Below are 89,930 nucleotides of genomic sequence, written 5' to 3' on the forward strand. Positions count from 1 at the left end.
TAGTAGACATGATGGTTCGCCTCTTTGATTGCCTAACTCTAAGACTAGCTTAGAGGTGAGGCGGACCATCTAATTAAACCGGGCTAATGTGGCCATTACCCGGTTTTTCTGTGCGAACCATTTGCTTTACATTAAGGCGTAAACAAAGACCAGGCTCAGTACCAAACCGGCAACGCCGAAAAAGCCGTATTCCACCTGAGAACGCACTACTTCTTCCTGTTTGGCTGGCAAAAATGCCATGATTAGACTGCTCGTACCCAATGTAAATGCTACTAAAAATAGTCCAAATACCAGTGCAGTGACCCATTCACCCATAACTTAAAGCCCTTAATTATTTTTCACCTTGGCTAATTATGCCCTAAAATCCAGTTGATGGCAGTGAGCCAGATCAAAAAAATAACTATTGGTTCAAAAAATATGAAAATTGCAGTAATAGGTGCTGGTTGGTTAGGCTACAGGTTGTGTAAGACATTCCTTGAAAAAGACCAGCCGGTTGTGACGACCAAGCAAAGCGAAGAAGATGTCGCCCGACTCAATGCTGAAGGGATATCCTGTGTCCAATTTCAACTGGGTGAGCGCCCTTTGCCGCAAACACTGCTGGATTGTGAGCTGTATGTTATCAATATTGGCGCTGGACGACGCGGATTTAAACGGGAGGAGTTTCAAAGCAAGATGGTGGACTTGTGTCGCCAATGCCTGGAAAGTACGGACAAAAAACTACTGTTTGTCAGCACCACATCGGTATACGGCGAAGCAAACCAGGTGTTTACCGAGCAAACCGAACCTGCACCCATCAGTGATTCCGCCCACGCTCATGTTCACATCGAGAATTGCCTGCGGGAGTTATTTCCGCAACAGGTGACGATACTGCGCCTTGCCGGATTAATTGGCGAAGACCGGCATCCGGTCTATTACCTGGAAGGTAAAAAAGACATTACTGCAGCCCATAAAATGGTTAACCTGGTACACAGGGATGATGCCATTGAAGCCATTGAAAAAATTATCAGTCTGCAAAAGTGGGGGAAAGTGTTCCATTTAAGTGCGACGGATAATCCTTCTCGCCGCGCCTATTATACCTATGCAGCTAAGGCGCTGGAGTTAATTCCGCCATTGTTTCTGGATGACAGCGAGCAACCGGCTGTAGGCAAGAAAGTGGACGCAGAAGCGACGATAGCAGAACTGCAACTGACACTGAAATTTCCAAGTCCATTTGATATGTTGCCGAAAATTGCAGAGGAAGAAGTGCCATAAAAAGGCCGGTAAAAACCGGCCCGGGAAATGTTGTGGTATTAGCCTACCAGTCCGGCACCAAAGTACTTTAAGGCCACGGTATTGATAAATATCATCAGCAGGATGAAGGGAATAAAGGTACCGATGGAGAAGTCCACATACTTTTGGAACAAACTGTTCTTAAACTCGGGCTCGCCTTCCTCCAGGGTTTTATTCAGGTTTGAGGCTTTCCAGCGATACACCACAAAAATACAGATCAGGAATCCGTTGAGTGGCAGGATGGTGTCGTAAAAAACGTCGTAAATCACATCAAAGAAAGATTTTTCAGCGCCCGCATAGGTGACGAAGTGGGTGGTGAAATCCAACATGCCAAAGGATGTCGCAGAAATCACGGCAAACGCCACCATGGCTGCTGCCAGCAGTGATAACGACGTTTTACGGGATAAGTTGCGCTCATCCATAATGGCTGCATTAGGCACTTCCAGAATAGACACCAGTGAGGTAATCGCTGCAAAAAATACCAGCAGGAAGAATATCGACGCTACCACGCTGGCGCCCAGGTAACCGATGGTGTTTTGCAACTCAAGGAATATTTGCGGTAAGAAGCCAAAAATCATACTCAGTGATGAGTCGCTTAGCTCTGCGGTGTTAGTATTCGGATTGAAAGAAAATACGGCAGGCAAAATCATCAGACCTGCGATAAACGCCACCCCGGTATCCATCAGGGCCACCATTTTCGCAGAGCCGGGAATACCGTCGCGTTTGCCCAGGTAAGAGCCGTAAGTGATCAGAATACCCATACCCAGCGACAGTGAGAAAAATGCCTGGGACAGTGCAGCACTGACCACCGATGCGTTGATCTTACTAAAATCCGGTACCAGGTAATATTCAACACCGGCGAACGCATTGTCCAGCGTCAGGACAAAAATCACCATGCCAATCAGCATCACAAACAGTGTGGGCATCAGGATTTTGGCCGCTTTTTCAATACCTTGCTTTACGCCGCCCAGCAGAATTAAGAATACAATAGCGGCTACGACCGCCATAAACAGAAAAATTCGGCCTTCATTGACAAAGTTACTGTAAAAGTCCGGGGCGGCCAGTTGCTCCAGATCGCCGGTGACAGAGAAATACAGATAACCGAATATCCAGACAGTGATCACCATGTAGAAAACGGCAATCATGAACGGTGTGATGATGGATAACCAGCCCGCTACTTTCCAGTGAGTTTCATTGGGCGCAATGCTTTTGTATGCGCCTAACGGGTCTTTGCGGGTATGTCGACCTGTGGCCATTTCCGCCAACATAACCGGTAAACAGATAAAGAACACAAACAGGGCATAAATGAGCAGAAATGCTGCGCCGCCGTTTTTGGTGGCGGCTACAGGAAAGCCCACCATATTGCCGATACCTACGGCTGAACCAGCCGCGGCCAAAATAAATCCAATTCGAGAGCCGAACTCTTCGCGGGGTGCATTCATAATTGATGAATCCTTAGACTTTATTTTAATTGTTGTATTTGAGCCTGAGATGCTTTGCCATGAAAAACCAGGTGTTTGCCCACTTGCGCAAAGGGTAAAGGCTAATTTTATTACTTGTTGTTTGCTTAAACGCGGGAATCGTATGTAAACCGCATGTTAACGCGGCTATGCTAGCAGTCCACAACCAAAAAGTCCTTCTTTTATGTGACAAATTTATTTAATCATTGCGCAAAAAATCTTTACAGTCTGTTTGCGCAGGGAGTTGACTCATCACCAGCTAATTCCCTGATTTTGCCAGTCAAGGTAAAAAGGCGGTGGTTTGTCAGGCAGGTTTGCCAGCACCTTAAACAGACACTGCACGGTGAATTCTGGTGAAAAGAGCTTATCCGGTTTGACATTGCGTTGAAACGGTTTCGACAGGGCAGTATTTACTGTGCCCGGGTGATAGGCAATCAGCTGACATCCGGGGGCCCGTCGTTGATATTCCACCTGAGCGGTTTTTAGCAGCATGTTGAGGGCTGCTTTAGAGGAACGATAGCCATACCATCCGCCCAGGCGATTGTCGGCAATGCTGGCCACTCTGGCACTCAAAAAGACCATCTGGCTGTCCTTTGGATTCATCTTATTGACCAGCTCGCTCAGCCATAATCCGGGTAAAATGCAGTTGACCTGGAAATAGCGCACCATTGCCTGCTCGTTTATGTCTTCCAGCTTTTTTTCGGGTGATAATCCCGTTTCAAAGTCATGCAACAGGCCAAGGGTGCATATCACCAAATCAAAGTTTTTGTCAGGGAACTGTTGGCAAACTTGCCGGATACTGTCTTCGTTCTGCTGCTGCACCTGGATACCTGTGGTTTTACTACAGGTAGAGTTAATCGAGTTGCGCGAGATAACGGTGACTGTGGCAATAGTTGTCTGTTGTTCCAGGTATTGCACACAGGCGTGACCGATACCGCCAGAACCGCCAATCACTAAAACCTGTTTGTTGTTCTGTGAATCCGGCATCACACTTTTACTCCAGTGAGCAATTCTGACAACGACTTTTTCCGGTCAACAGCTTAGACAGACTAAAACGATGCCTGGCAAACAGGAGATACAGCCTGTCAGCCACTATTCGCACGCCGGGCCAGCGCAGTGGCCAAATCATCCAGCCCTTACCCACCAAACGCCAGGCCTGATAAGTGACATCCAAGCCGGTGATCAGCGTGGTCTGTTGCTGCCGGGTCCAGTAAGCGTGTAGCTTTTGCATTGCCGCACGTTGCGGGATTTCTGAGAACTCCTGTTCAAAAACCGGTTGATTGATATCTACCAGCCTGATGCGTTGCTGCTTGTCACGCCTTTTCAGATGCTGCATCTCTTTGAGACATAACGGACATTGACCATCATAAAATACGACCAGGTACTCCCCTGTCATGTCGCTGCCTCCCAATCAGAAATAAAAAAAATATAGGGTATTCGACTAAATGCTAATTGCGAAAGTACGCGAGATCCTTGAAGTTAAGCACTTAGGTAACTATATACTGCTAAAATCAACAAACGGATTAACCTGTGAAATTACTTAAAGAAGCAACATTAGCTGGCGGTTGTTTTTGGTGCATCGAAGGTGCTTACAACCAACTTCAAGGCATTATTTCGGCTAAATCTGGCTATTCCAACGGCGATGTGAAAATGCCGACTTACGAACAGGTTTGTTCCGGCAAAACCGGACATGCTGAAGTTGTACGTCTGGTTTACGATGAGGATATCATCAGTTTCGAAGAGATTCTTCAGGTGTTCTTTACGCTGCATGATCCCACCCAGTTAAATCGCCAGGGCAACGATATTGGCACACAGTACCGCTCAGGCATTTTTTTCCATGACAATGAACAGCGGCAACAGGCGCTGAACATAATTGCACAAATGACTGAAGACAAAATGTGGCCGGAAAAAATTGTGACCGAAGTGACCGAAGTGGCGAATTATTTTGAGGCAGAAAAGTATCATCAGGGCTATGCCGGTGATAACCCTCAGAATCAGTATTGTCAGATGGTAGTGAGCCCTAAACTGGCTAAATTCAGAAAAACCTTTGCCTCGCGGCTAAAGGATCTGACGGCGAATGAGGCCTGAGGTCGTGACAGCGACGGGCAAAAATGAAAAAAGCGTCAAAGATGACTTTGACGCTTTTCAACATTTTGAATATCCCTCTCAGCGCTCCTTGCAGCGACCTCTCCTAAAGCCGTTCCAAACTGCCCTTTGTCCTTTTATCCTGACTTCATGTCGGGGCGCAAAATTAATTGCGGGTCCTGAATATCCTATACGACACAACTCCGTTTGCGTTCCCTTTCCTTTCTCCTTACAACCGCGAATCCATCCCTGCGGTCTCCCTTGACGCTTTAAATCCTGTCCCAATGTTTCCTTGTGACGGGGATAAATATAAGGGATTAATTGGATTTTGTTTTTAACGCAATAGCTTCTTTCATGACAATTTGGTGACATAAATCCACATTTTAAAATGAAAAGTACTTATAAAACAGTGGTATAGGTGTTTTTGGTCAGATGCGGCGGCAGGAAACTGACCAATATTTCTGACATGCATGTAAGAAATATCGCACAAGAAAAAGAGCGAATATCTCAACCTGCCTAAACGGGATAATGTCAGGCTGCGTCTCTCCGGTCACTTTATCGCCAAAATCGCTGTTATTTCAGGTGGATAGCTTTTCACATCTGTAGGGTAAAGGGTATTTGTCGTGGGTGATAATTGAGCGCTGAGGTTTTCTCGGGCATTATCAGCGTTAGTTCTGTTTACTGTTGTGAATAATAATGAGTACGATATCCTGGTTTGATCTTCCGGTACTGGATCTGCAACGTGCAATGGCCTTCTATTCCACTCTTCTGGAAACCGACATAACGGAAGAGTTTCCCGGTGTAGCGGTTTTTTCTCATACAGAGAATGACGTGTCGGGCTGTCTTTGTCTGAGTACAGAGCACCAGCCATCACGGGATGGGGCATTGTTATACTTCAATGTTGCAGGAAGACTGGATAGTGCTGTCGCGCTTGTTGAGGAACTCGGTGGCCAAATTGAAAAGGCAGTGCATGACATTGGTCCGTTTGGACGACGGGCTATTGTGCTGGACTGCGAAGGTAATCGCATTGCGCTGTATTCAGCACAATAACGTCACATAGATGCAAAAGCGGCAGTTAAACCTGCCGCAGATGCGCTGTTTTTTGCTTGTCCTATTTGGCAAAAATTTCGTTGAAATACAATGCCATTCTGACACCGGCCTGTTTCAGGCGTGTTTTTATCGTTGGCATATGCTCGTATTTGTAATCCCAGGATAATTTAGCATCGGCTTCAGGATATATTTCCATGCGGATTTTTTGGCTTTCTGCCATCCACACCAATGGATCTGTGTGCTGCCAGTTTTGTAACTCTTCATCAGTAATGGCCGTCTGTAACCATTGGGCAAACTCGCTGTAAGACAATTCTTCTTTATTGATCAGGCCGGAATCCCAGACGCGGTGCAAATTACTGGATTCCCAGTAAAATTCCACCTTGTGATCATTGCCGCCTTTGTCTGTGCCATTGCCCACATGCAGTGGCTGGTGCAAGTCACCAATCAGATGCACGATAAAACGCACGGCCCGCTGTTTTTCGGCCTTGCTGGCTTTGGGGTTTTGCAGATCTTTTTTGAAGGCTAACAATGCGGTATAAGCATCTCCTTCCTCTGGTGCGCCCACTTCTTCATAACTTTTGCCGTCTGGCACGGTCACGTAGTGCCAGGGGGGCGTTGTTTTCTTCCAGTATTCGTCCGGATCAGAGCGCATATCATCTGGCCAGGTTGACGCCTGAGCCAGGGTTTCAACACCCATTATGTTGCTCAGCTGCTGTTTCGCTTCGGGGGTCAAATAATGCTCTGCTATGGCGCCGGTTATGCGATGACCGTTGGCACCAAAGGCATTTGCCTGCGAATGGATAAAGGCGCAACCTGCGACGAGTAAAGTAAGGGCTAATTTCTTCATAGTGTTCTCTGAGTTCTAATCAAAAGTAGTGTTAAGCTTGTGGTTTGTAACCCCAGCGCTGCATCAGCGAATTGTCGATGGCTACATGGTCCAATATCCGGGCAACCACGAAATCCACCAGATCATCTATGCTCCGGGGTTCGTGATAAAAGCCCGGCGCGGCGGGCATAATAGTGACGCCAAGGTTACTCAGAGTCAGCATGTTCTGCAGGTGGATGCTGGACAATGGCATTTCTCTGACCAGCAGTATAAGTTGTCCTTTTTCTTTGATAACTACATCTGCTGCGCGTTCAATCAGAGTGTTACTGGCACCGGTCGCTACAGAGGACAAGGTGCTGGTGGAGCAAGGGCAGATAATCATGGTTTTCGGAGCCGCTGAACCTGATGCTACCGGAGAAAACCATTCCTCTTTGCCATAACAGCGGATCTGTTCCGGTTTGGCCTGGCAATACTCAATAAAAAAAGCACTTTGCTTATCCGGGGAGCCGGGCAGGGTCAGTTTTTCTTCAGTGGCAAACACCACTTTTGCGGCACCCGAAACTAACAGGTGAATCTGAAAATTTGCTTCAACCAGGCATTGCAACAGCTTCAGGCTGTAGGGGGCACCGGATGCACCGGTGATGGCCAGTGTGATTTGTTTGTGGAACGCCATAGTAACCCTATTTATGTTGCAAATTAGCTAATAGCTTGTCGTGAATACCACCAAAGCCGCCATTACTCATCACTAACAGGTGGTCGCCAACATCAGCGCTCTCACTAATATGGCTGATCATCGCTGCCAGATCATCAAAAATGTGGATTGGCTTGTGGCTTTCAACGGCAAATTCCGTCAGTTGCCAACTGATATTCTCCGGTTGTAACAGATAAATTTCATCGGCACCCTGCAAAGACTGGATTAATTCGCTTTTGTGAATACCCATTTTCATGGTGTTAGAGCGAGGCTCTAAAATCGCTAAAATTCGTTCTTTGCCGACGTTCGCGCGCAAACCGGCAAGCGTGGTTTCTATGGCTGTGGGGTGGTGTGCAAAATCATCGTAAACTTTAATGCCACTGGCTTCGCCTTTTAATTCCATGCGGCGTTTCACATTTTTAAAGCTGGCCAATGCTTCTGCAGAGGTTTCTGGCGTCACTCCTACGTTTCGGGCGGCGGCGATGGTCATCAGGGCGTTGTGCACATTGTGATTGCCAATCAAAGACCAATTCACGGTGGCGACTTTCTCCTGTCGGAACAACACTTCAAATTTACTGCCATCCGCTGACAGTAAATTCGCCTGCCAGTCGTCTCCTATGGTTTGTTGTTCGGTCCAGCATCCCATGTCCAGTGTGGTTTCGATTGCCGGTACCTGACTGGGTTTCAGGATCAGACCATTGCCTGGGATCATGCGGATCAAATGATGAAACTGTTTTTGAATGGCCGCCAGATCCTCGAAGATATCAGCGTGGTCAAATTCCAGATTGTTAAAAATAAGGGTGTTCGGGCGGTAATGCACAAATTTACTGCGCTTATCAAAAAACGCGGTGTCGTATTCATCGGCTTCAATGACGAAAAACGCGGAATCTCCCGCCCGGGCGGAAATGGCAAAGTTCTCAGGTACTCCGCCAATCAAAAAGCCCGGTTGCATTCCGGCATATTCCAGCACCCAGGCCAACATACTGGCGGTGCTGGTTTTACCGTGGGTTCCGGCTACCGCCAGCACCCACTTGTCTTTTAACAGGTTTTCCAGCAGCCATTGTGGCCCACTGGTGTAGGGAATTTTTCGCGCTAACACCGCCTCCACAGCAGGATTGCCACGGGACATGGCGTTTCCGATAATCACTATATCTGGCAAGGGGTCTAACTGCTCCGGATCATAGCCTGTAGTCAGCCCGATACCGAGCTTTTCCAGTTGCGTACTCATCGGTGGATAAACGTTTTTATCCGAGCCGGTTACCTTGTGGCCTAATGCGCTGGCAAGCGCGGCAATGCCTCCCATAAAGGTGCCGCAAATACCAAGAATGTGAATGTGCATGAAGTTTTTTGCTGACTAAATTGACTAAAGACCGGCAAAGACTATCAGAGCCTCAGCTGTGGGTAAAACGCAAATCTTTGCAAATGATGACATCAATTGCCGTTGCGGGATGTGTTATTGAGCAAATTGTTTTATCATTGAGCGCCATATAATAAAAACAATATAAAACGGCAGCATTTCACACTGACACACTACGCATAGGTATCCCAATAGATGAAACGATTAAATTCGCAGCTCCAGGAAGACGGCGCACCCCTTGAACTTATCCTGTTACTTCGTACGTTACTCGCCGGTTGCAAGGAAATCTCTTTCCGTGTCAGCCAGGGCGCTTTAGCCGGCGTTTTAGGCTCCACATTGAGTGACAACGTTCAGGGTGAAAGGCAAAAGAAGCTGGATGTAATCTCCAATCAAATCCTGAAAGACATTCTGAGTGAATCAGGATACGTAAAAGCCATTTCTTCAGAAGAAGAAGACGAGGTGGTTGCCTGTCATCCGGAAGGTAAATATCTGGTGAGCTTTGATCCACTGGATGGTTCTTCTAATACCGACATTAACAGCCTGATTGGTACTATCTTTTCAATTTTCCATGCACCGCAGTGGATGGAAGCTGACGATCCTTCTGCGTTTTTGCAACCTGGCACACAGATGGTAGCCGCGGGTTACGTGTTGTATGGTCCGTCAACAATGCTGACCCTGACAACCGGACGCGGCACCCATATCTATACGCTGGATAAAACTCACGGCGGCTTTCTGCTCACCAAAGGTAACGTGCAGGTGCCGCAGGACACTTCTGAATTTGCTATTAATATGTCTAACCAGCGTCATTGGGAACCAGCAATGCAATCCTATATTGCTGATCTTCTGGCTGGAGATACAGGTCCACGGGGTAAAAACTACAATATGCGTTGGGTGGCCGCGATGGTAGGGGATATTCACCGTTTATTGTGTCGTGGTGGCCTGTTTGCTTACCCCTTTGATCACCGTGACCCCACAAAGCCCGGCAAATTGCGTCTGATGTATGAAGCGAATCCGATGGCGTTTCTGATGGAGCAGGCTGGCGGAATGGCCTCTACCGGAGAGCAACGCATCATGGAAATCATGCCGACTGATATCCATGAGAGAGTGCCGGTGATTATGGGCTCAGCCAACGAGGTTGAAGCTTGCCTGGACTATCACAAACAGGACTAATTCAGCCCGCAACAGCAACATTGTGCAGGAGGCAGCAGTGCCTCCTTTCATCTGCTTCTGCAATATCGCCAATTGGCATAACTTTTTACTTGTCATAGCGAATTTAACTCCAATATCATCAGTGTCTATTTTCTCTATTATCTTGCTCGTCTAAAGAGGACACTCATGAAACCCAGCGTAAAGCCGCAAAACCCCAATTTTTCTTCTGGTCCCTGTTCAAAACGTCCTGGTTATGACGTAAATCAATTGGATATCAGCACCCTGGGCCGATCCCACCGGGCCGACATAGGCAAAAACGCACTGGGCAAAGCGTGTTCCCAAACCGCGCAATTGTTAGGTTTGCCTGAGGGCTACCGGGTCGGCGTGGTACCTGCTTCGGATACCGGCGCGGTAGAGATGGCGCTATGGTCTTTGTTAGGAGCCAGAGGTCTGGATATTCTGGCCTGGGAATCATTTGGTTCTGGTTGGATTACCGATGTCACCAAACAACTGAAGTTGCAAGATGTACGTCGTTTCGAAGCCGACTACGGTGATTTACCCGATTTAACCCAGGTGGACTTCAGCCGCGATGTAGTGTTTACCTGGAATGGTACCACGTCTGGTGTGCGCGTACCGGATGGCGACTGGATCGCCGACGATCGTGAAGGATTAACCATATGCGATGCCACTTCCGCTGTTTTTGCTATGGATATGCCCTGGCAAAAGCTGGATGTGGTGACCTACTCATGGCAGAAAGTACTGGGCGGTGAAGGCGCGCATGGCATGTTAATTCTGAGCCCCAGAGCGGTAGAGCGGCTGGAATCTTATACGCCACCCTGGCCATTGCCAAAAATATTCCGTTTAACCAAAGCCGGCAAGTTGATTGAAGGCGTGTTTAAAGGGGCCACCATCAATACCCCGTCTATGTTGTGTGTGGCTGATTATCTGGATGCACTGAACTGGGTAGAGCGTATCGGTGGGGTTTCGCAAACCATTGCCCGATGTAATGCCAATCTTGAAGTGGTTAAACACTTTGTGGAAGCCCGCGAGTGGATTTCCTTCCTGGCCAACGATCCGGCCACGTTGAGTTCTACCAGTGTTTGTCTGACATTATCTGTGACTGAAGAGCAGGTAAAGAATATGGTGAAATTGTTGGAGCAGGAAGCGGTCGCCTTTGATATTGGTGCCTATCGCGACGCGCCAGCTGGTCTGCGTATCTGGTGCGGCGCCACCGTAGAAAGCAGCGATCTGGTTGCGTTGATGCCCTGGCTGGACTGGGCTTACGAGCAGGTCACCGCATAAGTACAATAATCGATATCAGGAGGCAATGCCATGTTTAAAATCCGAACGTATAATCGTATTTCGGTCAATGGACTGGAGCGGTTTTCCAGAGAAAAATACGAAGTGGGCAGTGATATTGCGCATCCTGATGCTATGTTATTGCGCTCCCATAAATTGCATGACGAAGCGCTGCCCGGCACGCTTAAGGCTATCGCCCGCGCGGGGGCCGGAGTAAACAATGTGCCGGTACAGCAATGTAACGAGCAGGGTATTGTTGTCTTCAATACGCCAGGAGCCAATGCCAACGCCGTAAAAGAGCTGGTTATGTGTGCATTACTGTTGGGCTCCAGAGGGATTTCTGGTGGTATGAACTACGTACAAACTCTGACCCACATTCATGATGCCGGGGAAATGAGTGCCTTGCTGGAGCAGGAAAAAAAGAATTTCGCCGGAAACGAACTTTACGGTAAAAAACTGGGGGTTATTGGCTTAGGTGCCATCGGCTCTATGGTGGCGGAAACCGCACTGGCACTGGGTATGGAAGTATTGGGATTCGACCCCGCGCTTTCCGTGGAAGCGGCCTGGCGTTTACCCAATCAGGTGCAGCGCATGGAAAACATGCAAAGTCTGCTGAGTAAGTCTGACTACATCAGTTTGCACGTACCGGCCATTCCGGCCACACATCATATGCTCAACGCTGATACCCTGTCATACGTTAAACCCGGTGCGGTATTGCTCAACTTTGCCCGTGACGCCATTGTGGATGCGCATGCCATTGTTGCCAGCCTGGATAGTGAACGGGGCTTATCGCAATACATTTGTGACTTTCCCGAGCCTTGTTTACTGGGACGCAATGACGTCCTGGCGATGCCGCACATCGGTGCCAGCACCAAAGAAGCTGAAGAAAATTGTGCCGTTATGGCCGCCAATCAACTGATTGATTTTCTGGAAAACGGCAATATCAAAAACTCGGTTAATTTCCCGGCAATAGCGATGGAGCGGGACCCAGGCACGGTACGCATTACCTTTGCGAACAGCAATGTTTCCGGGGTTTTAGGCCATGTATTAAGCGTGCTGGCAGACCATGAAGTCAATGTTGCCGACATGGTAAACAAAAGCCGGGGTGAGCTGGCCTATAACATCATCGATGTGGAAGATACGCCCAGTGACGCCGTCGTTTCGGCCATACAGGCGGTAGAACATGTGGTTAGTGTACGGGTATTGCCGGGGAATTGAACAGAACGATTGATTGGTTGCACCTGATAATGGGCGAGTTTACCCGCCCATTTTCGATTCATGTTATCCGCTTTTTTGCGAGGTGCATATAAATCGCTCAGCACACAGAATCCCAGGTGCGCCGCCACGCAAATTGCCATCAGTAAGGCGCTGTCCTGGATACCGAAAAGCCACGACATTGCACTGACCAGCGCAAGAGCAAGCCAGCCTGAAAGCAAAACGCAAACAAAAAAACTGTACCGAAGTACAGTTTTTTGAATGTGAAATGACGTTGACTGTTACAACAGCGGGGCGATTACCAGACTGACAATGGCCATCACGTTGATCAGTATGTTCATGGACGGTCCGGAGGTATCCTTAAAGGGATCACCGACGGTATCACCCACCACAGTGGCTGCGTGCACTTCGGAACCTTTGCCGCCATAGTTACCTTTTTCAACGTATTTTTTGGCATTATCCCAGGCACCACCCGCATTTGCCATCATCAGCGCCAGTAACACACAGCCCAACAATGCGCCACCTAACATGCCGCCCAGGGCGTGAGCGCCTAGCCCAAAACCGACAAGTGGTGGCACTGCCACAGCGATTACACCGGGTAATATCATTTTTTGTAGCGCAGCTTTGGTGGCGATATCCACACAGCGACCCGTATCTGGTTCGGCTTTACCCTCCATCAGGCCGGGAATTTCTTTAAACTGGCGGCGAATTTCCTGGATCATGTCAAAAGCCGCATCACCTACTGCTGTCATGGTAATGGAGGCGATCAGGAAGGGTAAAATTCCCCCGATAAACAGACCAACAAGAACCATTGGTTCCCCTAAATGCAATACAAACTCGCCTTTAAGAGACAGGGTTTCTACAAAGGCTGCGATAATGGCCAGTGCGGCTAATGCTGCGGCGCCAATGGCAAAGCCCTTACCAATGGCGGCAGTGGTGTTACCCAGTTCGTCCAGAGAATCGGTGATTTTACGGGTTTCTTCTCCCAGACCACCCATTTCAGCAATGCCGCCGGCGTTATCTGCTACTGGCCCATAGGCATCAATGGCCATTGTTATCCCGACTGTGGCTAACATACCCACAGCCGCGATGCCTACGCCGTATAAACCTGACAAGGTGGTAGAGATATAAATGATGACGCAGATGGTCAGTACCGGAATCACCACAGATTGCATACCTACAGATAAGCCGGTGATCATGACTGTAGCCGAGCCGGTTTCTCCGGATTTAGCGATTTTGCGTACCGGTGATGATGCGGTGTAATACTCGGTTACCAGGCCGATAATAATGCCGCCAACGGCGCCAGTAATTACAGACCACCAAACATTGCTGCTGATACCGGCCTCTGAAATCACAAACCAGGCGGCGGCGATAAATATCAGGGCGGCTGACATGGTGCCCGCTCTTAGGGCCACATCAGGTTTACTGGCAGACATGGCTTTAACCAATAAAATGCCCAAAATGGAGCAGATTAAACCGGTGGATGCCAGCGCCAACGGCAAAAACATTAAGGATTCGCGACTACCTAGCAGGCCCGCTGTCATGGTGGAAGCGATGGCAATAGTGGCAATCATAGAGCCGCAATAGGATTCAAAGATATCGGAACCCATGCCGGCCACATCGCCTACGTTGTCACCCACGTTGTCAGCGATAACACCGGGGTTTCGGGGATCATCTTCGGGAATACCGGCTTCTACCTTACCTACTAAATCAGCACCCACATCGGCACTTTTGGTGAAGATACCGCCACCGACACGGGAGAACAGGGCAACGATAGAAGCACCCATACCAAAGCCATGTATAGCGTGAGCGGACTCGGGATCACCGCCAAAATACAGGTATAAAAAGCCAAGGCCCAATAAGCCCATGGATGCAACACAGAGTCCCATAATAGAACCACCCATAAAGGCGATGGATAACGCCTGTGCCGGACCACTGTCATGCGCAGCCTGGGTAGTACGGACATTGGCTTTAGTAGCGGTAAACATACCAATGTAACCCGCCAAAGCAGAACACCCGGCACCTACTGCAAAAGCTAACGTGGTGTTGGTGCCGAGGGAAAAATATACCGCTATCATGACCACAAGGGCAAAGATGAACAGCATTTTGTATTCGCGATGCATAAACACCATGGCACCTAAGTGAATAGCATCAGCTATTTTGGCGATGGCCTCATTGGTGACCGGATGTTTTTTGATAAGAATATAAATGACCAGCGCGAAGAGCAGACCGACCGCGCCCATAATTGGTGGTAGATATGTTAATTCTGCCATGTGCTTTCCTTCTTGTTGTTATTTGACGCCCGATACTGCTCATCCTGAATTCGGGTTGCCATACCAAGCGCATGAGTATTTTGTTCTCAATGCGTCCCGCTTATTGTTTAAATTTCCTACAAGAAATCCCAGTGTGTGAGAATGTTAATTAAATGTAAAGATTTGTGGCTGAAAATTTCACCACTTTCAGATTAATGGTAGAACATAGGGGACTCGCTGCCAGTTTTTACGGCGCAAAACTGATCTTAGTGGTTTTCGTTGCTGTGGATTGCGGGATAAGTGCAACAAATGACTTTTGTCACATGCACATTGGCAAGAATACTGTCAGAATAAAGTACAACAATGCAGTGTTGAGTGAGGCGTAATGCCAGGCGCTGTGATTAGTAAAGAATGTGTCAGGATCCTCATAGTTATTTACAAATCTTGAAGGACGCCTGACGTATCTTATTGGTATTATAACCATAGATTAAACAGGGTTATTTGGTTATGAATAAAAAGTGGTTAAAAGGGCTTTTACCCTTTGGAGTGTTAATTTTTGGGATTGCCGGCATGACGGCGATTAAGGCAACGGCACAGAAGGCGGAAGAGGAAGACGCCATAGATACCCGGCCTAAAGTCAGTGTTGAAGCTATATCCGCCGAAGATTATCAGGTGGTGATCACGGCTTATGGTGAAGTGGAACCGCTGGAATCCACCAATTTGTCGGCGCAGGTGTCAGGCGAAGTCATCAGCTGGCACGCCAACTTTGTACCGGGTGGCCTGATCAAACGTGGCGAAGTCATGTTTAGTATTGAAAAAGACACTTATGAGGCGGCTCTTTACAGCGCGCAAGCCACCTTATCGCAGGCCAAAGCGGCACTGATTGAAGAAAAAGCCAGAGCCGATGCTGCGAAGGAAGAAGCCAAAGCCATTCCTGCCGCCAGAGTCACCGATTTGTATCTGCGCAAACCACAACTTTTAACTGCAGAAGCCAATGTGAAATCCGCCGAAGCGCAATTGAAAATTGCCCAGCGTGATTTAGCTAATTGTGAAGTCACCGCGCCTTATGATGCGCTGGTGGTGTCGCGTAGTCTGGGTGTCGGTCAGTTTGTGGCGCAAGGCGCTCAGGTAGCTCAGTTATACAATATCGAATTTGCCGAAATCACCTTACCCATTGCCGGATTCGATACCGCATTTTTGCCTGAAGAAGTGGCCGGATTAAAAGCCAATGTGGTGAGCAAAGGCATTAAAACCGTGCAACGTGACGGTGTTATCTCTCGCGATTTGGGCGTAGTGGATACCGCTACCCGTATGGGCCAGGTGGTAGTGCGGATTGCCGATCCCTATGGTCTGACAACCAACTTACCTAAGCTAAAGTTCGGTAGTTTTGCGGAAGTGAATTTTGTCGGTAAAACCCTGGAAAACGTTTATCGCCTGCCTCAGGAACTGGTCACCAACCAAACGGTATGGGTAGTGGATAACGAGCAAAAGCTGGAACCTCGTACGGTGGCCGTATTGCGGGAAGAAGGCGAGTTTTATCTGGTGAGTGAAGGCTTAAACAACAATGATCGACTGGTTACAACATTGCCAGAGTACCCGCAAAAAGGCATGGAAGTGAAGCTGATTAGTGCCGCGAACGATTCCACTGCAACCCTGTAATGCCGGAGCAGAAAATGACTAGCGAAACAGAAAAACCTACCGGCATTATTGCCTGGTTTGCCAATAATTCGGTGGCGGCAAACCTGCTGATGTTCTTCATCTTATTGATGGGGATAGTGAGCTATTTTACCATTCAGCGGCAGATGTTTCCGAATATCGAAATTAACTATATCGATGTAACTGCCGTTTATCCGGGAGCGTCTCCACAGGAAATCGAAGAAAGTATCCTGATCAAGATTGAAGAGTCCATCAAAGAGATCACCGAAATCAAGAAGACCATATCCCGCGCCAACCGGGGTTCCGGCAGTGTGGCATTGGAAATTAAAACCGATGTTGAGCTGACCGATGTTCTGGATAAGGTCAAAAACAAAGTTGATTCTATTGCTACCTTTCCCGCTGATATGGAGCCGGTGAATGTCTCACAACGAGAATTTCAGCAACAGGTGATTGAGTTGTCGCTGGTGGGTGATGTGCCCCTGGAGTCATTAAAGCCGCTGGCCAAGCAAATCGAAGACGAACTGTTGCAATTAAGCAACGTGTCGTTGGTGAACCTGGGGGACCCGGAAGACGAGATTGCCATCGAAATAGATCCGGACCAGTTGCGCAAATACGATTTAACCATCAATGATGTCAGCAATGCCATTCGCAATTATTCAGCCAATATTTCTGCCGGTCAGCTGCGAACTGAAAGTGGTATTGTTTCAGTGCGGGTGGAGAATCAATTTTATTCGGGTGAAGAATTCCGCCAAATTCCGGTAAAGCTGGGTAGCAATGGCGCCAGAGTATTGCTGCAGGACGTGGCCACGATTAATGATGGCTTTACCGAAGGCGAGAATTATTTCAGCTATTCCGGCGAAAATGCCATTTATCTGTCGGTAAATGCTACTAAAGACCAAAATATGATCCCGGTCGCCAAGTCAGTAAAAGACTACATCGCCGAGCGGAATACTACGCTGCCTCCGGGGCTTGAGCTGAAAATTCTGGTGGATATGACCTACTACTTAAACGCCCGACTGGATATGATGCTGAAAAACCTGGCACAGGGTTCTGTGCTGGTGGCTATCATGCTCACCATATTCCTGCGATTCGGCCTGGCGAAATGGGTGATGGTGGGATTACCTGTGTGTTTTCTCGGTGCAGTATTGCTGATGCCGGTGATGGGTGTCAGTATCAATATCTTATCTTTGTTTGCCTTTATCATGGTGTTGGGGATTGTGGTAGATGATGCCATAGTCATCGGGGAAGCCGCCTACACGGAAATAGAGAATAAAGGCGGTGGTATAGACAACGTGGTGCGTGGTGCTCAACGCGTGGCAACACCCGCGACATTTGGTGTCCTGACCACCATTGCGGTATTCGCGCCATTTTTGTTCTCCAGCGGTCCTGATGGGGTATTTTTCAAAACAATTGCCAGTGTGGTTACTCTGTGCTTAATCTTCAGCCTGATTGAATCCAAACTGATTTTGCCGGCGCATATTGCCCACACCAAGTTTAAGCCCTCTCGTCCAGGGTCCTGGCGCGCCCGTTTTAATAAGCGCTTCTTCGCCTTTGTAAACGGACCTTACAAGCGTTTTGTTACCCTCTGTACCGAATGGCGCTGGACAGTGTTTATGGCCTTTATTGCTTTGTTAATGTTAGCCATGGGGTTAATACAGGCGAATCATGTGCGTATGGTACCAAGACCCGCAGTGCCTCATGATTTTCCGGCCATCAGTATTGAAATGAACGAAACTGTGTCGGACAAAGCAACCATTCAGGCACTGAAAGTGGTTGAAGCCGCCTTGTATCGTGTCGACGAACAAATCGAGCAGGAGTTTGGTCAAAAGATGATTAAAGATCTGCTGGCCTTTAACAACAGCCGCACTACCGGGCGGATTGTCGTGCCCCTGGTGGAAGAGGAATTGCGTCCATTTGATGCGTTTGAATTGTCCCGACGTTGGCGTCATGCGATTCCTGACATCCCGGGTATGAAATCATTCCATATTCAGGACAACGTCACAGGCGGTGAATCCGACGAGTTTGGCTATCTGCTGTTTGGCAGTGATATCAAAACCCTAAATGCGGCGGGTCGACAGTTCATCGCCATGTTGCAGGATGAAGACGGGTTATTTGATGTCAGCTCCACCATTGACCCCGCCAGTAAAGAAATCCAGATGGAATTACTGCCCGTGGCGAATGATCTGGGCTTGAATCTGGCCAATATTGCTCGTCAGGTGGGCAACAGTTTCTACGGTGGTGAAGCACAGCGGGTGATCCGTGATGGTGAAGAAGTCAAAGTCATGGTGCGTTACCCCCGACTGACTCGTGAGCGATTCGCAGAGCTTAAGTACACGGTTATCACTACACCTTCGGGCGAAGACGTGATGCTTGGTGATGTGGTGCGCTTAAAAGAAGAGCCTGGTATCAGTTATATTCGTCGTGAAGGTGGTTATCGCAGTGTCTATGTGTTTGGCGCGATTGACGAACAGCTAGTTGAACCGGGCGAAGTCACCAAAACCATCACAGAAAAACTGCTTCCGGCATTAAGAGAGATGTATCCCTCGGTAAAAACTGAATTGGGCGGTTCCATTAAGGAAACCCAGGATCAGCAAAATGAGCAAATGATGTTCTTTATCGCCGGCTTGTTGATGGTATACATCCTGTTAGCGGTGCCTCTGAAGAGTTATGCGCAACCTTTTATTATTATGTCGGTTATCCCGTTCAGTTTAACGGGGGCAATATGGGGGCACTTCTTTTTTGGCCTCGATATCAGCATGATGTCCACCTTTGGCTTGATCGCCGCTGCCGGGGTAGTGATCAACGATAGTCTGGTAATGACAGACTATGTGAACTCCCATCGTCGGGAAGGTTATTCAATCCGCGAAGCAGTGATTGAAGCGGGCTGTGCACGATTCCGTGCCATTACCCTGACATCCATTACGACTTTCGTGGGGGTTCTGCCTTTGATGTTCGAAACCAGCCTGCAGGCAAAGTTTGTTATACCCATGGCTATCGCGTTGGGCTTTGCAGTGCTATACGCCACACTGGTGACACTATTGTTGGTGCCCAGCATGTACATGATGTTGGAAGACATTAAATGGCTGTTTGGCAAACTGTTTGGGTTTATCAAAATGCCCTTTATCAAAGTGAAAGAACGTTTAGTGAGTTCGGGTCAACAGGGCTGATAAAGCTCTGTAACAGATGAAAGGAAACTAAAAATGGTGCCAACTGGCACCATTTTTGTTTGTAATGCTCTAAAAAATATTGCGTGGTTCTAAGTCAAACATTGAATCAGGCTGGTTTGCCCCTATAATTCCCCGATAACTTTTAATCTATCAACTTCAGGAAACTTTCATGAGCTTAAACGCCGTACCTGCTGGCAAGAATCTGCCGGACGAAGTCAATGTTATTATCGAAATCCCGGCCCATTCAGATCCGGTTAAATACGAAGTAGACAAAGAGTCTGGTGCAATTTTCGTTGACCGTTTTATGGCAACACCAATGCATTACCCCACTAACTACGGTTATGTGCCGCACACCTTATCTGACGACGGTGATCCGGTAGACGTATTGGTGATCACGCCTTTCCCTCTGTTGGCGGGTTCGGTAATCACCTGTCGCCCGGTTGGCGTACTAAACATGACTGACGAGTCTGGTGAAGATGCTAAGGTGTTGGCAGTACCTAAAGACAAGCTATCTACCTTATATCGTGGGATCACTGAATACACACAAGTCTCAGAGCCGTTGCTGAAGCAAATTGAACACTTTTTCGCGCATTACAAAGATTTAGAGCCAAACAAATGGGTAAAAATCGAAGGTTGGGCTGACGCCGCTGCCGCGAAAAAAGAAATCACAGATAGCGTTAAACGCTACAACGAAGCAGAAGACAAGCCAGCATTCTAAGCTGCGCTATTTCGTTTTTTAAAATGACGCCGCTTTTTGAAGCGGCGTTTTTTTTATTTAGACAGCGGGTTTTTAAGAAAAATATCAACAGGCTTCGGACATTCATATTAAACTCATTGAGGATAGGCTAAGCTGTACACAATTGCATTGCGTCAGGGAGAGGTTGCTCAACGGTGAATAAGGCTACCGGGATCAAGGCGGTTTTTATTACCCTGCTACTGGTGTTAGTGGCTGGTTATTTTTACTTACCCGGTGTTATACATCAGCAGTTAGCTGCCAGCGTAGAACAATTCGATGCTGAACTGCAATGCCTTGACTGGCAGTTAAAGTCCGTCAAGCAGCTATACATTAAACACCTGTGTCTGCAATATCAGGGCATCACCATGGAAGTGCACGATGCGCAGGTGGGGTTTTCTGTCACGGCATTGCTGTCCGGCAACCCTGCACATGAGACCTTGCAAAAAATACAGGTAAAACAACTTTTACTGCAGGTGCCCACAGCTAAGCTGTATACCCAGTCAGAGTCAAATTCCGCCAGTGCTGTAGAAGGAGTGATCCCCTGGTTGCGGTTGCCCAATATAAATGTTTCGCAATTTCAGTTGCAATTCACAGGCGAAACGAACCAATCATCTGGCAGCAACTCCTCATTATTTTCATGGCAAATCAGTACCCGTTCTGACGCGGATAACAATCATATTCGGTTTACGAACCTGATACAGGCATCTGATTGGTTGCAGCTAACCCAGCATAAAACCGGTGACGTGGCGCTTGCATGGCAGCTTTCACTGGCTGAGCTATTTACTATGGCAGAAGGACTACCGCTGCCGGTACTAAATAGCCATCTGAGTCCGGTTAAATCTCTGTCAGGCATCTGGACAGGTAACATTAAGCTGGACCCGACTAAGCTTGAGCAACTCTCCGCGCACAATGACATTCGAAGTCTTAGTGCAACTTTCGCGCTAGCGGAAAATGAGGGCAAACCACTTTCATTGCAGGGAGACGTGGGTTTCAGCATAGATAAAAACAATCAGAATTGGCGGTTGAGTGGCATAACTCAACAGCCACTGATAGTGGGTGGCCTGGCTCAATGGAGCACAGCACCTGTTGAGTCGTTGAGGTGGCAGGACTGGCAATTACAAAATCCAGTGTCAGAGTTTGTACAAGTTACACTACCTGAGACAATTTTTATTGCCGGGCTTGCGGAAATACAGGTTTCAGCCCCTGTGCTGTTGCACAGTGGTGGCTGGCAGGCCCAGTTGCAATCAATAAACGCAAATTTGCAGCAGCAAACCCTTAACGGACAGGTGAGCGTAGAAGGTAATCTTGTGTTGCAAAAAAACGCGCAGCAGCTACCTGTGCAATTTATCCTGGCTGGCAGCCTGGACTTATCGCCCGCCAGACAACAGGTGAAACTGTCTCAATGGCAGGTAATCAGCTCCGACTGGGCCAAAATGATCGCTGCTGATTTGCCTCTTCAGGCCGGAGCTTTACAGGTGTCAGGGTACTCTGACATTAGCTTACAGGCAGAAAAATGGCAGGTAGACGGGCAATATCAGGCAAGTATCGACACTATTAAAGCCAGTGTTGCCGACGACTATTCACTGAGCATCAGACAACTGTCGCTTTCGGGGGATTATCAGCTGAGTCCGGACAGCCTGGTGTCTGATAATCGGATTCAACTGAATGACAAGCTGGGATCGGCACTGAGCACAAGGGGTGACTTACAGAATTTATCCTTGCACTATGAGCTACAGCCTTCGCCATTACATCCCTGGCTCAAGCTCATCGCAGGTATTCCGGATAAACTAAAGATACAAGGTGGTATGGTTTCGGCCGAGGTGAATGCTCACTTACTCAATGGCAGCTTGTCTCCTGTCGGTATTCAAATGGTACTCAACGGATTGTCCGCCAGTTACGACAACTATCTGCTGAGCAATGCACAAACCCAGTTTAAAGGTGTGCTTTCCCCGGATGGTAAACTCATCAGCGACACGCAAAACCTGCAAGTTGAACGCTTTTTTGCCGGGGTAAACCTTGATGATATCGCACTGAGTTATCGACTAAGCCCTGATACGCAAACTCCCGATGGGCTTACAAACCCGGTGATTGAGTCTTTTTCGGCAAGCTTGCTGGGCGGCAATGTCGGTTTTACAACGCCTTTTTATCCACTCAACCCTGAAAATCAACTGAGCCTTGCTGTAGAACGACTATCGGTTCCTGAACTGGTGACACTATTCGAACAGCCTGGTTTAGTGGTAACCGGCGCGTTAAGCGGCGCCATACCGGTTATATTCAGCGAAGGTTCTGTTAGTGTGCGTCAAGCTAAACTCAATGCAGTGGAGAATGGCGTGATCCAGATAAAAGACAATCCCGCATTTATTAATTTGAAGCACAGTCAGCAGAGCCTGGCTGCAGCATTGGGGTTACTGGAAAATCTGCAATATTCACAGTTGCAGACTACGATGAGTTTACAAACGGATGGTTGGCTGGAACTGGCGGTAAATATTAAAGGGGTAAATCCTGAGCAACAGCAACCCATTAATTTTAATCCGACTTTCAGTACTAATCTGTATACTGGACTCAAAGCGCTGAGAGCGGGTAAGGATATTTCAAAAGCCATTGAACAACGGTTTTAAACAATGAGGTAGTCAAATGAAATTTATATCGCTGACCGGGCTCACCCTACTGGCCGTGTTGCTGGGCGGTTGTAGCCACCGGGTTGAGGTGGCCGCAAAAGAGCCCATTACCATCAATCTCAATGTCAAAATTGAGCACGAGATCCGGGTGAAGCTGGATAAAGAATTAGACAATGTCTTCAGTGAAGACAGTGAATTGTTTTAACCAAACATAGGGACACAACATGAAAACATTACTTAAACCTGTCTTATTTTTGTTCCTGTTATCCATCAACGCGATGGCGTTTGCTGTAACTCTGGACCAGGCGAAAGCCGATGGATTGGTGGGCGAGCAACTGGACGGTTATCTGGGACTGGTGGTCAACAACAAAGCAGCGCAATCGCTGATTGCAGACGTAAATGCCAAACGCAAACAGTTGTACCAACAACTGGCCAGCAAAAACGGAGTCAGTGTTGACGTGGTGGCGAAGCTGGCTGCGGAAAAAGCGGCAGAAAAAACTCAGTCGGGTCACTACCTTCAAAATATGCAGGGCGAGTGGGTTAAGAAGCCCTAACATAAGCGCTAAAATTGTGAACTAATTTCATCTTAATCAGGAAGGAAAAAATGAAAAAACTGCTAATTGCATTGCTTGTTATTTTCGTGGCCGTGGGCGGCTTTATTTACATGGGGCTGTCGGGGCTGGATGGGTTCATCAAGGAGCAACTGGAAAAACAAGGTACAACAGTAACCAAAACCAACGTTACCGTTAATCAGGTGGAAACCGTGTTGTCTGATGCCAAAGTCACAATTAGTGGGCTTAGTATCGCCAATCCGCAAGGCTATTCGCAGGCGAATGCCTTTGGTTTACATACCGTTAAAGTGGATCTGGGAACGTCTACTCAGGAGCCCTACGTTATCGACGAAATTCTGATTGATAGCCCGGAAGTTTTGTATGAAGTTAATCAGCAAGGTAAAGCTAATCTGGTCGTGCTAAAAGACAACATTCAGGCCTCATTGCCTCAGTCAGCGCCTGAACCGGAAGCACAATCTGGTGATGCCATTAATCCTTTGATGAGCGTAAAGAAAATCACTGTAAAAGACGTTAAATTTACGCTTGATATTGCTGCCATGGACTTAGGGGAGATTCCACTACAACAACGCCAGTTTGAACTGACCTTACCCACATTCCAGGCTGATGCCATCGGCGTACCCAATGGCATACCGGCTGATCAACTGGGCGCCGCGATTGTCGATTCGATGCTGGACAATCTGATTAAAGAAGGCAAAAACAAGGTCAAAGCGCTGATAAAAGAGCAGGCCGAAGCCAAACTTCAGGAAAAACTGGACGAAGAAAAAGCCAAGCTGGAAGAAAAGGCCAAAGAAAAACTGAAAAGCCTGTTTGACAACTAACGGCAACCATCTTTAACGTTGAGTTAATTTAGCATGGGGTCCGGACAGGGCCCCTGCACATAAAGCCGCTATTGATGCTGCCAGAACTAATATGATAAAAAAAGTACTAATGTAACCAACGTTAACTATCCCCAATTTAGCTTCGGCTACTCCGCCAATGTAAGAACCAGATGCAATACCTAAATTGCATACAGATAAATTTAAGGAAACCGCAAAACCTTTGTAGCCTTGCGCTGCCTTCATTACTCGTACTTGAGTTACGACGAAAGCTGCCATATGAGAAGCTCCCCATATGGGCAGTAAAACACATAACAACAACGGAAAGTGCCTGCTTATTGGTACAACCATTACCATCGAAAAAACAAGAACGATGGAAACATAAATTGTAGAAGACAAGTTATTTGAGGCTGAAAAACGCCCAGCGACAAAGTTTCCCCCAATTCCCGCAATGCCAAAGCCTATCAGGGTCCATCCTATGGCTATCTCACTAAAATCAGCAACGGAAGACAGTAAAGGAGCGATGTACGTGTATCCGGAAAACATACCAGTGAACAACAAAGCGGATAAGATCAGGTGAGCCAGGAATCTGAAACGCAATAACAACGATAATTGCGCTAAAGGCCTAATGCCTCCCTTTTTGTCTTGAAACGACGGAAACCCAAAGATAATGGCAATAATCGCTATGAAACTTAAAGCAGATAACACCAGTACACTGATTTTCCAGTCACTTGCCGCAGCGATTATTGTCCCCATCGGTATACCTAATACAGTGGCAAGTGCAACTCCGAGATTCACACGGGATATGGCCCACCCCTCCATTTGATGGCTAACTTGCTTAACTGCGGCTAGTGATAAAATGCTTAATATCGACGGCAGCAAACTTCCTTGTACTACCCGAACTACTACTGCCATCGAATAAGAAGGGAAAAGTGCAAGGATCAGGTTTCCAATTGCAAATGACAACATAGCCAATAGCGCAAATTTACGGGAATTAACCCTTCCAGAGAGCAAAGTTACTACAGGGCCCAGTAGTGCGGCAGACAATGCGAACCATGTCACAAGGGTTCCCGCCTGTTGAAGGGTAATCTGAAGATCCTTAGCTATGTTGGGAATTAACCCAATAACCATAAACTCCGCAGTTACTACTACAAAACTTATGAAGGCAAAAAGCGCAAAAGTCCGGGCAGGCATTTGTGAAATAGATTAAGTTGATGGTGATTGATTAGGCATTTGTTCCCCCATCTATAGTGATTTCACTTCCGGTTATACATTGGGCTTCATCACTTGAAAGCCATGCAACTAAATTCGCGACATCCAGCGGCTCAGCGTATTGAGGGATACACATTGTACTTCTTTGCATATCAGAGAATTCACCATCGGCGGGGTTCATAGCTGTATTAGTAGAGCCAGGGTGTATGATATTAACTGTAATTTTACGTGAACCGAGATCCCGGGCCAGGGCTTTTGTGAAACCAACAAGTGCTGCCTTACTGAGACTGTATAGACTCAGCCCTGGCATCAGTGCACGCTTGGCCAGATTGCTACCGATAGAAATGATTCTGCCGCCTTGCGTCATATAGGTTGACGCTATTTGGGACGCTACAAATACAGCACGAACATTGATATCAAGAGTTTTTTGAAAATCATTCAATGTAAATTCTTCAATAGGTTTAGCATCAAAAATTCCAGCATTATTTATAAGAATGTCTATCCTTCCAAATTCTGCGACGGTCTTTTCAACTGCACTTTTTACCTCTTCAGGATTCGCGTTGTCTGCTTGTATTGCCAGCCCCCTCTGGCCTGTACTCTCGATGAAACTGAGGACCTCATATGCCTCACTTTCTGAGCTATTATAAGTGAGAACCACGTTGGCTCCCTTCTCTGCCAGACGTCTGGAAATAGCTGCACCCATACCTCTGCTACCGCCTGTTACAAAAGCGACTTTATTTTTAAATTCAGACATATATTTCTCCTATTTATGTAATGATCGTTACATAAATTATCTTGCTGAGTTTCATCAGTCAATAATTTTGTTATGATTAGTACAAAATTAACTTGTCGAGGAGAATTGTGTGAAGCAGAGAGGGCGCCCACGGAAGTTTGATAGAAATGAGATATTGAAAAAAGCAATGATGACATTCTGGAGTCAAGGTTATGATCGAACCTCAATGTCTGATTTAACTGAGAGTATGGGCTTAAACTCGCCCAGTATTTATGCTGCTTTCGGTTCCAAAGACCAGCTTTTTCAGGAAGTTGTGGAGTTGTATTTGGCAACAGAAGGACAACTGATTTGGAGCGCAGTAAAAGCTGAGTCTAATGCGCGAAGTGCTACGGAAAAGATGTTAAACATGAGCGCTGAAGTTTTTACTCAGCCTCACAAACCCGGTGGGTGTTTAGTAACACTTGGCGCTATACATTCAGGTAAAAAGAGTACAGAAATACATCAGTTGCTAAGTGAAAAAAGAAATAATGCAACACAGATGCTCAAGGATATATTGGTACAAAGTAAAATGTCCGGGGAAATTTCTGAGAAGTCTAATGTAGAAGCGATAGCTGATTATTACATAGCTATACAACAAGGGATGTCTATAAAGGCAAGAGATGGAGCTGGTAAAGATTCACTGCTAAAAATAGCTGAATTGGCTATGAATACCTGGAATACGCTAACCTGATCAACAGGCTCTAATTTAAACCTCGTGTTTACGTGATGCATTAATTGCAGTCAATCCTGCCCCTGATTTAAATAAATTGTGAAACACTGAGTTCAAATTTAATTCAGTGAGCCCCCGGGAAAGAAGCTCTGTTTTTCAATTCCAACTGGTTTTGTTTTCTCACAACAGGACTAGTCAGGAAGGATGAGTCTGTTGTGAACCAACATCAGTGCAACCTTCTGAAACGCTACGCAAATTGAAAAACACTTTACCGCTCCTGTTCACCAAGGGAAGCAACGTAACACAAGCCCTTTATCTCCCTTGCGCCCTCTTGTATGGTGAGTGGCGGATCATCACAGACAAAAAAGGACCAATTAAAAAGATGGCGAAAATTGGACTGGTTTATTTTACCAATACCGATGTTACCGGCAAACTCTGTGCAGAGGTACAGCAGTGCCTGGAGGCGATGGACTTTGCAGTGGTAGCGCACCGAATTGACGGCAGTGAAATCATTCAGGGGCGCTTTAAAAACGAGGGGCTGTTTGATGCGTTGTTCCATTGTGACGCTATCATCTTTGGTTCGCCTACCTATATGGGCAGTGTCTCGGCACAGTTCAAAGCGTTTGCAGATGCCACCAGTGATTTCTGGCAAGAACAAAAATGGGCCGGGAAGTTGGCGGCCGGTATCACCTCGGGTACTGCGCATAACGGGGATCAGGCCTCTACGCTGGGTTACATGCAATTGCTGGCGAGTCAACACGGCATGCTTTGGGTGAGCCTGGATGCGCCATTTAACGATCAAACCAGGGGGGTTAACCGACTGGGGTGCCATCTTGGCGTTACGGCACAATCTGCGGATGGAGAAGTGCATAATGTTGACTTAAAAACGGCCGCCTATCTGGCAAAAAACGTCGCTAAATATGTCGAAAAATTTCGCGAATAACATTGCCTGAACAGGTAACCTGCAAAGTACCATTAGCCTGTAATTGTGTGTAATAACAAATCTGAGCCTGTTTGATTAAATTTATTGTGTCGCTTCAGTAAAACCACTGAAGTATTTAAACACTGAATAAATACAGGAGAGTTATGAGAGCGTGTTGACCTTTGCTGTACAAAATTTGTTCTAGATATAAGCGCTTTAATCGCGGAACAGTCCTACAGGCCTAGTGGTGCTAAGTCAAGGGGCTGTGACAAAGAGTAAAGCGCTTATATGACGAACCCGTCGGGCAGCGCCTGTGTGTAATTTATACCTCGTTGTATGCTTTTGATTTATCCCGACATGGATGTAGGTGATTAGAATAACGCAGGAGCAGTTATCGAGAACCACCAGACCTTCAAGCATTCGCCTTGTTTACGAAATACCGTTGGAATAGCATAGAACAGCTTTAGCTGGCCTGCGAAGCAGGTGAGCTAAAGGGAAGTAGCGAATAAATTGCACACAGACTGCTGCAAAATTGCACCGCAAAGATCAGCACGCTCTGGTCGGATACAGGTTTATATTTACTTAAATTGAGTTTCAACCCGCAAAAAGGTGTTGTGGGTTCTGGTTCGATGACACTGGCGGTAACTGTCGATGCAGCAAGTGGTGAGTTACACGGTCAGGCTCAGGGGACCATTTTGGAAGGCACTGAACATCCACAATCGTTCACTGCTAAAGTGTCAGGTGCAATGCATAGCACCGGATATGGCAATATCGTCCGGGTGGGGGCTGTTAATGGTGAAGCCAGTTTACCTTTTACTCCGCCAGCTATTGGCTTTGCATCTGCCCCTTTTTCTGCCAGCTTTAGCCTGGATTCATCATGGAAAGGTGAAGGTCAATTCAAAGTCGGCAACCACACTTATCAATCAGAAGTGAGCATGGTGGATTAAATACTGCTTACTGATACTGAGTTTCGGCATAGTGAGATTGAGACCCATCGTAGCGTTGAGGGGCGGTTTCAAGACAGCTATGCCGATTCGATGCAACCGCGTGGAGTTGTTGTGCTGAATGGCTCATGCTAAGACGATTTGGCATACTCTTTCAGAGCAAAAGCTTCGCGGTTGCAATTTTTTTGTTACTAACCAGGTGCCTCTTTTTACTGCCCGCTCAGGCGTTTACCAAATGAAATGGCATAGGCCGCTGAGCGCATTCTTAGCACCGGATCATCACTTGCACTGAACCCTTGTGACAGCACATTGGGGTCGAAGTTAATGGCCGTGCAGCTGTCATCCCCGGATTTTTGCAACACAATCCGGCCCAGTGAGACATTTTCTCTGTCTTCTGGCCACTGCACTGAGGGGTCATTAATTACATCTTCTTCATGGCCCAGTACCGCACGCAGCGTATAGCTGACTTCGTTGTCAGCCAGTTGTTTAGCCAGGCGATCAGAGAGAAATGATGCCGGGAGTTGTTGGGCCTGCTGCGGATCGATGGTTTTCACGCCGAGATCCGGCGTAATTTGCCAGCGGAATTTTATGGCCTTGCCCGCGTTGTTGTAAAAGAAGGTATGCAGGCCAAAAAATTCGGTATTGGCGTAGGAATATGCCGTTTTGGCCTGTTTGTTCCATGCCGCGTTTGCCTGAACACTGGGATTAGCCCTGATGTAATCAAGCGTTTTTTGTGGATCCCGTTGTCCGTTTTCATCCGGCAACAGGGTGGACAGAAATCCGAAAAAGGTTTCAGGATCTTTGCCGGCAAATACCGGGAAGTTATTCCCGGTAAACATATGTCGCGCGCCATCCGGTAACATGATCTGAACGCCCATTCCCCGTGTACCGGGATTGCGTTCATCGGCTTGTGGGATGCCGCCACCGACAGAAAACCTGGCAATTACCGGCAGCGAACCTTGAGACAATAGCGGTGATGCAGAAAATAACGTTGACTGAGGGTTGGGTTCAAAGCGACCTGAGGCACACACTCCTGTGGCATGTGCTTTGCGGATACCGGGGTGTTTACCACTCAGCTTTTCAAATAATGCCACCAGGTCATTGGCCTGTATGTTTGACGGCGGATCAGCATAGGCAAAATTACTGAACGTTATACTTATCAGGATCGCAGTGAAAAAGTGCGGTTTTATCATTGATTTATTCTCTCAGATTACACGTGTTGATACCTGTCCCATGCGATACTGAATGGGATTAGTATCATAGACAGGATGGATAAATTTCAGGGGGTCTTGCTGGAACGAAAAAGGGCTCCCGATGGAGCCCTGACTTTCTGTCGTTATTGTTATTATTATTGTAGGTGCTTGTGTTTAGTTACCCCAGATATCAGCCACAAATTGTGGATGGTCAACAAAGGGGTTTCTGTTAGCCTGGTGTAATTCTGCGGCGTTGTTTCGGTCAATTTCCTTTTGGCTTACTGGGTCCAGGTTGTGCCATTGCTTCAACATGGCCAGGAACCAGGCTTCAAAGACCTGATTTGCGCTGCCATTTAGCACGGCGTTGCCATAACTGCTGTTATTTTCCCAGTTAGCGATAACATCTTCGTAGCGGGTCGCCATGTAGAAGTATGCGCGTGCCAGGTCGCCTTTAAACTCGTCAATGGGTTCAAAAACAGTACCCGAATAACCCAAACCTGACGCGGAGGACCCGAGTTTGGAGCCATTGCTGGAGGTGTAACTGGCTGAACCTACCTCACCATATGGGTAACTGCTGCGTTTTGAGTTTACATAGCCGTCAGAGGCAAAAATGTGGTGAACATCTGAGTTCATTGGCTCCACTGTGCCGCCAAACCAGCTTTTCGGGAAAGAGTGTTCACGGTTATAGCAGTCTGCTTCGCCACTGTATGTTCCGCATTGATCTGTCACTTTGGTAAAATTGAACGGGTCGGAACCATTGGGGGCTTCTGAATAGATATCCAGGATCGTGCCGTCGTTTTCGTAATAGCTATCCAGTTCGTTTTGCTCATAAAAGGTCCATAACGCGCCATAGCCCTGGTTGCTGTGTCCCTTGATGATGTCGTGCAATGCGGTTTTCAGTGTGTAGCCACTCAAACCTTCGGCTGATTGATAATAAGCGCCAAGGTCTGAATTACCGCCACCGCCAGAACCACCACCACCGGAGCCGCCACCAACAGTGAAGCTATGGGTTGCGACTGAATTGAACTGACCGCCGCTGAACACCTGAGTGCCGTCAACCGTCATACTGTAGACGCCATTGCCATAGCCGCAGCAAATGCCATCGCCATAGCTGTCATTAATCTGGAAGGTGTAATCACCGTCTGCCAGACAGAATGTCTCGGTGTAAGTGGTATTGCTGGATAAATTGCTGCCACTGGCAATTTGATTACTGCTGGCGTCTGTTAATTGCCAACTGGTTTCGCCACCGTAATTATCGGTAGATAAACTTAACTCGGCACTGGTATCGGAACAGCCGCCTGAGCCACCCCCAGAACCTCCACCCGAAGAGCCTGAATCGGTAGGTTCAAAGCTGTCCACATAAACAATTTCTGCGCCATCAAAGCCGCTGACATCATAAAAGCGCAATCCAACTTCGATGGTTCCTGTGGAGCTGGCGGTATAGGATTGATTGATCTGCTGCCATTGGTTGGTCAGGTTTTCATTGGAATATCCCTGGTAACCGTTGACATATAAACGCGCTCTTACGTTACCTTCGGTATGATAAATGCGTGCGCTGAAGTCGTAAGTTTGACCCGAAGTCACACTCACCGTTTGCCTGAAATCAGTAGAGCTTTGACTGCCAGTTGTTACGTTTACCGCGGCTGAACTGGTGCCATTATAACTGATGCTGGTGGATTGACTTACACTGATACCTGAATCTATGGTGGTCCAACCGTCAGGTGTATTGCCTGTCCAGGATTCGAATTCTCCATTTTCTACCTGAGCCAACGCCAGGGGGCTAAATAATGCCACCGTGGTGAGGGTTACGAGAGCCTTTTTCATTATTGTCTCCGGATTTGTCACAAGGGAATTTATTTATTGTTATGTTTCTTGTTGTTTGGAACAAAAGCGTCCTGTTCAAACATTGAGCAGTTTGGTTACGAATTGTGACAATTACAATGCAAAAATTTATCAAAAGTTGACCAAATGGTTCAGAAAATGAGCTCAATTCAGGTTGTTTTAGTTAATTGTGGGTGTTGTACCACTTTTTTACCGGTTAAAAATCAATCTCCGCCAATGAAAAGTAACCTTATTATTTAACTGAATTAGGCTCAGCTAGCAATTTGCTTTACAATCCGGTCTTTCCCTTTTTCAGGTTTACCCAATGATGTCGCAATTGCAGATACTTCGTCAGAAGCCGGAAGTATTGTTGTTAGCTATGGCCTTTGTTATGCCGTTAACATTTTCGGTTTGGAACGCACTGCTGAACAATTTTGTGATTGAAAAAGCCAGTTTTACCGGTGCTGAAATTGGCCTGCTGCAAAGCCTCAGAGAAGTGCCAGGGTTTTTAGCGTTTACAGCGGTATTTGTACTGTTGGTGTTAAAAGAGCAGACCTTTGCAATGCTGTCGTTGGCGTTGATGTCGGTTGGTGTTGCACTAACGGGCTGGTTTCCTTTTGAGATTGGTTTGTATTGCACCACAGTAATAATGTCTATTGGATTTCATTATTTTGAGACCGTCAACCAATCGCTGACACTGCAATGGTTACACAAAGATAAAACCGCCCACTTTATGGGACAGCAGTTAGCGGTTAAGAGTTTTGCATCGCTGTTTGCCTATGGGGCGATTTGGGTGTTGATGGAATGGTTTGGTATCAGTTACAACGCCATGTATATGTTGGCAGGTGGTGCTGGCCTGTTGATTGTCGTCATTTTATGGATCACTTTCCCCACCTTTAAAGAAGCAACCGGTCAACATAAAAACCTGATCATGCGCAAACGTTACTGGTTGTATTATGCGCTGACGTTTTTCAGCGGTGCAAGACGGCAAATTTTTGTGGTGTTTGCCGCCTTCATGATGGTGGAGAAGTTTGGCTATAGCGTGGGCCACATCAGTTTACTCTTTGCGGTCAACTACATATTTAACCTGCTGTTTGCGCCAGCCATCGGCAAATGGATCCACAAAGTCGGGGACAAAACCGCATTAACTTTTGAATACATCGGGTTGTTCCTGTTATTTATTGCTTATGGCCTGGTAGACAATGCAATGCTGGCCGGCGCGTTGTTTATTATCGATCACCTGTTTTTTGCTCTGGCTATTGCCATTAAAACCTATTTCCAGAAGATTGCAGATCCTAAGGATATCGCTTCAACTGCCGGAGTTAGCTTTACCATTAACCATATCGCGGCGGTAGTGATCCCGGCTTTACTAGGTATCGTATGGTTAACCTCGCCAAGCCTGGTATTTTTTATCGGGGCAGGCTTTGCATTTTGCTCACTGATCCTGGCCCGCAATATTCCTGCATTGCCCGGCGAAGGCAATGAAGTTGTTTTTAACCCCTTTGCACCCTCTAAAGTTTGATTTATGAAAAGCATTTTAACTAGCACTTTATTATTGTTGTCTTTGGTTTGTCCGGTTGTTAGCGCGGAACCGTTGGAATTGTATTGGGAAGAGTTGATACCCGAAGGTTATGTACCCTCAGAAGAAATTCCGGAGATTGACCATAACAACCCGATGGCACAATCCAATGCGAACGCTCCGGTGAGAACGGACTTAAACGGTAAACAGGTGAAAATTCCAGGCTTTGTGGTGCCGCTGGAAGGTGATGACACCATTACTGAGTTTCTGCTGGTGCCTTTTTTCGGCGCCTGTATACACGTCCCACCACCGCCGTCTAATCAGATTGTGTTTGTTAAATTTCCCAAAGGGGCAAATGTTGACAACCTTTACGATGCCATCTGGGTAACAGGTACACTACAAACTGAAGGCTGGACCGGTGATATGGCGACGGTTGGCTACAATATGGTGGGAGAAGCCATAGAGCCGTTTGAATAGAGGGAATGCCTGGGGTTAGCAAGGCTATCGCGGTTTAACCGCGATAAAGGTGCTCGGCGCGCTGGAACAATACCCAGGACGTTATAATTTGTTTGTCGCCTGAGATGGGGACATTGCCACGATGGGTATGAGTAAAATACGCCGGCGCAATCACCATAGTGCCTTTTTCGGGCTTGATGCGCTTCTTTTGATAATAGAACTCAGTTTCGCCACCTTCATCCACATCATTCAGGTAATACATAAACAATAAAATTCGGTGCAGCGCTTCGTTATTGGGCATTTGTGGATAGACTTCCGAATGCCAGTAAGGATAACCGCCTTTACGCGCCTCATATTTCTGCATATTAACATCACCAAAACGAAAGAACTGCGGAATAAACTGGTCAATTTTAGGTTTGGCCAGCTCCTCATAGTTCTCATCAGTAATGTTGGTTGGTTCACCGGTTTGCGGGTGCCTGACTTTAATCCCCAACGGTCCAATAAAGGCAAAAAAGAACTCATCAAAATAATCAATCACCTGCCGTGTTGTGGCGTGAACGACTTTAGTGAACTCTTCCTGAAACTCCGGGTTGTTGCTGATGGAAATATCCCGGCTGACTTTCTTGCTGGTATCCACTCCACCACCGGTGCGACCTTCAAAAGTCCCCGGGTGTTGTGCAAATTTAGCCATCAGGCTATCGCAGGTGTCGTTATCCAGCGCATTGGGTATGACTTTAATGAAATCCGTCATCAGTCTGCTGCCACTGAAATATCTTGCAGTTGGGCGCGAACCGCGTCAGGTACCGGGCAGGCTTTTTGGCCCTGATAATCAAAGTGCACCATGGTCGTAACACCTTTGGCGCAGCGCTCGCCGTTTTGCCAAACTTCCTGAAAAACGTCAAATGAGCTGCCACCGAGACGGCTAATGCCGGTTTTGATTGTTACCTCACCCAAAAATATCTGTTTCAGGAAGTCCACTTTGTAACTGGCCAAAATCAGCGGCCAGTTGTCGACATCCAACTCAGGAGTGAACATCTTAAAAATAGGTTCCCGGGCAGACTCAAACCATTGCACCAACGTGGTATTACTTACGTGTTTCAGGGCATCGGTTTCGTAAAATCGAACTTTGTAGGATTCTTCCAGCATGTGCGTTTCCTTGATTATTCTTTTTTAAGAAATGGTGCAAGAAAATGACCGGTATGTGAAGCTTTTACTTTGCAAACTTGTTCCGGTGTACCTTCGGCGATGATGTTACCACCACCGGAGCCACCCTCCGGACCGAGATCGACAATCCAGTCTGCGGTTTTGATGACATCGAGATTGTGCTCAATAACTACCACTGTGTTGCCGTGATCTCTGAGGCGATGCAACACCGCCAGTAGTTGTTTGATATCGTGAAAGTGCAGGCCAGTGGTGGGTTCGTCCAAAATGTACAGGGTCTTGCCGGTATCCCTTTTGGACAATTCTTTTGCTAACTTCACCCGTTGCGCTTCACCACCGGAAAGGGTGGTGGCAGCCTGTCCTAATCGAATGTAGGACAGGCCTACGTCCATCAGGGTTTGTAATTTGCGATTAATCGCAGGTACGGCATCAAAAAACACGCGGGCGTCTTCTACCGTCATTTCCAGGACTTCGTGAATGTTTTTGCCTTTGTACTGAATTTCCAGCGTTTCGCGATTGTAGCGTTTGCCTTTACACACATCGCAAGGCACGTAAACGTCAGGCAAAAAGTGCATTTCTACTTTAATTACCCCGTCGCCCTGGCAGGCTTCACAGCGACCGCCTTTCACGTTAAAACTAAAGCGGCCAGGTTTGTAGCCACGAGAGCGGGATTCCTGCGTACCGGAGAACAACTCCCTGATAGGGGTGAAAATACCGGTATAGGTGGCCGGATTGGAGCGCGGTGTACGGCCTATCGGACTTTGATCGATATCCACTACTTTGTCTAACTGATGCAGTCCCGTGATGGACTTATAAGGAGACGGTTCGTCTGTGGTGGCACCGTTAAGTTCAATATGGGCAATTTTGTAGAAGGTGTCATTAACCAGAGTGGATTTACCCGAGCCGGACACCCCGGTGATACAGGTCATCAGCCCTACCGGAACCCGCAAGGTAACATCGTTCAGGTTATTGCCGGTGGCGCCTTCCAGCTCAACCCAGGCATCATCCTGTACTGGTACCCGCTTTTCAGGTATGGCAATGGCCTCTTTGCCTGACAGGTACTTGCCGGTCAGCGAATTTGGGTTGCTCAGTATATCCTCTAACTGACCTTCCGCCACAATCTGACCACCGTGTACCCCGGCACCAGGACCGATATCTACGATGTAATCGGCCAGTCGAATGGCATCTTCATCGTGCTCCACAACAATCACAGTGTTACCCAAATTTTTAAGATGAGTCAGGGTTTTGAGTAAGCGCTCATTATCTCTTTGATGCAGGCCAATTGAGGGTTCGTCCAGTACATACATGACACCTACCAGACCTGCACCAATTTGGCTGGCAAGGCGAATCCGCTGGGCTTCACCGCCGGATAAGGTATCGGCGCTGCGCGACAAGTTCAGGTAATTCAGGCCGACATTCACCAAAAAGGTCAGTCGGTCGTTGATTTCTTTCAGGATTTTTTCAGCAATTTGCGCTCGTTGCCCTTGTAACTGCAGATGGGTAAAGAAGTCTTTGGCTTCTACAATCGACATTTCTGATACTGTCGGCAATGTGGTATCTGCCACAAACACGTTGCGGGCTTCCTGGCGCAATCGACTGCCACCGCAACTGGTGCAAGGTTGCTGACTCAGATATTTAGAGAGTTCTTCGCGCACGGCATTGGATTCGGTTTCCTTGTAGCGGCGCTCCATATTGGGGATGATCCCCTCAAAGGGATGTTTGCGGGTCATGATATCGCCGCGATCATTGATATACTTGAAATTGATTGAAGTGCCTTTACTGCCGAAGAGCACGATATCCTGTGCTTTTTTATCCAGCTCGTTAAACGGTGTGTTCAGATCAAATTGGTAATGCTCAGCAACGGCTTGCAGCATCTGAAAATAGTAGTAACTGCGTTTGTCCCAACCGCGAATGGCTCCGCCGGAAATACTGATCTCTTCATTGGTGATTAAACGCACCGGATCAAAAAACTGTTTGGTTCCCAGGCCGTCGCAGGTGCCACAGGCGCCCGCCGGGTTGTTGAAGGAAAACAAACGCGGTTCCAGCTCGGTAATACTGTAACCACAATGGGGGCAGGCGAAATTAGCCGAAAATACCAGCTCTTCTTTTTCCGGCTCGTCCATCCAGGCAACACGCGCTACCCCGGCTGAGAGTTCCAGTGCGGTTTCAAAACTCTCAGCCAGGCGCAGCTGCAGATCTTCCCGCACCTTAAAGCGATCAACAACCACATCAATACTGTGCTTTTTGTGTAAATCCAGTTCCGGCGGATCGGAAAGATCACAGATTTCACCGTCGATTCTGGCCCGGATAAAGCCCTGAGCGGCCAGATTTTCCAGAGTTTTAATGTGTTCGCCTTTGCGATCTTTTACTACCGGCGCTAATAACATCATTTTGCTGTTTTCCGGCAATTCCAGCACTTTATCCACCATCTGGCTGACAGTTTGTGCTTGCAAAGGGGCATTGTGATCCGGACAGCGAGGTTCACCGACACGGGCAAACAACAATCTCAGGTAATCGTATATTTCGGTGATAGTGCCCACGGTCGAACGCGGGTTATGGGATGTGGATTTTTGCTCGATAGAAATCGCCGGAGACAGACCCTCAATGTGATCTACTTCGGGTTTTTCCATCATGGATAAGAACTGTCTGGCATATGCTGACAGGGATTCAACATAACGGCGCTGGCCTTCGGCATACAGAGTATCAAAGGCCAAAGAAGACTTGCCAGAGCCGGACAGACCGGTGATCACGATCAGTTTATCCCGTGGCAGCTCGATGTTGACGTTTTTGAGATTGTGGGTTCTGGCACCCCTGACGGTAATTTTGTCCATGCGGTAGAAATAGCTGTTCGCAAAAAGAGTATTATATGCATATATATACAGTAGTTAGCAAATGGTTTAATTTATCCCATATGGGCAATAGATACTGTCTCTGACCCAGGTTATGTGCTAAAATTCGCGACCTTTTTTTGACCGTTTCTGACAGGAAATTCGACCGTTTTGAACCAGACCGAAATACGTGGCGCCCTGTCACTGGCCTTTGTTTACCTGATGCGTATGCTGGGGTTATTCATGGTGATGCCGGTGCTGGTAGTACTTGCGCAGGATTACCCCGACTACACGCCGGTGTGGGTGGGGGCCGCTATTGGCGCTTATGGTCTTTCGCAGGCCCTGTTGCAAATTCCGATGGGCATGTTATCTGACAAACTGGGACGTAAACCGGTTATTATCGGAGGCTTAGTTTTATTCGCCTTTGGTAGTCTGATAGCGGCTATGGCGGATTCAATGTGGTTGTTAACTCTGGGGCGTTTTCTGCAGGGAACGGGAGCTATCGCTGGCGCCATTATGGCACTGGCGGCGGATATCAGTCGCGAAAATCAGCGCAGTAAGGTGATGGCTACTATCGGCATCGCGATTGGTTTTTCATTTTATTTATCGTTAATTATCGGCCCATTGTTGGCTGCCTCAGCCGGTCTGCAAGGTATCTTTTTAATCACTGCCGTGCTGGCCCTGATCTGTATTCCGTTAGTGTTGTTTGGTGTGCCCAATGTGGTGGTTAATGCCCCCAGTGGTGATACCTTGCCGGGTAAGTCGCAGATAAAACACATACTGCAGTCGAAATCCCTGCTAAGGCTGAATGTCAGTGTCTTGCTGCTGCATATGATGATTACCTTGGTGTTTGTGCAATTTCCGGTGAATTTACAAAATTTAGGCTGGGAGTTGGGGCAACACTGGATGCTCTATTTGCCCATACTGTTACTGGCAATAGTGGGTATGGCCCTGTTGATGGGCGCAGGCAGAAAACTGCCCGGCCATGTCGTAATCATAGTGGCGTTGTGGTTGATGGCCATCGCTTTTGTCGGTCTGGCCAATCTGGCTGACAGTTTTTATGGCCTGATGGCTTTTATTATCTTATTTTTTACAGGCTTCAATTACCTTGAGGCTAATCTGCCAGCTATGGTGGCCAATATCGCGCCGCCAGGTAAAAAGGGCTCAGCAATGGGAGTTTACGCCAGCTTCCAGTTTTTTGGCGCATTTTTAGGCGGCTTGGTCTCAGGTTTAATACTGGCTAACTTCGGTTCCCAGTTAGTCTGGTATTTAGCGGCAGGCATCTGTATTCTTTGGACAGGTTTGTTTGTAGGGTTCCATGCATCCGAGCGTCTGTCTCGTTACACGCTGACTTTGAATTTAGCCGGACGAGACTTAGCGACACTACAAACGGAATTTAATGCTTTACCGGGTATCAGTGAGTACACCATTGTACCGGACGAATCAGCCGTGTACCTGAAGGTTCAGGGCAAACATTTTGATATATTACAAGCCAGAAAACTGGCTGATCCAGAAGAGAATTAGGAGAAATCATGGCCAGCAGAGGTATCAACAAAGTTATTATTGTCGGCAACCTGGGGCAAAACCCGGAAGTAAAATATATGCCAAACGGTAACGCTGTCACCAACATCAGCGTCGCCACCAGTGAAAGCTGGAAAGATCAGCAAGGGCAATTGCAGGAACGCACCGAGTGGCACCGCATTGTGATGTTCCGCAAGTTAGCGGAAATCGCCGGACAATATTTACAAAAAGGCTCTCAGGTTTACATTGAAGGCAAATTGCAAACGCGTAAATGGCAGGACCAGAACGGTCAGGATCGTTACACCACTGAAATTGTTGCCGACAACATGCAAATGTTAGGTGGCCGTCAGGGCGGTAACGAAGGTGGTGGTTATCAGCCTAACCAGGGCGCACAAGGTGGCGGTGCGCCACAACAAGCGCCAGGTTATCAGCAAATGCCGAATCAGGGCGGTGGTCAGCCAAATCGCGGTGGCAATCAGGGGAGTGGCGGCTTTAACCAGGCACCACAACAACCTGCCCAGCCTATGCAGGAGCCGGATTTTGACTTTGATGACGATATTCCGTTTTAATTTTTCAACTTTTACAATGTAAAGTTTCAATGAACAAAAACCCCGCCATCGCGGGGTTTTTTATTGCAGCAAAGCCGTATTCAGAGCAATCGAAGTTCCGAAAAATAACAAAGGCACCGGATAGGTGCCTTTGTTACAAATATTCATCCGGACGGGTTAGCCGCAAGCTACCTCACCGTAAACTGCCTTAACCAACATTTCGCTTTCGAGCAGCATTTCATTTTGTGCGGCTAACATGGATTGGTATTGCTGTTTAAGGTTTTCAAAACGCTCTTCTTTAGACGTACCAGAAGGGGCAACAACATAGTAAGTTGCAGGAGAAGCTGTTCTCAGCTTTTTGTGCTCTTTTACTGTTTTGACAATCTTCTGTTCTTTCATCATTTATCTCCGAGCCATTGCTCAAATTAAACTATGGGGCTAACACTGTCATTTGACTCTATATCGGCAAGTTACCACTTTTTTTGCCTAAAGGCATTAATGACTTGTCTCAAAATTGCATTTTGATTCTTGCCTAAGCTTCTGCATCTGTGCCCTGGGAATGGCAGAACTCTTTGTTTTTCATGTATAAATATAGCAGATTCGCGATCATGAGTACAAGCGGACGGGTAAACTCCTGAAACAATTCAGGAGACTTAATCAGGCCATCTTCCGGGCGATACAGGTTGATGACGGCATCAACTATCTGCCCTTTGTTTTTCTGCGGGCCAGAAGATATCTCCAATGGCACAGATAGAATAGAACCACAGTTTTCCTGGCTGTCATAATAGGACTGAATCGCTTCTTTTTGTCTGGCGACGTAGTTAGCGGGCAGATTGTCTATGATTTCTTTTACATCGTGAATTGATACGACCCGCCCTGTTTCAATCGCCTCCGGTGCGCCTTTTATGACGCCGGGGTGAGTTTCAGAGGTTAATTCCACCGGTAACATAATCGGTTGCAACAACACCTCGCCACCATCTTTGCTGTTGATTGCCAATTCAGGTAGCAAATACAGGCATTTTGCACAGCCCAGATTCAGTGTCTCTAAGGTACAGGGGTCTGGAAAAAAGTACCTTCCTCTCTCAAAAGCATCACCGGCGTCAGGAATATTAACCGCGTCTTCAGCTGATGTAACCACCATTATATTGGCCTCAAATAATCTCGCATTCGATATGGTCCACAAAGACGCTATGCGACACATTGAAGCCAGTGCTTTTTTGATTTGCTCTCTGGCACTTTCGGCGACCAGTCGCTTTTCGTCGTCACTTTGGGCTTCCCTGGCCATATCGGTGATAACGGATAACATGCCAAATGTCGTGGCTGTGCCCACTCCCATTGCCGTGAATGCTTCATCTTTTGGCATGGTGTTCAGTATCTTATCTAGCCGGGTGGTTGTTTCTCTTATCCTGGTTTGATAGTTGGAGGTTTCAATGTGTTCTCGCTTCCAACACCAATAACCCATGTGAACCAGAGAGAAAGCCAGTGCCCAGATGAAGGGCATATCAGAGGGCTGATTACTGGTAATCAGAGCAACAATGACCGAACCCACAATAGAAAAGGCCATAACCGCCATATAGCGCCAGGATTTGTCTTTACTGTTGTTGGTGGCATGGCGCAACACCGTTGACAGTATCAGTAATATCACCGTATAGACGCAGCTTCGATATGCGTTTCCGGGGCTGAAAAAGTCTGAAACCTTGGGCAATATGAGCCAGTCAACATGCTTGTGCTGGTGATAAAATTCGCTCATAAAACTGCCGAACCCGAGCGTGACCACCAACAGAATTATATAGCCATCATAGCGGCTGAGGCTGTGCAGATATTTTTTGATAAAATCCATTTTCATGGTGGTGAATTCCATTTAGCAAAAAGGCATTGAGGTCGCGGGGTTATAGTTAACTGGTCCTACTATATCCGCAATTCAATGAGAATAAAACAGACCCTACCAAAAGCCGGTACAATCCACAAAACGTATTGAATTACATAGTATTTTATACTTTTGTCGGATTGCTCAATGAGAAGACTCTGGGACAATAAACATCAGTTAATGCAGTAGCGTCAGGTGCTAATAGTCAGAAAAAGTCTAAGAAACCGACAAAGTTGCAGATAAATAATATGATAAGAGAGAGACGAGATATGGTGATTTTGCCCAGAGTTTGTTCTAATACCAAAAAATACAAGAATAAAAAGTAACATATGCGCATAGGTTGGAGAAAACTGATTTCCTACATGAATCGCAAGCCGTCCGGTTTTGCGTCGTTGGGGATCGAGTATGATGTCAACGGTCTGCATGTGTGTGCCACTCAGGATATTGATGGTCAGAAAACCTGGGTGCTTGATCAAACTCTTCCACTGCAGGACTGGCAAACTCAGTTAAAAGAACTGGTGTCTGAGCAGGGGCTAAACAACACCAAAACCACCCTCGTATTTGCCACTAAAAAATACAAACTGGTGCAAACCGATAAACCCGCCGTTCCTGAGGAAGAAATCGCTTCAGCATTGCAATGGTCCATAAAAGACCTGCTCATGACGCAAGATGAAGTGGTCATTGATTATTTTGATTTACCGGCACAAACCACCGGGGCCAATAAGGTCAATGTGGTTGCTATTCCCAAAGCCGAGTTATTTGAAGTATGTAAAGGCGTGCTGGAAGCCGGATTGTTTGTGGAAAGTGTGACGGTGGAAGAACTGGCTACCTGTGAGTTATTACCCAAAGACCAGGATGGTTATGTCACCATGTTTCAGGCTCCGGGCGCAGAGGTGTGTCTGAATATCGTCAAAGGCGGAAGAATGTACTTCTCGCGACGCATTAAAGGTTATGAACAAATCAGTACCTTCACTGAAATGGAATTGCAAATGGGGGTATCAGAAACACTCAGCGTTGAGTTACAGCGTTCCATGGACTTTTTTGAGAGCCAGTTGCGGCAAGCCCCGGTTAAACGCATTTATCTGAATCTGGATACCCAACATCAGGCTGTGCTGGCGAAGTTGATCACTGATGCGATGCAGGTTGAAGCTGAGGCCTTTATCCCCGATTGTCCCAAGTTTGAATCATTGAGTTTTACCGATGCCTCATTAGCCGCATTGGGGGGCGCGTTTGCCACCACAGACAAAGCCTTACCGGTTGATGTCGAAGAAGGAGATGCCGCGTGAAGTACCGCGTTAACCTCTTTCCGGATGAACTGAAACCGAAACTAAATTTGTTTACTGCAGGATTTGTCCTGCTGATGTGGTTGTTTAGTGGGGTTGTGTTGTTTGCCATCAGTGAGCATTACCATCAGGAATATCGCGACATGCAGGTTGCTACCCGGGATATTCAGCAAAAATACACACAGCAGACTAAGATGTTGAAAATGCTCACCAATGCCCGTGATACCCGGGCGCAGGATCCGGCCCTGGTCTCTCAGGTGCAAAAACTACAAAATGAAGCACGTGATAAAGGACTGCTGCTGGATGAACTTCGCGGACGTGAGCAACTGAAAAATCAGGGCTTTTCTATGCTGATGGAAGATCTGGCGCTTAATCATGTGGATGGCGTTTGGTTAACGCGTATCAGCATTCACGAACAAAAAATTCGCATGGAAGGTGCCACCATTGAGTCTGCCAAAGTACCGTTTTGGGTGAGCCAGTTGCGCCAATCCAACTATTTTACCGGCCGCAGTTTTGCCGGTGCCAGAATGTTCAGAGATGACCAGGACAATCTGAATTTTGTTATCAGCTCTGATTTGGTAGAACTGGCAGTTGAAAAAGAAGTCCTGAAAAAAGCGGCGGGCGTTGCGGGAGCCGGGCAACCATGAATATTGATATAAAACGCTGGTCTGATGTGGAAGATAAGTTCGCGGAATTGTCGACCCGTGAAAAAACGCTGGCGCTGTTTAGCGGTTTGGTGGCCGTGTTGTTCGGTGGCTATGTGTGGTTAGTTGAGCCGGTACAAATTGAAATTGAAAAGCTAACCCGGACTGTGGAGAGGCAGAAGTCTCAATCGGGTCAGTTAGACACTCAAATTCAGGCCGTAGAATTAGAGCTCGCGGAAGATCCCAACGAACCCTTGCGCAAAAACCGCGAAAAGTTTGCACAGCAAATTACAGAGATAGATGAAAAGCTGCGTGAACAAACGGTGGATTTGATCCCGGCAAACAAAATGCCGGAGGTATTGGAAAAGATTTTAAGCCAGTCCAGAAAGCTCAAAGTGCTGCAGATGGAGTCTATTCCACCGGTGAGAATGATGGACATCAATGCAGACAGCGGTGCCCGGGTTAATTTATTTCAGCATGGCGTGTTACTGGTCCTGGAAGGTGAATATGGCCATATTTGGGAGTATCTCAATGAAATTGAGTCTCTTGAGTGGCGCTTTTACTGGAAGCGATTTGATTACATTGTGGAGGAGCACCCCAAAGCCAGGGCGGAAATTGAGTTGTATACCCTCAGCACCAGTAAAGCCTTTATTGGAGTCTGATATGCGAATGTTTGTGATGATATTGTGTTTGTTGATGGCATCCGGGAATGTATTGGCCAGACAGATCTTGAAAGATCCTACGCGTCCGGCAAACAAAGCGGTTTTGGCCGTGGACGAAGAGGGCGGCGCGGCAACGCAGGACGGTGCGGCGCTGGGGAGTGCTCCCGGGCAGGGTAATAATGCCGCTTTCCCAAACGCAAAGTTATCCGCAATTGTGGTTACGGATCCTGTGAAATATGCAATAATTAACAATGAGGTGGTTTATGAAGGGGCTCACTGGCGCAATGTCATACTCAGCCAGGTGAAACCCTACAGTATCATTTTAAAATTAAACGACCTCGAAAAAGAAATAACAATAAGTAAAACAGATTTTATTACCGAATCAAATTATGATCATTAGATGCGCTATTCTGGTTTTCTTGTCGGTAATTCTGGCCGCGTGTCAGAGTTCCAGCCGTCCAGAAATGACACAACCCGCTAGGTCTGCACTGGGCCAGGCAATCTCTGAGGATGACGACGAACAGGGAGCCACTCAGCCATTACAGACCGTACCCCAGTCGGTGGCAGAAGCGCTGCGCCCCGAGCTTCCCGTACAAAAAGAGCGGGAGCTATTCGGTGAACCTCGCCTGGACATTCAGGCAAACCAGGTGGATGCCCGTACTTTCTTTTCCGGATTAGTTAAAAACAGCCACTACAGTATCGCCATACATCCTGAAGTACAGGGCAGCATCACTCTGGATCTGAAGCAGGTTCGCCTGCAGGACGTGTTTGAAATTGTGCAGGAAATCTATGGCTACGATGTACAGCAAACAGGTAATGTATACCGGGTTTATCCCTCCGGCATCCGCACCGAAACATTCGCCGTCAACTATTTGCTTATGCAGCGCGATGGCAGCACATCCAGTAGCGTCAGCACCGGCGGTGTATCGCAATTTGGTGGCAGCAGCGGTAATAATAACAGCGGCCTTGGGGGCGGTAATCGAGGCAACAATAACAGCAATAATCTCACCGGGTTAAGTGGCGGCGGCAACGGCACCACAATCTCAACCACAACTCAAACTAACTTCTGGGCGCAATTACAGGCTGCGTTGATTTCTATGGTGGGCGCAGAGCAGGGGCGCAGTGTCGTGGTGTCGCCTCAGGCGGGCCTGGTTTCTGTAAGGGCTATGCCTGATGAATTGCGTCAGGTGCGCAAGTTTTTGCAGGCTTCTCAGGAAAGCGTGCAGCGTCAGGTGATTCTGGAAGCCCGGGTGATTGAACTGACATTAAGTGACGAGTACCAGCAGGGTATCAACTGGACCCAGATTCTGTCGCATTCCGGCTCTACCGATTTTCGCTTTGCAGCCGGAGCCACTACCTCCGGGAACGAAATAACCGGAGCCCTGGGGGGAATTTCCAGCCTGTCGTTTATCAATCAGGATTTCTCCGGGGTACTGTCTTTGTTGTCTACTCAGGGAAATGTGCAGGTGTTGTCCAGCCCAAGGGTAACGGCGCTCAATAATCAAAAAGCAGTCATCAAAGTGGGCAGTGATGAATACTTTGTAACCGATGTATCCAATCAAAGCACCACCAATGCCAGTACCACGTCAACGACACCAGATGTAGAATTAACCCCTTTCTTTTCCGGCATCGCCCTGGATGTCACTCCACAAATTGACGAGCGCGGCAGTGTTCTGCTGCATGTTCATCCTTCTGTTATTGAGACTGAAGAGCAGCAAAAGGTGGTTACCATTAATCAGGAAGAACTGGTATTGCCACTGGCGCAAAGTAACATTCGTGAATCTGATACGGTTATTCAGGCGCGCTCCGGCGAAATAGTGGTGATTGGTGGCCTGATGTCTACCAGTACCACAGACAATATTTCCAAAACGCCCTTTGTCGGCGATATCCCGGTTCTGGGTAATCTGTTTCGCAATAAGCGCGAAGCTGTAGTGAAACGCGAACTGGTGATCCTGATCAAACCCACGGTGGTGAAACAAGGTACCTGGCAACAACAGTTGAAACAAAGTCAGGATTACATAGCTGACTGGTTGTATGTGGATTAAGTTATGTACCTGTATCATTTTGGTTTGCGGGAGTTACCTTTTACACTAACCCCCAACACCAGCTATTTTTACGGTTTACCCTGCCATAAAGAAGCGTTAGATGTGATTTTACACGCGCTTAAAGCCGGTGAAGGGTTTATCAAAGTTACCGGCGAAGTGGGGACCGGCAAAACCCTGATATGCCGCAAAATTCTCAATGAGTTACCTGATCACTTCGTCACGGCTTATATTCCCAATCCTTATTTGTCACCGGAAGAATTAAGACGGGCGGTGGCGGCTGAACTTAAAGTCAATCTGAGCACTCAAACTGATCAACAGGAGTTTACTCAGCGAATACAGGAAAAGCTGATTGAGATCCATCAGGGCGGCAATTCTGTGGTGTTGATCATTGATGAAGCGCAGGCATTACCCAGTGAAAGCCTTGAGGTGTTGCGCCTGTTTACCAATCTGGAAACCGAATCGCGTAAATTGTTGCAGGTGGTTTTGTTCGGGCAGCCAGAACTGGATACCAAAATCAGCAAGGGCGAGCTCAGACAATTAAAGCAACGCATTACTTTTAGCTATGCGTTGCAAACCATGGACAGGGATCAACTTTATTTTTATCTGAAACATCGCCTCAGTGTAGCGGGCAATCGCTCCGAAGAAATTTTTAGTCGTCAGGTGTGTGGCTTGCTGCACAAGACCTGCAGAGGAACCCCAAGAATAGTCAACGTTGTTGCTCACAAAGCTTTGATGTTGGCCTATGGCGAAGGAAAGCATCGCGTGACTAAAGATCACGTAAAACTTGCCGTCAAAGATACAGATGCCTGTATACAACCAAGGTCGAATAGCCGGGTATCGATTTTTGTATTAATTTTGGCGTTATTATTGCTTTTGTTTATGTTCCGAAGCGAACTGACCAATTTTTTGACTGGAGCTGAATTACTGTGAGTGTCGTGAATAAGATGCTAAAGGATCTCGATGATCGTGGTGCCCATGAGCATGGGGACGGCAGCGATTATCAGGAGCCGCCAGAATCAAAGCGCATTCGCTATATGATTTTCTTTATTGCTTTTATTGGGGTCTCTGCTGCCGGATATTTCAGTTATCGGGCTATGGGTCCCGAGTATTTTGTCGATCTGTACACCCAGACCATGCAATTTATTTCAGGCGAAGAGCCAAAACAGCAACAAAGTAAAAAGGTGTCGGTCAACAGCGCGCTGGATCAGATGATGCCGACCCGGGGCGGCGTTCCGGTTATCGACGAGCCGGTGAACCCCCCGCAAGTTACAAACCCGCAAAATGAACAGGAGTTGCTTGCGAAAAGTCAGCCTTCTGAAAGTGCTATGCAAGCAACAACGGCCACGGCCAGCGCAGACGATGAGCAAAATCGACAAACAGCTGGTGATGCCGAAGACGATTTCGCCGAAACCGACTTTGCTGCTACACAAAGCGCAGATAGCCAACCCCAGGCCAAAGAGGCCGGTAGCCAAAACGCGGCAGAGCCGGTGGTAACCGTAGGGCAGACATTGGTACCCGTGGCACCTGGCAGAGGGAGCTTTGTTCAGGTAAGTGGTGTGGAAGGCGCTACAGCGCAAATCACTGAATTATCCAGCCTGGCTTCTCAGGCAGTGGCCGAAAACAATGTAGAAAGAGCCATAACCCTGTATCGTCAAATTCTCAATGTCGACTTTAAACAGCATGATATTCGCAAAAAGTTGGCCGTCTTACTCTATTCCAACGGGAATAATGGTACCGCCAGTGTGGTGTTGTCTGATGGCATTGATATCGCGCCGCAACGGGTGGATTTTCGCCTGATGTTGGCCCGGTTGTTTTATCGCGAGAAAAAGTTACGCGCAGCATACACAGTGCTTGAAGGTGTTGATCCTGATGTGCAGCGCAATATTGATTTTTATGGTTTAAAGGCCACCGTGGCGCAGGAGTTGGAACTCAACGCCGAGTCTTCACATCTGTACGGAAGACTGGTGATCTTTGAACCCAATAGAGCGCAATGGTGGTTAGGTTTAGCGGTATCGCTGGATCGTATGTCGCAACGAGATGGTGCGCTAAAAGCCTACGAAAACGCCGCTGATTTGCGGCAGCTGTCAGCCTCAGCCAATGATTTTATAAAACAGAGAATTCTCGAGCTGGGGGGCTAGATTGAAGCCAAAGTTAAAGATGCGACTCGGGGATCTGTTGGTTCACGAGTCGGTTATCACTGATGAACAACTTCAGCAGGCGCTTACTGCGCAGCGGGAAACGGGGCGCAAACTCGGCCAGGCGCTACAGGATTTGGGCTTTGTCACTGAACAGGGCTTACTGACTTTTCTGGCGCAGCAACTGAATATTCCGCTTCTGGATATTTCCCGCAAAAAGATTGATCCCAAGGTCGTGAAACTGGTGCCGGAAGTGCAGGCACGTCGCTTAAAAGCACTGCCATTGGAAGAGCGGGACGACAGCATTCTGATCGCCATGAGTGATCCGGCTGACTTGTCTATTGTGGATACCCTGTCAAACATACTGCCCAAACCGCTGGAACTGGCTATTGTGCCAGAGTCCCAGTTGTACCATGCCTTTGATACTTACTATCGACGCACTGAAGAAATCGCCTCTTTTGCTCAGGCGCTGGCATCAGAATACGAAGATGACGACGATTTTGATTTAACTGATACCGCTGGTGATGAAGAAGAAGACACCACTGTGGCCAAATTGCTGCAGTCTATCTTTGAAGATGCCGTACAAATGTCAGCGTCAGATATTCATATCGAGCCGGATGAAGGCAAGTTACGCATCCGGCAACGGGTCGATGGCGTTCTGCTGGAAAGCGTCATTAATGAAAAAAACATCGCGTCTGCGCTGGTTTTGCGTTTAAAACTGATGTCCGGACTGGATATTTCAGAGAAGCGTTTGCCGCAGGACGGCCGCACCAACATTCGCATTAAAGGCCGTTCTATTGATGTCCGGGTTTCCACCATGCCGGTACAAAATGGCGAATCCGTGGTTATGCGTTTGTTGGATCAATCGGCCGGCTTGTTAACTTTAGAACAAACCGGGATGCCGGAAAGGTTGTTAAAGCGCTTTCGACAACTTTTACATCGCCCTCACGGAATGATTCTGGTGACCGGACCAACCGGTTCCGGGAAAACCACTACCTTGTACGGGGCCTTGTCGGAACTGAATTTGCCGGCCAAAAAGATTATTACGGTTGAAGATCCGGTGGAATACCGTTTACCCCGGATTAATCAGGTGCAGGTAAACAGCAAAATTGGTCTGGATTTTAAAAACGTATTGAGAACCACATTGCGTCAGGATCCCGATATCATCATGGTGGGTGAGATGCGGGACCATGAAACCGTAGAAATCGGTTTGCGAGGCGCATTAACCGGTCACCTTGTGTTATCTACCTTGCATACCAACGATTCAATAAGTAGTGCCATTCGCTTACTGGATATGGGGGCACCTGGTTATCTGGCTGCCAGTTCATTGCGGGCCATTATCGCGCAACGACTGGTGCGTCGTATTTGCAAAAACTGTCGTACCGAGAGCCGTCCCGAAGAGGATGAACTGTTCTGGATAGATAACATCGAAGCAGGCGCCAGGCGCTATAAATACCACAAAGGCGTTGGCTGCCAGACTTGTAATCAAACCGGTTATCGCGGTCGAATCGGGGTGTTTGAACTACTGGAAATGACCGAAGATATGATGAACGCGCTGAAAGACGCGGACACGGGTTTGTTTGGAAGAATGGCAAAGCGTGCGCCTGGCTATGTGCCGTTGGCAAAAAGCGCGTTACAGTATGCCAAGGTGGGACTGACTTCGATAGAAGAAGTGCTTAAGTTGGTGGAGATGGTGGCTGACGTGTCGCAATCTGCCAAGACCAAACCCGGTGCAGATAACCCCGGCACTGATAAGTCCACAACCACAGCTTCATCTGAGGCGCCTCAGAAGCCCGCAGCAAAACCTAAACAGGATTTGAATCAACCCAGACAACCGGATTGGGGCAAGGGCGATAAACCCTCTTAGGCGCTGTTATACCGCTGTAAATGAGAGCTGGCGCTCGTTTTTCTCTCTGTTGTTGCCTGGGGAGTTAGTGTATAAATAACCCTAATTGTTAGGATAAAGGTGATCAGCTTGGCTAATTTTAGCTATTCAGCGCGAGATGCAACGGGTGCTTTGGTTAAAGGCACTATTGACGCGGCCAATCAGGGGGCGGCTGCGCAGGCATTGTTAGGGCGCAAACTGATCCCGGTGAAGATAACCGCAGCCAAAAACGCTCCGACCAAAAGCCAACCTAAATCGAAGGGCGCTGCTAAGAAAAAGACCGGTCTGAATATCGAATTGTTAGTGCCGGAGGTAACACTGGCCGATCTGGTTATCTTTTCGCGCCAGATGAACTCATTAATGAAAGCCGGCATTCCCATTTTACGGGCCGTAAATGGTCTGGCCGAAACCTCAAATTCTGTGAAAATGACCACCGCCCTGGAAGACGTGGCGGACCAGTTAGAGCGCGGGCGTAATCTGTCTTCTGCCTTACACAATCACCCTAAAATATTTGATCAACTGTTTGTCAGTATCGTGCACGTTGGTGAAAACACCGGGCAACTGGATATGGCGTTTTTGCAGTTAGCTGAATATCTGGAACGAGAACAGGAAACCCGTAAACAAATCAAATCAGCGACCCGTTATCCAATGTTTGTACTGATAGCCATAGTAGCAGCGTTGGTCATTATGAACATTTTCGTTATCCCCACCTTCAAAGGTATGTTTGAAAAGCTGGGGGCCGACCTGCCACCAATGACTCAATTTTTGTTGGGAATGTCTGACTTTTTCATGACCAAGTGGGAGTTACTGATCGCCGGTATTGTGGGCGGCTTGTTTACACTAAAGCGCTACATGAATACCAAAGACGGCCGTTATCGTTGGGACAGATACAAACTGCGTATGCCTGCTGTCGGAGATATTCTGGAGAGATCTCTGCTGGCCCGATTTTGTCGTAGCTTTTCGATGATGTTAAAAGCCGGTGTACCGCTAACTCATGCCTTAAATCTGACAGCCGATGCGGTAGACAATGCCTTTGTGTCTGAACGCATCGTAGGGATGCGTCAAAATATTGAACGCGGCGAGAGCATGGCCCGGGTTGCTGCCAGTAGCGGCCTGTTTACTCCGCTGGTGATGCAGATGATTAATGTCGGCGAGGAAACGGGACGGATTGACGAGCTTTTAGAAGAAGTGGCCGAATATTATGAACGGGAAGTGGATTATGACCTGAAAACACTGACCGCTAAAATTGAGCCTATCTTAATTTCTATAGTATCTGCCATGGTACTTGTATTAGCATTAGGCATATTTACCCCCATGTGGGATATGATGAATGCGCATAAGTAAGGAATAATCGCAGATGTGCAAACGTGTTAGCTGTAATAACCTTCAAATTCAACCAGACAGGATACGCTGATGAGTAGGTCTGATAGCAGTCACAGAACCGTACTAATTAATTTTATAATTGTCGTCTTTTTTTTCGTGCTCATAGCCACGTTTGTATGGTATTTCGATAAGAACGAGCCAAATGTTCAAAAAACGGCGTTGATGAACGCTGCCGACAAATTTAATAATTTGGTGATTGCAGCGCATTGGCAATGGCGTGCTAAAGGACAACCAGAGCGCATTATGTTGGTGGATTACAACATTGAAACCCAAAAGGAAACCAACCGATTGCCAGTGAACATGAGTGATCTGGGTTGGCCTCGCGTGGAACCCAATATGGATGGCTGCAAAAAAGTCTGGGATATGATTTTAGATATGCCATTGCAATTAGATACTTTCAGGGTCAGAGCTGAGTTTTTTGATGGTATTAATACGGGGGGGAAAATACTGGACTCAAAGTGTCGTTTCAGTATTACAGCCGGGGCCTGGTTCGATTATTATATCTACACCGGCAGGGTTCAAAAATTTGAATAAAGCAGCTACACTATTCATAAATACCTTTAAAAATTAATAGTTAGAGGTAAAAGGCGGTTCGCCAGACACAAAAATCTGACTGTAGTAAGGATGCTGGTTAAATTTTAGCTCGGTGTCCTTAAGATTCTCTCCTTTTTTCACGTCGAGTCTTAAGAGATCCCCAAATAATGCCGATATAAGGATAGCTGTCAGTGCAACTAATGTGGATTGGTTTGCATGAAACGGGTTGTTTAAGACTAAAGTAGGATGTTATTCCTACCCAATTAGCGTCACCATATACAACATACGGAGTTAGTAAAAAGATGTTTCGATTTGTGAGTAACAAAAGCGTCGAGAAAAGCAATATGACAAAGCAAAGTGGTTTCTCATTGATTGAACTGGTAATCGTGGTCGTGGTACTCGGATTGCTGGCGGCAACGGCGTTGCCGCGCTTTTTGGATGTCACCGATGACGCCGAAGACGCAACCGTTGAAGGTGTAGGTGGCGGTTTTGCAACTGGTGTTGGTCTTATCCGGGCGCAGTGGGAAATTGAAGGTCGGCCTTCTGAAAACATCAGCGCCAATGTCACGGCAGTCACCTTAGGCGGTGTCGAGATTGCGGTGGATAAAGATACGGGTTATCCCACTGGTCTGGCACAAACTAACTCTGAAGACGTGGATATTGATGAAGAAGATTGTATGCAGGTGTTCAAGCGCATTATTCAAAGTTCACCCACTATTACGACTGAATGGGAAGGTGGCCAGGAAAACGCGTTTGAAGGCGTGCGTTATTACACCACGGTAGCGGATGGCGCTGCCGAAGAAAACAATGATTTATGTTATTACTACCTGACGCAGACGGTTAAAAACGAAGTTGCCCAACCCTCAGATGACACTGTAGGTAACGGGTTTGTTTACGACCCTCGTTTTGGTCAGGTAACGACTTTTAGCAATAACTAACAGGATTAAGCTGCCTTTTTTCTGAAATCTGGAAATGTTGGCACCTTAATTGAATAAGCTCGGGCAGAGTCAAAAAATTGGTGGGTTAGCAATAAGTGGTAAGCGCAACCAAATGATAACCGGGATTTTGACCTGAATCATAACGGCAATAAGGGGAATGCCGAACACTATGATTAAGGATGAAAAATTGCTAACACAAAAGAATTAATAATTTGAGGTTATAACGATGAGAGTAGTAAATATGAAAACAGCAAACTTTAAACAGCAAAAAGGTTTTACCTTAATTGAGCTGATTATTGTCATTATTATCTTAGGTATCCTGGCGGTAACCGCAGCACCTAAGTTTTTGGATATTCAGGATGATGCACAACAATCTGCGATTAGCGGTATCAACGGTGCTCTGCGATCCGCAAGTCAGATCGCGCATTCTGCGAATCTTGTAAACTCAGGTGCAACGATATCACTTGAAGGTGCAACATATGATGTGGTTGATACTTATCTGGTAGCTGACGAGATTTGCAGAATTATTGGTCTGACAGATAGCGTGTTAGCAGCAGGGGTAACAACTTCTAGCGATGGTCAGTATATTTGTGAATACGAAGCTGATGCGGGTTCTGATGATGAAGGCAGAACTACAATTTATCCCAGCAATTATAACGGTCCAAATGCAACTACACCGGGTAATTGTTTTGTTCAGTATACTGACGCAGATAATGCCACTACGACACCAAGTGACTCTGTTACTACACCTGTAATTACTCAAACTCTAACCTGTGATGATGTTGGCGCTGCCTAAAAAGTAGAGCATCTCATTTAAGCCGACACTGTGTGTCGGCTTTTACTGTATGAAAAGCGATAATCATCAATGTTCAAAAACCACACAGGGCTTTACCCTGGTTGAGCTTATTTTAGTCGTCTTAATTTTGGCGATTCTTTCTGTTTACGTAGCTCCACGGTTACTTAACACATCCGATATAGCCGCTACGGTTTATCAAAACCGTGCTATCTCTATACTGCGCAATATGCAAACCCGCGCTATGCAGGATACGCGCAACGACGGTTATTGCTATAAAGTCTATTTTGATAATGCCAATGATCAGTTTGGTATTCCGTCCAATGATTACTCAGTAACTGCAATAACCGCTCAAATTGAAGCCACCTGTGCCGATACTATAGATACCAGCGACATTGCTGAGTACTTTTACGTGCCTGCCAGTGCCCTGCAAAAGGACGGTATTGATTTGGTATTGCGTGGCAATGATGGAAACGAAATCTCGGCTATCGAATTTGACACCTTAGGAAGAGCCAATCAAAATGAATTAACATGTGTTGGAAATTCGGTCAATGGATACAATGGTTGTCGAATTGAGTTTATTGGTAAATCTTCTGCATATGTTTGTGTAGAGTCAGAAGGGTATATTTATGCCTGTTAGTGCTAATAAAAGCTTACAATCAGGATTTTCTTTGATCGAAATGGTTATCGGTATAACCGTGTTTGCTATTGCATTGACCGTTGTTACTGGCATTGTTTCTCCGCAAATCTCTAAAAGCGTTACTCCCATCTATCAGGTACGTGCCACTGAACTGGCGCAATCCATGTTCAATGAAATTCTCGGCAAGTTTTACGATGATAATTCTGATCGCAACGGTGGTCGTGTTCGTTGTGATGAGGATGTTAATGGCGACGGACAAATACGCAAACAAGATGATGAAAGAGCATGTTCACTTATTTTGGGCCCAGAAAATGGTGAAAATGGACGGGAAAACTTTGATGATATTGATGACTTTAACGGTTATTACGAAGATGAAGTGTTGCAAAATTCTCTCGGCTTAGACCTTGAGATAGATGGCAAAGAGTTATACGAAGGATTTGCGGTTGCCGTCTCTGTCAGTTATGACAGTGACATGAATGGTGTTCCCAATCATTTAGAAACCCCGCAACAGGAAGCCACCGGAAATATCAAGTTTATTCAGATCACTGTGACCATGCCAGACGGTGAAGACATGACGTTTTCATCCTACAAGCATAATTATTGAGGTGTTGTTTGATGAAGCGAAGTAACACCACCCAAATAACAGGCATATTTCGTCAGCAACACGCCGGCTTTACCCTGGTAGAGCTGATAGCGGTTATTGTTATCCTTGGCATTGTATCGCTGGGGGTTACCAATTTTATGGGTAACAGTACCCAGATGTATGTGGATACTGCAGAACGGGACGATATTCTGGCCAAAAGTCGCTATACCGTTGAGCGGTTAAATCGTGCCATTCGTTATGCTCTGCCTAATAGTATTCGGGTGGCTGCGAATAAGCCGCCCGGACAGGACGTCAATGCCCACTGTCTGGAGTTTTTCCCGATTGAGTGGAGTACCTTCTATTTATCTATCGCCACCGGTGCAGATTCCCCCATTACCACCATTGAAGGACCCGATATGGTGAGCGCCCTGGATGCCGTTGCTTCTGGCTATGATGACACAAATGAGTTGGCGCACTATGTTGTGGTTTACCCAACTGACCCTTCACAGGTATATGTCGATGAGGCCGAACTGATAGATGATGACGGGCGCATTGTGCGGGTTCAGGATGTTAGGGATGCGTCTCGCGATGGCCTAAAAGAAGTAGAGTTTCAAAATGCCATCAGCTTTGATGAAGAATCCACAGTTGAACGTTTTTATATTGTCAGCGACCCAATCAGTTATTGCCTGGTGCTGGAAAGTGGCAGTTATAACCTGTACCTGCTTTCAGATTACGGCATTTTACCCACCCAGGTGGCTGACGTGGACGAGCTGCAAATTACTTACGGTGCCACTAAAGTCTTAATGGCACAAAATCTGACGAATGATATAAGTAAAATTACTAATGGTCAGTTGAATAATAACCGACCATTTGACGAAGCACCGTTTCGGGTTGAAGATTCTCGATTACAACGCAACGCGATTGTTCACACACTCCTGATGTTTGAGCGCAATGATGAAGTGGTAGTATTTAACAATGAAATACATATGCAAAACTCACCATAGCCTCAAGGGGCTGGGTCAACAATCAGGCAATATGCTGATCATGAGCATTTTTGCCATTTTGGTACTGGCGTTTCTGGGCTTGTCTATGTCGCGTTTGCTGGGAACCAGCTCTGCCACCATTGTTTACGAGGTCTACGGCTTGCGGGCACTGAATGCTGCGCGCAGCGGCCTGGATCAAAAAGTGTTGGATGTATTTGCCGGACAAACCAGTGATGCCAGTCGTTGCGATGCAGATGGTTCTGATGCGAGTTTATGGGTACAGGAAAATTTTAACGATATTCCCGGTATGGAAAATTGCAGTGTCGTGGCTTTGTGCACGGTCACCGAGGTGGATAGTACCAACTACTACCGCTTCGAAAGCCAGGGAACCTGCGAGTTGGAAGGTGAAGGGATCGTGGTCAGCCGTACATTGGCAATTGATGGTCGGGATGTGCAGTCATGAGATTCATCCAGTTATTGATTCTTAGTGTGTTGATTTTTGTTTCGCATCGGGTCGCCTATGCTTCTGTAGTAGGGTTTTCAAATAATCCTTTTATCGTTAATTTTCTGTTATCTGATGATCAGGCGAGTCGCCATCACGACGACGACGACGACGACGACGACGATGATGATGACGACGATGATGATGACGACGATGATGATGACGATGATCGAAATAATGGCGAGTTAGGCGTTTGTAACGCAAACCTGTCTCAGGTATTCACCGACGCGGTGGCCAGTTATGATAACAATGGCAAGATGGTGTTTGAGCGGGATGCGGTAATCTACCTCATTAAAAATGATTCTTTGTATTATGCTGATGGTTTCATCGACTTTAATGACATCGACGACAAAACCAATGGCTACAGCTGTGGCAACAAAGCCTGTCGCTCTTCGGGAAATCTCGCTTCAAGTCTGGATATGGGGGATTTTCAGGAATCCGATGGGGATAATGTCACCATTGAAAGAGACCGTTCCGGGTCACTGCCAGAAGGCGACTATAAAAACGTCATCGTTAAAGAAAATGGTCAAATCAATTTCACTTCCGCAAACGGTGTTTACCGCATCAAAAAGCTGGAATTGGAACGCAATAGCTACGCAGGTTTTTCCAGCGGCATTTATTACATCGATGACCTGACAGTAAAAGAAGGGGCGCAAATCTGGCACGCTGGCGGCGATTCCACCATTATTTATGCGGATAACAATATAAACTTTGAGCGCAATGTGGCTGTTAATTTGTGGTCATCAGCCAGTAAGTTTTTTATCTATGCCAATAAAGACGTGCACATCAAAGAAAATGCCCAATATAAAGGCTTTCTTTACTCCAGAAAAAAAATTCAAATGGAGCGTCAGTCTGCGGTCAGAGGTGGGTTAACCGCTGATGACATCCATATGAAAGAAGGTTCCGTTGTCTATTATGATGAAGATCAGGTGGGCAATATTACCGGATGTAATGGTGGTGATGATCCTGACCCGGTAGAGCCTTTACCCGACCCCATTAGTCATTGGCCTTTAGATGTGTGCCCGGTAAATGGCAATAGCATGGCTGTCCCCGATATTATCGGAGGCAATGATGGCACGACGATTGGTAGTGCCAGTGCAAATCAAAGCGCCGTTTACTGTCAGGGGGTAACGTTTGACGGGGACACAGGCCATGTCAATATTCCTCATGACAACGATTTCGCTCTGGAGCAAGGCGCTATTTCGTTTTGGTTCAATACCACCGACGCCAGCTTGCCAGGAGATTCTTCCAGTCGTGGCCAGGCCATTTTCTCCAAAGACTCCAGTGGACGGGATGATGGTGGAAGCCTGACATTCTGGATTTACGAACCCAATGATACCCGTATACGGGTGCGCTATCAGTCTGAGGACTATAGCTATAACCTGTTCTCATCAACCAGAATAAGCGACAACACCTGGTATCATGTGCTGTACACCTGGGGCGACGAGGGAATGCAGCTGTATATTAATGGTGTGCTGGAAGATACCCGTGAAGAAACCTATGGTATTGAAAGTAACCCCGAGCCTATCATACTGGGAGCCAGTGCTCACCGCTCAGGAAATGACGGCTCAGATCCGGATGATTTATACGATTTCTTCTCAGGCAGCATGGATGACGTGCGCATTTTCGACGAGCAACTAGCCCAAAATCAGGTGGATGAATTGCTGGCATTGTCAGCCTATTCCTGCAGTGAGTGCCAGGACCCTGATCCTGAGCCTGAACCTGTACTGATAGGACACTGGAAAAATAATCTTTGTTCGCTGACCGGTGCCGCCGACGAAGTGATAGATTCAATCAGTGGGAATCACGGCCAGGCACTGGACGGAACCAGCATTGAGAATGAAGGGCGGTTCTGCCAAAGCCTGAAGTTTAATGGTGATGACGCTCACGTTAATATTCCTAATGCCGCCGAATTTGATTTAGATTCAGGAACGGTATCTTTCTGGTTTAAGGCTGAAGACTTGGATCACAGCAGTGATTCAGGACAAGGTGGACAAGGACTGTTTTCGAAAGATTCCAGTGGCTGGGACAGTGGCGGCCACCATTTAACAATATGGTTGCAAAGCAATGGCCAGATACGGGCCAGACACCAGACAACGAACTCCAACGATGATAAAAACCTGTACACCAATACCGGTGCCATTAATGAGAATCAGTGGTATCACCTGGTGTATAGCTGGGGTAGCTATGGCATGAAGATGTACCTTAACGGGACATTGGTGGATAGCAATTCTGATAGCCGTGGTATTGGCGGCAATCCTGAACCTATTACCCTGGGCGCCAACGCCTGGGTGACAGAAAATAATGGCTCAAGTAGCCAGTATTTAAAAGACAAGTTCCTTGGTGAAATGGACGACCTCAGGCTGTACGAAGGCCAGCTGGATAATGCTGCTGTTGCTGTATTGTATGCCGAAGAAAATGCAGATACCTGTGAAGAGTGTGTTGAACCAGAACCGGTATTGGTTGGTCACTGGAAGAATAACGTTTGTAGTCTGAATGGTTCCGAAGATGAAGTTATTGATGCGGTAGGCGAGAATCACGGTCGCGCTGTAGACGGCGCAAGTATCGAGTTTGACGGAAAATATTGCCAGGGACTGAGTTTTGATGGTGAGGATGCCAATGTACTGATCCCTCATGCAGATGATTTCTCCCTTGCCAGCGGCTCTTTGTCCTTCTGGTTTAAGGCCGAAGACCTTGGACATAGCTCCGATTATGGGCATGGTGGGCAGGGCCTGTTTTCCAAAGATTCCAGTGGCTGGGACGCCGGTGGCGACCATTTAACAATCTGGTTAAACAGCAACGGTTCTATCCGGGCCAGGCATCAGATTTACAATGACAGTAATCAGGATCGCAATGTATACGCATCTTCGGGTGCGGTGACCGCCAACCAATGGTATCACCTGGTGTATACTTGGGGTAATAAAGGCATGAAGCTATACCTCAACGGTAATGAGGTCGATTCTGACAGTAGCACCCGAGGGTTGAGTGGTAACCCTGAACCTATTGTTTTGGGGGCTAACGCCTGGGTGACTGAAAATTATGGCTCTTCCAGCCAATATCTGAAAGACAAGTTCAAAGGTGAAATGGACGACCTGCGTTTATATGATGGTCAGTTAAGCAGCGCAGGTGTGGCTGAATTATATGAAGCGGAAAACCCGGATACCTGTGAAGAATGTGAAGTACCAGATCCTGTGCTGGTGGCGCATTATGGCGCAGATGTTTGCGCTATTAACGGAGATGGTGGAAGCTATGTGGATATCGTTAATGGCTACAATGGCTACTATCTGGACGGGGTAACCACCACCTCAGGTAAGTTCTGTAATGCTGTGGGCTTCGCCGGTATCGATGAGCACATTAATATTCCGCATCGTGAAGCTTTTGAGATTGCACAGGGAGCAATTTCTCTGTGGATCAATGTACCAGAGCTGGACTATGCCAATATCGATGACAGCACCCATGACGGTCAGGCGATCTTTTCCAAAGATTCTCAGGGCACTGATTACGGTGGTAAACACCTTACTATGTTTGTGAAAGCGAACGGTGCGATTAGGGTCAGACATCAAACAACGGGTGACAACGAAATTGTTTCGCCGTCCAATGTTATCCAGGAAGGCCAATGGCACCATATCGTTTATTCATGGGGAGCCAGTGGCAAGCGTTTGTACATTGACGGAGTGTTAAAAGACAGTGACAGTAGTCCTTCGCAAGGTATTGATACAAACCCCGAACCTATCGTACTTGGCGCCAATGCGTCCACCACCGGTAATGGCGTATCCGAGCCGTCTAAATTAGATAATTGGTATAAAGGAAGTATCGATGATCTGCGCATTTATGGTACGGCACAACCTGACGATGAATTTGTTGTTGCCCTCTACCAGGACGATTATGCCTGTACAGCCTGTGATAACAGCCTGGCCCATTATAAGTTTGAAGGGGCCAGCAATGTTGCACTAAATGATGAAAATAACGCCTTCAACGGGACTGCCTACATTAACAACGGTACTAATCTGAGCTTCCTGCATGGTAATGGCGGAAGTCAGTTAGGCTCATGTCAGGTGGTTTCTATTCCTCGCAATAACAGTGGTTCTGCGCAAAATGCGGTGGATACTACCATTAATCCGAAGACCGACATTGGCGCACGGGGCACAATTTCCTTTTGGTATCAGGCTAATGAGTCCTGGGTGAATGGCCGAGCCAGACAACTGTTCGATGCTTCTAATGCCTCGATATACTTCTACGGTACCATTACAAACGATGGCAAATTGTTGTTCGGTATGGAAGATGAGTCTGACCGTGATGCCCGTATTACCACGTCGTATCCGTTGAATTTCCCTGCCGGCACCTGGGTACATCTGGCGTTTAGCTGGGATTTAGAAAACCGACAAATGAATATTTATGTCAATGGCAATGCGCAATCTTACTCAGGCAGTGTGCCCTCCAATATGAGTAGTGTGCTGGGCAATATGAACTCTTTGTTTATCGGGGATAATCGTCATCCGTCTTACTTCCCTGATGCAACGGGGAATTCAGCCGATGGTCAGTTTGATGATGTGCGGATCTACCGGTTTGCGCAAAGTGCTGCCAACATACAGCAAGATATGAACGACCTGTCGCCCTGTGCAATCACAGTGCACCATTATGAAATTGATTACGACAGCCCGGCATCGATTTGTTCTGTTTCAGATATCACTGTCAGAGCCTGTCAGGATGAGGCCTGTAGCAGTCTAGTACCGGGTAATCAGTCGGTATTCCTGCAGTATACCAGTGATGGGGTAACACGCGTTGTTGAAGATGAGTTAGTGCTCACCAATGGCGAAGGAACTGTCAGTAACTGGCGTCGAGATAATGTTGAAACCGGTGTATTCCATATCCATATGGCTTCCCCCATGCCCAGCAATGGTTACACTTGTACGCAGGCCAACTGTGAGATTAGTTTTGATTATATCCTGGATATGATCTTCCGTGATGCGACCGGAGATTCTGAAACCATCCCCACACAGGTGGCACAACAGGCATTTTCGTCAGGCAACAATGCGGTTATTGTCAAATCACCGGATACCTGCCCGGCGCTGGAGAATCCGGTACCGTTACAGGTCGCTGTTGAATGTATCAACCCTTCTACCTGTTCCGGGTTGCCATTTGAAATCACCAGTGGTAACACAACGTTGTCGTTAAGTCCCAGCAACAGCGGGTCAACCCTTAACTACACTACAGTGTCGAATTTCTTCAATGGTGTAGAAATGCAGTTGTCGGATTTAAAATATCACGATGTAGGTGAAATAAAACTGCATGTCAGAGCAGCAGGGGCAACGGCTTCTAAGCAATTTACAGTAAAACCCGCATGGTTACAGCTAAACGCAGATGTGGGGGAAACTCACGTGGCCGGTGAGGACTTTAATCTTACGGTAACGGCTTATGGTGCTGAAGGTGGCGTTGTTCCCAGTTATGTGCCCGGCGATCTGATGTTTTCAATGCAGCGCTATACGCCAGAAGAGGTGCTGGAGGCGCGTGCCAATCTGATGATCCGCAATCCCAATGACTCGCAGGATGTGATCAACATACTTGACGATTCGTTGCTTAATCAATTCTCCAACAATGGGTTTTCCGCGGCACAGCCGAACTTCTCCCAGGGGGTGTCCGTGTCCATGGTGGCCAGCATGGATGAAGTGGGGCAGTTTGCACTTGACGTGCGAGACAATGATTATCTCAACGTTGGTGTAATCAACAGTGTACTGGCGGCTGCCGGAAATACTAATTTAGCCGATTATGTCCATACCCGCTTTATTCCGGGCTATTTTGCTCTGGATACCACGTTTGATTACGCGCCTTACTGCGGTAGTTTCACCTATCGGGGTGATGTTATTCCTTCCTATGATGAGATAAATGACAGCACACCGCATATTCTGGAATTTACCGCCAAAAACGCCAAAAATGGTGTCACCACCTATTACGACGCAAACCTGAACAGCGATTTCAGGTACGATGACGGCAATCAGTTTGCGTCCCGTCAATACGAAACCGACGACACCAGTGTCAGTAGTTCTCTGGGAGCGGTAGAGTTTGATGCCGGTGATTTATCGGATGGCAAATTCAGCTTCCTGATGAGAAGCGATAACATCGTATTTAACAAGCGAAGTTCACCGACGTTACCAGTCTCTACCGGTTCGGGTGAAGGTAGTACCAATATCGCGTTTTCATTGTCAGCTGATGCACTTAAGGATGAAGACGGCGTAGGGGTTAAAGTCGCTTATGCTGATGCGGGTTGGTCGCAACTGAATATCGAAGGCGTGATGCAAGGTATTGAAATTCGCGAAGGCCGTTTCCGTATCGTCAATTCGGTATCAACGGAGCAGTCTCTGGATGTGGTCTTTGAGGCCCAGTTCTTTGGCACAGTTCAGGGCAGCAATGCAGGCGCATGGAAAACCAACTTACTGGATAGTTGCAGCAGCTTTGATGCAGCACAAATCAAAATACTGAATGTCAGTAATGGCATCGCTGGTACACCTTCCATAACTGGAAGTGGCACGTTGAATGCCGGTGTTGCTGATGGTGCACTTGCGATGGAGCTCAATGTCAATTTTGCCGATGATGAAAACCCCAACGGTGCCGTATTCCTGGGTTATGAGATCGAAGCAGAGTTCGACTTTATGCAGTATCAATGGTGTGATGCAGAGCAATATAATTCCAACCTGGAAACACTGGCATGTACACATCCAGCGGCAGAATTTGTGTTTGGCCTGATCCGTGGCAATGACCGGGTTATCCACTGGCGAGAAGTGCTTTAAGTTCGGCTTCGCCAGATGCAATTTACCGACAAGAAAGCGTGAATTTTGCGGAAAATTCGCGCTTTTTTTGTGCGTATTAAAATAAATACTCTAATAACGCGGGCATCTTCGTCTTATTTGTTGCTGAATGGGCAGCGCATTGGTAAAGTTAGCGCAATAACATGCCCTAACAATACTTGCTAAAAAGGAACCGGACCTTCCATGTTTAAGAAACTCCGCGGAATGTTCTCCAACGATCTTTCCATCGACCTCGGTACTGCCAATACGCTGATCTACGTAAAAGATCGCGGCATTGTGCTCAATGAACCCTCTGTAGTAGCAATTCGACAAGAACGTGCTGGCGGACCTAAAAGCGTGGCATCTGTGGGTGCTGCTGCGAAGCGAATGTTAGGCCGAACGCCCGGTAACATCAAAGCAATACGTCCTATGAAAGACGGGGTAATTGCAGATTTTTACGTCACCGAAAAAATGCTGCAGCATTTCATCAAGCAAGTACATGACAATAATTTTCTGCGCCCCAGTCCGCGGGTTTTAGTTTGCGTACCTTGTGGCTCAACTCAGGTCGAGCGCCGGGCTATTCGCGAGTCAGCACTGGGTGCCGGTGCCCGCGAAGTTTATCTGATTGACGAACCCATGGCGGCAGCAATTGGTGCTGGCTTGCCGGTATCTGAAGCCACCGGCTCTATGGTCGTTGATATTGGTGGCGGAACCACTGAGGTTGCCATTATCTCCTTAAATGGTGTGGTATATTCTTCTTCGGTACGTATCGGTGGTGATAAGTTCGACGAAGCTATCATCAGCTATATCCGTCGTAACTTCGGGTCTTTGATTGGTGAAGCCACAGCCGAGCGAATCAAACACGAAATCGGTGCTGCCTATCCAGGTGAGGAAGTACGCGAAATTGAAGTACGCGGTCGCAACCTTGCCGAAGGTGTACCAAGAGGCTTTACGCTGAACAGCAATGAAATTCTGGAAGCACTTCAGGAGCCACTTACCGGGATTGTGTCAGCGGTAATGGTGGCATTGGAACAATCTCCGCCAGAACTGGCCTCCGATATTTCTGAGCGCGGTATGGTGCTTACCGGTGGTGGCGCTTTGTTAAAAGATTTAGATCGCCTGTTAATGGAAGAAACCGGCATTCCAGTTGTTATTGCCGATGATCCACTCACCTGTGTTGCACGCGGTGGTGGTAAAGCATTCGAAATGATCGATATGCACGGCGGTGACCTGTTCACTTATGAATAAGTACTAGAGGACCTCCGGTCCTCTTCTCCTTTTTAAGGCTCCGAGACCCTTAATGGAAACTATCTTCTTAAGAGGTCCATCTCTTAACATCAGACTGGTTATAGCGATTATCTTATCGGGTACGCTGATGGTGTTGGATCATCGACTCGATAGCTTTGGTAGCGCACGGCTGTTTCTCAACAGTATGGTTTCCCCTATTCAATACGCTGCGAACCTGCCCGGTGCCATGTTGAACTGGACGTCGACTAATCTCACCACCCAGCAGCAATTGTTAGAAGAAAACGAACGGCTGAAACGCGACAATGTATTGTTGAGCGAAAAGATCCAACAAAATGATTTTTTACGTCAGGAAAACGATCACCTGCGTGCATTATTGGGTTCCGTTTCTGAGCAGGGAGTGCGCAAAATGATCGCCGAAGTAATGGCGATTGATAACAATCCCTATAGCCATCAGTTGGTCATTAATAAAGGCTCCATCAACGGCGTTTACGAAGGTCAGGCTGTGCTGGATGAACACGGAATTGTCGGCCAGGTGTTACATGTCGCTACCACCAACAGTCGGATATTGCTGATTTCGGATATTACCCATGCGGTGCCCACCAGAGTGCTCAAAAATAATGTGCAATTGATCGTTTCCGGCACCGGGAATCTCACCGAATTAACCCTTGAACACGTGGCCCACAGCACGGATATTTCCGGTGGTGATTTATTGATTTCTTCCGGTCTGGGCAATGTTTTTCCGGAAGGCTATCCGGTGGCCAGAATTACCGAAGTGATACGCGATGAGTCCCGGCCTTTCGCATATGTCAAAGCCTCACCGATTGCGAAACTGGACCGTCTGAAGTATTTGTTATTGCTATGGCCTGAAGCGCAGCCCGATGCGACAAACAGCGAGGAAGTACAGGACTGATGTTCGCAATTAAACATTACATCATAGGGTTGAGTATTCTGGCAGCGCTGTTGTTGCAGGTGATGCCTATGCCGCCAATGGTAGACCCTTACCGACCTGACTGGCTCATGTTGGTGATTGCTTACTGGACCCTGGCACTACCCCACAGAGTCAGTATTGGTGTGGCGTTTTTAAACGGCCTGATACTGGATATTTTACTGGGCACCACCTTAGGGGTGCATAGTCTGGCGTTGACGGCAGTAACTTATGTGTTGGCGATGAACTACCAGCGCTTGCGCAATTATTCTGTTTGGCAACAAGCTCTGATTATTGGGTTGATTGCGGCTCTGTATCACCTGCTTATTTTTTGGTTGCTGCGCTTGCTCAATGAAATAGATTTTATTTTTGCCTATATGTGGCCGGTTTTAACCTCAATGCTTATCTGGCCCTGGGTATTTTCACTGTTGCGCAAATTACGCCGCCAGTTTCGCATCACTTAGTTTATTACCTTCAGATGATTGTATTAGCCTCCGCTTCGCCCCGTCGGGCGCAATTATTGCAGCAAGTTGCTATCGAATTTGAACGTCAAAGTGCCGACATAGATGAGACACCACACGCTGGTGAATCCGCAACATTACTCGTGGAGCGATTAGCTCGTGAAAAAGCCGAGGCAGTTGCAGGCAGTCGACGCGACGGATTATTAGTGCTGGGTGCGGATACTATTGGCTTGTTGAATGATGATATTTTGGTAAAGCCAAAAAATGTTACAGATTTTCGGGGAATGATGCGGCGTATGTCCGGTCAAACCCATAAAGTTATTACGGCAATTGCCGTGGCAAAGTGGTGCTCACAAACACAGCAATGTCAGGTAGAAAGCGGCCAGGTTAGTTCAGAGGTGACGTTTAAAATACTCTCTGAGCAGGAAATAGCGCATTACTGGTCCACCGGCGAACCGGCGGATAAAGCCGGAGGTTATGCGATTCAGGGCTATGCCGGGCAATTCGTGACCCACATTGCGGGAAGTTACAGTGCGATAGTGGGATTACCGCTTTGCGAAACCGTAGCGATGCTGAACAGAATGAAGGATTGAACCATGAGTGGTGAGTTATTAATCAACGTAACACCGTCTGAATCACGCGTAGCGCTGATAGAAAATGGTCTGCTGCAGGAAATCCATGTAGAGCGGCATACCAAAAAAGGACTGGTAGGCAACATCTATCGCGGCAAGGTTAGCCGTGTGCTACCTGGTATGCAGGCCGCGTTTGTGGATATTGGTTTAGAAAAAGCCGCGTTTTTGCATGCATCGGATATTGTGGTACACAATGAAATTTTGGAAGAGGTTAACGAATCCGAGATTAAGAAAACCCATAATCAAACCCAGGATATTCGCGAATTAGTGCGCGATGGCCAGGATATCGTAGTGCAGGTAGTCAAAGATCCTATCGGCACCAAAGGGGCGCGACTGACCACAGATATTACCATTCCCTCCCGATATCTGGTGTTTATGCCGGGGGTAACTCATTTGGGCGTTTCGCAACGCATAGAAGATGAGCAGGAGCGCGAGCGGCTTAAAACCATGATGGAAAGCGTGGGCGGCAAAGGCGGTTTTATCCTGCGCACGGCCGCAGAAGGGGTGGCTGAAAAAGAACTTGTGGCCGATGCGGAATTTTTACAAAGATTGTGGTCTAAAATACAGGTAAGGCAAAAGAAGCGAAAATCCAATGTCTTATACGAAGACCTTCCCCTGGCACGGCGGGTGTTGAGGGATTTTGTCGGTACGGAATTGGATCGCATCCGAATTGATGCCAAGCTGGCCTTTCAGGAGCTACAGCATTTTACTAAAGAGTATGCGCCTGAATTTCATCGCCTTCTGGAGCATTATCCTGGCGAGCGACCGATATTCGATCTTTATGATGTTGAGAACGAAGCGCAACGGGCACTGGAGCGTCGGGTTGATTTGAAATCAGGGGGATATCTGATTATTGATCAAACTGAAGCCATGACCACCATCGACATCAATACCGGTGCCTTTGTTGGACATCGCAATCTGGAAGAAACGATCTTTAACACCAACATCGAAGCCACTCAGGCGATTGCCCGCCAACTGCGTCTGCGCAACCTGGGGGGTATCATCATCATTGATTTTATTGATATGGTGGACAGCAGCCATCAAAAACGGGTTTTGCACAGTCTGGAAGTGGCGGTCAGTAAAGACCGGGCGAAAAGCAAGATCCATGGCTTTACTGCGCTGGGACTGGTGGAAATGACCCGCAAGCGCACCAGAGAAAGTCTTGAGCATATTTTGTGTGGTGAATGCCCGGTGTGCAAAGGACGTGGCTCTATTAAAACAGTCGAAACAATTTGTTTTGAAATTATGCGCGAAATTGTGCGCGTGAACCGGGCTTATGATGCCGACAAATTTGTGGTGTATGCCTCTCCAACAGTGGCTGAAGCGCTGATGGATCAGGAATCCCATGTGTTGGCGGAACTGGAAGTATTTATCAGTAAGCAAATTAAAGTACAAACGGAGATGTTGTATAACCAGGACAAATATGACGTGGTTATGATGTGACCCAAAACAAAACAAACAGGCTTTCAGCTCAGGCATGCCATAGCGAGGTGAAAGTGATTAAAGATTGGCGTTTTTATGCCGCCTGGATAACCAGAAAAATCTGGATGTCTGCGGCTGTCTTGCTGGTAACGCTGGCGGTATTGATCTCGCTGGTGCGTTATTCCCTGCCTTACATGGACTCCCACAAGCACCATCTGGAGTCTTTTCTGCAAGAACAGTACAACAGTGACATTCAGATTGGTTACATCAGTGCCATGTGGAAAGGTAAAGGGCCGGCGATTGTACTTAAAGATGTGGTGTTAAAGCAGGAACAGGATTCTCCTATTTCCTTTTCTATTGACGAAACCCAAATTGAACTGGATTTCTGGAGTTCAGTGCAGCAGCGTCAAATTCAGTCGCAGCGCTTTAACCTGATCGGATTGCAGTTACAGGTAGATTTGCCAAAGATTGAGAGTAGCGGTGAGCAGTATCCCATTCTCGATGCGCTACAAACACTGTTTCTGGAACAATTAGCCCGATTTTCAGTGAGCAACAGTGAAGTACTGCTGAAAACCCGTCTGGATGAGCAAAAAATTCAGATCCAGCAGTTAAGCTGGCTCAATAAAGAACAACGACACCAGGGAGTTGGTCAGATGCGGGTGGCTGAACTGGCGCGCAACTCCGCCCGGTTTGTGCTGGATTTGCACGGCTCCAAAGACAGTTTCGATGGTACGTTTTATGCCGAAGCTGAAGATTTGGATTTATCCCCCTGGATTAAAGCGTTACTGCCCACCGAATACAATATTCAGCATAGTCGCGGCAACTTTAAACTCTGGGCAGGCATGCAAAATACTCAGATCTCGTTTGTCCAGGCTGATTTGTCTCAAAGTGAATTTGTCTGGCAGGGTGAAGACAAGGAAAACGCTGTCTCTGCAGAGGTCCTGAAAGGGCAGTTTTATGCCATGCCGAACAGCAATGGTTGGGATTTTAATCTCGATGATTTCTCTTTGGTTGTGAACGAGCGACTCTTTACCAGCGACTGGCACGGCTCTTTGTTCACCAATGGAGTAGTAACCCTAAGTGCCGCAGAAAGCTTTAACCTGTCACCCTTGTTGCCTCTGAGCAGCGTATTGTTGGGAGAGTCTTTTCAACATCAATTGGCAGCATTTGACCCTAATGTTCAGGTTAACCGTGCTGACTTCTATCTGTCGGAAGATTATTTAGGCAGTTACCTGGCCTTTGACGATCTGAGTATTCAGGAGCAACCCCATATACCGGGTATCAATGATGTTTTCGGAGAACTATTTTGGCTCAATGATAACGGCGTATTAAATCTGCAATCCGAAGACAGTTATCTCGCCGGAGAGCAGTTGCTGGGTTTTGTGGTGCCTTATCAAAAACTAACTTTGTCGGCTTATGTGAATACCAAAGCCGGAGAAAGCCGAATTATGATCCCTGATTTTGAACTGCAAAGTCAGGATTTACATATTCAACAGCAGGCTGAGTATGACCTGCAATCCGGCAATTTGACCTTATCGGCCAATGTACAGGACACAGATTTGTCTGTCGTGAAAGGCTATTTTCCGGACTTAATGGGTCAGGACACCCGGCGTTGGCTAATTCGCGCATTGGAAAAAGGCCAAACCCGCAACGCCAACATTCTGTGGCGTGGCAATCCTGCTGATTTTCCTTTCGAACAAGGACAGGGTATTTTTCAGGCCAGTGTCGATATTGCACAACTGCAATTGAAATTCCAACCAGACTGGCCGGCTCTTGAAGAGGCTTATGTCAGTTTGCTGTTTGAAAATGACAGCCTGACAATATCGGGCAAAGAAGGCCGCATTTCCGGGCTCGATGTGCAACAGGTACAAGCGGTTATTCCACAGTTAAGCGGCAGTTCTTATGTGGCCATTGATGCAGATGGCCAGGGTAGCGGAGCGCAAATTACAGATTTGTTTAATGCCAGCAGCTTAAAAGACTCTGTCGGGCAGGCCCTGAATTTTCTGCAGGTAAAAGGCGATATGCAGGCCAAGTTAAACCTGCACATTCCATTTAATGAGGGTGAGGTTATGGCTCAGGCTCAGGTGAATTTTCAAGATAATCAGCTACATATCCCGGATCTGAATTTGACCTTAAAGGATCTCAATGGTGCTTTGAGTATCGCTAATGAAAACCTGGATGCCAGCGGTATTACCGCGAGTTTTCTCGGACAATCAATCGCACTGGACGTAAAAGCCCGCCAACAGGAACAAGGCTATACAACTGACGTTAACTTTTCAGGCGACTGGGATGTACCACAGGCCGTGTTGCAGGCTCACCCGCAACTGGCGAAATACGTTCACGGGAAAACGCTATGGGATGGCAAGTTAAACCTGGTTTTACCGGAGCAAGGCTACCAATACAATTTACAACTGCACTCGCAACTGGCGGGGGTTGATCTCAACGCGCCACAGCCTTTGGCTAAAGATGCCAATACCAGTTTGCCGTTGTTTTTTGATAGTGAAGGTGATGAACAGGTGTCAACGGTGCGCATTCTGTTGGGGCGCAACGTAAAATTTAACGGTATCTTACCCCACGATACCCTGCAATTTTCGCGCGCCCACCTGTCTGTCGGTGGTGATAATTTTGTGGGGATGGGACTGGGTTTCAGTGTTTCTGCAGATCTACCAAGGTTGGATTATTCAGGCTGGCACGCGTTTATTGGCGATTTAGTGGATGGCCTACCCGACAACGAAACCCCTTTTATTTCTGCACCGCAAAGGGTGTTTGTAGAGGCTCAGGAACTTCTGCTGGCCGGGCAGGTGCTCACCGGGGCAGAAGTGCTGGCAAAAAATCGTGAAAATTTGTGGGAGCTGGAAGTCAGTTCTGAACAGGCTCGTGCAGACATTACCTTACACAAAAACTGGTTGCGCGATGGCGTCGAGATTGAGGCGGACTATATCAATCTGACCGAATGGCAAGACAGTGAAGCGCAAACGGTAAGCTTCAGTGATGGTCAGGTACCACCGTTAAAACTCCTTTGTAAATCCTGCAATTTTAAAGGTATCGAACTTGGCAGAGTTGAAGCTGAAATGAGTCGAAGCCAGTCCGGGATGAAAATTGATAAGCTCAACATTTCCAGCCGGGACGGGTCGTTAATGGCGACCGGAGACTGGTATTTTGCGAAGCAGAACGACAGCACCCGACTTATCGGCTCTTTTAACAGCGAAGACTTTGGTAGCTTTTTAAAACGTCTGGATTTTGATTCCGGGATTCGCGATTCGGATGCGGCAATAGATTTTGATTTTAGCTGGGGCAATGCGCCTTATGCGTTTTCTGCGGCTGACCTGAACGGCAATCTGGATTTTCGCCTCGGGGATGGCTATATCACAGAAATATCCGACAAAGGTGCGCGCTTACTGAGTATCTTCAGTCTGGAATCGCTGCTGAGAAAGCTGACCCTGGACTTTCGCGATGTATTCGCCAAAGGCTTTTTCTACGACAATATGTCAGGTACTTTTGCGATTGAACAGGGCAAGGTACGTACTCAGGACACCCATATTGACGGTGCGGCCGCCGGTGTTGATATTAAAGGGTACGCCAATCTGGTGGATAACAGCCTTAACTATGTGGTGGATGTGAAACCCAATATTACCTCCAGCTTACCGGTTCTGGTGGCCTGGATGGTAAACCCAGCCACTGCGGTGGCGGCGCTGGCCTTTGATGAAGTATTTACCTCAGCCAATGTGGTATCAGGTATCCAGTATTCTTTAACGGGTTCAATTAAAGAGCCGCAAATTACGCTTCTGGAGCAAACCAGTAAAGTGGTGGAATTGCCTGCTAAAAACAACAATGCGCCAACGCGAAATAATCCGGCTGAAACTCAACCTAACGTGCCGCAATCACAAGGCCGGGATGATACTTTGCCAGATGAGGTTAACAATACTGATAGCGATACAGAAAGCGGAAAATAATGGCAAACATCGTAGCAATTCAGATGACATCAATGCCCGACGTGGCAGAGAATTTTAAACAGATCCGCCAGGCTTTGGCCGGTATGCAGTTTGATGAACCGACACTGGTAGTCTTGCCGGAGTGTTTCGCCTGGTTCGGCGCGACAGACAAGTCCATGCTGCAACAGGCCGAGACTTTGGGGGAAGGACCCATTCAATCGGAACTGCAACGCCTTGCCCGGGAATTTAATATCTGGCTGGTGGCCGGCACAATTCCCATAAAGGTACCAGACGAAGCCAGGTTTACTGCTACCAGTCTGGTTTATGATGATAATGGCGAACGGGTAGCGGACTATCAGAAAATACATCTGTTTGACGTCGAAGTGGCAGACAATACCCGAAGCTACCAGGAGTCCCGCTATACCAAAGCCGGCGAACATGTGTGCGTGATCCCAAATACGCCGTTCGGACGCCTGGGTGTTGCGGTTTGTTATGATATCCGCTTTCCTGGCTTGTTTATGGCGATGGAGCAACTGGATGTATTGGCATTGCCTGCCGCCTTTACCTATAAAACCGGCAGTGCTCACTGGCATCCTTTATTACAGGCCCGCAGTATTGAAAATCAGTGTTACGTGGTTGCGGCAAATCAGTCGGGTACCCATGTCAATGGCCGGGAAACCTGGGGCCATACCTGTATTTATTCCCCCTGGGGCGAGTTATTAATGGAAAGCCTGGAATCGCCGGGTATCGTATATAGCCAGGTTAATTCTTCGTACCTGGAACAGATCCGCGCTACAATGCCGGTAAAGCAGCAAAACAGATTCAGGAGCAAGCTTGTCTAATTTAGTTGAACAGCATCTAATTGAAGGGTCGGGATTGACCCGTGCCGATGTGCAGGAAACCATCAGTCTGATACTGCAGCACCACAATAACTTCTCAGATGTTTATTTTCAGGCCAGTCAGCACGAAAGCTGGGTACTGGAAGATGGCATTATTAAAGACGGTAGCTATAACATCGAGCGCGGTGTCGGTGTGCGCGCTGTTTCGGGAGAAAAAACCGGTTTTGCCTATTCCGACGAAATTACCCGTGAAGCCTTACTGGATGCCGCAAAAGCGGCAAGAAGCATCGCTGCTGTTGGAGGCACACACGCTGTTAAGTCTTTTAATCCAGTAGCCCAGAAAGCCCTGTACATGGCTGATAACCCACTGGCACAGATGACCGAGTCAGAAAAGATTGACCTGTTGCGGGTAACAGACAGCTATATTCGTCAGCAGGAGCCAGACGTTTCTCAGGTAGTGGTAAGTATTTCCGGAGTCTACGAAGAAATATTAGTGGCCGCTTCAGATGGTACCTGGGTCACCGATTTACGCCCGCTTATTCGCTTAAACTGCTCTGTGATTTTAGAGCAAGACGGACGTCGTGAGCGCGGTAGTTCAGGTGCGGGTGGACGCCTGGGTTATCAGTATTTCAGAGAATTATACAAAGGACAGCCGCGTTATCAATCGGTTGCAGACGAAGCGTTGCATATGGCCAGAATCAACATGAAAGCCATTGCGGCACCGGCCGGCGTTATGCCGGTGGTACTGGGTGCTGGCTGGCCCGGTGTGTTATTGCACGAAGCTGTCGGTCATGGCCTGGAAGGAGACTTTAATCGCAAGGGAGCTTCCACCTTTTCAGGGCGCATTGGCGAACAGGTAGCCGCGAAGGGAGTAACGGTCGTGGATGATGGTACAATGCCCGATCGCCGCGGCTCCTTAAGCTATGATGATGAAGGGACACCCGGACAATACAATGTACTTATCGAAGATGGTGTATTGAAAAAATACATGCAGGATAAAGTCAATGCCGAGCTGATGGGCGTAGCGCCTACCGGGAATGGACGTCGCGAGTCTTACGCACACCTGCCCATGCCGCGCATGACCAATACCTATATGCTGGCTGGTAACAGTACCCCGGAAGAGATCATATCTACGGTGGATAAAGGCATCTGGGCGCCGAATTTTGGTGGTGGCCAGGTGGATATTACTTCCGGCAAGTTTGTATTTTCCACCTCAGAAGCATACCTGATTGAAAAGGGTAAAATCACCTCACCGGTGAAAGGGGCCACGCTTATTGGTAATGGTCCTGATGTGATGCAAAAGATCTCCATGATCGGTAACGACCTGGAACTGGATCGCGGTGTTGGTGTATGTGGTAAAGACGGACAAAGTGTACCCGTCGGGGTGGGGCAACCGACACTGAAAGTGGATGCGCTGACAGTAGGCGGCACTGCCTGACAAGCGCTATCTGAATGGTTCCTGATACAAAAAAGCCCCAATGTTGGGGCTTTTTGCTGTTATGTCTGTATTAACTATGAGCCTTAGCGTCTGACAGAAAACTCGACGTTGGTTCTGGTGCCAGAGGGGCTGTCTATTGCATAGGAAAAGGTCGAGGTACCGCTATCCTCTGCACCGACATTGTTAGTGATAGTGGTTAAAACTTCGATACTGCCCGGCACCAGAGGTGATTCGGATTGGTTGGTGTTATTGACCCTGTCAATAATAACCGATATGTCACCATCGGCGTTGATTGTACCCAGTTCCGTCCCCGACGCTAATACCTGCTCATTTGTGTCATAGTAGACCAGAGTGAAAGTTGCAGAGGCTCCATCAGGCAACGTGTAAGTACTGCCTGAGACGTTTAAATTGGAGATACTGACATTGGGGTCATTACTGGCAATGATATTGTCAACGTTATTCAGTGCGCCTGCATAGACACGCCAATAAGCTTGAGAGGATGACAATATCAAGGTTAATGCTCTGCGAATATGTATCGAACGGGCACTGTCACTGCACAGTGTGGCGGAATTACACTGCGGGCCATTAAACAGCCCATCCGCACTGTTAAAGGTTTCATCACCATTAAAGTCCAGAAAAGGCTCTGATGACTGACGCGTACCGTCTTCATTATAATCCACCCAGGCTTCAGAGTAATCTACAAAGCCATTGCTACCATAGCGACTTACACCAAACCCATCATCCGTATTGTCAATAATGGCACCGCCATCCACATCGTCGTAGGCGTTGTTACCATTGCTGTCAAACAAGGTTTCATGGCCTATGGCTGTGGCTAAAATGGTATTTCTGTGATCGTCTGGATCTCTTGGGTTTTGACTGGTCCAGTTGACTGAACAGGTACCGGTAGGCGCCAGATCCGGATCAATATTGCCATTGGCGTCTTCGCCAGTTTCACAGCTACCATCTATGCTGCCGTATTCGGTGGTAAAGTTTACCGTAGTACCGTTGGGCACCGGGTTATTAAAAATATCAGCCAGTCGCACTCTGATGTTGACGGTTTGTCCGCTAATGCTAAAAGCTTCCGGATTTAAGGTTTCTGCACTGAGGGTGAAGCTGTTTTGATCCGGCAGGCCGGTATTTACGGTTAACAGGTCTGACTGGGTGCGAATGGTTCCATTGTCCTGGGTAGGTACCGCTGCCGTTACCCGCACTGGTGTGGGTACGGTGCCGGCTGTTACTCTGGTGCTCACCTGACCAGCACTGTTGGTTAATCCTACCGCCGGGTCCAGTTTTAAGCCACCTGCGGTGGTATTTAATGAGAAGGCGACCTGCTGTTGAGCGATAGGATTGCCCAGTTCACCATTTACCTGGAAAACGAGTGTTGACACTGAGCTGGTGTTTTGACCGCCCGTACCGGTTAATACAATGGCATCCGGCGTCGCTGAGATAAAGGAAATCGAACCGATTCCCTCAGGCTCTATGTTGAGTTCGCGGGTAATGGTGGTGGTTTCGTTATTTATCACTACCGATGCCACAATCTGGTCGGTATTTCCGGTGGCGCCGGCACAGCTTAAATCTTCAAATGTTGCTGATGCAATACCGTTTATGGTGGTGACGGATTCATCAATGGTGGCTTGATTGTTACTGACACAGGTAGAGGTAAAGGTGACTGGTGTGGGGGTGGTGATGCGATTGCCGTTTTCATCTACCAGTGCCACATCAAATCCGGTGGTGGCCCCGGCGCTGATGATGACGTCGCCATTATCATCAGCGATGGAGGAGCCGATAATGCCCTCAACAAAACTGCCTTCGCTGTCAAAGTGACCAAAACGGGTCTCTCCTTCGATCACTGCACCGGCTGAGCGAACTTCAAAATTCCGCGCGCCACTGATTTGAATGGCATTCACTGTTGTTTCAGCCTGTAACGCATAGGCTCCTAAATCATTCTCGGTGGCGGATAACTCCACTTCCGCGACACCAGAATTACTGCTCAGTGCTGAAGAGGGCGTAAGTACGGGGCCGATGCCCTGAACCGCAAAGCTTACAATCACTTCTGGAACCGGGTTGCCGTCAGAATCTCTTACAGTGGCTCGGGCAATCACTTCCTGACCTGCCTGGAAGCCATTGACCTGTTCTCCGTTTTGATACAGCGCCACAGAGATAGAAGGGGAAGTTGTTACGGTTTGACTAACCGACACATATTCGTAATTTCTGGCGTCAGATAAACTACCAAAAGTGGCCGTCACCGAGGCGGCACCAATGGTTTCGTTATTGTTAGTAATTAGAACTTCTGCAATACCTTCCGGGCTGGTGAGTGCAGTGGCTCTGTCCAGAGAGCCCAGGCCACTGGAAAGTGTGAAGTTGACAATTTCCTGCGGCAACGGTGCGTCGCCCTGGGTCAGCATGACCTGAACACAGATGGTTTCGTTGGTACCAAAGCTCTGTGCGGGAGTTTCGCAGTCTTCGCGGTAGGACGTCATGGTCAGTTGTGGTTCGCTGGACACCGCTGCGTCATACTGGAAGTTGGCCGTAGCGGTTTCGGTATCGTAAGTCGCTGTCACGCTGGTAGCGCCTGACGTTGAAGATGTGCTACTGATAAACACCTGTGCAACACCAGCGCTGTTAGTTAATGCGGTTTCACTATTTAATTCGGCGATGGCTGAACCTAATGCAAAATCAATAATCTCACCACTCACCGCGCTGCCATTTTGGGTTAGGGTGGCCTGCACGCAAATATCTTCATCGGTGGTAAAACTATTGTCGCTAACAGCTTCGCAGTTGCTGTCCAAAATGGCAATACTCAGCGACAGCACCGGATCGGTACCCGGGTTAAAAGGGTCTGGCCCGTTTGCCCCGGATGAGCCACCACCACAAGCACTGAGAAGGAAAATCAGAAAAACTACAAATATGTTAGCGCGCATTAGCTTTACTCTTGTATTTCTTGTTTTAAGTATTGGAAAATCTCACGATAAGCTTTAGGAGGCTTATTCTGCTCTTTTTCTTTTTTCGCCTGGCGAATCCATTGCCTTAAACGTTGTCTGTCTAAATCCGGATAATCTTGCAATAAACCTTGCAGAGCGTCATCACCCTGTTCAACCAGTGTATCGCGTAGTGTTTCCAATTTATGAAAATGTACTTTTAACTGGTACTGCTGACCTTGCAAATTCGCCAATGCCTGTTCAATGGCATCTATGTCTTCATCGTCACGATTGCGCAATAGTTTACCAATAAATTGTAACTGGCGTTTGAACGAAGGTTTTTTGCGATTCATATTCCGGGCAATATCAATGGCCTCTGCCACTTCTTCATCAAGAGGGATGCGCTTCAGCGCTGTCGCCCCTAATTCAACCACCTGTTCACCCAACTTAACTAAGGCCAGCATTTCCTTTTTGACCTGAGTTTTACTTTTATAGTCATCAAATTCCGAATCGGAATCTGAAAATAGATCTTCACCCATACTGATTACTTTGATGTTACACTTAAGCAAGATTGTAACCATTGCCCCGTCTAATACCAACTAGTAGTTAAACTTATCGCGAATCAGTGACTATTTGGTTGAGATGGAATAAAAAGGATCCAGACATTAATGCACGTAGAGCAACAACTCGCTGATATTCAGGAAGTCGTAGCAGATATACTCACCATGGCCAAAGCCAAAGGTGCAGACAGCGCAGAAGCCAGTATCAGTAAAGTACAGGGCATTGCCGTGGCAACTCGCTTAAAGGAAGTTGAAACGGTTGAATTTACCAATGACGGCGGACTGGGTATTTCTGTTTATGTGGAAGGCTGTAAAGGCAGTGCATCAACTGCTGATCTGAGCAAGCAGGCACTGGCCTTAACCGTGGAAAAAGCCATTCAGATTGCTCGTTACACAGGAGAAGATCCCTGTGCAGGCCTTGCGGAAAAAGAGCTGATGGTGCAGGACTGTTTGGACCTTGAGTTGTATCACCCAGTCGATCTGGATACCGACGCAGGACTAAAGTTAGCTCTGGAAGCTGAAACGGCAGCATTGGACAGCGACCCCCGAATCAACAATTCAGACGGTGCCAGTTACAATGCAAATATCGGAATGAAGGTGTATGGCAATAGCCATGGCATTAATGTGGGTTACCCCAGTTCCCGCTACAGTCTGAGTTGTGTGATGATTGCCGGAGACGGCGATGATATGCAGCGCGACTATGCCTACACCGTTTCCCGCGAAGCGGACAAGCTGCAAAGTGCTAAAGAAGTAGGCCAACAGGCGGCTCAGAATACACTCAACAGGTTGGGGGCGCGCAAAGTGCAAACCTGCAATGTGCCGGTTATTATTGATAAAGAACTGGCTCCCAGTTTTATTGGCCACTTTGTCAGCGCCATTAGTGGCGGCAGCCTGTATCGCAAGTCCAGCTTTCTGTTAGACAGCAAAGGCCAGCAGGTATTCCCGGAATGGTTTGAAATTCAGGAGCGACCTCATATCAAACGCGCCCTGGCCAGTAGTTTCTTTGATAACGAAGGTGTGGCGACGCACGATATGGATATCGTAACCCATGGTATTTTAAATCATTATTTGTTCACCAGTTATTCGGCACGCAAAATGGGTACTAAAACCAATGGCCATGCCGGTGGAATTCACAACTGGTTGGTAAAAGATACCGGACATAGCCAGGCGCAGTTGCTTAAGGATATGGGCACGGGCTTGCTGGTTACAGAATTAATGGGCCAGGGGGTGAACATAGTCACCGGCGATTATTCCCGTGGCGCAGCCGGTTATTGGGTAGAAAATGGGGTGATTCAGTATCCCGTCCACGAGCTAACCATCGCAGGAAACCTGAAAGATATCTTGCGCAATATTGTTGCAGTGGGTACAGACACTGAACTACGTGGCAGTATCTTTACCGGTAGTTTGTTGCTGGAGTCAATGGCGGTGGCCGGGGAATAACCCGCCGCGAAAAACAACAACGGCCGCATCAGCGGCCGTTTTTATATCATTCACTGGTTATCTGTTAACCATCAACGGCACCGCAAAAGCGGTAGCCTTCACCGTGAATGGTGACAATCAAATCTTCGGCATCCGGCTCACTTTCAAAGTGTTTTCTGATGCGACGGATCGTCACGTCCACTGTTCTGTCGTTAGTACGCAGTTCCCGGCCTGTCATTTCCAGGATCAGTTGCTCGCGGGTCAGAATTTTCCCTGGATTGTTTAAAAACAGGTGTAAGGCTCTGAATTCACTGCGGGGCAAGCGGAATTCGTTTCCGGACGGAGAAATCAGGCTGCGACTGTCGCCATCCAGAACCCAACCATTGAAGTTAACCTTGCTGGGCAAATCTTCGTCTTCATTGGCATTGCTGGTACGGGCCAACAGGTTTCTGGCTCTGATGGTAAGTTCACGCGGATTAAAGGGCTTGGTCAGATAGTCATCTGCGCCAATTTCTAAACCAAGAATACGATCCACATCGTTATCTCTGCCGGTAAGGAATATCAGGCCGACATTTTTTTTGTCTCTTACTTCTCTTGCCAGGATCAAACCGTTTTTACCCGGCAGATTAATATCCATGATCACTAAATCAATAGACTGATTCTCAAAGTGATCATGCATCTCTTCGCCATTTTCTGCTTCGAAAACGCCATAGCCTTCTGCTTCAAAAAGGCTTTTTAAAGTGGTCCTGGTTACTACTTCATCTTCTACTATTAATATGTTTGGTGTTTGCATGATGTCACCTGAGCTTGTTGTAATTTTTTTACTGCCTGAAAGTTTATCGGAAATTAGCCCGTTTCAACAATAGCGAGCTGAATTTAAGCGAAGTATTTTCATATTGTTCCTGACTGAAAAATATCCTCATCTTAGATTGCAATGGTACTATGGTGATCATTCCACCATTTTCAATGAAATCTCGCGTTTCTCCGACAGAAACTATGGTTTTATTTAGTTCTTCCAGTTTGGCAAAAAGTTCCCGACTTTCCGCCTGTTTCCCGATAAATACCACCTGGCAACTATCTTTATTCAGTTCGCCCGGTTCTTTCAGGCTAAGTAATTTAATTTCTTTCTCTTTTAAGCGTTTTTTGGGCAATTTGTCAAAAACCCGTGTATGGGATTGCTTTTCGTCCTCTAAAAAGCAGAAATTAAAGGTATCCTGGGTAAAGCTCTCATCGGGATAACTGGTGTAATGGGCGATATGATACAGGAATGACGCCCTGAGTTCTTCTGGTTTAAAGGACTGCGCTTGCACACTTTGCCATTGCACCAAAAGCAATGCCAAAAAAGTGATATTACGCATGTTAGTCCCTGTTGCCATTTAAGAACTCTGTAATAATTTTTCAGGTTCAACACGTTTAACCGGAAATACAATATTGAACTCTACACCGTTGCCAGGTTCACTCGACAGTGATATTGAGCCATTCAATGCCTGAGTAACCAGATTGAACACCAGATGCATTCCCAGGCCACTGCCGCCCTGGCCGCGTTTGGTGGTTACAAATGGGTCGAAGATGCGTTTGCGCATATGCTCGGGAATACCTTTGCCATCGTCGGTGTAGGTAATATTCAGCTTGTTGCTGTCGATTAACTCAGCGTGAATGATGATCAGGCCCTGCGCTTTGTCCTCAAAGCCGTGAATAATGGAGTTCATGATAAGGTTAATCATGATTTGATTAATGGGGCCGGCTTTGGTTTCGATACACAGCTCAGGATCACAATCTATCTGTATCTGGTGCGACAGGTTCTTCAATCTGGGGCGCATAGACAACAGAATTTCATCCATCAACTGTTTAAAACTGAAGGCTCTGTCCTGTTCGCTGGATTGATCTACTGCCACCTGTTTGAAGCTGGAAATCAGCTCGGCAGCCCGATTCAGGTTGCGGTAAATAATATTGAGGTTTTCTTCCCCTTCATTCATGAACTTAGACAGCATACTGGCTTTCAGTGTTTTTGCATCGAAGGCTTTTTTGAGTTCGCCTAATCGGTCCAGCATCATAGTGGATGCCGTTACGCCTAATCCAATTGGGGTGTTAACCTCATGAGCAACACCGGCCACCATATCGCCAAGTGAGGCCATTTTTTCGTTTTGCACCATCTGGCGTTGGAACTGGTGGAGTTTTTCCAGTGTCTGGATAAGTTCCTGATTCGCTTCTTTCAGCGCCTGAGTACGCTGATTAACCTTTTCTTCGAGACTTTGTGCCAGGCGTAAATGCTCGGCTTCGGCTTCTTTTTGGGCCTGCATGTGGTCCTGAACTCTGTCCAGCATCTGGTTAAAAGAGGTAGACAGCAAATTAAGCTCTTTGACGTTGGCCAGCTCAGCCCGCTTGGAGTAATCTTTCTTTTGTGCGATGTCTGTCACCAGGTTAACCAACCCGTCTATCGGATCAGTAATACTGCGCTGCAGGCGAAGAGTGATAACAAAGCAAACGGTCAGCGTGACCAGCAACACCATCAGGTTGATCATAATGCTGTTAACGGTCAGGTCTTGCAAAGATTTGGCTGATGCCCGCACATACACATAGCCTATGATGGATTCGTCAATGTTTACCGGTTTAATGTACTCCACCAGGCTTTCATCGATTAACGGCACCTTGAGTTCATTGACTCTGTCGTACATGGCCTGGATAGGAGCCTGGCCCTTTTTGTTGTAACTGGCAAAAAACGACAATTCACCATCCGGCGTCACTTTGTAGATATGGACATTGGTGATAAAGTCGGCAGCAGACAGAACCAGTAAGTTTTCTTCTTCGGTGATGTTGTCGTCGAAGGCAATGCCGCTTTGGGCATTACGTGCGATAAGCTCTCCGAAGATTTCAACCTGCTCGATAAGTTCGGTTTTATAGGTGGTTACCTGGGTGTAAAAGGAGATGCTGCTGGCTAAAAAAAGCGCGAGGGTGGCTACGCCCATTACTACCCAGACAAACAAACGTTTTATTGATAAAAATTTAGATTCAGAGCCCATTCAGCGCTTTCTTGTATTTGGCGAACTGACGTTCAGACAGTCACCATATTGATATAAAGTGGCCACAATTGAAACTACAACCCTAAAAACTTATGAAAAAAAACGCATATGCGCAAGTTTTAAGGCTTTGGAAGGCGTATCAAAGTATAAAAATCTGCAATTCCGACGGCAGTAAACCCGATTTACCCGACGGATTTATCATTTCAGCCTGTAACCCTGAAAGCAAAGTGTGCAGTGCGCAACAAAATCGCATCAAAAGTGAAAAGCTGCAACGCTATTTCGCATCTCATTCCCTGGTGTATCAGTCGCTGCTTGTAGGGGATGCTGACTTCGACTGGGTGGAACCCAGTTTCTGGGTAGATATCACCGAAATGCAAGCCATTAATCTCGCTGCTTTGTATCGGCAAAATGCCATTTATCAAATTCAACAGAGTGAATTGTTGTTGGTTCCGGTTTTATTAAAGGGGTTTACAACCACGTCTCTTGGGATGTTGTCGTGCTTTAGTACTTAATGAGTTCTTTCAACTTTTCTTCACTGATACCCAATTGTGCTGTCCATGAATTAATGCGCATTTCTTTCATTTTCCGGGACACGTCATTGTTTTCTTCGGTTAATAAGTCTTCAAAGTCGGTCAGGCAAATACAAACGAGCTGTCTGTTCTCCCTGCCGGTTTGTGGATCGGGCAGACTGGCTGACTTGTAGATTAACCTTGGGCATTCAGTGCTTCTTTGCGGGTCCTGAATACAGGTTTCAGGCAGGGCGTAACCGGAAAAACTCAGAGCCGACAGCAAAAACGCTATCGGCAATGTGAAAATCGAAATGCAATGGCGCAGACTGATCACTGGCGGTCCTTGTTATTGTCTACAGGTTGCCACAGATATTATTGCCTGAGCGCGTCTTCGTAAAGACCCAAATAGGTCATAGCTGAGTCATGCCAGGTGAACTTAGTTTGCATCGCACGATGTTGCATGGCGCTAAATTGCTCCGGATATTCATAATAGAATAAAATCGCCCGGCGCAGGCAGTTTAATAAATCAGAACTGTCGGCACTATGAAACACAAAGCCAGTCGCAGCCATCGGATTTTCTTCCAGATCGATTACGGTATCCCGTAACCCTCCCACTGCACGAACTACCGGCAAGGTACCATAGGCCAGACTGTACATTTGATTCAGACCGCAAGGCTCGAATAGCGAAGGCATCAGGAAGTAATCACTGCCCGCTTCTAACAGATGCGCCATGTGATTGCTGAATTCCTCGCGAAACACAAACTTTTCAGGCTCCTGGTGTGCGAAATGATGTAACTCTTCACAGATAGAGGGATCACCCGTACCAATGATGAGTACCTGTACATTGTGTTGCATCAGGTTACCCAGTATCGGCACCAAATAGCCAAAACCTTTTTGCTCGGTTAAGCGGCACACCATGCCAAACAACGGAACATCGGGGCGCTCAGGTAATCCTACGGCGTTTTGCAGCGCCTTTTTGCACAACTTTTTACCTGACATATCATCAGCATTGAAGTTTACCGGTAACTCCGGATCGGTAGCCGGGTCCCATTGGCTGTAATCACAACCATTTAAAATCCCGGTCAGATCGTGCTGGCGAGTCATAAACTCGTGGTACATGTGATGAGAGCCCAATGGTGTTTTTAACTCGTAGCCATAGTGCGGACTCACCGCATTGATCTTGTTGGCATTCATTACACCGATCTTTAAAAAGTTAATGGCCCCCATACTGTCTTTTTGCGCTGCGATATCTTCATAAGGCTGCAAAAAGGGGATGTCATCATAGGAATGCTGGCACTGATAAGCTCCGTTGTGTACCGTCAGCACTGAGCGACTGTGGGCATAAAACCCGGTGGGATCTCGGCGCATAAAATAGGGTACCAGGGCGGTGTGCCAGTCGTGGCAATGCACAATTTGCGGTTTAAAATTAACACAGGTGCTGGCATGTAGCGCCGCCATTGAGAAAAACGCATAACGCTCCGGGTTATCGGGGAAAGCGTGATAACTGTCTGTGTAGATTCCTTTTCGGTCAAAGAATGGCGGGTAATCAATCAGGTACACGCACAAGCCTTCAAGGTCCATCTGGCGCACCTGATAGGCATATTGCCGGTCGTTGGCATACAGGGTTTGTGTTTCTGAAACAGCGTGTGATTCAAACTTTTCAGCAATAGCTCGATAGTAGGGCAGCACGATGCGAACATCGTGCCCCATGTTTTTAAGGGCGACGGGCAAGGCACGACCAACATCTGCCAAGCCGCCTGTTTTAACTAACCCTTCTACTTCCGAAACGACAAAAAGGATTTCCACTAGTAACCAATCTCCATATTCTTAGGTATAACCACGATGCCTTCATCAGAAACGGTTAAGCCACGAGAACGGTCTAGTTCGAGATCCACACCGATTTGCGTGTTCGGGGCGATTTTAACGCTTTTATCAGCAATAACCCGGTTAAGTACGCAATTTTCACCCACATCACATTTACCCAACATGATGCTTTCTACCAGTTTGGTGCCTTTGTGGATTTTGGCATTAAAACCCAACACACTGCGTTCAATATGGGCGCCGGTTACTTCACTACCGGATGAAATCATAGAGTTGAGCACAGTACAGTGATTGCCCTCGTCATCGGCCATGATGTTGGCGGGCGGTACAGGCGGGTGGTAGCTGCGCAGGGGCCATTTGTTGTTGTACAAGTCGAATTCTGGCTCGGCAACCAGCAGATCCATGTGCGCTTCCCAGAAGGAATAGACAGTACCGACATCGCGCCAGTAGCTGTGATTGGCAGTTTCTGATTCGCCGGGGATCACATTGCGATTGAAATCATAAACGTAAACTGGCTCGCCATCGGCGACCATTTTGGGCAGAATATCGTGACCAAAATCATGAGAGGACATTTTATCCTCGGCATCAGCGGTAAGATAGTCGAACAATTTATCTTTCTTGAAGACATAGTTACCCATGGATACCAGAGCGAGATCCGGTCGGCCCGGCATGGTTTTCGGGTTAGCGGGTTTCTCTTCAAAGCCCACCATGCGGAAATCTTCATCCACCTCGATAACACCGAAGCGCCCGGCGGCTTCTGAGGCCAGTACCGGTATCGCACAAACGGTTAAAGAGGCATTCATTTTTTCGTGGTAACGCTGGACCTGACGAATATCAATCTTGTAAATGTGATCACTACCGAAAATAAATACATTGTCTGGTTCGTGGATTTCAATCAGACGCAGGTTTTGATAAATGGCGTCGGCAGTGCCTTCGTACCAGCGTTTGCCCATGCGCATTTGGGCCGGAATGGCGTCGATAAAGTTGCCGGTAAGGCCGGTGATATGCCAGGCCTGTCTCAGGTGAATATTCAGTGATTGCGATTTAAACTGGGTAAGCACGTATAACTTGAGAATGTCTGAGTTAACAAAGTTATTGAGTACAAAATCAATCAGACGCAGTCCGCCTGCAAAGGGTACTGCTGGCTTAGTTCTGGTTTGGGTTAGTGGGAAAAGTCTGGTACCGGCACCGCCAGCCAGGATCATCGCAATATTTCGAGACATTATGGCTTCTTCCTTAGGATTTCATTAACAAAATCATAGCACCAAGATATGTACCGAGTTAGTGAGGAAAAGAAAATTCACAAAAATGACAAATAACTGTATAAAAATCAGTCGTTTTGAGGTTGTGAAGCAGAAGTGTCCATCTGCACCTGGAGAGTCCTCTCTCGGATTACACTGTCGATTTTCAACATCTCAGTTTGTTCCTCCGTCACGCGGAAGAAAATATAGATAAATCCTACGCTGTTTCGCTCCAAATTTGGACCGACCACTGCAATTTTTTTCGTGTTTTTTTGAATTAAGGAAAAAACAGGCTCAACGGACAACTAAATAGCTGTCAACGATTGAGCCTGAGACACTACAAAACACAACAAGAAGCATTCAGATTACAAATGTAAGCGGTTACATTTTGTTTTGCAACAAAAAATTTACAATTGTGCTAAGCCCGAAGGCTCAGCAAGCTATTTGATACACCGGTATAGCGTGAATTTAGTGGTTTGCGCTACAATCTTGCAATTGTTAAAACTGCGCTTTAACTGTTCGGCATAAGGTAGAAAGCGATTGGCGACTAACCAAAGCTCTCCGCCGGATTGTAACTTGCGTGAGGCGTCCTGTATAAATTTGTCGGTGATGCCATAGTCTGTTTCCAGTCCGGTGTGAAAAGGCGGGTTGGTGTAAATGGCCCGAAACTGGCCTTCTACTAGATCAAGACCATTGCTGGCTGTGATCTGACGCTCATTATTTAAATGACTCATGGTCATTTCACTACAGTGTAATGCCAGCGCGTTAATATCACTGAGTGTCACTGAAGATTGGGTATTTTGTGCAGCGAGATAAGCACCCACAACACCGCAACCACAGGCAAAATCCAGGACATTGCCATCGGGCACCTTTTCGATGTTTTCCAGCAGTAATTGTGTGCCCGCATCCAGTTCTCCGTGACTAAAAACACCGGGCAGCGAATACACCTGAATATCAGTATTACCGTTGTGATTTGAAACGCTCATGGTCTGCTTGCTGATATAAGCATCTAAATTAAACGGTTGGCTTTGCGCAACTACTGTCGCTAATACCGAGCAGTGGCGGGCATTTTCAATTTTATTGGCGCGCTCGCCAACGGCCTCTAATAATTTACCACTACTTTTAATGCCGCCTTTGTTTTCACCCACCAGACATAACAAACCATTGGGATTCAGCAAGGTGGCTAAATGGGCTAATAACCACACCGTGTGTTTTTTAGCTTTGGGCAGGTACAGCACTATGCCATCGAATTTTTCAGTTTCCTCTGGCAGAGTAATGCCAAAGCTGTGTCGGTGGGGCTGTCTTCTGGCGGCAGCCTGATATTGATCAAAGTACTGATGAAACCCCGATACAGTTTCAGGTAACTCATCAAACACAAAGGCGTCGCTGGGATTAACCAATAACCAGCGACCTTCTAGCAACATGTCTTTTTGACGCAGCAGACATTGACTGGGTGCAGATAACATCAGTTTACCTTCCTGAAAATAAGATCCCAAACACCATGGCCTAAGCGATGGCCTCGTTGTTCGAATTTAGTCAGCGGGCGGAAGTCAGGCCTGGGCACGTAATCCTGAGTGTCTGATGTGTTTTCATAACCTTCCTGAGAAGACATTACCTGCAGCATATGTTCGGCATAGTTTTCCCAATCTGTTGCCATGTGAAAAACACCATCAACGGCCAGCTTTTGACGAATAAGTTGAGCAAATTCAGGTTGCACAATACGGCGCTTATGGTGACGCTTTTTATGCCAGGGATCAGGGAAGTACAATTGAACCCGCGCTAAAGACGCATCGGGAATTGACTGTTTTAATACCTCTACAGCGTCGTATTCAAACAGGCGTACATTCTGCAGTTGTCGCTCAGCGATATCGGCCAGACAGGCACCAACACCCGGTGTGTGTACCTCGATACCGATAAAGTTTTTATCGGGTTCAGCGGCGGCCATTTCAACCAGGCTCTTACCCATGCCAAAACCAATTTCCAGTACAACAGGGGCAGTATTGCCAAACAGCTGTTCGAGTTGGTAATTTTCCGGCTGAAAATCCAGGCCGAATTTATCCCAGTAGTTTTCTATGGCTAACGCCTGCCCCTTGGTTAAACGGCCTTCACGTTTTACAAAGCTCTGCACCTTACGTACAAAAATACCGGCGGCTTCAGCTTCTTCCTGAGATTTATACTTACTCAATGTTGTACTCTTTTGTTTTGATCTTGCAATTGCGGGTGGCGTATTATCCCGTCTCCCGCATGAAATACAAGCATAGGATAAATGGCTCAAAACCCCAGTTTACCGGATATTACGCAGCGTATATTAGATTGGTTCGCACTACACGGCAGAAAACACCTTCCCTGGCAGCAGGATAAAACGCCTTATCGGGTGTGGATCTCAGAGATCATGTTGCAGCAAACTCAGGTTAGTACGGTGATCCCCTATTACGAACGATTTATGACCCGATTTCCCGACATCGCCGATTTAGCTGCGGCTCCACAAGACGAGGTGCTGCACCTCTGGACCGGTTTGGGTTATTACGCCCGTGCCAGAAATTTACACAATGCTGCCAAAAAAGTTGTTGCAGAATACAACGGTGAGTTTCCAGTTAACTTTGATGATGTGGTTGCTTTACCTGGAATTGGGCGCTCAACGGCCGGGGCTATTTTATCGCTGTCTTTAAATCAACCTCTGGCGATATTAGATGGCAACGTGAAACGGGTATTGGCCCGTTATTATGGCATCGCGGGCTGGCCGGGTGAGAAAGCCACTGAAAATCAGTTATGGCAATACGCAGAGCAAAACACACCACAGGAACAGGTGGCCAGTTACAATCAGGCCATGATGGATATGGGAGCGACCCTGTGCACTCGCAGTAAACCAAATTGCACAGAATGTCCCATTGCCCAGCAATGTGTTGCACATGAGCAACAAAACTATGCCGCTTATCCGGGTAAAAAGCCTAAAAAGGCCATTCCGGTAAAAACCGCACAGTTCGTTTTATTCCGACAGCACAATCGCATTTTAATGGAGCAGCGTCCCCCGGCAGGTATCTGGGGGGGCTTATGGTGTTTTTTAGAGGCCAACGAGCAAACCCCGGAACAACTGGCGCAACAACAAGGCTTAAACATAGTTAGCCGGACGGACCTGGCATCATTCCGACATACTTTCAGCCACTTCCATCTGGACATCAGTGCTACCTTGTATGATGTGCAGTCCCCCAGGTTTATTGACAGTGCAACCTTTCAGGTAGAAGAGAGCAAGCAAATCTGGTTTGATTTAGCCAACCCGCCGAAGATAGGATTGGCCGCCGCTACCAAAAAACTGTTTGATCAATTAAGCTTGGTGACAACTTAAATAAGGAAACTGTTATGAGCCGCACAGTATTTTGTCAACGCCTGCAAAAAGACGCGCCGGGGTTGGATTTTCAGTTATACCCGGGTGAACTGGGCAAAAAGATTTTTGACAACATCAGTAAAGAAGCCTTCAGCGAGTGGCAAAAGAAGCAAACCATGCTGATCAACGAACACAAACTTAACATGATGGACGCTAACGCCCGCACGTTTTTAGAACAGCAAATGAAAGCCTATTTATTTGAGGGTAAAGAGCCCACAATCGACGGTTACACACCCCCTGAAAAGTAAGGTGTGCTGTAAAAGTGAACGTTTCGCTGCTTTTATCAGCACTCGGTCAACAAACTGAGTTTTTTTACAAAAAACAGTTGACTTGGGGGGCCGAAATCCGTTTAATACGCACCCGCAGCAAGTGACAGACATGTTACACGCTGGCAACTCAGAGAACGATTCATGTTCTCGATGGTGCAGGCCCAGATAGCTCAGTCGGTAGAGCAGGGGATTGAAAATCCCCGTGTCGGTGGTTCGATTCCGCCTCTGGGCACCATTTCCCATCTCGTTTTTCTAAACTTTCAGATTCATCCTTTTTTAATTTCAACAGACAAAATAAATCCGTTCACTCGTTGGCAGCGAGATGGAAAATGGTGACCAGAACCTCTCACGGCTTCGCCGTTCGATTGTAAATTTCCCCCTGTGTCAGGATAGTTGTCGCCTCAGTTTTTCGTATTGTTAGACAGGGGGTGGATGACAGGTTTGAGTGAAA

75 protein-coding genes and 1 tRNA gene are annotated in these 89,930 nt (G+C 47.3%); 50 read left to right on the plus strand and 26 right to left on the minus strand.

Going from position 1 to position 89,930, the window contains the following annotated elements:
- Positions 1-417 precede the first annotated feature (417 nt).
- Positions 418-1,251 (plus strand): NAD-dependent epimerase/dehydratase family protein, encoded by an 834-nt coding sequence (locus AC0J20_RS13370; RefSeq protein WP_473022036.1) that lies wholly within the window; start codon positions 418-420, stop codon positions 1,249-1,251.
- A gap of 38 nt (positions 1,252-1,289) precedes the next feature.
- Here the strand turns inward: AC0J20_RS13370 and AC0J20_RS13375 are convergent, their stop codons facing one another.
- The 3 genes from AC0J20_RS13375 to AC0J20_RS13385 all read right to left on the minus strand — a co-directional run bounded on the left by AC0J20_RS13375 (position 1,290) and on the right by AC0J20_RS13385 (position 4,125).
- Complete coding sequence (locus AC0J20_RS13375) at positions 1,290-2,711, minus strand: sodium-dependent transporter (protein WP_229530923.1); 1,422 nt, start codon at positions 2,709-2,711, stop codon at positions 1,290-1,292.
- Positions 2,712-2,981: 270 nt separating this feature from the next.
- The gene (locus tag AC0J20_RS13380; RefSeq protein WP_473022037.1) at positions 2,982-3,716 is read right to left on the minus strand and encodes an SDR family NAD(P)-dependent oxidoreductase; all 735 of its coding nucleotides are present in this window, start codon (positions 3,714-3,716) and stop codon (positions 2,982-2,984) included.
- A 7-nt stretch (positions 3,717-3,723) separates the two neighbouring features.
- Positions 3,724-4,125: a thiol-disulfide oxidoreductase DCC family protein gene (locus AC0J20_RS13385; protein WP_473022038.1), complete on the minus strand. Its 402-nt coding sequence runs from the start codon at positions 4,123-4,125 to the stop codon at positions 3,724-3,726.
- A gap of 134 nt (positions 4,126-4,259) precedes the next feature.
- On the opposite strand from AC0J20_RS13385, the gene msrA reads away from it, so the two are divergent.
- Together msrA and AC0J20_RS13395 are read left to right on the plus strand one after the other, a co-directional pair.
- The gene (gene msrA / locus AC0J20_RS13390; RefSeq protein ID WP_229530926.1) at positions 4,260-4,817 is read left to right on the plus strand and encodes a peptide-methionine (S)-S-oxide reductase MsrA; all 558 of its coding nucleotides are present in this window, start codon (positions 4,260-4,262) and stop codon (positions 4,815-4,817) included.
- 693 nt (positions 4,818-5,510) lie between these two features.
- Positions 5,511-5,864, plus strand: coding sequence for a VOC family protein (locus AC0J20_RS13395; RefSeq protein ID WP_473022039.1), 354 nt, complete (start codon positions 5,511-5,513; stop codon positions 5,862-5,864).
- A 61-nt stretch (positions 5,865-5,925) separates the two neighbouring features.
- On the opposite strand, the gene AC0J20_RS13400 is transcribed toward AC0J20_RS13395, so the two are convergent.
- The 3 genes from AC0J20_RS13400 to mpl are packed head-to-tail and all read right to left on the minus strand — an operon-like array spanning position 5,926 to position 8,720.
- Positions 5,926-6,711: a S1/P1 nuclease gene (locus AC0J20_RS13400; protein WP_473022040.1), complete on the minus strand. Its 786-nt coding sequence runs from the start codon at positions 6,709-6,711 to the stop codon at positions 5,926-5,928.
- 31 nt (positions 6,712-6,742) lie between these two features.
- On the minus strand, positions 6,743-7,363 hold the full coding sequence (locus tag AC0J20_RS13405; RefSeq protein WP_229530929.1) for a flavin prenyltransferase UbiX: 621 nt from the start codon (positions 7,361-7,363) through the stop codon (positions 6,743-6,745).
- Positions 7,364-7,370: 7 nt separating this feature from the next.
- Positions 7,371-8,720 (minus strand): UDP-N-acetylmuramate:L-alanyl-gamma-D-glutamyl-meso-diaminopimelate ligase, encoded by a 1,350-nt coding sequence (mpl, locus tag AC0J20_RS13410; RefSeq protein ID WP_473022041.1) that lies wholly within the window; start codon positions 8,718-8,720, stop codon positions 7,371-7,373.
- Positions 8,721-8,933: 213 nt separating this feature from the next.
- On the opposite strand from mpl, the gene AC0J20_RS13415 reads away from it, so the two are divergent.
- The 3 genes from AC0J20_RS13415 to AC0J20_RS13425 all read left to right on the plus strand — a co-directional run bounded on the left by AC0J20_RS13415 (position 8,934) and on the right by AC0J20_RS13425 (position 12,404).
- Positions 8,934-9,908, plus strand: a complete 975-nt coding sequence (locus AC0J20_RS13415) for a class 1 fructose-bisphosphatase (RefSeq protein WP_229530931.1) — start codon at positions 8,934-8,936, stop codon at positions 9,906-9,908.
- 165 nt (positions 9,909-10,073) lie between these two features.
- On the plus strand, positions 10,074-11,189 hold the full coding sequence (locus AC0J20_RS13420; RefSeq protein ID WP_473022042.1) for a phosphoserine transaminase: 1,116 nt from the start codon (positions 10,074-10,076) through the stop codon (positions 11,187-11,189).
- 30 nt (positions 11,190-11,219) lie between these two features.
- Positions 11,220-12,404 (plus strand): phosphoglycerate dehydrogenase, encoded by a 1,185-nt coding sequence (locus AC0J20_RS13425; RefSeq protein WP_473022043.1) that lies wholly within the window; start codon positions 11,220-11,222, stop codon positions 12,402-12,404.
- Between the two features lie 278 nt (positions 12,405-12,682).
- Here the strand turns inward: AC0J20_RS13425 and AC0J20_RS13430 are convergent, their stop codons facing one another.
- Positions 12,683-14,674 (minus strand): sodium-translocating pyrophosphatase, encoded by a 1,992-nt coding sequence (locus AC0J20_RS13430; RefSeq protein ID WP_229530934.1) that lies wholly within the window; start codon positions 14,672-14,674, stop codon positions 12,683-12,685.
- Between the two features lie 486 nt (positions 14,675-15,160).
- On the opposite strand from AC0J20_RS13430, the gene AC0J20_RS13435 reads away from it, so the two are divergent.
- The 7 genes from AC0J20_RS13435 (at position 15,161) to AC0J20_RS13465 (ending at position 24,220) form a co-directional block, all read left to right on the plus strand.
- On the plus strand, positions 15,161-16,312 hold the full coding sequence (locus tag AC0J20_RS13435) for an efflux RND transporter periplasmic adaptor subunit (protein WP_229530935.1): 1,152 nt from the start codon (positions 15,161-15,163) through the stop codon (positions 16,310-16,312).
- A 14-nt stretch (positions 16,313-16,326) separates the two neighbouring features.
- The gene (locus AC0J20_RS13440; protein ID WP_473022044.1) at positions 16,327-19,476 is read left to right on the plus strand and encodes an efflux RND transporter permease subunit; all 3,150 of its coding nucleotides are present in this window, start codon (positions 16,327-16,329) and stop codon (positions 19,474-19,476) included.
- 169 nt (positions 19,477-19,645) lie between these two features.
- On the plus strand, positions 19,646-20,194 hold the full coding sequence (gene ppa / locus AC0J20_RS13445) for an inorganic diphosphatase (RefSeq protein ID WP_229530937.1): 549 nt from the start codon (positions 19,646-19,648) through the stop codon (positions 20,192-20,194).
- A gap of 173 nt (positions 20,195-20,367) precedes the next feature.
- Positions 20,368-22,830 carry an intermembrane phospholipid transport protein YdbH family protein gene (locus AC0J20_RS13450; RefSeq protein ID WP_473022045.1) on the plus strand — a complete coding sequence of 821 codons (2,463 nt, stop codon included), beginning with the start codon at positions 20,368-20,370 and terminating at the stop codon, positions 22,828-22,830.
- A gap of 16 nt (positions 22,831-22,846) precedes the next feature.
- Positions 22,847-23,035, plus strand: a complete 189-nt coding sequence (locus tag AC0J20_RS13455) for a YnbE family lipoprotein (protein WP_473022046.1) — start codon at positions 22,847-22,849, stop codon at positions 23,033-23,035.
- Between the two features lie 19 nt (positions 23,036-23,054).
- Positions 23,055-23,384, plus strand: a complete 330-nt coding sequence (locus tag AC0J20_RS13460; protein WP_473022047.1) for a YdbL family probable chaperone protein — start codon at positions 23,055-23,057, stop codon at positions 23,382-23,384.
- 35 nt (positions 23,385-23,419) lie between these two features.
- The gene (locus AC0J20_RS13465; RefSeq protein WP_473022087.1) at positions 23,420-24,220 is read left to right on the plus strand and encodes a DUF748 domain-containing protein; all 801 of its coding nucleotides are present in this window, start codon (positions 23,420-23,422) and stop codon (positions 24,218-24,220) included.
- A gap of 12 nt (positions 24,221-24,232) precedes the next feature.
- On the opposite strand, the gene AC0J20_RS13470 is transcribed toward AC0J20_RS13465, so the two are convergent.
- Together AC0J20_RS13470 and AC0J20_RS13475 are read right to left on the minus strand one after the other, a co-directional pair.
- The gene (locus AC0J20_RS13470; RefSeq protein WP_473022048.1) at positions 24,233-25,411 is read right to left on the minus strand and encodes an MFS transporter; all 1,179 of its coding nucleotides are present in this window, start codon (positions 25,409-25,411) and stop codon (positions 24,233-24,235) included.
- A 31-nt stretch (positions 25,412-25,442) separates the two neighbouring features.
- A complete protein-coding gene (locus AC0J20_RS13475) occupies positions 25,443-26,183 on the minus strand; it encodes an SDR family NAD(P)-dependent oxidoreductase (protein WP_473022049.1) in 741 nt (246 codons plus the stop codon).
- A gap of 154 nt (positions 26,184-26,337) precedes the next feature.
- On the opposite strand from AC0J20_RS13475, the gene AC0J20_RS13480 reads away from it, so the two are divergent.
- From AC0J20_RS13480 to AC0J20_RS13490, 3 genes are all read left to right on the plus strand, one after another.
- Positions 26,338-26,892 carry a TetR/AcrR family transcriptional regulator gene (locus tag AC0J20_RS13480; protein WP_473022050.1) on the plus strand — a complete coding sequence of 185 codons (555 nt, stop codon included), beginning with the start codon at positions 26,338-26,340 and terminating at the stop codon, positions 26,890-26,892.
- Between the two features lie 361 nt (positions 26,893-27,253).
- Positions 27,254-27,814 (plus strand): flavodoxin family protein, encoded by a 561-nt coding sequence (locus tag AC0J20_RS13485; protein WP_473022052.1) that lies wholly within the window; start codon positions 27,254-27,256, stop codon positions 27,812-27,814.
- A 524-nt stretch (positions 27,815-28,338) separates the two neighbouring features.
- Positions 28,339-28,740, plus strand: a complete 402-nt coding sequence (locus tag AC0J20_RS13490; protein ID WP_473022089.1) for a DUF1842 domain-containing protein — start codon at positions 28,339-28,341, stop codon at positions 28,738-28,740.
- 206 nt (positions 28,741-28,946) lie between these two features.
- Here AC0J20_RS13490 and AC0J20_RS13495 read toward each other — a convergent pair whose 3' ends face one another.
- On the minus strand, positions 28,947-29,930 hold the full coding sequence (locus tag AC0J20_RS13495; protein ID WP_473022053.1) for a catalase family peroxidase: 984 nt from the start codon (positions 29,928-29,930) through the stop codon (positions 28,947-28,949).
- Between the two features lie 174 nt (positions 29,931-30,104).
- Complete coding sequence (locus AC0J20_RS13500) at positions 30,105-31,754, minus strand: endonuclease (protein ID WP_473022054.1); 1,650 nt, start codon at positions 31,752-31,754, stop codon at positions 30,105-30,107.
- A gap of 325 nt (positions 31,755-32,079) precedes the next feature.
- Here AC0J20_RS13500 and AC0J20_RS13505 point away from each other — a divergent pair, with 325 nt between their 5' ends.
- Together AC0J20_RS13505 and AC0J20_RS13510 are read left to right on the plus strand one after the other, a co-directional pair.
- Complete coding sequence (locus tag AC0J20_RS13505; RefSeq protein ID WP_229530994.1) at positions 32,080-33,273, plus strand: MFS transporter; 1,194 nt, start codon at positions 32,080-32,082, stop codon at positions 33,271-33,273.
- Positions 33,274-33,276: 3 nt separating this feature from the next.
- Positions 33,277-33,747 carry a DUF3299 domain-containing protein gene (locus AC0J20_RS13510; RefSeq protein ID WP_473022055.1) on the plus strand — a complete coding sequence of 157 codons (471 nt, stop codon included), beginning with the start codon at positions 33,277-33,279 and terminating at the stop codon, positions 33,745-33,747.
- A 34-nt stretch (positions 33,748-33,781) separates the two neighbouring features.
- Here the strand turns inward: AC0J20_RS13510 and AC0J20_RS13515 are convergent, their stop codons facing one another.
- The 3 genes from AC0J20_RS13515 to uvrA are packed head-to-tail and all read right to left on the minus strand — an operon-like array spanning position 33,782 to position 37,718.
- Positions 33,782-34,477, minus strand: a complete 696-nt coding sequence (locus AC0J20_RS13515) for a 2OG-Fe(II) oxygenase (RefSeq protein ID WP_473022056.1) — start codon at positions 34,475-34,477, stop codon at positions 33,782-33,784.
- Positions 34,477-34,872 (minus strand): acyl-CoA thioesterase, encoded by a 396-nt coding sequence (locus AC0J20_RS13520; RefSeq protein ID WP_229530950.1) that lies wholly within the window; start codon positions 34,870-34,872, stop codon positions 34,477-34,479. Before AC0J20_RS13520 ends, AC0J20_RS13515 begins: the two co-directional genes overlap by 1 nt.
- A 14-nt stretch (positions 34,873-34,886) precedes the next feature.
- Complete coding sequence (gene uvrA / locus AC0J20_RS13525) at positions 34,887-37,718, minus strand: excinuclease ABC subunit UvrA (RefSeq protein ID WP_473022057.1); 2,832 nt, start codon at positions 37,716-37,718, stop codon at positions 34,887-34,889.
- A 168-nt stretch (positions 37,719-37,886) separates the two neighbouring features.
- On the opposite strand from uvrA, the gene AC0J20_RS13530 reads away from it, so the two are divergent.
- Together AC0J20_RS13530 and AC0J20_RS13535 are read left to right on the plus strand one after the other, a co-directional pair.
- Positions 37,887-39,239 carry an MFS transporter gene (locus tag AC0J20_RS13530; protein WP_473022058.1) on the plus strand — a complete coding sequence of 451 codons (1,353 nt, stop codon included), beginning with the start codon at positions 37,887-37,889 and terminating at the stop codon, positions 39,237-39,239.
- Between the two features lie 8 nt (positions 39,240-39,247).
- Entirely contained in the window at positions 39,248-39,805 is a 558-nt protein-coding gene (locus AC0J20_RS13535; RefSeq protein ID WP_473022059.1) for a single-stranded DNA-binding protein, read from the plus strand.
- Between the two features lie 156 nt (positions 39,806-39,961).
- Here AC0J20_RS13535 and AC0J20_RS13540 read toward each other — a convergent pair whose 3' ends face one another.
- Together AC0J20_RS13540 and AC0J20_RS13545 are read right to left on the minus strand one after the other, a co-directional pair.
- Positions 39,962-40,186, minus strand: coding sequence for a hypothetical protein (locus tag AC0J20_RS13540; RefSeq protein WP_473022060.1), 225 nt, complete (start codon positions 40,184-40,186; stop codon positions 39,962-39,964).
- A 130-nt stretch (positions 40,187-40,316) separates the two neighbouring features.
- Positions 40,317-41,630, minus strand: a complete 1,314-nt coding sequence (locus AC0J20_RS13545; protein WP_473022062.1) for a hypothetical protein — start codon at positions 41,628-41,630, stop codon at positions 40,317-40,319.
- Positions 41,631-42,013: 383 nt separating this feature from the next.
- Here AC0J20_RS13545 and AC0J20_RS13550 point away from each other — a divergent pair, with 383 nt between their 5' ends.
- The 25 genes from AC0J20_RS13550 to tldD all read left to right on the plus strand — a co-directional run bounded on the left by AC0J20_RS13550 (position 42,014) and on the right by tldD (position 74,340).
- Positions 42,014-42,937 (plus strand): type IV pilus biogenesis protein PilM, encoded by a 924-nt coding sequence (locus AC0J20_RS13550; protein WP_229531267.1) that lies wholly within the window; start codon positions 42,014-42,016, stop codon positions 42,935-42,937.
- A complete protein-coding gene (locus AC0J20_RS13555) occupies positions 42,934-43,581 on the plus strand; it encodes a PilN domain-containing protein (RefSeq protein WP_229531268.1) in 648 nt (215 codons plus the stop codon). Before AC0J20_RS13550 ends, AC0J20_RS13555 begins: the two co-directional genes overlap by 4 nt.
- Entirely contained in the window at positions 43,578-44,240 is a 663-nt protein-coding gene (gene gspM / locus AC0J20_RS13560) for a type II secretion system protein GspM (RefSeq protein WP_229531269.1), read from the plus strand. The genes AC0J20_RS13555 and gspM overlap by 4 nt, the downstream gene beginning before the upstream one ends.
- Before the next feature lies 1 nt (position 44,241).
- A complete protein-coding gene (locus AC0J20_RS13565; RefSeq protein ID WP_473022063.1) occupies positions 44,242-44,640 on the plus strand; it encodes a hypothetical protein in 399 nt (132 codons plus the stop codon).
- Positions 44,630-46,285 (plus strand): pilus (MSHA type) biogenesis protein MshL, encoded by a 1,656-nt coding sequence (mshL, locus tag AC0J20_RS13570; protein ID WP_377306647.1) that lies wholly within the window; start codon positions 44,630-44,632, stop codon positions 46,283-46,285. The genes AC0J20_RS13565 and mshL overlap by 11 nt, the downstream gene beginning before the upstream one ends.
- Positions 46,286-46,288: 3 nt before the next feature.
- Positions 46,289-47,215, plus strand: a complete 927-nt coding sequence (locus AC0J20_RS13575; protein WP_473022064.1) for an ExeA family protein — start codon at positions 46,289-46,291, stop codon at positions 47,213-47,215.
- 5 nt (positions 47,216-47,220) lie between these two features.
- The gene (locus tag AC0J20_RS13580) at positions 47,221-48,423 is read left to right on the plus strand and encodes a tetratricopeptide repeat protein (RefSeq protein WP_473022065.1); all 1,203 of its coding nucleotides are present in this window, start codon (positions 47,221-47,223) and stop codon (positions 48,421-48,423) included.
- Position 48,424: 1 nt separating this feature from the next.
- Complete coding sequence (locus AC0J20_RS13585; protein WP_473022066.1) at positions 48,425-50,287, plus strand: GspE/PulE family protein; 1,863 nt, start codon at positions 48,425-48,427, stop codon at positions 50,285-50,287.
- Between the two features lie 108 nt (positions 50,288-50,395).
- The gene (locus AC0J20_RS13590) at positions 50,396-51,649 is read left to right on the plus strand and encodes a type II secretion system F family protein (protein WP_229531274.1); all 1,254 of its coding nucleotides are present in this window, start codon (positions 50,396-50,398) and stop codon (positions 51,647-51,649) included.
- A gap of 69 nt (positions 51,650-51,718) precedes the next feature.
- The gene (locus AC0J20_RS13595) at positions 51,719-52,222 is read left to right on the plus strand and encodes a hypothetical protein (protein ID WP_229531275.1); all 504 of its coding nucleotides are present in this window, start codon (positions 51,719-51,721) and stop codon (positions 52,220-52,222) included.
- 344 nt (positions 52,223-52,566) lie between these two features.
- The gene (locus tag AC0J20_RS13600; RefSeq protein ID WP_324255647.1) at positions 52,567-53,160 is read left to right on the plus strand and encodes a prepilin-type N-terminal cleavage/methylation domain-containing protein; all 594 of its coding nucleotides are present in this window, start codon (positions 52,567-52,569) and stop codon (positions 53,158-53,160) included.
- 241 nt (positions 53,161-53,401) lie between these two features.
- Positions 53,402-53,956: a prepilin-type N-terminal cleavage/methylation domain-containing protein gene (locus AC0J20_RS13605; RefSeq protein WP_473022067.1), complete on the plus strand. Its 555-nt coding sequence runs from the start codon at positions 53,402-53,404 to the stop codon at positions 53,954-53,956.
- A gap of 49 nt (positions 53,957-54,005) precedes the next feature.
- The gene (locus AC0J20_RS13610) at positions 54,006-54,593 is read left to right on the plus strand and encodes a type II secretion system protein (RefSeq protein ID WP_229531277.1); all 588 of its coding nucleotides are present in this window, start codon (positions 54,006-54,008) and stop codon (positions 54,591-54,593) included.
- Complete coding sequence (locus tag AC0J20_RS13615; RefSeq protein WP_473022068.1) at positions 54,583-55,197, plus strand: type IV pilus modification PilV family protein; 615 nt, start codon at positions 54,583-54,585, stop codon at positions 55,195-55,197. The genes AC0J20_RS13610 and AC0J20_RS13615 overlap by 11 nt, the downstream gene beginning before the upstream one ends.
- An 11-nt stretch (positions 55,198-55,208) precedes the next feature.
- A complete protein-coding gene (locus tag AC0J20_RS13620; protein ID WP_229531278.1) occupies positions 55,209-56,180 on the plus strand; it encodes a PilW family protein in 972 nt (323 codons plus the stop codon).
- 40 nt (positions 56,181-56,220) lie between these two features.
- Positions 56,221-56,622: a hypothetical protein gene (locus tag AC0J20_RS13625; protein ID WP_473022070.1), complete on the plus strand. Its 402-nt coding sequence runs from the start codon at positions 56,221-56,223 to the stop codon at positions 56,620-56,622.
- On the plus strand, positions 56,619-63,446 hold the full coding sequence (locus AC0J20_RS13630; RefSeq protein WP_473022071.1) for a LamG-like jellyroll fold domain-containing protein: 6,828 nt from the start codon (positions 56,619-56,621) through the stop codon (positions 63,444-63,446). The genes AC0J20_RS13625 and AC0J20_RS13630 overlap by 4 nt, the downstream gene beginning before the upstream one ends.
- A gap of 201 nt (positions 63,447-63,647) precedes the next feature.
- Positions 63,648-64,691 carry a rod shape-determining protein gene (locus AC0J20_RS13635; RefSeq protein ID WP_229531281.1) on the plus strand — a complete coding sequence of 348 codons (1,044 nt, stop codon included), beginning with the start codon at positions 63,648-63,650 and terminating at the stop codon, positions 64,689-64,691.
- 52 nt (positions 64,692-64,743) lie between these two features.
- On the plus strand, positions 64,744-65,601 hold the full coding sequence (gene mreC, locus AC0J20_RS13640) for a rod shape-determining protein MreC (RefSeq protein ID WP_229531282.1): 858 nt from the start codon (positions 64,744-64,746) through the stop codon (positions 65,599-65,601).
- Entirely contained in the window at positions 65,601-66,080 is a 480-nt protein-coding gene (mreD, locus tag AC0J20_RS13645; RefSeq protein ID WP_229531283.1) for a rod shape-determining protein MreD, read from the plus strand. The genes mreC and mreD overlap by 1 nt, the downstream gene beginning before the upstream one ends.
- Positions 66,081-66,094: 14 nt before the next feature.
- Complete coding sequence (locus AC0J20_RS13650; RefSeq protein ID WP_473022072.1) at positions 66,095-66,670, plus strand: Maf family protein; 576 nt, start codon at positions 66,095-66,097, stop codon at positions 66,668-66,670.
- A 3-nt stretch (positions 66,671-66,673) separates the two neighbouring features.
- Positions 66,674-68,152 (plus strand): ribonuclease G, encoded by a 1,479-nt coding sequence (gene rng, locus AC0J20_RS13655; RefSeq protein WP_229531285.1) that lies wholly within the window; start codon positions 66,674-66,676, stop codon positions 68,150-68,152.
- A 53-nt stretch (positions 68,153-68,205) separates the two neighbouring features.
- Positions 68,206-72,084 (plus strand): YhdP family protein, encoded by a 3,879-nt coding sequence (locus AC0J20_RS13660; protein WP_473022073.1) that lies wholly within the window; start codon positions 68,206-68,208, stop codon positions 72,082-72,084.
- Positions 72,084-72,905 (plus strand): carbon-nitrogen hydrolase family protein, encoded by an 822-nt coding sequence (locus AC0J20_RS13665; RefSeq protein WP_473022074.1) that lies wholly within the window; start codon positions 72,084-72,086, stop codon positions 72,903-72,905. The genes AC0J20_RS13660 and AC0J20_RS13665 overlap by 1 nt, the downstream gene beginning before the upstream one ends.
- Positions 72,898-74,340, plus strand: a complete 1,443-nt coding sequence (tldD, locus tag AC0J20_RS13670; RefSeq protein WP_229531288.1) for a metalloprotease TldD — start codon at positions 72,898-72,900, stop codon at positions 74,338-74,340. The genes AC0J20_RS13665 and tldD overlap by 8 nt, the downstream gene beginning before the upstream one ends.
- An 83-nt stretch (positions 74,341-74,423) precedes the next feature.
- Here tldD and AC0J20_RS13675 read toward each other — a convergent pair whose 3' ends face one another.
- Positions 74,424-77,261, minus strand: a complete 2,838-nt coding sequence (locus tag AC0J20_RS13675; RefSeq protein ID WP_473022075.1) for an Ig-like protein, group 1 — start codon at positions 77,259-77,261, stop codon at positions 74,424-74,426.
- Positions 77,262-77,266: 5 nt separating this feature from the next.
- Complete coding sequence (yjgA, locus tag AC0J20_RS13680) at positions 77,267-77,797, minus strand: ribosome biogenesis factor YjgA (RefSeq protein WP_473022077.1); 531 nt, start codon at positions 77,795-77,797, stop codon at positions 77,267-77,269.
- A gap of 129 nt (positions 77,798-77,926) precedes the next feature.
- Here yjgA and pmbA point away from each other — a divergent pair, with 129 nt between their 5' ends.
- Positions 77,927-79,258, plus strand: coding sequence for a metalloprotease PmbA (pmbA, locus tag AC0J20_RS13685; protein ID WP_473022078.1), 1,332 nt, complete (start codon positions 77,927-77,929; stop codon positions 79,256-79,258).
- A gap of 64 nt (positions 79,259-79,322) precedes the next feature.
- On the opposite strand, the gene arcA is transcribed toward pmbA, so the two are convergent.
- The 3 genes from arcA to AC0J20_RS13700 are packed head-to-tail and all read right to left on the minus strand — an operon-like array spanning position 79,323 to position 82,257.
- Positions 79,323-80,030 (minus strand): two-component system response regulator ArcA, encoded by a 708-nt coding sequence (gene arcA / locus AC0J20_RS13690; protein WP_229531292.1) that lies wholly within the window; start codon positions 80,028-80,030, stop codon positions 79,323-79,325.
- 43 nt (positions 80,031-80,073) lie between these two features.
- Entirely contained in the window at positions 80,074-80,595 is a 522-nt protein-coding gene (locus tag AC0J20_RS13695) for a YfiR family protein (protein ID WP_473022079.1), read from the minus strand.
- An 18-nt stretch (positions 80,596-80,613) separates the two neighbouring features.
- Positions 80,614-82,257: a HAMP domain-containing sensor histidine kinase gene (locus AC0J20_RS13700; protein WP_473022080.1), complete on the minus strand. Its 1,644-nt coding sequence runs from the start codon at positions 82,255-82,257 to the stop codon at positions 80,614-80,616.
- Positions 82,258-82,349: 92 nt separating this feature from the next.
- Here AC0J20_RS13700 and AC0J20_RS13705 point away from each other — a divergent pair, with 92 nt between their 5' ends.
- Complete coding sequence (locus AC0J20_RS13705) at positions 82,350-82,769, plus strand: DUF3293 domain-containing protein (protein WP_473022081.1); 420 nt, start codon at positions 82,350-82,352, stop codon at positions 82,767-82,769.
- Here the strand turns inward: AC0J20_RS13705 and AC0J20_RS13710 are convergent.
- The 5 genes from AC0J20_RS13710 to trmB form a co-directional block, all read right to left on the minus strand.
- Complete coding sequence (locus AC0J20_RS13710; RefSeq protein WP_473022082.1) at positions 82,759-83,100, minus strand: hypothetical protein; 342 nt, start codon at positions 83,098-83,100, stop codon at positions 82,759-82,761. The genes AC0J20_RS13705 and AC0J20_RS13710 overlap by 11 nt on opposite strands.
- Before the next feature lie 38 nt (positions 83,101-83,138).
- Positions 83,139-84,572 (minus strand): glycogen synthase GlgA, encoded by a 1,434-nt coding sequence (gene glgA, locus AC0J20_RS13715; RefSeq protein WP_473022083.1) that lies wholly within the window; start codon positions 84,570-84,572, stop codon positions 83,139-83,141.
- On the minus strand, positions 84,572-85,810 hold the full coding sequence (gene glgC / locus AC0J20_RS13720; RefSeq protein WP_229531298.1) for a glucose-1-phosphate adenylyltransferase: 1,239 nt from the start codon (positions 85,808-85,810) through the stop codon (positions 84,572-84,574). The genes glgA and glgC overlap by 1 nt, the downstream gene beginning before the upstream one ends.
- A gap of 458 nt (positions 85,811-86,268) precedes the next feature.
- On the minus strand, positions 86,269-87,294 hold the full coding sequence (locus AC0J20_RS13725) for a methyltransferase (RefSeq protein ID WP_473022084.1): 1,026 nt from the start codon (positions 87,292-87,294) through the stop codon (positions 86,269-86,271).
- Positions 87,294-88,013, minus strand: coding sequence for a tRNA (guanosine(46)-N7)-methyltransferase TrmB (gene trmB / locus AC0J20_RS13730; protein WP_473022085.1), 720 nt, complete (start codon positions 88,011-88,013; stop codon positions 87,294-87,296). The genes AC0J20_RS13725 and trmB overlap by 1 nt, the downstream gene beginning before the upstream one ends.
- 81 nt (positions 88,014-88,094) lie before the next feature.
- Here trmB and mutY point away from each other — a divergent pair, with 81 nt between their 5' ends.
- The 3 genes from mutY to AC0J20_RS13745 all read left to right on the plus strand — a co-directional run bounded on the left by mutY (position 88,095) and on the right by AC0J20_RS13745 (position 89,714).
- Positions 88,095-89,171: an A/G-specific adenine glycosylase gene (mutY, locus tag AC0J20_RS13735; RefSeq protein WP_473022086.1), complete on the plus strand. Its 1,077-nt coding sequence runs from the start codon at positions 88,095-88,097 to the stop codon at positions 89,169-89,171.
- A gap of 14 nt (positions 89,172-89,185) precedes the next feature.
- Entirely contained in the window at positions 89,186-89,458 is a 273-nt protein-coding gene (locus AC0J20_RS13740; RefSeq protein WP_229531302.1) for an oxidative damage protection protein, read from the plus strand.
- 180 nt (positions 89,459-89,638) lie between these two features.
- Positions 89,639-89,714 (plus strand) — tRNA-Phe (locus AC0J20_RS13745).
- Positions 89,715-89,930: the final 216 nt, after the last annotated feature.

Source organism: Planctobacterium sp. R6 (genome assembly GCF_055755215.1).

Bases quoted from the DNA above. Each gene is read 5' to 3' on its own strand.
- AC0J20_RS13370 (WP_473022036.1), top strand. From the start codon at position 418: ATGAAAATTGCAGTAATAGGTGCTGGTTGGTTAGGCTACAGGTTGTGT.
- AC0J20_RS13375 (WP_229530923.1), bottom strand. From the start codon at position 2,711: ATGAATGCACCCCGCGAAGAGTTCGGCTCTCGAATTGGATTTATTTTG.
- AC0J20_RS13380 (WP_473022037.1), bottom strand. From the start codon at position 3,716: ATGCCGGATTCACAGAACAACAAACAGGTTTTAGTGATTGGCGGTTCT.
- AC0J20_RS13385 (WP_473022038.1), bottom strand. From the start codon at position 4,125: ATGACAGGGGAGTACCTGGTCGTATTTTATGATGGTCAATGTCCGTTA.
- AC0J20_RS13395 (WP_473022039.1), top strand. From the start codon at position 5,511: ATGAGTACGATATCCTGGTTTGATCTTCCGGTACTGGATCTGCAACGT.
- AC0J20_RS13400 (WP_473022040.1), bottom strand. From the start codon at position 6,711: ATGAAGAAATTAGCCCTTACTTTACTCGTCGCAGGTTGCGCCTTTATC.
- AC0J20_RS13405 (WP_229530929.1), bottom strand. From the start codon at position 7,363: ATGGCGTTCCACAAACAAATCACACTGGCCATCACCGGTGCATCCGGT.
- mpl (WP_473022041.1), bottom strand. From the start codon at position 8,720: ATGCACATTCACATTCTTGGTATTTGCGGCACCTTTATGGGAGGCATT.
- AC0J20_RS13415 (WP_229530931.1), top strand. From the start codon at position 8,934: ATGAAACGATTAAATTCGCAGCTCCAGGAAGACGGCGCACCCCTTGAA.
- AC0J20_RS13420 (WP_473022042.1), top strand. From the start codon at position 10,074: ATGAAACCCAGCGTAAAGCCGCAAAACCCCAATTTTTCTTCTGGTCCC.
- AC0J20_RS13425 (WP_473022043.1), top strand. From the start codon at position 11,220: ATGTTTAAAATCCGAACGTATAATCGTATTTCGGTCAATGGACTGGAG.
- AC0J20_RS13430 (WP_229530934.1), bottom strand. From the start codon at position 14,674: ATGGCAGAATTAACATATCTACCACCAATTATGGGCGCGGTCGGTCTG.
- AC0J20_RS13435 (WP_229530935.1), top strand. From the start codon at position 15,161: ATGAATAAAAAGTGGTTAAAAGGGCTTTTACCCTTTGGAGTGTTAATT.
- AC0J20_RS13440 (WP_473022044.1), top strand. From the start codon at position 16,327: ATGACTAGCGAAACAGAAAAACCTACCGGCATTATTGCCTGGTTTGCC.
- ppa (WP_229530937.1), top strand. From the start codon at position 19,646: ATGAGCTTAAACGCCGTACCTGCTGGCAAGAATCTGCCGGACGAAGTC.
- AC0J20_RS13455 (WP_473022046.1), top strand. From the start codon at position 22,847: ATGAAATTTATATCGCTGACCGGGCTCACCCTACTGGCCGTGTTGCTG.
- AC0J20_RS13460 (WP_473022047.1), top strand. From the start codon at position 23,055: ATGAAAACATTACTTAAACCTGTCTTATTTTTGTTCCTGTTATCCATC.
- AC0J20_RS13470 (WP_473022048.1), bottom strand. From the start codon at position 25,411: ATGCCTGCCCGGACTTTTGCGCTTTTTGCCTTCATAAGTTTTGTAGTA.
- AC0J20_RS13475 (WP_473022049.1), bottom strand. From the start codon at position 26,183: ATGTCTGAATTTAAAAATAAAGTCGCTTTTGTAACAGGCGGTAGCAGA.
- AC0J20_RS13485 (WP_473022052.1), top strand. From the start codon at position 27,254: ATGGCGAAAATTGGACTGGTTTATTTTACCAATACCGATGTTACCGGC.
- AC0J20_RS13495 (WP_473022053.1), bottom strand. From the start codon at position 29,930: ATGATAAAACCGCACTTTTTCACTGCGATCCTGATAAGTATAACGTTC.
- AC0J20_RS13500 (WP_473022054.1), bottom strand. From the start codon at position 31,754: ATGAAAAAGGCTCTCGTAACCCTCACCACGGTGGCATTATTTAGCCCC.
- AC0J20_RS13505 (WP_229530994.1), top strand. From the start codon at position 32,080: ATGTCGCAATTGCAGATACTTCGTCAGAAGCCGGAAGTATTGTTGTTA.
- AC0J20_RS13510 (WP_473022055.1), top strand. From the start codon at position 33,277: ATGAAAAGCATTTTAACTAGCACTTTATTATTGTTGTCTTTGGTTTGT.
- AC0J20_RS13515 (WP_473022056.1), bottom strand. From the start codon at position 34,477: ATGACGGATTTCATTAAAGTCATACCCAATGCGCTGGATAACGACACC.
- AC0J20_RS13520 (WP_229530950.1), bottom strand. From the start codon at position 34,872: ATGCTGGAAGAATCCTACAAAGTTCGATTTTACGAAACCGATGCCCTG.
- uvrA (WP_473022057.1), bottom strand. From the start codon at position 37,718: ATGGACAAAATTACCGTCAGGGGTGCCAGAACCCACAATCTCAAAAAC.
- AC0J20_RS13535 (WP_473022059.1), top strand. From the start codon at position 39,248: ATGGCCAGCAGAGGTATCAACAAAGTTATTATTGTCGGCAACCTGGGG.
- AC0J20_RS13540 (WP_473022060.1), bottom strand. From the start codon at position 40,186: ATGATGAAAGAACAGAAGATTGTCAAAACAGTAAAAGAGCACAAAAAG.
- AC0J20_RS13545 (WP_473022062.1), bottom strand. From the start codon at position 41,630: ATGAAAATGGATTTTATCAAAAAATATCTGCACAGCCTCAGCCGCTAT.
- AC0J20_RS13550 (WP_229531267.1), top strand. From the start codon at position 42,014: ATGAATCGCAAGCCGTCCGGTTTTGCGTCGTTGGGGATCGAGTATGAT.
- gspM (WP_229531269.1), top strand. From the start codon at position 43,578: ATGAATATTGATATAAAACGCTGGTCTGATGTGGAAGATAAGTTCGCG.
- AC0J20_RS13565 (WP_473022063.1), top strand. From the start codon at position 44,242: ATGCGAATGTTTGTGATGATATTGTGTTTGTTGATGGCATCCGGGAAT.
- mshL (WP_377306647.1), top strand. From the start codon at position 44,630: ATGATCATTAGATGCGCTATTCTGGTTTTCTTGTCGGTAATTCTGGCC.
- AC0J20_RS13575 (WP_473022064.1), top strand. From the start codon at position 46,289: ATGTACCTGTATCATTTTGGTTTGCGGGAGTTACCTTTTACACTAACC.
- AC0J20_RS13595 (WP_229531275.1), top strand. From the start codon at position 51,719: ATGAGTAGGTCTGATAGCAGTCACAGAACCGTACTAATTAATTTTATA.
- AC0J20_RS13600 (WP_324255647.1), top strand. From the start codon at position 52,567: ATGACAAAGCAAAGTGGTTTCTCATTGATTGAACTGGTAATCGTGGTC.
- AC0J20_RS13605 (WP_473022067.1), top strand. From the start codon at position 53,402: ATGAAAACAGCAAACTTTAAACAGCAAAAAGGTTTTACCTTAATTGAG.
- AC0J20_RS13610 (WP_229531277.1), top strand. From the start codon at position 54,006: ATGAAAAGCGATAATCATCAATGTTCAAAAACCACACAGGGCTTTACC.
- AC0J20_RS13615 (WP_473022068.1), top strand. From the start codon at position 54,583: ATGCCTGTTAGTGCTAATAAAAGCTTACAATCAGGATTTTCTTTGATC.
- AC0J20_RS13620 (WP_229531278.1), top strand. From the start codon at position 55,209: ATGAAGCGAAGTAACACCACCCAAATAACAGGCATATTTCGTCAGCAA.
- AC0J20_RS13625 (WP_473022070.1), top strand. From the start codon at position 56,221: ATGAGCATTTTTGCCATTTTGGTACTGGCGTTTCTGGGCTTGTCTATG.
- AC0J20_RS13630 (WP_473022071.1), top strand. From the start codon at position 56,619: ATGAGATTCATCCAGTTATTGATTCTTAGTGTGTTGATTTTTGTTTCG.
- AC0J20_RS13635 (WP_229531281.1), top strand. From the start codon at position 63,648: ATGTTTAAGAAACTCCGCGGAATGTTCTCCAACGATCTTTCCATCGAC.
- mreC (WP_229531282.1), top strand. From the start codon at position 64,744: ATGGAAACTATCTTCTTAAGAGGTCCATCTCTTAACATCAGACTGGTT.
- mreD (WP_229531283.1), top strand. From the start codon at position 65,601: ATGTTCGCAATTAAACATTACATCATAGGGTTGAGTATTCTGGCAGCG.
- AC0J20_RS13650 (WP_473022072.1), top strand. From the start codon at position 66,095: ATGATTGTATTAGCCTCCGCTTCGCCCCGTCGGGCGCAATTATTGCAG.
- rng (WP_229531285.1), top strand. From the start codon at position 66,674: ATGAGTGGTGAGTTATTAATCAACGTAACACCGTCTGAATCACGCGTA.
- AC0J20_RS13665 (WP_473022074.1), top strand. From the start codon at position 72,084: ATGGCAAACATCGTAGCAATTCAGATGACATCAATGCCCGACGTGGCA.
- AC0J20_RS13675 (WP_473022075.1), bottom strand. From the start codon at position 77,261: ATGCGCGCTAACATATTTGTAGTTTTTCTGATTTTCCTTCTCAGTGCT.
- yjgA (WP_473022077.1), bottom strand. From the start codon at position 77,797: ATGGGTGAAGATCTATTTTCAGATTCCGATTCGGAATTTGATGACTAT.
- pmbA (WP_473022078.1), top strand. From the start codon at position 77,927: ATGCACGTAGAGCAACAACTCGCTGATATTCAGGAAGTCGTAGCAGAT.
- arcA (WP_229531292.1), bottom strand. From the start codon at position 80,030: ATGCAAACACCAAACATATTAATAGTAGAAGATGAAGTAGTAACCAGG.
- AC0J20_RS13695 (WP_473022079.1), bottom strand. From the start codon at position 80,595: ATGCGTAATATCACTTTTTTGGCATTGCTTTTGGTGCAATGGCAAAGT.
- AC0J20_RS13700 (WP_473022080.1), bottom strand. From the start codon at position 82,257: ATGGGCTCTGAATCTAAATTTTTATCAATAAAACGTTTGTTTGTCTGG.
- AC0J20_RS13705 (WP_473022081.1), top strand. From the start codon at position 82,350: ATGAAAAAAAACGCATATGCGCAAGTTTTAAGGCTTTGGAAGGCGTAT.
- glgC (WP_229531298.1), bottom strand. From the start codon at position 85,810: ATGTCTCGAAATATTGCGATGATCCTGGCTGGCGGTGCCGGTACCAGA.
- AC0J20_RS13725 (WP_473022084.1), bottom strand. From the start codon at position 87,294: ATGTTATCTGCACCCAGTCAATGTCTGCTGCGTCAAAAAGACATGTTG.
- mutY (WP_473022086.1), top strand. From the start codon at position 88,095: ATGGCTCAAAACCCCAGTTTACCGGATATTACGCAGCGTATATTAGAT.
- AC0J20_RS13740 (WP_229531302.1), top strand. From the start codon at position 89,186: ATGAGCCGCACAGTATTTTGTCAACGCCTGCAAAAAGACGCGCCGGGG.